Below are 113,025 nucleotides of genomic sequence, written 5' to 3'. Positions count from 1 at the left end.
CACATAGAGCGCGCTTACCATGTTCCACTCCATTGTCGGGCAAACATTGCCTGACAGAAAATATTAACCGACTTCGGCTGGCAGAATGATAACTGTCTGCTGTCAGACTGTCGCCTGTAATGTCTGCTTTTAAAAAAAAAGCAGTTCAAAACCTGAAGTTATAATAAAAAATGCTAAAAAAAGCCTTTTAATACGTTGCTGTTTTATATTTGTTTAAAATAAGGCGTCCTGTTGCGGCCAGTCAGGGCGAGGCGGACAGGCCGTGATAACCGGTTCTAACAACGGCCATATTGCTTGTGCCAGCGGGAGCACATTGCCAATGTCAGGCGTATGGATAAACAGATACGGAGAATGCCCCTGCCAGCGTTTCAGTTTATCAATCCAGGGTGCAAACCAGCGCAAATTGTCTGCAATATCTTCATTGCCAATGAAACGGATGGCGGGGTGCTGTGCGGTCAGCAGCGCATGAACCGGCAAACGCGGTTTTTTCCGTTGAGCCTCCCGCAGGGCGGGCGTATCTGGCGGCGCGTGGTGTACCGGGCGGCTGTCGAGCATGATCCTGTCGATAGCGCGCTGTGAAAGCCCTTGATTCAGTTGGCGTTCATCCTCACCTTTGGCAAAAAATGCAAGGTGGCGAACTTCCACCCCGTAGCTGAATTCCTGAGGCAGTGTATCGAGAAAACGCCATAAATCAGGGAGTTGCTCGGGCGAAAAGGCCGCAGGAAGCTGTAACCAAAATTGTCCGACACGCGAGGCGAGCGGTTTCAGGCAATGAAAAAACTGACGCGTTTCCTCTTCACAGTGGCGCAACCCCGCCTGATGACTGATGGTGGCAGGAAATTTGAAACAGAAACGGAAACTATCAGTGGTCATGTCCCGCCAACGCAATACGCTGTCTGCGCTGGGCAGCGCATAAAATGTAGTGTTGCCTTCCACGCAGTTGAAATACCGCGCGTAGTCAGCCAGCGTGCGCAGTCCGAACTTGTGCCAGGCGGGGTGTTGCCATTGCGGTAAGCCAATAAACATTCCGTTGCAATCCATTAACAGAGTGAGAGACAGTAAAACATTTTTTTAACTGAGAGGGAATTCTCACAATTCTTGCGACATATCACTGCCCGGAAACCGCTTCACTCTTATCGTTCCGGGGAATATCCTTTATAATAGCCACCTTTTTTACTGAACAGCAATCCAGAACAACCATTCCGCGCAAAAAAACACCGTTGTGATTGGATGCGTGGGGAAACGCTGCTGTGTTTGTGGAACCCGTGTGTTTTGTAGCATCGATGCGTTTTATGGAACCCGTGTGTTTTGTGAAACCGATATGTTTATAAAACCAGCGTTTCGTACTCACTGTGACGATGCGGTCTGGCCGGTGCTCTCAGGCGTGGTTGTTGTAGGTGTGATTATATCTCGTTGAGATGGTTTCTAGCGTGATTGCTCAAAAGGACATCGTAATGCGTACTGAATATTGTGGACAACTAAACGCGTCCCATGTGGGCCAGGAAGTGACATTGTGCGGTTGGGTTAACCGTCGCCGCGATCTGGGTGGTTTGATTTTTATCGATATGCGTGACCGCGACGGCGTGGTCCAGGTGTTTTTCGACCCCGATCGGCAGGATGCTTTCACTTTGGCGTCAGAACTGCGTAACGAATTCTGCATTCAACTGACCGGTGTGGTGCGTGCGCGCCCTGAAAGCCAGGTGAATAAAGAGATGTCTACGGGCGAAGTGGAAGTGTTTGCGACCGCGCTGACGATTATCAACCGCTCAGAGCCGTTGCCGCTGGACGCCAATCAAACCAACACCGAAGAAGCGCGCTTGAAATACCGCTATCTCGATTTGCGCCGCCCTGAAATGGCGACGCGGTTAAAAACGCGTGCGCGTATTACCAGCTTTGTGCGTCGTTTTATGGACGGCCACGATTTTCTGGATATTGAAACGCCGATGCTGACCAAAGCGACACCGGAAGGGGCGCGCGATTACCTGGTGCCAAGCCGGGTGCATAAGGGCAAATTCTATGCGCTGCCGCAATCGCCGCAGTTGTTCAAGCAATTGCTGATGATGTCGGGCTTCGACCGTTACTACCAGATTGTTAAATGCTTCCGTGATGAAGACCTGCGTGCGGATCGCCAGCCGGAATTTACCCAGATTGACGTCGAAACCTCCTTCATGACGGCACCGCAGGTGCGTGAAGTGATGGAAAAGCTGGTGCGTGAACTGTGGCAAGAGATTTTGAGCGTCGATTTGGGTGATTTCCCGATCATGACGTTTGCTGAAGCCATGCGCCGTTTTGGCTCCGACAAACCTGACCTGCGTAACCCGCTGGAACTGGTGGATGTCGCCGATCTGCTCAAAACGATCGATTTTAAAGTGTTCTCCGGCCCGGCGAACGATGCCAAAGGCCGTGTAGCGGTGATTCGCGTACCGGGCGGTGCACAACTGAGCCGCAAACAGATTGATGAATACGGTAAGTTTATCGAGATCTACGGTGCCAAGGGACTCGCTTACATTAAAGTGAACGAGAAGGAGAAAGGGCTCGAAGGGATTTCCAGTCCGGTGGCTAAATTCCTGAATGAGACACTGCTGGCAGCGTTGTTAGAACGCGCTGCGGCTGAAGACGGCGACATTCTGTTCTTCGGCGCGGACAGCGCGAAAGTGGTAACGGATGCATTGGGTGCGCTGCGCCTTAAACTGGGACGCGATCTCGGCCTGACCGATTTGGCAAGCTGGAAACCGCTGTGGGTCATCGATTTCCCGATGTTTGAAGACGATGGCGAAGGTGGGCTGGCCGCAATGCACCATCCGTTTACTTCACCGCGTGATATGACGCCTGAAGCACTGGAAAGTAACCCGGTTTCCGCCATCGCTAACGCGTACGATATGGTACTGAACGGCTATGAAGTCGGCGGTGGTTCCGTGCGTATTCACAGCAGCGTAATGCAACAGACGGTGTTCCGTATTCTGGGCATTAACGAGCAGGAACAACGCGAAAAATTTGGCTTCTTGCTGGATGCACTGAAATACGGTACACCGCCGCATGCTGGCCTGGCGTTTGGTCTGGATCGTCTGGTGATGTTGTTGACCGGTACGGAAAACATTCGTGACGTGATCGCCTTCCCGAAAACTACCGCAGCAGCCTGCCTGATGACGGAAGCGCCAAGTTACGCCAATCCGGCATCGTTAGCAGAGCTGTCTATTGCTGTGGTGGCGAAAGCGAAACCTGCGCAGGATGCGGAGTAACCGCCGATGGCTTATAAGCGTCCCGTTTCGGCCCTGATCGTTATCTATGCGCAGGACACCGGGCGGGTGCTGATGCTTCAGCGTCGCGACGATCCCGATTTTTGGCAGTCGGTTACTGGCAGCCTTGAGGAGGGAGAAACTGCGGCGCTTACCGCACAGCGCGAAGTGAAAGAAGAGGTTAACATCGATATCGCCGCTGAGGGGTTATCACTGTTTGACTGTCAGCGCTGTGTCGAGTTTGAGCTTTTTGCTCATTTGAGACGTCGCTATGCCCCTGACATCACGCACAATACAGAACACTGGTTCTGTCTGGCGTTGCCACGTGAACGCGCGGTGGTTCTCACCGAGCATCTTGCCTACCGTTGGTTAGCGGTGCCCGAGGCGGCACAACTCACCAAATCGTGGAGCAACCGGCAGGCGATTGAAGAATTTGTTATTTATCCGGCCTGAAGAGGCTTTTTTCGGAGATTTTTATGGCAGGTCATAGTAAGTGGGCCAACACAAAACATCGTAAAGCGGCGCAGGATGCAAAACGCGGCAAGATCTTTACCAAAATTATCCGCGAACTGGTGACGGCCGCGCGTTTGGGCGGCGGCGATCCGGGCTCCAACCCGCGTCTACGTGCGGCTATTGATAAAGCACTCTCCAACAACATGACGCGCGATACCCTGAACCGTGCTATTGCGCGTGGTGTTGGTGGTGATGAAGATAACAACATGGAAACCATCATTTATGAAGGTTATGGTCCTGGCGGCACGGCGGTGATGGTGGAATGTCTGAGTGACAACCGTAACCGTACCGTATCCGAAGTGCGCCATGCATTCACTAAATGCGGTGGTAATCTGGGCACCGATGGTTCTGTTGCCTACCTGTTCACCAAAAAAGGCGTTATCTCTTATGCGCCGGGCTTGGATGAGGATCAGGTGATGGATGCGGCGCTGGAAGCCGGTGCTGATGACGTGATGACCTATGACGACGGTGCGATTGACGTCTTTACACCGTGGGAAACCTTCGGTCAGGTGAAAGATGCGTTGGATGCTGCCGGTTTGAAAGCCGAATCCGCAGAAGTGTCCATGATCCCATCGACCAATGCCGACATGGATGTAGACACTGCACCAAAACTGATGCGTCTGATCGATATGCTGGAAGACTGTGATGATGTGCAGGAAGTGTATCATAACGGTGAAATTTCAGACGAGGTAGCGGCGACACTGTAATGGTGTTTTCGCGGCTTGCGGTTAACGTGTCTACAGGGGGCGATGCGCTATGACGCTAATTCTAGGCATCGACCCCGGTTCTCGCATTACCGGCTATGGCATTATCCGCCAGCAAGGGCGTCAGCTCAGCTATGTAGGCAGCGGCTGTATTCGTACTGGGGTGGACGATCTCCCCACACGATTGAAACTGATTTATGCCGGGGTAAGCGAGATAATCACCCAGTTTCAGCCCGACTGTCTGGCAATAGAACAAGTTTTTATGGCCAAAAATGCGGATTCAGCTCTGAAGTTGGGGCAGGCGCGCGGTGTGGCGATTGTGGCAGGTGTCAATCACGGGTTACCGATTTTTGAATACGCAGCCCGACAAGTAAAACAAACGGTGGTTGGCACCGGTGCGGCAGAAAAAAGTCAGGTGCAACACATGGTGCGTACCTTGCTCAAGCTGTCGGCGAATCCGCAGGCGGATGCGGCCGACGCGCTCGCCATTGCCATTACGCACTGTCATCTGAGTCAGAATCTGACACGCATCGGCCCCGACAGGCTGAATTTAGCACGCGGGCGACTGCGTTGAACATCAGGCTGGATATTCATCCAGCCTTTTTTATGCTATAAGCTAGCGAAAAGGTTTTAACGTAACGAAAAGGAAGGTCAACGTGATTGGTCGTCTCAGAGGCATCATTCTGGAAAAACAACCGCCGCAGGTGCTGATCGAAGTCAACGGGGTTGGCTATGAAGTCCATATGCCGATGACCTGCTTTTATGAACTGCCTGATTTGAACCAGGAAGCGGTCATTTTCACCCAGTTTGTGGTGCGGGAAGATGCACAGTTACTGTTTGGTTTTAACAACAAGCAAGAACGCGCGTTATTTCGTGAGTTGATCAAAACCAACGGCGTTGGGCCGAAACTGGCGCTGGCTATTCTCTCAGGGATGTCTGCGCAGCAGTTTGTCAGCGCCGTTGAGCGCGAAGAGATCGCTACGTTGATCAAATTGCCGGGGGTCGGTAAGAAAACGGCAGAACGGTTGGTGGTAGAAATGAAGGATCGCTTTAAAGGGATGAGCGGAGACCTGTTTAATCCCGCCACCCTCGATGTCCCTCTTAGCAGTTCAGCACCCACCGCTGCGCCCGAAGACGATCCGGAAAGTGAAGCGGCCTCAGCGCTGGTGGCTTTGGGATATAAACCGCAGGAAGCCAGCCGGATGGTATCCAAAATTGCCCGACCCGGTGCCGATTGTGAAACACTGATCCGCGAAGCGCTGCGCGCGGCACTGTAAGGGGATTGCCATGATTGAAGCCGACCACCTGATCTCTGCGCAAGAAATACCTGAAGAAGAGATCATTGACCGTGCGATCCGTCCACGCATGCTGGAGGAATATGTCGGGCAACCCGTGGTGCGCGAACAGATGGAAATCTTTATTGAGGCCGCGCGCAAACGAGGGGATGCACTGGATCATCTACTGATTTTTGGCCCGCCCGGTTTAGGGAAAACCACGCTTGCCAATATCGTTGCCAATGAGATGAACGTGAACCTGCGTACCACGTCAGGTCCGGTGTTGGAGAAGGCCGGCGATTTGGCCGCATTGTTAACCAACCTCGAACCGCATGACGTGCTGTTTATCGATGAGATCCACCGTTTGTCGCCTGTGGTGGAGGAAGTACTCTATCCTGCGATGGAAGATTACCAACTGGATATCATGATCGGTGAAGGGCCTGCCGCGCGTTCTATCAAACTTGACCTTCCCCCGTTTACCCTGATTGGCGCGACGACCCGTGCGGGTTCTTTGACCTCGCCACTGCGCGATCGTTTTGGCATCGTGCAGCGACTCGAATTCTACAAGGTCGAAGATTTACAGCATATTGTCGGTCGCAGTGCAGCTTGCCTTGGGTTGGAACTTACCGATGAGGGCGCCTTGGAAGTGGCTCGACGTTCTCGTGGCACGCCGCGTATTGCCAACCGTTTGTTGCGCCGAGTCCGAGATTACTCGGAAGTAAAATCGAGTGGCGCCATCGATGCCGAAACGGCGAGGCTGGCGCTTGACATGCTGGCGGTTGACACGGAAGGCTTTGATTACATGGATCGCAAGTTGTTGCTGGCCATCATCGATAAATTTACCGGTGGACCGGTCGGTCTGGATAACCTGGCGGCGGCCATCGGTGAAGAGCGGGAAACGATTGAGGATGTGCTGGAGCCTTACCTGATTCAGCAGGGCTTTATTCAGCGCACGCCGCGCGGACGTATTGCCACCGCGCACGCGTATCGCCATTTCGGTATAGACAGAACCTGACCCGCTTTCAGGCGGGTTGTTTGCGAATCAGACTCAGCATAAACAAAAACGAGGCACTGAGTACTACGGAAGGGCCCGCAGGGGTGTTGTACAAGGCGGAGAAAATCAGGCCGCCAGTCACGGCGAGCATCCCAAGCACCACGGCTAAACCCGCCATCTGCTCCGGCGTGCGCGCAAAACGGCGCGCGGTGGCGGCAGGAATGATCAGCAATGAGGTGATGATCAGTGCACCGACAAACTTCATTGCCAGCCCGATGGTCAATGCGGTTACCAGCATCAGGAGCAAACGGGTGCGCTGTACATTGACGCCGTCCACGTGTGCCAACTCCTGGCTGATGGTCATGGACAGCAATGAACGCCATTGCCAGCACATGATGGCGATCACCACCAGCACGCCCGGCCCAATCAACCATAAATCCTGCGTCGTAACCGACAGCAAATCACCAAACAGGTAGGCCATCAAATCAACGCGAATGTTGTTCATCAGGCTAACCACCACCAGTCCTAACGACAGCGCGCTATGCGCCATGATGCCAAGCAGTGTGTCAATGGCAAGATAGGGGCGACGTTCAAGCCACACCAAGCCCAGCGCCAACAGCAGTGTGACCAGAATAACGGCGTAATAGACGTTGATGTCCAACAGAAAACCGATGGCAACACCCAGCAGAGAGGCATGGGCCAGGGTATCACCGAAGTACGACATGCGTCGCCAGACCACGAACGAACCGAGCGGACCCGCCGCGCACGCGAGAAACATACCGGCCAGCCAACCGGGGAGCAAAATGTCAATCATGCGTCGTTGCCGCCCTGTCGTTTTAAAGTAATGCGTCCGTTTAAATCGTGACGATGATTATGGTGATGGCGATACACCGCCAGTTGTTCTGCGCCACGGGGACCGAACATGGCGATAAATTGAGGATGCAGAGAGACCACCTCTGGTGCACCCGAACAGCACACATGCTGATTCAGGCACAGCACTTCATCAGTCTTGGCCATCACAAGGTGCAAGTCGTGCGAGACCATCAACACGCCGCAATCAAACTCCTGCCGCAGTTGGTTGATAAGGTCGTACAGCGCCAGCTGTCCGTTGACATCCACCCCCTGCGTGGGCTCATCCAACACCAGCAATTGAGGCTGATTGAGCAGCGCGCGTGCCAGCAGCACCCGCTGTGTTTCGCCACCCGAGAGTTTTTGCATGGGTTGATCCAACAAATGGGCGGCTTGCACCCGCTTGAGCGCGGGCAGGATATCCTGTTGCTTGACGATGGGACGTAACCGCATAAAGCGACCCACGGTTAAGGGCAGGGTAGCATCCAGGTGCAGTTTTTGCGGCACGTAGCCAATACGTAAATTCGGTTGTTTGTGCAGGGTGCCTGCCGTGGGCGACAGCAGTCCGAGCACCACGCGTACCAGCGTGGATTTTCCTGCGCCATTGGGCCCAAGCAGCGTGAGAATGCGGCCCGATTGCAGGTTCAGCGAGATGTCGCTAAGCACGTTACGTTCACCAAAGGCGACGGATATGCGATCGAGCGAAACGAGTGTAGACATAAAATTCAGTTTGCAGAGTGTCTGTGACGTTATAATATTACAAAATTAACGGTAAATGAATGAGAAAACACACATGTCAGCCAACTTCACACCGAAAAAATCGCCAAATGAACAAAAATTGAAAGCCCTGCTTGTTGCGGGTGCACTATGCTTTGCGGGTATCACTGTCGACAGTGCTCAGGCGGCGGTCGTCAGTTCTGTTCGTCCTCTCGGGTTTATCGCGGCCGCCATCGCTGATGGGGTAACGTCCACGGAGGTGCTATTGCCGGATGGCGCATCGCCGCACGATTATGCCCTGCGCCCGAGCGATGTCCAGCGTTTACAGTCAGCAGAGCTGATTGTATGGGTTGGACCGGAAATGGAAGCGTTTTTAACTAAACCGCTGGCATCCCATGCCACATCACCACAGATTTCATTGGCAAGTTTGCCTGCCATTAAGAACGCGCTGATAAAAGAAAATGGGCATCATGATGATGATGAGCATGCTGAAGCAGCTGAACACGAACATCATGAGGCCGCTGGTCATGATGACGCCGATCACCAGCATGAGCATGAACACGCGCATGAAAGTGCTGATGCGCACCACGATCACGGTGCAGATGAGATAGCCGACGCACCACCATGGCGAGTACAATATGCACATTTGGCTGTCACCAGAGATGGCAAAACAGACAGCAATCGCAATTCATGCAAAATTATTGGAACTAATGCCACAAAAGAAAGACAAACTAGACGCGAATCTGCTTAATTTTACAGATCAACTCGCGCAGACAGAAGAAAAAGTTGTTAATATGCTGGCACCTGTCAAGGGGAAGGGCTACTTCGTGTTTCACGATGCCTATGGTTATTTTGAAAAGCGTTTCGGGTTAAGCCCGCTAGGCTATTTCACTATCAACCCAGCCATTCAACCCGGTGCACAGCGTTTACACCAGATACGAACACAACTGGTTGAGCAGAAGGCCGTATGTGTCTTTGCTGAGCCACAATTCAGGCCAGCGGTTATCAACGCTGTTGCCAAAGGAACGGATGTACGCATTGGCGTACTGGATCCATTGGGAAGCAACATTGCGCTAAGTAAGGACAGTTATGCCGCATTTTTATTACAGCTGTCCGATCAGTATAGCCGCTGCCTGGAGAAGAGATCATGAGGATGCCGATAAGTGCAGCAGATAGTCCGAACTATCGCTATAGCGTATAACAACTTGCCGCGACCCCATCGCATAATGCTGGGGTCGTTGAGTGTCATCACCCTGGCCGTCGCCGTTTGGCGGCCCGTTGTCTATCCCCCCGCTGATGATACGCCTGTTACTGTCAAAGAAGCCCCGATTAGCACTGCTCCTACGCCAAATCAAACTGTTATGTCACCGCAGACGATCGCGCCTGAGGCCAGTGAGCCAATGGATAGCGAAAGCATCGAGCAACCGACGCCGCCGGTTGCGATCCCGGCGGATGAGCTGGGTACCACCGGCAGTGATGACAGCAGCGTGCATGAGTATGTGGTTTCGACAGGCGATACGCTGAGCAGTATTTTAACCCAGTACGGCATTGATATGGTTGATGTGACGCTGCTGGCAGATAAACACGACGACTTACGAAATCTCAAAATCGGGCAGCAGCTCTCCTGGGCGGTCAACGATGATGGTGAGTTGCAAAGCCTGACATGGCAGATGTCGCGCCGCGAAACCCGAATCTATGAACGCGGCGATAACGGTTTTAAAGAACGCGTCGAGATGCAGAAGGGGGAGTGGCACAACCGCGTTATCAATGGTCGCCTGAGTGGCAGTTTTGTGCAGAGTGCCAAAGCGGCGGGTCTGACGGACAGTGAAGTGAGTGCGGTGATCAAGGCGCTGCAATGGCAGCTCGATTTCCGAAAATTGCGCAAAGACGATAATTTCTCGGTATTGCTGTCTCGCGAAATTCTCGATGGACGCAGTGAACAGAGCGAATTGATCGGTGTTCGTCTTAACACCGGTGATAAAGATTACTTTGCTATCCGCGCAGCGGACGGCAAGTTCTACGATCGGGAAGGCTCCGGGTTAACCCGTGGCTTCATGCGTTTCCCTACCATGAAACAATTCCGTGTCTCTTCGAATTTTAATCCGCGTCGCCTCAATCCCGTCACCGGTCGAGTGACACCACACCGCGGTGTGGATTTCTCCATGCCAGTCGGGACCCCCGTGCTTTCGGTCGGGGACGGTGAAGTGGTGGCCGCATCGCGTGGGCCGGATACGGGTAATTTCGTTGAGATTCGCCACGGGCGCCAATATACCACGCGCTATATGCACTTAAATCGCCTGCTGGTGAAACCCGGGCAGAAAGTGAAACGCGGCGATCGTATTGCGCTCTCCGGCAATACCGGGCGCTCTACCGGTCCGCATCTGCACTATGAGTTCTGGATCAATCAACAAGCCGTAAACCCATTGACGGCAAAACTACCGCGTTCGGAAGGGTTGGCTGGTCAGGATCGTCGCGAGTATCTGGCACAGGTCAGAGAAGTGACACCGCAGCTCAAGTTTGATTAATATCCGGTACAGTTCATCTTCAGCCGACAGCTTGCTGTCGGCTGTTTTATTTATACCGGTCATGCGTTTATCGGGAAGATGATTGCAAAACCTGAGCGGACAATTATCATTACCCTATGTTGTATATGAAGAGTTAAGGCATGAATACAGAGAAAAAAAATAGCGCCGAGTTTATCCCCGAGTTCAAACGCGAGTTTTATCTACCGCGTTATTGGGGGGGCTGGCTGGCCGCAGGAGCCATGGCGGCAACTACCTACGTACCTGCCCGCTGGCGCGACCCGGTGTTGGGCCAGTTGGGCAAACTGGTAGGACGGTTTGCCAAAGGCGCAAGAAGACGCGCCAGAATCAATCTGCTCTATTGTTTTCCTGAACTGTCGGAATCAAAGCGGGAAGCGATTATTGACAGGATGTTTGCTACCGCACCTCAGGCGATGGTGATGATGGCTGAGGTGGCGGTTCGCGGTCCGGCACATGTGCAGAAAAAACTGCGCTGGCACGGCTGGGAAACCGTCGAAGCGCTTCAGCAGCAACAACGCAATATCATCTTTTTGGTACCTCACGGGTGGGGCGTCGATATTCCTGCCATGCTGATCTCTGCCAAAGGCCAAAAAATTGCGGCAATGATGCACAATCAAAAAAATCCGCTGGTGGATTATCTGTGGAACAGCGCACGCCTTTGCACTAATGGTCGCGTTCATGCCCGAAATGATGGTATCAAGCCCTTTGTGAGCTCAATCCGCAATGGTTATTGGGGCTATTATCTGCCCGATCAGGATCATGGCCCTGAGCACAGTGAATTTGTTGATTTTTTTGCCACTTATAAAGCAACCTTACCTGCCATCGGTCGTTTGATGAAAGTCTGTAAAGCCTCCGTTGTGCCGTTGTTCCCGGTGTATAACGCCGCAGAAGGGGTACTGGATGTGGTGATCCGTCCACCGATGGATGATTTACTTGAGGCGGATGACACCCAGATTGCGCGACGGATGAATGAAGAAGTCGAGCAACTGGTCAGCCCAAATCCAGAGCAGTACACCTGGATTTTGAAGCTATTGAAAACCCGCAAACCCGGTGAAACAGAGCCCTACTGCCGGGACGATCTGTTTCGCGACTAAGCCGTTCCCTTGCTAACGCGGCGGTAGCAGGCGCCAGCCTGTTACCGCGTATTTTGCATGACCCTCAGTTATCCCTCTTGGTTGTCGCCGCTAAATTACATGTTTTTTTTAATTATAATAAAAATATTTTAACATGCCCCTCAAGTGTATCAATAACATGCCGATAACCTTAACGCATTGAGCGTTACACAACTATGGACAATCACGGCCCGCAGGTAGACTTGCGCGGTTTCCACGCAAGGAAGCATGGATTTGGTTCACTCCGATGAACCCCTAATCATTACCTTCCCAGGGCAGATATTATGAATTTTATCCGCGATACCAAAATAAGAACCATGCTGGTGCTTATCCTGATCCTGTTTTCCTTGCTGTGGGGCGGCGTTTCGGCGTTCGCACTCTACTCGCTTAGCCAACTTAACGATGAAATTGATCTCACCAACGTACAGCAAATTAATGGCGACATTATCAACGGCGCCAGCGGTCAATATTACCGTGCGAAAAGTGCATTGGATCGCGCCGCTGAAGCGAAAACCAGTAACAATTCAACATTACTCGCTACTGAATTACGCACGGCAGAGGAAGAGTTGGGCCGTTTAAAACAAGGGCTGGACACGTTTAAGGTGACCGATCACGCCAATATCAACAACGTGACGGTAGATGAAATCTATAACAGCTCCTATCGGCTGTATAGTCAGGCCATGGTCCCGATGTTTGAGGCATTGAAAGGTGACAGAGCAGATACCTTTCAACAGCTCTCCAGTGGCGCTTACCGCGAGCTACGCCGTGATTTCACCACGGCTATCGACAAATACAACGCGGTTATCGCCGATTTAAAAGAGCAGGCACAGAAGCGCATTAGCGGTTGGGTCGAATGGTGCAAACGTATCCTGATTGCAGCGCTGACCGTGGGTGCGGTCATTGTGGTGCTGACCGATCGCTATCTGGCAGCATTCGTGGTTCGTCCGTTGGAGCGCATTCAGCAGCACTTGCAAGTATTGGCAGACGGCATTTTGCATACGCCTTTGGAGCAGATGGGGAAAAACTGTGTCGGCAAGTTGGCTCCTTTCGTTCAGCAAATGCAAAATAACTGGGTGAAGACCGTATCGGATATTCGCGGTAGCGCCGAAGAAATTTACCGTAGTGCCGGGGAAATTGCGTCGGGCAACACCGATCTTTCATCACGCACTGAAGAGCAGGCCTCAGCGTTGGAACAAACCGCTGCCAGTATGGAGCAGTTGAGCGCAGTGGTGAAACAAAATGCGGATAACGCCAATCAGGCCAGCCTGGTTGCCAAGAACGCTTCGCAGACTGCAAATGAAGGTGGCGATATCGTCAACGGCGTCATCAAGACCATGAGTACGATCAGCGGCAGCTCGCAAAAAATTGCCGATATCATTTCTGTGATTAACGGCATTGCATTCCAGACCAATATCCTGGCGCTGAATGCGGCTGTTGAAGCCGCACGCGCAGGTGAACAGGGGCGTGGTTTTGCCGTGGTGGCAGGAGAGGTGCGTAATCTGGCGCAGCGCAGTGCTCAGGCGGCAAAAGAGATCGAAACGCTGATCGATGAATCCGTCAATAACGTCAAGATTGGTTCGGATCAGGTCGCTCTGGCAGGCAGTTCCATGGAGAATATCGTCAAAGCGGTGACCAGTGTAACGGATATCATGGGCGAGATTGCTTCTGCGTCGAGCGAACAGAGCAAGGGGATCAGCCAGGTCGGTCAGGCGGTGGTGGAAATGGATAGCGTGACGCAGCAGAATGCGGCGTTGGTTGAACAATCGGCTTCTGCTTCTGCCTCGCTGGAAGAGCAGGCGCGTTATCTCAATCAGATTGTTTCTATCTTCCAACTGGCGACGGTGGGATCAGCGCCAAAAGCCGTGGCGGTACGTAAACCAGTCGTCAGCCCGGTGCCGGTATTAACTGCGCAAAAGCCAGCCTCCAAAGCGGAAGGCAATTGGGAAACGTTTTAAGCCCACGTTAATAAACAATAAAAAAAAGCCCCTGGTTCACCAGGGGCTTTTTACATCCAACGGAAAACGTTTATTCGACGCGCAGGATGCGGCAGGTGTTGGTGGTGCCGACCGTACTCATGACGTCGCCTTGAGTGACGATAACCAGATCCCCAGACACCAGGAAACCTTTGTCACGCAGACGAATAACCGCATCGTTGGCCGCGGCAACGCCATCGGTGTAACTGTCGAAATGCACCGGTGTAACACCACGGTAGAGCGCCGTGAGATTCAAGGTGTGTTCATGGCGAGACATGGCGAAAATGGGCAAACCGGAGCTGATACGAGACATCATCAGCGCGGTGCGGCCTGACTCGGTCATGGCAATAATGGCGGTAATGCCTTTCAGATGGTTTGCGGCATACATCGTGGACATAGCAATCGATTCTTCAATGTTATCGAATTGCACATCCAAACGGTGTTTGGAGACGTTGATGCTCGGGATTTTTTCGGCACCAAGACAAACGCTGGCCATTGCAGCGACGGTTTCCGCCGGATACTGACCGGCAGCGGTTTCTGCTGACAGCATCACGGCATCGGTGCCGTCCAATACAGCGTTGGCGACATCCATGACTTCGGCGCGGGTCGGCATCGGGTTAGTGACCATGGATTCCATCATCTGAGTCGCGGTGATCACCGCACGGTTCAACTGACGCGCACGACGGATCAGTTTCTTCTGAATACCCACCAGCTCCGGATCACCAATTTCTCCCCCCAGATCGCCACGCGCCACCATCACCACGTCGGAGGCCAGAATGATGTCATCCATGGCTTCGTCTGTCGCGACGGCTTCTGCACGTTCTACTTTGGACACGATCTTTGCCTGACTGCCAGCATCGCGTGCCAGCCGGCGCGCGTAATTGAGGTCTTCGCCGCAGCGCGGGAAAGACACGGCCAGATAATCGACGCTAATTTTGGCCACTGTGATGATATCGGCCTTATCTTTCTCCGTTAAGGCTTCGGCAGACAGACCGCCACCGAGCTTGTTAATCCCTTTATTATTGGACAGGGGGCCGCCAACGGTCACTTCGGTAAACACCTTCATGCCATCCACGCGCAATACTTTTAACTGTACGCGACCATCGTCAAGCAACAAGATGTCACCCGGTACCACATCGGCTGGCAAGCCTTTGTAGTCGATGCCCACTTTTTCTTTATCGCCTTCGCCTTTGCCCAGGTTGGCGTCAAGGAGGAATTTGTCGCCAACGTTCAGGAAAACTTTGCCTTCCTTGAAGGTTGAAACGCGAATTTTTGGCCCCTGGAGGTCGCCCAGAATTGCCACATGGCGGCCCAATTTTGCTGCGATTTCCCGCACTTTGTCCGCACGCAACTGATGGTCTTCAGGCGTACCATGCGAAAAATTCAGGCGGACTACGTTAGCGCCTGCGGCAATAACCTTTTCCAGATTATTGTCTCGGTCGGTAGCTGGGCCCCAGCGTAGTGACGATTTTGGTTCTTCTGAGCCGTCTGGACATGTATAACTCCGTTGACTTGTGAAGCAATAGTGAAGTGAGTAGTGCCGAACCGCGCTTTCGCATCAGGTAGAGCGTAAACGCAGCCCGCCTCCGTGGTTAAGTTCGGGTGGCTATACCGGGCAATGGTTATGTATAGCAACCATTATTCCTTAAGGATAGCCAACCCTTCCCCTTGTTATGGTTATCGTGTTGGGTAAATCGTTAAATACAAACGCATTGTGCTAATAAAAACAATATGTTAATAAAAACACCTGTTTATATAAACACAAAATTATAAAACAAATGCTTAGTGCTCGTTACCGTAGGAACCCCCAAAACGGTCGCTTTTGTCAAAGCGCGACTCCCGTAAGGCTTCTTTGACGCGTTTGAGGTTATCCCTGAATTTTGCACCACGCCGCAGCGTAAAGCCGGTCGCCAATACGTCAATCAGTGTTAACTGCGCGATACGGGATACCATGGGCATATACACATCCGTGTCCTCCGGCACATCCACGCGCAGCGTCAACGACGCTTCATGGGCGAGGGGACTGGCGTCTGAGGTGATGGCGATAACCGTTGCATCGTTTTCCCGCGCCAACTGGGCCATTTCAACCAGACTTTTGGTCCTGCCGGTATGGGAGATCAGCACCACAACATCCCCATCGCTGGAGTTCATGCAGCTCATACGCTGCATAACAATGTCATCAAAGTAGACGACAGGAATATTAAAGCGGAAGAATTTATTCATCGCATCGTGCGCGACGGCGGCAGAAGCGCCAAAGCCGAAAAATGAAATTTTCTTGGCTTGCGTCAGCAGATCGACGGCGCGGTTGACCGCGGTGATGTCCAGATTTGATTTGGCGTGCTCCAGCCCAGCCATCGTGGATTCAAAAATTTTGCTGGTATAGGAATCGACGCTGTCATCTTCATCGACGTTACGGTTAACATACGGCGTGCCATTGGCAATGCTTTGCGCCAGATGCAGTTTAAAATCGGGAAAGCCTTTGGTTTCCAAACGACGGCAGAATCGGTTGACGGTGGGCTCACTGACCTCCGCCATGCCAGCCAGTGTGGCAATACTGGAGTGGATGGCGGTGTGTGGTGCCGCCAAAATAACCTCTGCCACTTTTCGTTCTGACTTGCTGAGGAGCTCAAGGTGGCTCAGAATTTTGTCCAGCATGTTCATATAATGAGACCATGTGCGGTTTTATCGATTTCAACCAGAGGGAAACCGATGCAGAATTCATGGGAATATACTACGCCCCATGTCGGGTTGGCAGGGAAAACTGCGTAAGGCTGCGCATTTTTTTTCTGAGAACATGACGTGTGTCTAACTTTCAAAAAAGTAACCGGCTGTCAGAAAAGACAGAAAATTTCTCTTTTGGAGGAACGCCTAAACCGTTTCAGTCATTCATACAGTGGATTTTTTTCATCATTACGTGATGCGCATTATGAAACTTAATGACATTTATTGACGGGTTTACGGGTCCTAGTCAAAAAGAGTACATTATTGCTGTAATAAAATTACAGCATCCTGCAACGAGGAGATGAACATGGCGGTAACTTCAACAGCCCAGGCGTGTGATCTGGTTATTTTCGGTGCGAAAGGCGATTTGGCGCGCCGAAAATTGCTGCCGTCTCTGTATCAATTGGAAAAAGCCGGTCACATTCATCCGGACACGCGCATCATTGGCGTGGGACGTGCAGAGTGGGATAAGGAAAAATACGTTAGCGTAGTCCGTGAAGCATTGGACACCTTCATGAAGGAGTCTATCGATGACGGACTGTGGCAAACGCTGAGTGGTCGGCTGGATTTTTGCAATCTCGATGTACAGGATACTGCCGGTTTCAAACGTCTGGGCAAAATGCTCGATCAAAAGAACCGTACCACCATCAACTATTTTGCCATGCCGCCCAGCACCTTCGGCGCAATCTGTCGCGGGTTGGGTGAAGCGGGGCTTAACAAGTCGCCGTCGCGCGTGGTGATGGAAAAACCGCTGGGTTCGGATCTGGCGTCTTCTCGCGAGATCAACAATCAGGTCGCCGAATATTTCGACGAGTGCCAGGTATACCGCATCGACCATTATCTGGGTAAAGAGACGGTGCTCAACTTGCTGGCACTGCGTTTTGCCAACTCGTTGTTCTCTGCCAACTGGGATCACCGCACCATCGATCATGTGCAGATCACCGTCGCGGAAGAGGTCGGTATTGAAGGGCGTTGGGGCTATTTCGACCAGGCTGGGCAGATGCGCGACATGATTCAGAACCATCTGTTGCAGATTCTGACCATGATTGCCATGTCTCCGCCGTCGGATCTGAGCACCGATCGCATTCGTGACGAAAAAGTGAAGGTACTGCGTTCACTGCGTCGCATCGATCGTTCCAACGTGCATGAAACCACGGTGCGCGGCCAATATACTGGCGGCTTTGTTCAGGGCCATAAAGTGCCGGGCTATCTGGAAGAAGAGGGCGCCAACAAAAAGAGCAACACGGAGACCTTTGTTGCCATCCGCGTGGATATTGATGACTGGCGTTGGGCGGGCGTGCCGTTCTATCTGCGCACCGGCAAGCGTTTGCCAACCAAGTGCTCGGAAGTGGTGGTGTATTTCAAAAATCCGGCGTTGAACCTGTTCCACGATTCTTACCAGCAACTGCCGCAGAATAAATTGATCATTCGCTTGCAGCCCGACGAAGGCGTTGAAATTCAAATTTTGAACAAAATTCCCGGGTTGGAGCATAAACACCGTCTGCAAACCGTGAAGCTGGACTTGAGCTTCTCGGAAACCTTTAATCAGCAGCATTTGGCTGATGCCTACGAACGTCTGTTGTTGGAAACCATGCGCGGTATCCAAGCGCTGTTCGTGCGTCGTGATGAGACGGAAGAGGCCTGGAAATGGGTGGACTCCATCATGGACGCTTGGGCGATGGACAACGATGCGCCGAAGCCGTATCAGGCTGGTACCTGGGGGCCGGTGGCCTCTGTCGCCATGATCACCCGGGATGGCCGTTCCTGGAACGAAGTGGAATAAGTGATTGGTTTCTGCCGTGCGTGGCGACGTGCGGCAGTGACCGGTAATCAATAGAATTTTTGTTTGTAATGTTTGGCTAAAACTCGGTGCGGTCGGACGTCTGCTTTGGGCAGATCCCTGTGGCAGGGGCGCGCTATATGACTAATGATGCCTCCGGGCATGACAGGAGATGATGACGAATGAAAAACTGGAAAACGAGCGCAGAGCAAATTTTGACCACAGGTCCTGTGGTTCCAGTGATTGTAGTGAACAAACTGGAGCACGCGGTGCCGATGGCGAAAGCCCTGGTAGCGGGTGGCGTTCGCGTTCTGGAAGTCACGTTGCGTACCGACTGCGCAGTAGACGCGATCCGTGCCATTGCCAAAGAAGTACCTGACGCGATTGTCGGTGCTGGCACAGTAACCAATCCGCAGCAGTTGGCGGAAGTGATTGCTGCTGGCGCACAGTTCGCCATCAGCCCCGGCTTGACAGAGCCGTTGCTGAAAGCTGCTGTAGAAGGCCCGATTGCGTTGATTCCGGGTATCAGCACCGTTTCTGAACTGATGCTGGGTATGGACTACGGTTTGCGTGAGTTCAAATTCTTCCCGGCGGAAGCGAACGGCGGCGTAAAAGCGCTGCAAGCGATTGCAGGTCCGTTCTCCCAGATCCGTTTCTGCCCGACTGGCGGTATCTCACTGAAAAACTACCGCGATTACCTGGCACTGAAAAGCGTGCTGTGCGTGGGCGGTTCCTGGCTGGTGCCGAACGATGCGCTGGAAAGCGGTGACTACGCGCGCATTACCGAACTGGCGCGTGAAGCAGTTGCAGGCGCTACAGCCTAAAGTGCGGTTACGACAAAAAAGCCACGCATTGCGTGGCTTTTTTTTTGGGGGGGATGGAGGCGGTTATCCGGTCACTTTTACAGCACTGGCGACGGAGACAGCCAATCCTACTGCATCATCGATATTATCCGCCACGGCCAGCGCCACGCCCATTCGGCGCTTACCTTCGATACTCGGTTTGGCGAACAGGCGAACTTGCGTACCGGGGCGCAGCGCATGTTCTAATCCGCTGTAGCTGACATTATCACTCACCAACTCAGGCAAAATAACGGCAGAGGCGGCAGGGCCATATTGGCGTACCGCACCGACAGGCAAACCTAAAAAAGCGCGTACGTGTAGGGCAAACTCAGAAAGGTCTTGCGAGATCAACGTGACCATGCCGGTATCATGTGGGCGCGGTGACACTTCGCTGAAGATGACCTCATCGCCGCAGACAAACAGCTCTACGCCAAACAGACCATATCCCCCCAGCGCACTGACCACATCGCGGGCGATCTGTTGCGCGCGCGCCAAAGCCAGTTCGCTCATCTGCTGCGGTTGCCATGATTCGCGATAGTCGCCGTCCTCCTGACGGTGGCCGATGGGTGCGCAGAAGTGGATACCGTCGCTGGCGCTGACCGTTAATAACGTGATTTCGAAATCAAAGTTGACCAGGCCTTCCACGATGACCTTACCGCCGCCCGCACGTCCACCTTCTTGTGCGTATTTCCATGCCTGATCCCGTTGTTCTTCCCGACGGATCAAACTCTGCCCTTTTCCTGATGAACTCATCACCGGTTTAACGATACAGGGGTAACCAATTTCGGCAACGGCCTGTTGAAAAGCATCTTCGCTGGCGGCAAAACGGTAAGAAGAGGTGGGCAAATTCAGGTTTTCCGCTGCCAGACGGCGAATGCCTTCGCGGTTCATGGTCAGACGCGTGGCTTTGGCACAGGGCACCACATGGTGGCCTTCCTGCTCTAACGTCTCCAGCATGTCGGTGGCAATGGCTTCAATTTCCGGCACAATGTAATCGGGGCGCTCAAGTTCGATAACGGCACGCAACGCTGCACCATCCAGCATGTTAATGACGTGGCTGCGGTGAGCGATATGCATGGCGGGAGCATTGGCATAGCGATCGACACCGATCACTTCAACGCCCAGCCGCTGGCATTCTATCGCCACTTCTTTACCCAGTTCTCCGCAACCTAATAACATGACGCGCGTAGCGCTGTTCCAACCGTTAACATTCTGCTTTCCCGCTCTGTATTGACATGGCGCGCAGTATAAAGGAAAACGTTTGCGTACGCATCAGCGACGAGAATATCGAAGGCAACAAGCCCTACCTACAAACAGCACCGCTTGGCTTTCTCAGAGAATCGTGCCACGATTTTCTTTCCAGAAAACAGGATGGCACGCAATGAAAGCACCTCAGGCAGAAAAACGTCCGCACTCCCTCACGATGCACGGTGATACCCGCCTTGATCATTACTACTGGCTACGCGACGATACGCGGGAAGATCCGGCCGTGTTGTCGTATCTGCAAGCAGAAAACGCGTATTGCGCTTCACATATGCAACCCAGCGATGCGGTGAAAGAAACGCTGTATCAGGAGATGGTGGCGAGGATCCCGGCGCAGGATGCCTCAGTGCCCTATGTTAAACGTGGCTATCGCTATCAGACGCGCTACGAATCGGGGAAAGAGTACGCGCGCTATGTGCGGCAGCCTGCCTCAGAAACAGAACAGTGGCAACTGCTGCTGGATGAGAATGAACGTGCCGCAGACAGTGAGTTCTATAATATGGGAGCGCTATCCGTTAGTCCGGATAACCGACTGTTGGCGCTGGCTGAGGATAAAATTTCCCGCCGTCAGTATGACATCCGGTTTCGCAACCTGGAGAGCGGGGAGTGGTTACCGGATGTCATTGAGCACGTCTCGGCAAACATGCAGTGGAATGCCGATGCCACCGCAATCTACTACGTGCGCAAGCATCCGCAGACGCTGCTTCCCTATCAGGTGTTCTTGCACCGTCTCGGTGATGATGTCAGCCAGGATCGGTTGGTCTATGAAGAGCAAGACGATACCTATTATGTCAGTCTGGGGGAAACCACCTCTGAAGCGTATATCGTTATCTTTCTGAGCAGTACCACTAGCACAGAAGTTCGCTTGCTGGATGCGCACGACAGTGACGCCGTGCCTCAAGTGTGTATTTCGCGCCGCAAAGATCATGAGTATGGCGTGGACCACTATCAGGGGGCGTTTTATCTGCGCTCGAACCGGGAGGGCAAAAACTTCGGCCTGTATCGCACTACCGACTGGGATGAGTCCGCATTTGAAACGCTCATCGCGCCGCACAGCAGTCGCGTGCTGGAAAGCTTTGAGCTGTTCCGCGATTGGCTGGTGCTGGAAGAACGTGAGAAAGGCTTAACCTCGCTGCGGCAGGTGCATTGGCAGACCGGTACCGAAAAAAACATCAGCTTTAACGATCCCAGTTACGTTACCTGGCTCGCTTACAATCCGACGCCTGAGACGTCACTGCTGCGTTTTGGTTATTCATCCATGACCACGCCGACCTCGCTGTACGAGATTAATCTGGACAGCGGCGAACAGTGCCTGCTCAAACAGGCGGAGGTCAAACACTTCTCCGCGTCGGACTATTGCAGCGAACGCCTGTGGATCACCGTGCGCGATGGCGTTGAGGTGCCGGTGTCGCTGGTGTACCGCCGTGACTGCTATCAGCCCGGCAATAATCCGTTACTGGTGTACGGCTACGGTGCCTACGGTAGTAGTATGGAACCGGATTTTAGCGTGAGTCGCCTTAGCCTGCTCGATCGAGGGTTTGTATTTGCGTTAACGCACATCCGCGGCGGCGGGGAATTGGGGCAGCAATGGTATGACGACGGGCGCTTGCTCAATAAGATGCACTCCTTTACTGATTTTATTGATATCTCCCGCGCATTGGTGGCGAAGGGTTATGGTAATGAAAAGCAGCTTTATGCCATGGGCGGCAGCGCCGGAGGTTTGTTGATGGGTGCGGTCGTTAATCTGGCCCCTGAACTGTTTAAAGGTGTGGTAGCGCAGGTGCCGTTTGTCGATGTGCTGACCACCATGCTTGATGAGTCAATTCCATTGACCACCGGCGAATATGACGAGTGGGGGAATCCTGGTGTGCCGCGTTATTATGACTACATCAAAAACTACAGCCCTTATGACAATGTCAGCGCGCAAGCCTACCCGCATCTGTTGATTACTACCGGACTACATGACTCGCAGGTTCAGTATTGGGAACCCGCCAAATGGGTGGCCAAATTGCGTGAGCTGAAAACTGATGACAACCTGTTACTGCTGTTGACAGATATGGACGCCGGGCACGGGGGAAAATCGGGGCGATTCAAACAATACGAAGACATTGCGCTGGAGTACGCATTTTTACTGATGGTCGAAGAGAAGTAAAAATAAGGGGTTAGCGACTGAAGTAATCCCGCTGAGTGCGGGATTACCCGTTCAGCGCACTAAGGCATCAACTCACCGTATCGGTTTGCTGAGCGCGTTTGGACCGTTTATCCGCCCGTTTTTCTGCTGCGGTTTTCAACGGTTTTTTCTTGCTGTTTTTTTTGCTGTCCATGCCTTTACTCATTTGATTTGCCTCTCTCGGTAAAAGGTGGTTTGCCTTACCATTAACCGCCTGTTGGGCATAACATGCAAGCGAAAAAAGTGCTTTGGACAGCAGATTTCAGGCTATTTTGCCTTGGGTTCGTAGGGGAGGCGAGAGAACTGCAACGAGCGTTGGCGGTAGAATGCGATGCGTTCACGAAAATAGTCACGCAGATGCTCGGGCTGCTCCCTCTCAACCACTTCAGGAATGACCGGCATGTTGTAGCGTTCCTTGAACGCCACGCCAGAGGCTGCGAGATCAACATTCACTTTATCCATCTCTTGCGCAGCAAGGTTAGCCAGATTATACGCCATTGTTCTTATCCTCAGGGCCGCCGGTGAGCGCGCATCATAGCATTTTTTTCCTGGCGGACATACGCGGGTATTGCTTCATAACCTGATGCTAAAAAAGAATGATTATTCTTTAGGTTATTAAATCGATGAGGCGGTTTTTATAAATATCCAGCAGTACGTTAAAATTAAATAAAAACCATTCTCAAATAAATGGCGTTAATAATCATTTCATGAAATTGAAAATCGTTATCATTTAATGTATTTTATTGATTTATTGCGATTTATTTTTTATGTTAATTATTTTGATAATAAAATGTTTTTTATTTTTTAACAGCAAGGCATAATGGAACAAATTGACTCACCTGCCAATCAGAGGGAATAAAAGATGCTTAAAAAAGAGATGATTCAACAATTAAACGATCAGCTAAACTTGGAATTCTATTCTGCTAATTTGTACCTGCAAATGAGCGCATGGTGTGGTGATAAAGGGTTTGAAGGCGCGTCAGCATTCCTGAAAACACATTCTCAAGAAGAGATGGAGCATATGCAACGGCTCTTCAATTATCTGGATGACACCGGCAGCATGCCCGTACTGGGGGCTATCGCCGCGCCACCGGTCGATTTCGCATCCCTGGCTGACGTGTTTGAGCAAACCTATGAGCATGAGCAATTAATTACACGGAAAATCAATGAACTGACTCATGCAGCAATGACACAGCAGGATTATTCAACATTCAACTTCCTGCAATGGTATGTGGCTGAACAACATGAAGAAGAGAAATTGTTTAAGTCCATTCTCGACAAGTTGGCATTGGTGAGTCCCGCGCAAGGGGGGCTGTTCTTTATCGATCAAGACCTGAAGAAAATGACGACTGCAACGACGCAACAGTAATGCTTTATTACATCCCCTTCAGGTCAAGCCTGAAGGGGATGTGTATTAACACACGCCGAAATCGCCTTCCTCGCGGTAAAACGAGACGCTATCAACGCTTATTTCTACTTCTTTCTCAATAGGATCGTCAATTCTCGCACAGTAAAGCCTATCGTCCTCTACGCTAAGAACCCGCATGCGTGGCCCACCCGTTTTACTTTGAACGATATCCCCAGGATTAAACATCGCAGCCACCTCTTGCCTGACTCATACTACACATGACGTTTACTCTTCGCGCCCCAGGCACCGGCAAGAGTACTGATTACGGCACCGATCAGCAGTGCGAAAAAGAACCATAACGCCGCTTTTGCCGCTGCTTTTGACATCTGATCAGCTTGTTCAACCGCCTGCTTTTTCCAGTCCTCATAACGCTGCTGAGCCTGCTGTATATTTTGCTGTGCTTCGCTGAGGCGCTCGCTCACTTCTTTCACCATGCGATCGCGAGTACTGATAATGTTTTCGACCGCCCGGTCTGCTTCAACGGGAGTCAGGTCGGTGTTTTGCGCTAACGCCCGCTTGATATCATCGCGGTTAATGCCGGCCGCAATCGTCTTACTCCGTTGCGCAAGTTTCTCGGTTAATTGGGCTGCAACCTGTTCACTCGATTCTGTACCCACTGCCATGCGGCGCGCAGCCAGCATGATATCCTGTTTAGCACCTTGCAATTGCCGTTTGAGATAATCAGGTTGTAATGTGGGAATGCCCGATTTCACGAGCGCATTTTCTACTTCACTCTGCAAGCCATCACTTGAAAGGTGCGTATCAAGCATGATCTCCTCAAACCAATTTTGCCCTGCATCCCCCACACGAGAAAGTCCGTTGCCCAGAGCTTCACCACCGCTGGAAATCATCGAGCCTGTGGCTGATGCGATTGAGCCAAGCGCACTTCCCGCTGTTTTTATTGAGGAACTCACCAGCATGGCACCCAACACAGAAGCGACCAGTAACGCGCTAGCCCAATTTAAGAAGCCGTGAATCATGCCATCGTAACCCGCCAATCGGCCAGCGATAAACGATCCCGCGAATAAACTAATAACAATGGAGAACACGGTCCATAGGCCGACAGCCATTCCCACGCCATTTACCGGATCGTCTGACTTCGGCTCGACCATTGCGAAACCTAGGCTGCTGCCCAGGGTAGATAATAATATAGACACGGCCATCACCGTCACTATACCTGCAATGATACTGCCCCATGATATTGTTTTAATATCTTTCGCTTCATATGCAACGCTCATGTTTTCTCCAGCTTATTGATGACGTTTTATGGATAAATATCAACGAGTATAGGTGAGGAGCAATGAAGGCTAATGGTTAGGATTGAAATATGAAACTTGAACATAAAAAGATAATTAGTTGTTATTTGGATTAATAGATAGCTATGTATGGCTAGTGTTGGTATTACCCCAATTTATTCATTAATTGTTATTTTATTTTCAGTATCATTTAGCTATCTTGTCTGGTAAGAAAAGAGCAGTGATGTTAGGGGCTGTTGACAATTAACACAGCCAGACGAATGCAGCAGCGAGCGCAACGAATGATGCGAAGCGTTTTGAGAGTTTGTCGAAGCGTGTAGCTACGCGTCGAAATTGCTTGATACGGCAAAAGAAACGTTCGATCAAATTGCGTGAAGCGTAAAGATGTTTGTCCAGTGGGCGTTGCTCACGGCGATTCTCTTTGCTGGGGATGACAGCCTGAATGCCTACCGACTCCAGATATTGTAGAATCACATTCGTATCGTAGGCTTTGTCTGCAGCCAAGCTTGAAGGTTTCAATTCACCAAGTAAAGGCAATGCTTCTCTGGTGTCGCTCTTTTGACCACCAGTCAAACTAAAACGGGCAAGCATGCCCAGCCCATCAACCAGAGCGTGAATCTTGGTTGTCAATCCCCCGCGAGAACGACCAATCGACTGGTCACCGTTTTTTTGGGAGCGCCCGCTGCATGCTGATGAACCCGTACGATAGTGCTGTCGATGAAGATTTCCTCGAAATCGGCATCGCCCGCAAGTTCAGCAAAAACGGAATGCCATATTTCTGCCCGTGACCATCTGGCAAAGCGTTTGTACACACAGTTCCAGAGTCCGAAATCGGGTGGTAAATCTCTCCATGGGCTTCCAGTTCGGGCGATCCATAAAACCGCTTCGACAAAAAGCCGATTATCTGCTGCTGTTCGTCCCGGATCCGAATCCTTTCCCGGCAAAAACGGGCTAATCCGTTCGTATTGGTCATCACTGAGCATCAATCTTGGCATTCTGCTTTTCCAAAAAAGACAGAATGTAAACAGATTCTTTTACAAAAAAACAGGTTCTTGGCGATGATTGTCAACAGGCCTAGCTAAATGATAAATAAAAACCTGCGTTGGCGAATGAAATGGAATGGGAAGTGCACAACCACTTGGTCAAAGCTAAAGCCAATCGGCATCAAAAGATCGGTGATAGCCTGGTTAAACATGGGGCGAAGGCGGTAGTGCCCTGAGCGTAAACTGACGCGCTACGTTAAGCCCAGGTCGCCCAGATTACGATTGTAAGACTGAACCCGCACCCGTAAGCTTTTCTATTTTTCCTTAATAATTAACCCATTAGATTCTAAAACCTACTTCTTCAAAGAGTAAAACATCCCTTTAATAATGGTTTAGGTTAGCTGATGTACTATTTCAATAGGCTGTATCTTGTATATATACAGTAACCAAGGCTAAAACCTACTGAAAGGAATGGATATGAAAGTTTCGATGATCGTTGCCACTATGGCTCTGGCTGGTTTTAGTTTTACTGCAAATGCGTCGACGCCGGATAATATAGCGGTATACGCTACAGCACAATCTAACGGCTCAATCTCTGTTGGAAGCAAAATGGCTTACACCAAAAGTTTCGAGGTGGCAGTGGTTAAGCTATCTGGTGATGACGTCAATTTGTCTACGCTGTGTTTAAAGGCGTACTCTCCTGATAATAAAGCGTTCAGGCTTGATACAGTGGATGAGGCATTGACCACCGGTATCTTGAAAGAGGGCAAGCCTGTCAAAGGCATTGCCATGTTTGCCTCTGAAAATGCTGCTGTGCTCGATGCCGCTGTTGTGAAAATAACTGACGATTGTAAATAACCTGGGAAGGTGGTTGTGTAATAATCGCACTTAACTACCCCCCATCTTGTTATTACAAGTGGGGGGAGCTAATATTTACGTTTTAATATTAGGGCCATTATAGTATTCACTTGCTTGCAAATTGATTATTTTTGATTTTTCTTTTGCAGATAACTTGTTATTCTTTAAGTCAATTTCCATTCTATCACTCAAATTGGATATTTTTCCTGAAATTGCTGCGATATTATTGTTGTTTAATTTTAAATGAGTAATGGTTTGTGGTAAGTTATCGGGGAAGATTTCTATTTTATTAAAACTAAAATCTGTAATGCGAATGTCTTTTGGCAATTTGTCAGGAATGCAAGTCAAGTTATTACTGCTTGATTGAAGGTTGTCAAGGGCGTGGGGTAACTTGTCAGGGAGTTTGTTTAATTTGTTATGATGAACCATCAGAAAATCGATGGAGTCTGGTAACTTGTCGGGCAGAGTGGTTAGTTTGTTATGGCTTACGTCAAAAATCTCAAGGGAGTCGGGTAACTCATTGGTAAGAAACGTTAATTCGTTATGGCTTATGTCTAAAACTTTAATTGAATCGGGTAATTTTCTGGGCAAAGCAGTTAATTTGTTATGACTAACATTTAAAGATCTGATGGAATTCGGCAAGTCATCGGGTAATTCAGTTACTATATTATTGCTTATGTCTAAAAATTCTATAAAATTAGGCGAATGGCTTGGTATTGTGTCTAGTCTGTTACTTTTTAATTTTAAACCCATAAGAGAGTCTGGTAGATTCCTGATTGTACCCTCCAACTGGTTGTTTTCAACGTCGATAATTAGAATGGATGAAGGTAAATTTTCAGGTAATCTTTTTAGACGATTATGTGATAGGAATACCTTAGATAAACTTTCAGGTAAGTTTTTAGGGAGAGTGATTAATTTGTTATTTTTGGCATCTATAACTTGAAGATTTTCTGGTAAGCATTCAGTCAGTGTATGAAGTTGGTTTCTACTAATATCCAAAGTCTTAACCTGTTTGGGAAAAATGCCAGGTAATGTGCTTAAGTTCAACATGCTCAAATCAAGGGAATCAGTTTTCCTTTCCAGAGCATCTCGCATTCTTCCCACTGCAACGTCGCGTTGTTCACCCATACCCTGTGAAGAGTTTTTTTCCCATTCAGACCAAATCTTATAATATTCCCATGCGCTTTGCTCTGATGTTGTAGCCTGCGAAGAAATAGCTATCGCTGGCGTTGTATTCATCAACGATTTTGAGTTTATAACACCCTCATTTTTAATAGTAAGCATGTTAACTATCCGATTAATTAGTTTGTACAATGCTCTCTTAAAGAAAGGGAGTAGGGATATCAAATAATAGGAATTACGGTGAAATGTGTAAAGATGCCAGAGTGTGAGGGACCTAAATTGAAGATGATAGATAATACTATTTACTGAAACCTCTTTTCTCATGCAGGAGATTATTGTCGTTAGGCGTTATGACAAGCGTGTTCTGGCTAAAGATCGCTATGTGAATTTACTCTGAATACAGAATTTAGGGCGGATTTCGAATATTTGCAGCGGGGAGTCAATAAAATACTATACAATCAAATAATTAAAAAATTGAATACGATTACTTTAGGCGGGTAAATATGACTAATGGATTGATTCTAAATCATAAATCTTACGCTAAAAACACGCAGCAATACCCTCGTTAGCATTGTTTTAAAATCATATTGATGCGCATTTTTCGGCAGCTGAGGTGCTGATTTAGGGCGTTGAGCTCAGTGCATTGTCCACTCTTTTTCCCGGCTGGCGAGACACTTGTCAGTCATTTTCATCGACTTGTGGCCCAGCAATTTGGGGGTGAATTCGTTTCCATACCCTTTTTTATGAAGCCTCCCCGATAGGATGCGGGTCTTATGAACGGTTGGCGCTCTCCCGGCCTTGCTGCTACCCGCCCCAGAAGATACTCTCCTTGACTGGCAATCCCCAAAGACTCCGAAGCTCTCATGCTTGAGCTGTTTCACTGGGTGAATCAAATCCTTCTGACCACTAGGGAGGCTATGTCCCAAAACTCGGTGTTAGTCCGATAATTGCCGTCATTTGGTGTATTTACTATTAATGCAGCGGTAAACCATAACAGCAAGTGAAATTCAGGTATCATAATCGTGATATTACCAAAACTATTTTAGAAACTATGAAAGCATTCATTCAACCATTTTTATAATGGGGGGGAGCTATGTATGTATATGTATATGGGATTCACACTGGCAGATACGTCAATTTTGGTTAATGAAAAGCATCAGTGAAACTATATCTTTCTAAAAAAGTAGCAGCATGCGTCTCTGTGGTAAAATCGTGTGTTTAGTTGATTCATGCTGATGGTTGGTGAATGTGATATGACGAGATTATTGCACCAACCTCTAGATGTTTAAACTAAGGAAGTCGAGAAATTTCTAGCGCCCAGCATGAATACATGAATGATACAGTGCCCTTATGGGCACTGCTGTATTACTTGTAAAAGGAAAGTAATGTATCAAGAGATATTTCAAGTTCTCTGTCTGCTAATGCATCGCTTCGTTCGCCATAGAATTTTTCAATTAATGGTTTTTTGTCATTGATTGTACCATGATGCAATATTTTATGACATACAGGACATAATGATATGATGTTTTCTACGACATCCAATGAATATTCAAAATTATATTGCTCTGATAATGGAATGAAATGATGGGCTTCAACATAATTTTGATTGCTAATTTTTGATTTAAAATATTTGTGGTTAGAGTCATATTCACAAAAGAATTTTGCTTTCTTAATGGCGGATGACGCCACTTTGATATCTCTTGGATAAACATTTACACTTCCAGCGATTCTATATTTTGCCTTTTTATTCTCCTGGTTTTCATCTTGTTTGCAATCATCAGCCAAAGAAGCCAAGCCTAATGCATATAAGTCAAATAGTTCTTCTGAAGATGACAATAATGATTTTGAAAATAACCTAAATAAATTGTCATAGCTTGACAATAAGACATTTAGATTAGCTCTAAACTCTTGCAACGATGGTAGCGCTCCTTTCTTGTAGCGAAAACTTTGTATGGCAGCCTTTTCATAGCCAGTACCAGGAAATTTACGAGCCTTAAGATCAATTTCTCCATAAATTGCTTTTTTATCATATGTCAAATAGGGAGAAACATTTTTTGATATTAAACTAAGAAATTGTAGTGCCTTTTTTGGCCCGCCACATACCTTCGCTGCGTCTATTGCTCCTTGATTTAGTGATAGATAACATTCCTGCATATCATAAGAAAATAATAATGCTATATAATATCCAGACTGAGGTGTGTTTGTTATCATTTTATTCAGGACGCAAACCCAAGGTATGTCTGTGACAATAGCTTGCCCTATAGAAGGCTTAAATATAAATTCTTCTAAACGGCCGCTAAGGTTATTTTTAAACTCATCAGGGATTAGCTGGAATATCGCGTTGGAGCTTTTGTATTTATTGTTGAAATGTTTTATGTCTATCTTATGGTTATTTACTTTTGCCAATTCGAGATAATCATCAAAAACATCACTTAAAAACTTCATAGCATCCCTCTGTTTTTTATGGCGTGTTTTAAAAATGCTCGCATGTATAGTCATTCATATGTTGACTAATTTGCCATGAATAATCATAAAAATCAATAAAATAACAGAAGTTAGAAACATAATTTTTCTTTAGGGAGTTATGTCACGAAGAGAGCTGGCTGTCGTATGGAAAATAATTAATGCAAATTTTGATAGTAATGCTTATCCAGGGTATACCCAAATTGTCTGCAATGCAGGAGCAAGTAGTTTGATATTCTTCCCTCAAACCGGGTGGAGGGAATGAAAACTAAGTTCGGATTGCTTTTGGGTTTTTCGCTGCTTCACTCAAGTGTATCTGTAAGCGCACCCGTTTTAGTTCCATGCACTTTTGAAATTTCCGAGGGTCAATCATAAGCCGGTACTCTTCCTGCCTCAGGTTATTCAGGGACTCATGGCGCTCGCAACGAAATAGAGGGATAAGCTGATGGTGGCCCGATGGCTATCCCGCGCGACACCTTCCTATCAGTGCGCGCACAGATGCTAGAACGTGAGGAGGTTAAACCGGAGGTGATGCTAAGTAATTTTTATTGTAATACTGTAGCAATCTAAACTAGGAGCGATCGGACAAGAAATAATAAAAACCACATATACACCGGATACAAAATTTATGGCCAATTTAGGGTGAAATGGAGTAAAGTTATATAAAATCAATGCATTAAAAAAAGACCGAATACGATTCCTGTATTCGGTCTAGGGAAATGGCTCTTGGGAGAGAGCCTTGCGCTAAAAGTTGGCATTTGTGCAAGCTGAATCAGCCTTGCCCTTTAAAGCGTAGCCAACTTCTCACTGATTACCAGTGTTGCAGCGGAGTTCGTTTCATAACTGGAACAGCTTTCACACCTCAAGGTAACGCGCCATTATCCATGCATTAACATGTGGCTGAAATGTAGTCAGTTTTTTAAATCACCCTGCGGCACAAAGCTGTTCACCGCGTTCGATAAACGGCTGTAAATCTTTCTTCTTGCCCGGTTCAGTGGGGTCGTCCAGCCAGATCACATCGATCGGTTGCCCGCTAACCTGACCGTTTTTCATTTGCGCCTGTGCGGCCGCGTTAAGTGGGTACTGCATCAGCGTCCCAGTGTTCAACGCAAAAACAGCCTTACCCGGGCGGCAAATTAACTGGACTTCTTCACGAGTAAACGCCCAACGTTCGCCATATTGTTGGCGGCTTAACGTCACCAACTGGGCGGCGGCAATGGCATCAGCACCAAGCGTGGCAAGGGTTAGCGCTAAAATGATCTTTTTCATCGTGGTATCTCTGTGCTGAGCTGATAACCTGGCAAAATTACCTATCGTTAATCAGCGAGTTACATAAATGAATCTGAACGCGATCATAAGGGCTGCGCGCAGTGAAGTCGAGTCATGGATACCATCGATGTGGTTCTCATCGTTGATATTCTGATTGAATCCCTGATAAAAACCTGCGCATGCTAAGCAATATCACCTAATCACAAAGGACGTTGTCATGGCTGATTCTCCCGCACTCTCCATCGGTTTTCTCCTTTTTCCCGGCGTAACCCAATTAGATTTGACCTGGCCTTACGAGGTATTCGTGCGGGCGCCGGGTGCACAGGTGCACTTGATTTGGAAAGATCTTGCGCCGGTTAACGCCGATCGGGGTCTGGCTATTTTGCCTACGGTTACCCTCGCTGAGTGCCCTGCGCTAGACGTTATCTGTGTGCCGGGTGGGCCCGGACAGATTGATCTGATGGACGATGATGAGGTCTTGGACTTCCTGCGTCAAAAAGCGAAGGAAGTTAAACTGGTTACTTCGGTCTGCACGGGATCGCTGGTATTAGGGGCCGCGGGCTTACTGCAAGGCTATAAGGCAACCACCCACTGGGGGTCGCTCGATCAATTGGCGTTGCTGGGGGCTCAACCGGTTGAGGAGCGCGTTGTGCACGATGGAAACCGCATTAGTGGTGCAGGCGTGACCTCAGGGATCGATTTCGCACTGACCGTGGTAGCAGGACTGTACGGTGATGCGGTTGCACAGGAGATTCAGTTACAATTGGAGTACGACCCCGCGCCGCCGTTCAACGCAGGTTCGCCGCGATCGGCTGCGCCGGAACTGCTTCAGGCCGTGCGTCTCAAGCAAGCCTCGTTTGTTGAAAAGCGCAGGCAGGCGACGCAACGTGCTGCGGCAAAATTATAGATCTTTCACATCAGGGCGGCAAAGCGCCCTGATGTTCACCCCATCAACTACCCGCGCCCACCGTGTCCGCCATAGCCAGGGCCGCCTCCACCGCCACCTGGACCCATTGGCCCTTGCATTGGGCCACCGCCGCCATGTCCGCCACCGGGACCCGGCCATATGCATCCGCTTAAGGATGTGGTGATGACAATCGCCATTAATACGCAGAGCATTTTTTTCATGATTCACCTCTCAGTAGACGGGGGGATTTTGCGTGGCGGTCATATAAAGCGGAATAGGGATAAGGCGGATTTTCGATTTTTTAACGCTTGGTAAATATCTGGATACGTCTCACCAGACATCAGAGCATTCTACGCGAAGAGGGGCGATGCCATCATTACCGTTCGCGGTTATTGGCACTGGTAGATGGTGTACTCGTTTTTTTTCGGATCGATAATGCAGAATCGGTTACCGGAGAGACGCTTTGCCAGATAGCCCTCTTTGGTGACAGCGGAAGGCACATAGCGTGAGCTGTCGGCCGAGTGTAACAGACCGCTTTCAATGCGTTGTTTGGGCATCAGCACGCTAAACGCCACGGTGTTATCGACAATCATGGCTGATGTCTTGCCAACCGGATGACCCGGCAGCGTTTTCACTTCACCCAGACAGTTCATGCCTTGTGGCGAGGAGCAACCCGCTATAAGCAACAGCAGGAGATATAAGGGTATTACAGCGCGGTAGTTCATGGCGATCCTTGAATGATCACGGCGTACTCTTCCTATTATAGCGCAGTCAGGTACGGGGCTGAGGGCGCGAATCGTGCTGCTAACAATAGACCAGGGTTTTGATCTTGATTAACGCAATAGTGCGTCAGGCGCGATGAGGCATTTAATCCCTGCGCTTTCAGCGGTAGGATAATGAGGCAAACACAATAATCATCTTTACCCGTCATACTTCACATTGCAGATGCGTTGGTTGCGTTCGCTCACCCGAATCACTTACTTGTGTAAGCTCATCGGGATTCACGCACTTGCCGCCTGCCTGCAACTCGAATTATTTAGGGTATATAACTCCCTCTTTTTCATGATATTAGAAAATCTGATATCTGGAGGCGGAAGGGAAACAATCAAGGAAATTGTCCTATGTTAATCTCCGAGCGTCAGCTTCGAGACGTTACTCATCTTTTATTGCAAAAGGCAGGCTCACAGGCTGATGAGGCGCGCTGTGTTTCCGATCATCTGGTGAATGCCAATCTCAAAGGTCATGATAGTCACGGCGTCGGAATGTTGCCGCACTATGTGGCATTTATCGCCAAAGGGATCATGCATCCTAATACGCCGGTGCGTTTGTTGCGTGACGGGGGAGCGGTATTGCAGTTCATCGGCGATCGTGGTTTTGGTCAGCGCACCGGCAAAGAAGCGATGGAGCAGGCGATTGCCAGAGCAAAAACCACCGGCGTGTGCCTGATGACACTGGCCTCCGCATGCCACCTTGGACGGATTGGCACCTACGGTGAAATGGCGGCCGAGGCGGGGATGGTGGCGATTCATTTTGTCAACGTGAACGATTTGGATCCGATTGTGGCACCCTGGTGCGGCCGTGAGGCGCGTTTTGGCACCAACCCCATCTGCATTGCGTTTCCTAAAAGTGAACATAATCCACCGTTTGTGCTCGATTTTGCCACCAGCATCGTGGCGTTGGGCAAAACGCGTGTGGCCTATTTGGCGGGCAAGACGTTTGATGAAGAGGTGATGCTCGATAGTCAGGGCGTTTCTACCAACGATCCCAAAGTGATGTGGGAAGATGAAAAACAGGGCGCGCTGAAACCCATTGCACGCCATAAAGGCGGCGGCTTGGTGCTGGCGGCAGAGATGCTGGCAGGGCTGCTTTCCGGCGGCGGTACAATCCAGCCGGATAATGAGCGTAAAGGGGCGATCATGAATAATATGACCACGATCGTTATCGACCCGGCGGCAATGGTATCGATGGACTGGCTGCAAAAAGAGTATGACGCCATGCTGGACTATGTGCGGACCTGTCCGGCGGCGGATGCTGAACATCCGGTGCTGATTGCTGGTGAGCCAGAACGTATTGCCTGTGCACAACGTCAGGCTAACGGGATAACGCTGTCCGATCAGGAGTGGGCTAATATCGTTGCTGCGGGCGTGTCTTTAGGGATGACAGAACAGGAGTTTGCTGTCGTCTGATGCCTGCATTATGGCGCGTATGCCTGATGTGCATACGCGTCAAAACTCGGCGCGTTCATGGGCCGGGATCCAATAGCCGTCGATAAAATCCTCTATCGGAAAACATCCCGCCCGTCGTAAACGTTGCTCATCCATCGCACTCAGGCACTGCGCTTCGTTGAGATAAGCATCAATGACCAGATTTTCGCAGCCGTGGCCGAGATAACAGATAAAGACAACCAGTGCGTACATAGGCGTTTACCCTCCCAGTCAGTAGCAGTAGCTCTAGCGAGAGTGTAGATGAAAATGAGGCACTGGGCGTTAAACTACCCCTGTTTACCGTGCTGCGGACAGGCACCATCACGCACCAGTTCGCGCGGAAGATTGTTTTTTATACGGCTGCCGATGCGTTTGGTTAATCCGATCGGTGTGTGCTGATAGGTAAGCACCATCTCATCGCCGGTAGGGAGTTCGTCGGGATAACTGTCGCGCCCCTGATACCATTCACAAACCAGCGCGTCGCTAAGTGCGTAAGCGTGCGGTGCCTGTGCATCTGCCAGCGCGACGATGGCTTCGTGCTGCCAGCGAAAACCTTTGGCATAGCGTTCCGCCAGTTTGATACCAATGCGCGAGAAGCGTATCTTGCCAAACAGCGCACTGAGTGCGGTGGGAAACAGCCAGATTTCATTGTCACGCTGCCAGAGTTGCTGCTGCTCTGGATCCCAGACCAGGCCTGCCTGATTGGCAGAAAGCGTCACCGCGTCTTTATCTTTACCTGCTACTAGCGTGAAGGGAAACTTACCCACGTTAAAACGCGGTGTGGGTAATGGGGGGATGGTCGCGGTTTTGCGCAACCGCGCGACAAAGAAACCTTCACTGTCGTAAATTTGCGGGAACACGTGGAGATATCCCTTCTCAGTCAGCGCATCTTCTGCGCCGGGGAAGAGGTCACCTAACGCTTCAATCGCACAGGCCTGCGGGAAGGTATCGAGCAGTTGCTGACACACCTGCTGGTTTTCCTGGGCGTTGAGCGTACAGGTTGAGTAAATGAGTACACCGCCAGGTTTTAACGCATGAAACGCGCTGACGATCAGCGCTTTCTGGGTTTGTGCCAACTCCGCCGTACTTTCCGGGGACCAGTGGCGCATGGCATCCGGGTCTTTGCGTACCACGCCTTCGCCGGAACACGGCGCATCAAGCAGAATGGCGTCGAACGTCTCAGGCAGGGCCGCGCCGAACACGCGGCCATCAAAATGCGTTAGCGCGCTGTTGTCTACGCCGCAGCGGCTGATGTTGGCATGCAGCACCTTGACCCGGCTGGCCGAATATTCGTTAGCGACGATCCCGCCGTTATTGCCGAGACGTGCGGCAATTTGTGTGGTTTTCGATCCCGGTGCTGCGGCCACGTCCAGCACCAATGGCGATGGGGTTGCCTCACGCGATAATAACGCGCTTTCCTGCGCGTAAAACAATGCGCTGACCGGCAGCATTGAGCTGGATTCCTGCAAATAAAACAGCCCACTTAAATGGGCAACCGTGTTGCCCAATCGCAGTTGTGTTTCATCCGGGCTGACCACCCAAAATCCTTCTTTACACCAGGGGATTGACGCCAATTGCCAGCCCCAATCCGCCGCCAGTGACAAAAAGTCATCCACGCTAATCTTCAACGTGTTGACGCGCAGACTGCGCCTTAATGGACGCTGGCAGGCAGCAATGAATTCATCAAGGGACAGATGCGCGGGCATGATGTCTTGAATCGCCTCAAGAAACGCGGAGGGCAAAGAAGGAGAGAGGGGTTTCACCACGGTGGTAATATCTCGTTACAATATCAGAAAAGTGCGGGTAATATTCTGATAGTGTAACACGGCACGTGGCTGCCGTCGCTCATCACGCGACGGCAGGATCAACGCTGGTTATTCAGGAATGGCAGTGCGCCATTCGCGCCACTCTTTGGGTTCTTGTCCCAATAATAGGAAATGCTTACCGGGGGTGGCAATCGGCGCTAAGGGAATGGCGGGCGGGGTGGCAAAAGCGATACCGCCGCGAATAAATTGCTGGAAGGTACCGGTTTTCAGTAAGCCGCCACCCAAGCCAAACTCCAGGTTATAGCCCGATGCCAGCCAGAATACCGAGTTGCTGCGCACCAGATGCTGGTGTCGCTTGCTGATACGCAATGCCACCGTCACCCGGTCGGACAGCGGTCCCAGAGAAAGGCCAGTAACCGTTCCCACTTCAACGCCGCGAAATAGCACTGGTGTTCCCACTTGCAGCGCACCGGCTTCCGGCGCATCAACCACGATATTCAGCCCATCTTGATAACGGGAATCGGAAATGGTCGCCTGTTGCAGTTCGAATTGGCGCTGTTGCGCGCCGTTGCCTGGCTCGACGTTAATGTAGGGTTGGAGCAAGGTTTCCAGATGATCGACGCCAGCTGCTGAAATTTGTGGCGTCACCACTGAAAAGCGCGTGCCGGCGCGAGCAAAGGCGTTAACGTACTCAGGGTAGAGCACTGCTTGCGCCAAGACATCGTTGCGCTGTTCCGCCAGCTTAAGGGAGTCCAACCGACCAATCTCAATACCAAGGTAGCGAATCGGCATGCCGGCGGAGAGTGAACTGGCGTCATAAGTCCGCAATTCAATGCGGCTACCGATCGCACGTGCAGCGGTTTCAGTGTTATACAGCAGCCGTTTTCCGCCTTTGGTTTCGGGAGCGCCTTCGAGATTATCGAAACTTATGGCGCCTTTGATTGCCCGGTTTAGGGGCGCGGCCTGAACCGTCAGTCCGGAGGTGCTCAGCTGCACGCGGGCACCGCCCTCGGCCCAGAACACGCTGCGTTCAGTCAGCAGTTTGCGATACTCCGGATGCAGGTAAACCTGGACGTCGAAGGTTTCTGCACCGGGACGAATACGCATGATTTCGCCGACCTGAAACTTGCGGTATAACACAACCGAGCCTTCCTGGATGTCCGGTAGGCTCTCGGTGACCAGCGTTAAGGTTGGGCTGGGCGTGCTGCCTTTGATGCCTTCTTGCGCATTATCCCGATCGCTAAACAGGGTATAGCGAGCCTGCGGCTCACCTTGTGTCCCGGGTAACACCATCACACCGCCGCTGAGCCACTCTTGCGGACTGGCTCCGATCATTTGCACGCCCTCCAACCCCAGTTTGACGTTTAGCCTGCTGTTGACGATAAAGGTGCTATCTTTGTGCAGCAGAGCACGATATTCGGGTTCGATGCTAGCATCGAAGGTGACGCCTTTTTCGGTCAGCGTGCGCTGAATGATCTGCCCGATCTGTACGCCATGCAGCAACACGGGTTGGCCAACATCAATGCCATAGCTCTGTGCGGCAGACAACTGAACGGTCAGTGTATCGGGGCGTAAGGCCTGCGTGCCATCAATCAGTGGAAATATCTGGCGCGGCTCTCCGTCGCCGGGAATCAGCGTTAGCGTTGGACCGGTTAACAGGCGAGAGAGGTTAAGATCGTTCAAGGTCAGACGTGGTTTGGTGAGCTCAATACGTGTGCCTTCACGCATCAGCGGTACAACAGAGGGGTCGATAATCAACTGTCCGGTGACATTACCGTTGCCAGGGTCCAGCACCAGTTTTTGTACACTGCCCACTTCCAAACCCTGATACAGCAGCGGTGTTTGTCCGGCTTTCAGCATATTGGCGGAGGGAAGCGTTAAGGTAATCGCCACACCGCGCTGGCTTTGCGCCAGATTAGGGTAGAGTCGGTATGCTTGTTCTGCGCTGGCGTTATCGCTCCCCTCCGGTGAGTCAAATGCGACAGCGCCATTGACCAGCGCCGCCAGGCTTTGCATTTCTACTTTGGCGCCGCCCGGGCTGATATCCGCCTTGATGCCGGACACATTCCAAAAGCGGCTCTCTTTCTTGATTAAATGCGTGAAGCGGCGCTCAATCAGAACATCAACTGTCACGCCTTTATTATCTGGCGTTACGGTGTAATCGTACACTTTTCCGACGGGGATCTTGCGGTAATACACCAGCGAGCCCGCGTTGAGTGACCCTAAGTCATCGGCATGCAGATGCACCAGCAACTCCCCGCTGTTAGCCCGGTATTTCGGTTGAGTATCCAGCGCAGAAAAGTGTGCCTGTGGCTCGCCGGGGCCGGGCATCATACCGATATAGTTACCGCCAACCAGGGCGTCAAGGCCGGAAACGCCAGCTAATGAGGCTTTGGGGGTTACCAGCCAGAATTGTGTCCCGCTGCGTAACGCTTCTTTCATGTCACTTTTAATGCTGGCTTCAACCTGAATGGTACGCAGGTCTTCACTCAGCGAAATGTTTTGTACCGTCCCGATTTCGACACCTTGATAACGCACCGGGGTTCTGCCAGCCACGATGCCGTCAGCAGAGATAAAATCAATGGTGACCGTGGTGCCGCGCTCTTGCTGGTTGGTGTAGAGCAACCAGCCGGCAATCAGCAGTGCAATAAAGGGCAGTAGCCAGAACGGCGATATACGACGCCTATGCTTAATCGCGGTTCGTGTTGATTCGGGTGTTGTTGAATCGTGTTCCATGGGTATCCCACATTAATCGGCTATCCAGCCATTCCGCAGCGAGAATGGTCAAAATAACGGCCGCACCAAAATAGAAGGCCGCCGGGCCTAAGGTAAAAGCCAACAGTTGGTCGCGATTTACCAGCGACATCATCAAGGCGATGACGAACAGATCCAGCATCGACCAGCGGCCAATCCAGATCATGGCGCGTAACAGGCGCATGCGCGTCATGATAGCGCGTTGCGTGTGCAGATGTATGCTCAACAGCAGGGTGCTCAGCACGATAACCTTGGTGAAGGGCACCAGTATACTGGCGATAAAAACCACCGCCGCGACAGGCACATTGCCGTTTGCCAGCGAGAGAATGCCTGACAGGATAGTGTCCTCTTTGCGTGCACCATTGACGTAGAGAATCGAGATGGGCAGCAGGTTGGCGGGCACCAGAAATACGATGGCGCTGATCAAGGCCGCCCACGATTTTTGCAGGCTGTGGCGCCGACGTGCTCGTAGTGGGGTATTGCAGCGTGGGCAACGCCCTCGAGTGTCCGGTGCGCTAGTGAAATGGCAGGCCAGACACAGGCGATAACGCTCCGGGTTGATCACCGGATGCAGCCGTGGGTAGAAACGCAGCCAGAGTTGATCTGGATTGAGGTGAATCAAGGTTAACAGACTCAGCAGAGTCAAAGTGAGATAGGCCACCAAGCCATGGCCTATCTCAATATCGGAAAACTCGCGGATCTTGATGGCTGCAACGGCCAGTCCGACCAGATAAATATCGAGCATCATCCAGGCTTTCAATTTTTCCAGCAACAGCAGAATCGGCCGCAGATTCATACCCATGCGCGGGGCAAAAAAGAGATAAAGCAGGGAAATCATCAGCGTAATCGGTACGCCTACGGTACAGAACGCCACCATACTGGCGGTGACCGGGTGTCCTTGCCTGGTCATCTGCCAGATGCCTTCAAACAGGCTGGCATTGATCGCAACACCCAGCAGTCGGATATCGAGCAGGGGGGCTGTATAGGCGAAAGGCATTAACAACAACATCGCCTTGGCCATCGCGGCCAGTCGTGTCATTGACCAATCGCGCCCGGAACCGACGCGGGTGGAACATTGCGGGCAGGTGGCATACTCCCCTTTGCGCATTGCCGGAAGCAGAAATAGCATGTCGCAGCCATGACAACGGTGATAGCGCCCATAGGCAACGCCAGAGCGTGCCTGGGTGACGGGCGGACGCGGAGCGCTGTGCGTGGCAGAACCCACTATGCTGTATATTTTCATTACGCCGGATTGCGCTGTGAAGGTCGTCAGCATCATAGCCTACTTCCGGGGTGCACGGTAATTGAATGTGTATACCCGTGATACTTCAAGCTGCAGATGCGTTGGCGGCGCTCGTTATTCGGCCCATCCCTGGGCCTCACCTTTTACGAGGCCGCCGCTAGTGGCGTTCAAATCTGCTCCGGGCAGATTTGTCAACTGAATCAATTACTTGAGTAAGCTCATCGGGATTCATTCGCTTGCCGCCTTGCTGCAACTCGAATTATTGAGGGTATAGGGTCGGTTTTAGGAAAATCAGAAGTCTGGCTGGGGGAATGAAATGTGTGCAATACGCTGACGAAGCGAATGTTGTTGTGGCATGCTGTGCAGTATGTCTCAATTCATCCTGTCACGTTTATGTGAATAAAAACGCAAAAGCGTATATTCTTCTTCTCTTGTGGGAGACGTTGCCGATGTTGTCAGGCAGGGTGATTGAAATTATGGGATGATGCCACTGAGCTAACGATTCGCGTTGCGTCAATCGGTTAGGGATGGAGTGATCCGGTATTTGGAAAAACTGAATTATTATTTATGAACAAACCATCATTTTATAGGGATCTTGTCAGCGATCTTACCGCACTGATTACGGGTGAACGCCGCTTTATCACTATTTTGGCCAATAGCAGTGCGCTTTTGTTTGAGCGTCTGGAAGGGGTCAATTGGGCGGGTTTTTATCTTCTGGATGATGACACGCTGTTTCTTGGGCCATTTCAAGGTCGGGTTGCCTGTGTGCGCATTCCTGCGGGCAAAGGCGTTTGTGGGCGCGCGATTGCGGAGAACCGCATTCAACGTGTCGATGATGTGCATGCCTTTCCTGGTCACATCGCCTGCGATGCCGCCAGTAATGCCGAGATCGTGTTGCCGCTTTCTGTCAACGGCCAACTGATTGGCGTGCTGGATATTGATAGCACGTCCTATGCGCGTTTTGACGCGGATGACGAAGAAGGTCTTAAAGCGCTGGTCGCCGTGCTCTGCGCACAATTGCAACAGAGCGATGTGCTGATTTTTATCAATTCTCTCACGCAGAGAGAAGGATAACGTAGCAATTGCTGATGGCGTCATTATAATGTCGCCTGTTCATGCCTGCGCTGGTTGGCAAACCCGTTGTAATCAGGAAATTTCATGGAAAATCAACCTAAGTTGAACAGTAGTAAAGATGTCATTGCCTTTTTGGCAGAACGGTTTCCGCTTTGTTTCACCACTGAAGGTGACACGCGGCCTTTGAAAATCGGTATTTTTCAGGATCTTGTCACGCGTGTGTCGGAGACTGACAGTGTGAGTAAAACGCAATTGCGTTCTGCGTTGCGCCTCTATACCTCCAGTTGGCGTTACCTGTACGGCATCAAGCTGGGTGCGCAACGCGTGGATCTGGATGGCAATCCGTGCGGTGAATTGGAACAGCAGCATGTCGATCACGCTCGCAAGCAGTTGGAAGAAGCGAAAGCGCGCGTTCAGGCGCAGCGAGCTGAACAGCAAGCGAAACGTCGTGCCGCAGGTGAGACCACCGATCAACCTGCGCATCAGCGTAAACCCGCCCCGCGCCGCGAGCGCCCAGCAGCTGACAGTGCTCCGCGTCAACCTCGTACCACTGCGCCGCGTGCTTCCGCACCTCGTCAGCCCAAAGCGGCTACCGAGCGTGCGCCGCAACCGCAGCGCGTTAACGTGACGGATATTACCGCCTTGAAAATTGGTCAAGAGATCAAAGTCAGAGCGGGTAAAGACGCCATGGATGCTACGGTGCTTGAGATTGCCAAAGGTGAAGTTCGGGTTCAACTGGCTTCCGGTCTGGCGATGATTGTGCGCGCAGAACACTTGCAGTTCTGATACGGAGGGCCAACCAGGGCATGAACACATTAATCCGAATGACGGTGCTTGCTGCCGCATTGCTCGCAGGCGTGAGCGTGGCCAAAGAAGCACCTGTCTCGCGCAGTGAAGCGATTGCGCGCAGTGAGATGATCACGCGTGCAGATCAGATTCCCCAACTGCACCAGGAACTTCAGCATGCCACCGAGAGCGATCGCATCACACTGCGTTTTTTACGCTCGCACTACCGGCAGATAGCGCTCGATGAACAATTTTCCGAGAAAATTTTCAACCGCTATCTCAATATGCTGGACTACAGTCATAACGTGCTGTTGGCTTCCGATATCGCCGAATTTGCCAACCAAAAAGGGCAGTTAGGCGAAGATCTGAAAGGCGGCAAACTGGACGTGCCCTATGCGCTCTACAATCTGGCGCAAAAACGCCGTTTCGAGCGCTTGCAATATGCCCTCTCCGTATTAGAAAAACCCATTGATCTCGCGGGAACAGACACCATCGAGCTGGATCGCAGCAAATCGCCGTGGCCGCAAAATGTCGGTGAGCTGAACCGCCTGTGGGATGCCAAAGTAAAATTTGACTGGCTGACGTTAAAACTCACCGGTAAAGACGACAAAGAGATCAAGGAAACGCTCACCAAGCGTTACCAGTTTGCTATCCGTCGTCTGGCGCAGAGCAACAGTGAAGACGTTTTTCAGCTGGTGATGAATGCGTTTGCGCGAGAAATGGATCCTCATACCAGTTATTTATCACCGCGTAATACCGAGCAGTTTAATACCGACATGAGCCTTTCTCTGGAAGGTATCGGTGCGGTGTTGCAGATGGATGATGATTACACGGTTATCAATTCCATGGTGGCGGGTGGCCCGGCGGCAAAAAGTAAAAGCATCACCGTTGGCGATCGCATTGTCGGCGTCGGGCAAAACGGCAAACCGATGGTGGAAGTGATTGGCTGGCGACTTGATGACGTGGTGGCTTTGATTAAAGGCCCCAAAGGCAGCAAGGTGCGGCTTGAAATCTTGCCCGGTGGCAAAGGCACTAAAACCAAAACCGTCACCTTGACCCGTGAGCGTATTCGTCTGGAAGATCGCGCGGTGAAAATGTCGGTTAAAACCGTGGGCAAAGAGACCATCGGGGTACTGGATATTCCCAGTTTTTACGTTGGCTTGACGGATGACGTCAAAGTGCAATTGCTAAAGCTGGAAAAACAGAATGTGAGCAGTATTGTCATCGATCTGCGTGGCAACGGCGGCGGTGCGCTGACCGAAGCGGTAGGACTTTCCGGTCTGTTTATTCCCAGTGGTCCGGTGGTGCAAATCCGTGACAACAACGGCAAGGTGCGCGAAGACAGCGATACTGATGGCGTGGTCTACTACAAAGGCCCACTGGTCGTACTGGTTGATCGTTTCAGTGCGTCGGCATCGGAAATTTTCGCCGCCGCCATGCAAGACTACGGTCGCGCATTGATTGTGGGTGAACCGACCTTCGGTAAAGGCACAGTGCAACAGTATCGCTCATTGAACCGTATTTACGATCAGATGCTGCATCCGGCGTGGCCGGGATTGGGGTCGGTCTCCTACACCATTCAGAAGTTTTACCGTATTGATGGCGGCAGCACGCAGTTGCGCGGTGTCACGCCGGATATCCTGATGCCAACAGGCACAGAAGCGGTTGAAACCGGTGAGAAATTTGAAGACAACGCCTTGGTCTGGGACAGTATCAATGCGGCACGCTACGGCAAACTGGGTGATCTGAAACCCTTCATCGATGCATTGAAGGCGCAGCACCAGTCGCGTGTTGCCAAAGATCCTGAGTTCCAATATATCATTCAGGATGTTGCCCGTTACAATGCCAATAAAGAGAGACGTAATATCGTTTCCCTTAATTATGCTCAGCGTGAAAAAGAGAATAACGACGATGAAGCGCTACGCCTGAATCGTCTTAACGAACGCTTCAAACGCGAAGGCAAAAAGCCGCTGAAATCTCTGGATGATTTACCCAAGGATTATCAGGCTCCGGATGCCTATCTGGAAGAGACGGTGCATATTGCCAGCGATCTGTCGCACAACGTGAAATAATCTTACTTCATGCAATAAAGCCCCCAGTCAGCCTAGCGGTTGACTGGGGGCTTTATTTTTAGTGTTTTCTGATGCTTTTATTCACCGCGGAAAGCGGGAATGAGCGATATTTAATTTTTGTTTGATGTGTATCAAGTAGACTTATACCTGTGCATTTATCATTGATAATCGTTATTAATTTTGTTCTTTTTCTGAGCATTTACAGCAATTATACCGCGTGAATTCACTCATGGGTTCTGCGGTTTCTCTTTAAGAGCCCAACTATGACGCCAGGTCTACACACTCTTCTTGATATTCCCCTCAATGTCAGCGCCGTGGTTGCGCGAATTCGTCTCAGTGGTGAGTACCACCAGCGTTTACTGGAGTTAGGTATTCGCGTTGGGGGTGAAATTCGGGTTATTCAGCGTGAAGTAAATCAGCCGTTAATGCTGGCTGCGGGCGATGGCCGTATCGCGATTAATTGGGATATGGGCAAGCAGGTTTGGGTGGCAGCGCAGGTTACCCAAGGTTGATGCCATCAGGCAGCAACAGGGTGGCATTAATTCAACCAGGAGGGGCATTCATGACAGAGGCCGTATTTCCCGTAGGCAGTTCTTGGCGTGTACAAGGTTACCAAAAAGGATCGGCGGATTACCGCAAGCGCTTACTGGCGTTAGGGGTGACACCGGGCGTGATCTTCACCGTCACTCGGGTTGCGCCGTTGGGCGATCCTATCGAATTACGTTTGCGTGGTGCCGCTATCAGCGTGCGCAAGAGTGAAGCACAAATATTGATCCTGGAGCCGTGCTGATTTTCAGGGTCTGGATTTGCCAGGTATGTGGATTGTAAGGCATGCCTGCCTGATAAAAGCTCGTTCGAGTAAGGAACCGTTATGGTCACACATCCCGTCATTGGTCCCCAATTGTGGCAAAACCACCCTGTTCAACCTGCTGAAAGGGGGAAAACAAACGGTGGGGAATTGGCCCGGTGTCACCGTCGAAAAAAAGGTCGGTCAGTTCCTCTACAAAGGCCAACGCTTCACACTGGTCGATCTTCCCGGCGTCTATTCGCTCAATCCGGCCTCGGAAAGTGCGGAGGATGAACGCGTCGCGCGTGATTATATCCTCTCCGGCGAAGCACATTTGGTGCTGAATATTCTTGATGCGGCCAATCTCGAGCGCAACCTGTATCTGACGGCGCAGTTGCTGGACATGAATGTGCCAATGATCGTTGCGGTGAACATGATGGACATCGCCTCTTCGCGCAAGCTGGAGATCGATATTGCTGCTCTGCAAAACCGACTAGGTTGCCCCGTTATCCCTATTACTGCCAGCCAAAACAAAGGGATGGATGTGTTGCGCCAGGTGTGCCTGTCCACGCTGGCGGACATTCGTTCACCCAACGTTGAAGTGCCTTACGACGCGCCACTGAAAAATGCTGCGGTGCAAATGGCGTTGCGTTTAACGGATATTCCAAGCGTAACCCATCCGTATTGGTTGGCACTGCAATTGCTGGAAGGGGACTCTACAGTTCGTACTCGCTTACCGGCGCCGCTGTTGGCAGAGATGGATGCACAGGTTGCCACGCTCACAGAAACCTATGACGATGAACTGGATATCTTCCTTGCCGATGGACGTTATCAGTTTGTATCTTCCATCGCCAATCAGGTGGTGATTCGCCGCAGCAATGTCTCTGCGACGCTCACTGATAAAATTGACCGTGTGGTGCTGCATCGCTTTTTCGGTATTCCAATCTTCCTGCTGGTGATGTACCTGATGTTTATCTTCACTATTAAGGTGGGGAGTGCATTTATCGATTTTTTCGATCAGTTTGTCGGCGCGCTGCTGGTGGATGGGTTAGGGACGCTGTTGCGTGCTATCAACACACCAGAGTGGCTGGCGACGCTGGTGGCAGACGGTATTGGTGGGGGTATCCAAACGGTTTCCACTTTTATTCCGGTTATTGGCTGCCTTTATCTGTTCCTCTCCTATCTCGAAGACTCCGGGTACATGGCGCGAGCTGCGTTTGTTATGGATCGCTTCATGCGCAGCATTGGGCTGCCGGGCAAAGCGTTCGTGCCTTTGATTGTTGGCTTCGGTTGCAACGTGCCCGCTGTCATGGCCACGCGTACCATGGAGAAGCATAGCGATCGCATCGTCACGGTAATGATGGCACCCTTTATGTCGTGCGGGGCGCGCTTACCTGTCTATGTGTTGTTTGCGACGGCATTGTTTACTAGCGGCGGGCAGAATCTGGTATTCGGACTCTATCTGGTGGGTATTTTTGCTGCTATCGCCACCGGCTTTATGCTGAAAAATACCGCGCTACAAGGCGATGCCTCAGCGTTTGTCATGGAGATCCCACCGTACCATTTGCCGGGGCTACGCAGCGTGCTGATCCGTACCTGGGATCGGCTCAAGGGGTTTATTCTGCGTGCAGGTAAGCTGATTGTCGTGGTTGTCACCGTGCTCAGTTTTTTCAATTCTATGGGCACCGACGGTTCGTTTGGCAATCAGGACAGTGATAAATCTGTACTTTCCTCCATCGGGCAGAAAATTGTTCCAGTGTTCGCGCCAATGGGGATAAAAGCGGAAAACTGGCCTGCCGCTGTCGGTGTTTTCACCGGCATTTTTGCCAAAGAAGCGGTAGTGGACACACTGGATTCACTGTATGGCGCGATGGCTGACAGCCAGTCGGGTGAGCAGGAACAGGACTTACCGTTTAATCTGGGTGACAGCGTTGTTGCTGCACTGGCAACCATTCCGGAGAATCTTGCCAAACTCGGTGGTGAACTTCTCGATCCGCTGGGTATCAACGTTGGGGATTTGAGCGATACCGCCGCCGTAGCAGAACAGAATGAATTTTCCGTCTCATCGCTGGATATCATTGTGCACCTGTTCGATGGGCGCTTAGGCGCGGTGGCCTACTTACTGATGGTCTTGCTGTATGTGCCTTGCGTCGCGGCATTATCCGCAATCTGGCGCGAAGTGGGTACGGCATGGGCGCTGTTCTGCTTCGTGTGGACGATAGAGCTGGGCTATGGTGCTGCGGTGCTGGTGTATCAGGTAGGGCGGTTTGCTAACCATCCCCTTTATTCTGCCTCGGCTATCGCGGCGGTGCTGGCCGTCTGGGCAATTACCGTCTTTTTCCTGCGCCGTAATGGCAATTTAAGGCAGCAATCTGCGGTGGTACGAGCAGCGTAAAACCCTGGTCGTGCGAGTCAGGAGGATGAGATGACACTGATTGAATTGCGTGATTTTGTGAAGCAAAGGCAACGGGTTTCGCTGCAAGAGATCAGCCAACGCTTCCACGTCGAAACCGGTGTGGTTGAAGGCATGATAGCCCTCTGGGTTCAGAAGGGAAAAATCAGCAGCCACGAAAACGCCAGTGGCGGTTGTAGCGGCTGTTGTTCCTGTGAGAAAGGACTGCGGCTTTACTACGAATGGGTCGGGTGATGATTCATCACAACAGGCTAGCCGCATAAGCGCGGCTAGCCTTTGCGTATTAACGGCCGGCTTTCAACTGTTGAAAATAGTTTTCATACAGCGTGCTGGCGCTGCCAACGTCGTTTTGCCATTCCCCTTTCTGAATTGTCGCTTCATCCGGATAGATCGTCTTATCATTTGCCACCTCGGCGGGCAGTAATTTTTTCGCTGCCAGATTGGGCGTCGGGTAACCGATGTTTTCGGCAACCTTTGCCGCTACATCCGGACGCAACAAGAAGTCGATGAGCTTCATGGCACCCTCTTTGTTCTTGGCGTTGGCAGGGATCGCCAAACTGTCCATCCAGAAGATGCCACCCTCTTTCGGCCAGATAACGTCGAGCGGCGTGCCCGATTGGCGGGCTACGTAAGCAGAGCCGTTCCAGACCATACCCAGATTGACTTCGCCTTCGATAAACGGGTTACCGGGGTTATCGGAGTTAAAGGTGAGCACGTTTGGCATCAGCGTCTTTAACTCGCTATAGGCGGCTTCGATCTCTTTCGGATCGGTGGTATTGGCTGAGTAGCCCAGTTTACGTAACGCAATCTGGAACACTTCACGGGCATCGTCGGTCAGCAACAGGCTGCCCTTATACTTCGCATCCCAAAAATCACTCCAGCCGGTTACCGTTGCCGGGTCGATGGCTTCCCGGTTGATGCCAATAGCGGTAGCACCCCAGATGTAGGGAATGGAGTATTCGTTGTTCGGGTCGAAGGATTTGTGCAGCAGGTTAGGGTCGAGATTGTGGAAATTGCTCAGTTTGCTGGTATCAATCTTTTGCAGCATCCCTTCTTTGCTCATCTTGGACACGAAATAGGTCGACGGCACCACCAAATCATAAGCGCCATCCTGATAAGTCTTCAGTTTGGCATACATGCTTTCGTTGGATTCGTAGGTGGAGTAAATCACCTTGATGCCGGTTTCTTTGGTGAACTGTTCCAGCAAGCCGGGTGGCACGTACTCTGTCCAGTTGTAGAAATAGAGCGTCTTGTTGTCCTTGGCATTGGCGGCATTCAGGCTGAGTGCCACGGCGCACGCGGCCAGCAGGTAGGGCAATTTTTTCACAATAAACCTCCTTAACGTCCCAACGGTTGGAATGATGATCTTTTGGTGCGATCCCGCAGTATTAACTGACTGCAAAGCACCAGCACTAACGATAACAGCAGCAAAATGGTGGCCAGCGCGTTGACCTCTGGCGAGACACCCACTTTGACCATGGAGTAGATTTTCAGCGGCAAAATTTCATAAGAAGGGCCCGTGACAAAGGATGAGACCACCACATCGTCCATCGACAGGGTGAAACTCAGCAACCAGCCAGCGGCAACGGCAGGCATCGCGAGAGGCAAAATAATCTTACGCAATATGATGATTTCACTGGCACCCAAATCTCGAGCGGCTTCCAGCATTCGGATATCAAACCCTTTCAAGCGCGAATACACTGTGACAACCACAAACGGCAGACAGAATGTAATGTGCGAAAACAGCAGTGACCAGAACCCGAGCGAAATGCCGAGCAGCATAAACAGTACCAGCAGCGAAATGGCCATGACAATATCTGGCGACATCATCACGACAAACAGCATACCGCTGACAAAGGGCTTACCGCGAAAATGATAGCGATAAAGTGCCACCGCGGTGAGCGAACCGATCGCTGTGGCAAAGGTTGCGGAAAACACGGCCATGGTCAGAGAATGGCTGGCAGCCTGGAGCAGGCTGTCGTTGTTTAACAGCAGGCGATACCACTCAAGGGTAAATCCCTGCCAGTTAATGCCAAAACGGGCCTGATTGAAAGAATTCACAATCAGGATCAGGATCGGAATATACAGGTAGGCGTAGATTAGGCTCATAAAGCCGCCGCGCAATAAACGTCCCATCATTCCAGGTCCACCTTTTTATTCAATAAGCGGGCTGCGCGATAGTACACAAACAGCATCAGGCCCATCACCAGCGTCAGACAAATGCTGGTGGCCGCGCCAAAGGGCCAATCGCGAATATTCAGGAACTGGCTCTTTATCACATTACCAATCAGCAGGTTTTTTGCACCTCCCATCAGGTCAGCCACGAAGAACAGCCCCATCGCGGGCAGCAGTACCAGCAGGCAGCCTGCAATGATGCCGGGCATGGTCAGCGGGATCACAATGCGGATGAACGACTGCCACTTGTTGGCCCCCAGATCCCGTGCCGCTTCCAGGTAGGCGTTATCGAGTTTTTCAATGCTGGAGTAGAGCGGCAACACCATGAACGGCAGCAGAATATAGACCAGACCCAGCACCACTGCCTGAGAGGTATACATAATGCGCAGCGGATCGTCGATAATCCCTGCCCATAACAGAAACTCGTTCAGATAGCCTCGCGTGCTCAGGAAGATTTTCAACCCGTAGATACGAATCAACGAGTTGGTCCAGAAGGGGACAATCAGCAGAAACAGCAGCAGTGGGCGTATCTTTTCTGGCAGTCGTGCCAGAATGAAAGCAAAGGGGTAGCCAATCAGCAGGCAGCATAACGTTGCGGTGACCGCCATATTTAGCGAATGCAGCAGCACCGAGGCGTACAGGGGATCGCTCAGCCGCGTATAGTTTTCCAGCGTGAACACCATGGTGATCAAGTTGGCATCATCGCGCGTTAAAAAGCTGGTGCCAATGATCATCAGGTTAGGGATAAACACAAACAGCATCAGCCAGGCAACGATGACAGTAATGATGATGTTTTGAAAACGTTTACGCGGTGGCTTCATCGTGCAGCACAACCTCCCAGCTCTCTACCCAGGTGATAGCTACCTTTTGGTTGAGTGAGTGATCGACATCCGGGTCATCTTCATTGAAGAACTCGCTGACCATCACCATTTTTCCGTTTTCCAGCTCAATGCTGGAGTCCAGCGTCATGCCCTTGTAGTTGCGTTCACGCACATAACCGATCATGCCTTCAGCGGCGCTGTCATCATTGATTTCCACTACGCGCAAATCTTCAGGGCGCAGCAGAACTTTTAATGACTGCCCAGTACTCACAGGAAAGTTTACGGTGATAGGGCAGGCGCGGCCTTCAACCATTGCCTGTACACGATTCCCCTGTTCAGAGGCGATCACGGTGGCATCGAAAATGTTGATTTCACCAATAAAACTGGCAACAAACAAATTGCACGGCTCTTCGTAGATTTCTCGCGGTGTACCGTCTTGTTCGATTTTACCGTCGCGCATCACCACAATGCGATCTGACATGGTGAGCGCTTCTTCCTGGTCGTGCGTAACAAAGATGAAGGTAATACCCAGTTTACGTTGCAGGGCTTTCAGCTCGTTTTGCATCTGCTTACGTAATTTGTAATCCAGTGCGGAAAGCGATTCATCCAGCAATAATACCTTGGGCTTGTTCACCACAGCGCGGGCAATGGCGACACGCTGTTGCTGCCCACCGGACAATTGGTGTGGGCGACGCGTGGCAAACTCGTCCAACTGAACCATTTTCAAGGCGTCCATGACGCGAGGTGCTATCTCGGCAGACGGTGTTTTCTGCATTTTTAGCCCGAAGGCGACATTGTCAAACACGCTTAGGTGGGGAAATAGCGCATAGCTCTGGAAGACCGTGTTGACGTAGCGCTGTTCGGCGGGCTGATGGGTAATATCCTGCTGCTCAAGTAAAATGGCGCCGTTATCGACATTTTCCAATCCGGCAATCAAACGCAGTACCGTGGTTTTTCCACAGCCGGAAGGGCCAAGAATGGTCAAGAACTCATCGTGATTAATGGTGAGATCGAAATGGGAGATGATGTCTTTGCCATCAAATCCTTTACGTACATCGCGCAGTTCTACAACCGGCACGGATGCGGAAGAAAGGTTTTCATTCATGGTGGTCTGGCTCAGTTTCCATCGTTGGTGCATGCATAGTGTGTGAAGCACTGCATGACCAGGGTTATCACCTTTGCGTGTATAGCATTGTTAGGGGGGGCATTCTACGGGAAACCCCAGTGTACGCCAACTTATACGCGCACGCTTGCGACGAAGAAAGCTCGTTAATCATGTGATTAGCGATTGTGAGGTAACGCATGTGCGTTGAGATAAAGGTTTGTAATTATTATGTACTGCCAATGTTAAGAAAATGAGGCGATGGGGCGAACAAAATAGCTGCATAACATCATTGCTGCATGTATCCAGTGATTTATCTGCCGGCAAAAGACGGTTTTAATGCATTCGTTGGCTATGATGGTAAAAACTGACCTGACGCAATATTTGCCGGTAACGCCATCCGCATAATACCCATCAGGGCTCAGGGGGCTGGAATATGGAAAAATTACTCGATCGTTTTTTGAATTATGTGACCTTTGATACGCAGTCTAAACCGGGCGTAAGGCATGTGCCGAGCACGGATGGCCAGCTCAAGTTGGCGCGTGCCTTGCAGCAGGAACTGATCACGCTTGGGTTCGACCAGGTTACCCTGAGCGAACATGGTTGCGTCATGGCGACGCTGGCCTCTAATGTGGCATGGCAAGTGCCTACCATCGGTTTTATTTCTCATATGGATACGTCGCCGGATTACAGTGGGAAAAACGTTAACCCTCAGATTCTGGAAGATTACCGCGGTGGCGATATTGCACTCGGTATCGGGGATGAAATCTTGTCGCCAGTGATGTTCCCGGTGCTGCACCAATTGCTGGGTAACACCCTCATCACGACGGACGGTAAAACGCTGCTGGGTGCCGACGATAAAGCCGGTATTGCGGAAATCATTACGGCGATAGTGCGATTAAAACACCAGCAAACGCCACACGGTACGGTGCGTATCGCGTTCACGCCGGATGAAGAAATTGGTAAAGGCGCGCAATTCTTTGATGTTGCTGCCTTTGGCGCGCAGTGGGCTTATACCGTCGATGGCGGTGGTGTGGGCGAGCTTGAGTTTGAAAACTTCAATGCGGCATCCGTTGGCATCAAAATTGTGGGTAATAACGTTCACCCCGGTAGTGCCAAAGGGGTAATGGTTAATGCGTTAGCGCTGGCTGCACGTTTTCACCAGGAAGTGCCTGCGCAGGAAGTGCCGGAGCAGACCGATGGTTATCAAGGTTTCTATCATCTGCACAGCATGAAAGGGACGGTAGAACGTGCCGAAATGCACTATATTGTGCGTGATTTCGAAAAGCACGGTTTTGAACTGCGCAAAAAGGCGCTGTTTGATATTGCTGAAAAAGTGGGGCTTGGTCTGCCACCAGACTGCTATATTGAGGTGACCATTACCGACACCTATTACAATATGCGTGAACAGGTTGAACAGCATCCGCACGTGATCAGTTTGGCGCAGCAAGCCATGCGCGATTGCGACATTGAACCTTGTCTCAAGCCTATTCGCGGTGGCACGGATGGTGCGCATCTTTCCTTCCAGGGGTTACCTTGCCCGAATCTGTTTACCGGTGGCTATAACTTCCATGGCAAACATGAATTCATCACGCTGGAAGGCATGGAAAAGGCAGTGTCGGTGATTATACGTATTGCTGAATTGACGGCGTTGCGCGCAAAAGCGTTATAACGGCATTAAATAAACAATGTTGCCTTGATGCTGGGAAGAACGCCCAGCATCATGTTTAGCTATCACAACTCGCTTTATCACATCGCGTTTGCGCATTCTTGATGGTTCGTTTTCAATTGCACGGAACCATTCGCATAAGAAAATGAAGTGAGAAGGCTTGCTACGATACGATCACCATCGTTGTTTCTTTCTTTAATGAAAGACAGATCCATTGGGGTCTCTTTAGTGCAGTCATAAAGTTTGGGTAAGATCGTGAGCCGCAAAGCAGCAGCAAGCAATTGAGTTTTATTGAACATTGATGTTTTACTATCGTCTGCACTCTGATAAGCATCAGAATAAAAACCCAGGATAATTAAAAAGAGTTTTTTCGCCTTAGGCTCCATTGTGTCGATTCGTTTATAGAGAATTTCGGCGGCTTCATTTGGTTTTTTCATCATTTGTAGGAGTATTTTTTCAGTAATTGGATTAACATTTGAAAAACTCTGCTTTAGAACATAGACCAGAGTATCTCTATGTGTTTTATCAATGTCGAGAGAGCGCTTATCAAGTTCAATTAATGCAGTGTCATTTTCAATTTTGCTGCCTGATATTCTGAATAGGCCATCACATTCAGTATTCCTTCTTTGATCACTGTCTTTTGTGTACGAGAGCTTCAATTTCTCGACTATGTTGCTAATTGTTTCTTCCAGGTATTTTTGTTTTTGCGTATAGCTTGTTTTTTTTATGGAGTTGTCTTTCTGATTTATCGTACTGTCATCATGAGCAGTTTGTCTCGACAACTGGCGATAGAGAAAAGATGTATTTTGCTGTAATACGTTAGATTGCGCAGGATGACAGTTTTCATTTAGCGGTATTGAATACTCAGTGCTGCTGGGTTGAGCGGGTTTAGGCGCGTCATTTCGCAGCGTATTTTCTAAAGAATCCACATCTACAAGAATGTAGGAAAGTAATGATTCCGTTGCAGCATCCATTTTGCCTGAATCAGGTTTTCCTTCAGGAGTAAAGCTAATTTCATCCTCAGTTAACAGGTCACGCTCAATAGCTAATTGTATTTTGCAGAATTGTGAAAAAGTTTCAGTGTCGATCGTTTTGCAATACGTCTCGCCCTGTGGTGTTGCAACAATGAGTGTCGTCATGGATTTTTCTTTCGTGTTTTTATCATTGCTTTCGAAAATGATACTGTTGTTTAAATACTCAAATTCAATACAGTGTGGAATATAATAGGAATTATTTCTATTGTGCTTTTTTTGAATTTCATGTAAGAGATTAGACGTAAAATCCGTGGTGAATTTTTTATAATCATCATCTTTGCCTTTTTTTAAGAATCCGAAAGTGATGATGTCTATAATTTTTTCCAAGAAGCTGTTTAGGCAAGACGGCGTTGGGGCTACATTCCCGGTCACATGGTTTTGAATATACTGGGCTACATTGTTAGTGTCAGATGTGATATGCATTGAATTATTCATAACACTCCCTTCGGTTATAAATAAAGCTAATTAGGTTGTTTTATTATAAGACTGTGATAATGATGATAAATACACTGTTCACCTTGTATTGCGGTAGGTGTGTTACAGTGTTAAGGATGACTTGTTTTTATAGATGTATATTCGTTGGATGTTGATACAGGAATAATAAACTCGATATTGATGGGGGAAATGCGGTTTATATCGATACCGACCATTAAAAATGATCGGTATCATGTGAGGATGACAGTATTATTTAATCCATAAAATACCAATAGCCGCTGTTAATGAAAACGGTCAGTTTGGCCAGGAAAGAAGGATCTTCCAGTGCATCTCCCAACACGCCACCTTCCAACGTCAACTGCTCTGACAGGGCGAGCGCAGCGCTATGGTGTGGGGTGTCAAGGCACTCTCCATTGACAAAGCACTGTTCTGCCACACAGAGCACGCGTAATCCGTTTAACCGGCGTAAAGCAGACCCCTGCTGAAGTAATTCGTAAACTTCACCGGGTTGATACGGCGGTTCCGGCGGCGCGATATCCAGCTCGTGGCGTGATTGCGTAATAAATTCACCAAACCAGCGCTGGAAGTGTTCTGGCTGCTGCACCAGGTCCAGCATCATTTTTTGCAGTGCATCCAGTTCCTGGGGCAATACCGTGGCCGGGTGTTCACGTTCAGGGATATCAGGATCGCTATAACGATAGCTCCCCAACTCCCGAGCCAGCACATAATCGGCAAAACCGCTGACCAGTTCGCGCCCGTTTGGTGACCGAAAGCCGACCGAGTAATTGAGCGCATTTTCCAATGAATAACCTTCATGGGGAAAGCCGGGCGGAATATAGAGAATATCCCCCGGAGACATCAGCTCATCAATAATCGGCTCGAACGGATCCACCTGGAGAAGATCCGGGTGAGGGCAGTGCTGCTTCAGGGGGATCTTTTCTCCGACGCGCCAGCGGCGCTGTCCGGTCCCTTGAATGATGAAGACATCATACTGGTCGATATGCGGCCCTACGCCGCCGCCCGGCACCGAGAATGAGATCATCAAGTCATCGGTGCGCCAGTCGGGGATATAACGAAACGGGCGCATCAATGCCGCTGAGGCGTCATGCCAATGGTCAACGGCCTGCACCAGCAAGGACCAGTTGTGTTCACCCAAGTGGTCAAAGCTGTCGAAAGGACCGTGGCTGACTTGCCACTGGCCTGCATCATGGCTGACTAAACGACTGTCAACTTCGTTTTCCATTGCCAGCCCGGCAAGTTCATCGGGCGATATGGGATCGATGAAATCGGTAAAACCCTGTTTGATCACCACAGGGCGTTTTTGCCAGTAATTCGCCATGAAAGATGGCCAATCGAGATTCAGTTGATAATCCATACCATGTGTTCCAACAAAGGGGGGCGGTAAGAGTATAACCATTTCAACGTCGGAGTTGCAGCACAGAGCCGCTATACGGTGACAACTCGCCGAGGTTAGTCTGGATGCGGATGCTGGCGGCCAAAAATGGTTTCAACGCGGGCACCACCAAGAACACTGTCGGTGATGATAATTTCCCCTTCATATTGCTCGATAATATCCAGCGCGACAGAGAGCCCAATGCCCTGGCCGGGGCGCAGCGTATCCGCCCGTTGACCACGTTGGAAAATCATTTCACGTTGGCTGCGCAGTATGCCAGGGCCATCATCATCGATCAGCAGATGCAGGCGATGGTCCGAATACTGTGCGCTCACTTCAACAAACTCCAGACTGTATTTGCAGGCGTTATCGAGCACGTTACCCAGCACTTCCATAAAGTCGTTTTTCTCGCCGACAAAGGTCAATTCCGGAGAAATATCCAATGTGATGACGACGCCTTTACGCTGATACACTTTGTTTAACGCGGAACACAGGCCATCCAGCAGTGCAGGAACGGAGTGCACCTCACGCAGCAACAGATTGTGCTCATAACGCATACTCGCGCGATGCAGATAGTAACCTATTTGCTGTGAGATGCGGCTGATTTGCGCCAGCATCACCGGTTCTGCCTGCTCGATATGCACTTCTTTATCCGTACGTAACGCACGTAATGTGGTTTGTAGCACGGCAAGAGGCGTTTTCAGGCTATGCGTTAGATCCGTTAGCGCCGTACGGTATTTTTGATAACGCTTACGTTCGTTATTGAGAAGAATGTTGAGGTTGCGCACCAGACTATAGAGTTCACGCGGTGGATTCTCATCAAGCTGTTCTCGGGTGCCATTTTCTAAATCGGCAACCTGTTCTGCCAGCGTCTTAATCGGGTGCAAGCTCCAGTGGGCGGCGAGCCAGAGTAAAGGCAGTACTAGCAGTAAATTGGCGATAAAAACATAGCTAAACCATTCCCACACCATATCTGCCTGTTGCAGTTCCTGGGGAATTTTATCAATCACGACGATGGTTAGGGCGGGCAGACTTTCTGTAGCCGGATAGGTATTGACCGCGATGGAGTGGGTGAACGGTGTTTCTTCCACTTTGCTGCTAAAGCGGGTTAGCTTGCTGAGGACTTGTGCATCACCTTTGAGTACCGCACTGCTGGTTTGGGTGTTGGTATCCAGTTCGTGATAATCGGTTTTTGTCAGGCACTCGGGTTTGATCAGCGCTTCCAGTTCCGGTACTTCGCGTTCGCGCCAGAGCATTTTGCCGTCCTGATCGTAAATCAGCACCAGCGTGGGATAGCTGATATCCATGTCGGAGGGCATGGTGACGCTAAGTTGATGATCCTTCCACTGCGCCAGCCGATAAAACAGGTTGCTTTCGCCGCGCAGTAAACGGAATGACGTTTTATCGAAACTGACGCTGTAGCCAATGATAGCGACGGCCCCGTAAGACAGCGACAGGGCCAGCACTATAGCGACAGCAGCAAGCAGAAAACGAACATGTAAGGAGAATGGCAGTCTTTTTACACGCATAGCTATGAAGAGGCGACCAAATCAAAACGATAGCCTTGGCCTCGTACGGTAGTGATGACGTCGGCATCATACACCAATTGCAATTTTTTACGCAGACGTCCCATCAACACATCAATAGTGTGGCTTTCACGCAATTCTGCATCAGGGTAAAGTTGCAGCATGAGTGACTCCTTGCTGACCACCTTACCGTTGTTACGAATCAGCGTCTCTATAATCGTGTATTCAAATGCCGTGAGTTTAATCGGTGTACCCGCCACCATTAATTCACGACGCGACAGATCAATTTCGAACGGTGGTAAACTGATTAACTGGGAAGCCAGACCGCTGTTGCGTCGCATCAGCGCCTGCATTCGGGCAACGACTTCCTCAAGATGAAAGGGCTTCGTTACATAATCATCAGCACCGGCTTCAAGCACCGCCACTTTATCCTGCCAGCTTTCTCGCGCCGTTAGCACCAAAATGGGCAGCTTCACTTGCTGATTGCGCCAACGGCGAATCAGCGTCATACCATCTTCAACAGGCAATCCCAAGTCCAGAATAGCGATATCAGGGGCATGTTCATGCAAGAAATAATCCGCTTCTTTAGCATCGGCAGCCGCATCAACCTGATGGCCCATTTCTTTCATCTGAACGGTGAGGTGATGGCGCAGCAACACATTATCTTCAACAACCAGTACGCGCATGACTTTATCCTTCATTGAACTAGACGATCCGGGCTATGCCTCCTAATTCTAACAAAAAAAGCAGAATTGAGCATCGGCGGTGGCGATGTGAATTATCCACAATCGCAGTAAACTAAATGTAAACAAACGTCGAGGGAATGGAGAAAAAGCCTAACGCGAACCAATAATCACTCGTAAAAGGGACACGAGGGGCAGTTACCCCCCGTGCTTACGCGTTACTTTAACGTGTCTACCAGCGTCACTGCGTGACCAATATAGCTCGCAGGCGTCATTGCCTTGAGGCGTGTTTTTTCTTCCTCTGGCAGTGCGAGGCTGTCGATAAAGGCCTGAATGCCTGTACCGTCAATGCGTTTTCCACGCGTCAGTTCTTTCAGCTTCTCGTAAGGCTTCTCAATGCCATAACGGCGCATGACCGTTTGGATAGGTTCTGCCAGCACTTCCCAATTGCTGTCCAGTTCATCCAGCAGACGATCGCGGTTCACTTCCAGTTTGCTAATGCCCTTCAGTGTAGCTTGATAAGCGATTAGCGCATAACCGATGCCTACACCCAGATTACGAAGTACGGTGGAATCGGTTAAATCACGCTGCCAGCGTGACACGGGTAACTTGGTCGCCAAATGGCCCAGCACAGCATTGGCCAACCCCAGATTACCTTCGGAATTTTCGAAGTCGATCGGGTTTACCTTGTGCGGCATTGTGGAAGAACCAATTTCACCCGCGATGGTTTTCTGCTTGAAGTGATTCAGTGCAATATAGCCCCAGATATCCCGATCGAAATCGATCAGAATGGTATTGAAGCGGGCTACGCAATCAAACAGTTCCGCGATGTAGTCGTGCGGTTCGATCTGTGTGGTGTAGGGATTCCACTGGATACCCAGCGAGGTAACAAAGCTTTCGCTGAATGCGTGCCAGTCCAGTGTTGGATAAGCGGCCAAATGCGCGTTGTAGTTACCGACTGCGCCATTGATTTTGCCAAGAATTTCGACCTGTTGCAGTTGGCGATATTGGCGCTCCATGCGGTAAACCACGTTAGCGAACTCTTTGCCGATAGTCGACGGCGTTGCAGGCTGACCGTGGGTACGGCAGAGCAGGGGAATGTCGCGATACTGCTGCGCCAACGTTTTAAGGGCATCAATGATTTGACGCCAGAACGGCAAAATCACCTCACGACGTGCGCAATCCAGCATCAAGGCATGAGACAGGTTGTTAATATCTTCTGACGTACAGGCGAAATGGATAAATTCATTGACGGCGTGCAGGCTAGGCACTGCCGCGACTTTTTCCTTGAGAAAATACTCCACGGCTTTCACGTCATGATTGGTCGTACGTTCGATGGTTTTGATTCGCGCGGCGTCAGTTTCATTGAATTCTGCGACAATTTTATCAAGGAAAGCGTTTGCGTCGGCGTCAAATGCAGGAACTTCCTTGATTTCTGCACAGGCTGCCAATTTTTGCAGCCAGCGGACTTCAACCTGCACACGAAATTTCAGCAAACCAAATTCACTGAAAATAGCGCGTAACGTGCTGACTTTATCACCGTAGCGACCATCAATCGGGGACACGGCGGTCAGTGAGGATAATTCCATCGCAAGCAACTCCTGGGGTGTATTTATCAAAGTATAGGTTTAACAACACATAAATTAAAAACGATAACATCAGCAACGTTTAGGTGTTGTGATGATGCATGGGCGGCAACAACGCTGTTTCTTTACATCGCAATCGGCCGCCTATGGATTAACAGCGGGCCAGCATCTGCTTGGCTTCTTTTACCAAGCGTGCGCGAGAAAACATCAGTTGCAAACGCCCACCGCCGACCTGTTGCCACAGCACGGCTGCTCGGATACCCGCCAACAACGCGGCGCGCACTTTGGCCTGCACCTGCGCGTTTTTCAGCACTTCCGGAGACCCGGTGACCTGAATTCGCGGGCCCAGTGCGCTGATGACGTCAACATAAATTCCTGCCAGGGCACTGATAATCGTCTCTGACATCAACTCAAAATGCTCGAGTTGTCGTGAAAGTTGGCTAATACGGTTACCCAACTCATCAAGCGCTGCACTATTGCCGCTTAACTTGCGCTCAAGGGCAATCAAACTAAAGGCATAGCGGGATAATTCTGCACCTACGCCTTTGACGCTGCTGTTTAAGATGCCCAGCAAGGTTTCCAATCCAACCTTTACGTTGCGCTCATCGCCACCAAATACTGCTACGGTAGAGCCGGGATTCATATCCAACAGGCTGTTGAGCGAGGTTTGCAGTACGTCATTATCACAGTGGCCATGGTGCGCCAACTGTTGAACCAGATGGGCAGATTGGCAAACGCCAGCCAGTGCCAGCGTGATGTCCTGATAATTTTTAGCCACAGGTTACTCCTGTACTCGTTCTTCGATAATGCCGCCGCCAAGGCAAACCTCTCCCTGATAAAACACTGCGGATTGACCCGGCGTGACGGCTGCAACCGGCGCATCAAAACGAACGCTGATGCGTTCGCTGTCCAGTGGGGTCACCGTACAGGGAATGTCTTCCTGACGATATCGCGTTTTCACGACGCAGCGGAAAGGTTCAAGACGCGGTTGGCGATCGACCCAATGCAACTGTTGTGCGATGAGTCCCTGCGACATCAAGCGTGGGTGGTCGTGTCCTTGCGCAACATACAGAATATTATTCGTGACATCTTTATCAACCACATACCAGGGATCTTCGCTGCCCTCTTTAACACCGCCGATGCCTAACCCTTTTCGCTGTCCCAGCGTGTGGTACATCAAGCCCTGATGCTGCCCCATGGGTTTGCCATCATCAACGGACAGTATAGGTCCCGGTTGTGCAGGCAAGTAGCGCGCCAGAAAATCTCGGAATTTGCGTTCACCGATAAAACAGATACCGGTGGAATCTTTCTTCTGCGCGGTTGCCAGACCAAGGCGTTCTGCGATACGGCGCACCTCAGGTTTTTCTAACTCTCCCACTGGGAACAGGCTTTGCGAGATTTGCTGGTGGCTAAGCGTGTAAAGGAAATAACTCTGATCTTTGTTGCCGTCTTTGCCGCGCAATAACCGTGTGGCGCAGCCGCTGTCATGGCGTCGAACATAGTGACCAGTCGCGATATAGTCGGCCCCTAAGTCTTCAGCAGCAAACTCCAAAAACGCTTTGAATTTTATCTCTTTGTTACACAGAATATCGGGGTTGGGCGTGCGACCGGCACGGTATTCCGCCAGAAAATGTTCAAACACATTATCCCAATATTCCGCAGCAAAATTGACGGTGTGTAGCACAATGCCCAATTTGTCGCATACGGCTTGCGCATCGGCCAGATCGGTAGCGGCAGAGCAATACTCGGTGTCATCGTCTTCCTCCCAGTTCTTCATGAACAGGCCTTCAACCTGATAACCCTGTTGCTGTAACAGGTAGGCGGAAACGGAAGAATCGACACCGCCGGACATCCCGACAATGATTTTTTTCTGGCTGTTATCTGACATGGGCGTCTCACGAACTGAAGTGCTGACGCGCGGCTCATAGGACTTCAACGCGTCAGCATGAAAAACAAGCGGGATATTTTATCATGATGTTGTCAGGGCTGCATGGCTAATCCTGCGCATTGGGTATTTCAAAAGGCCAGTTAAAGGCTCCCAACAGGCTGAGCGGGTAGCGTTCCGACGTCTGATAGCAGCGAATACTTTCTGCCACCAGCGGCGATCGCAACTGCGTGGAATGCAGGATCTCCTCAGCGGTGAGCCAGTGACAGCAACTGATATCGCTGTCATGTGGGGTGGTTGGATGTCTTGCTGGGAGATCAATGGTAAAGCAAAAACGCAGAAACGGCGTGTGGTCGGGGGCAATCCACTGGTGAAGACGCAGAAAAAACTGCGGCGCGGCGCTGATGCCGGTTTCTTCCCACAGTTCGCGTCGGGCTGCCTGAATCAGTGTTTCGTTAGCCTCAAGATGTCCCGCGGGCTGGTTCCAGGTTGCCTTACCGCGAATCTCTTCCTCAACGATTAAAAAATGGTTTTCTGCCTGTACCACACAGGCCACGGTAACATGCGGTTTAAACATCGAGAATCTCTCTCCAGGTGCCAGGCGGTAAATGTTCCAGTGTCTGATTGGCCATACCGTAACGTATCAGGCGTAGGGTTGGATAGCCTATGTGCGCTGTCATGCGACGAACCTGACGGTTTCGCCCTTCATGCAGCGTGATTTTTAGCCAACTTTCTGTAACCGTTTTTCTTTCGCGAATCGGCGGCACGCGTGCCCATAGCCACTCAGGGGGAGCAACAATTTCTGCGCCTGCGGGCAATGTCATGCCATCTTTCAATAGCAAGCCGCGACGAAATTGCTGCAAATCTGTCTCTGTCGGAGTGCCTTCTACCTGAACATAATAGATTTTCGCGGTTTTTTTCCCCGGTTGAGTGAGTCGGGCTTGCAGTTTTCCGTCATTAGTGAGAATCATTAGACCCTCGCTATCACGATCCAACCGCCCAGCAGCATAAATGTCAGGAAAAGGGATATAGTCTTTCAGGGTGGTGCGGCCTGCTTCATCGGTAAACTGCGGAAGCACGTCAAAAGGTTTGTTGAACAGAACGATGCGGCGCGGCGCAGTGGAAACCGCGCGTTTACGTGAAGTTTGCGAGCTGAATCGCTTAAGGTTTTGATTTTTAAGCGAGAATTTATTCATCATCTTTATAGCCGAGAGTTACAAAGGCATTATACTCGAAATGGTTTGCGATTGGCGCGGGCAAAATATTCAAGTAGTATTGACGCGCATCTTACAAATCATTAACAAAATTGCGCTCGAAGGAGAGGTTAATGGAAAGCAAAGTAGTTGTACCAACAGACGGACAAAAAATCACTGTTGATGCCCAAGGTAAGCTGAACGTTCCTAATAATCCGATCATCCCCTTTATCGAAGGCGACGGTATCGGCGTGGATGTGACTCCTGCGATGATCAATGTTGTTAATGCCGCAGTGAAAAAAGCTTATGACGGCAAACGCGCTATCTCATGGATGGAAATCTACACCGGTGAAAAATCCACCCAAGTGTATGGCAACGATGTCTGGTTGCCGGAAGAGACACTGGATTTGATTCGCGACTACCGTGTCGCCATCAAAGGTCCCTTGACGACGCCGGTCGGCGGCGGTATCCGTTCTTTGAACGTTGCTCTGCGTCAACAACTGGATCTTTATATCTGCCTGCGTCCGGTTCGTTATTACGAAGGTACACCAAGCCCGGTTAAACAGCCTGAGCTGACTGATATGGTGATCTTCCGTGAAAACTCCGAAGACATTTATGCGGGTATCGAGTGGAAAGCCGGTACCGCAGAAGCTGACAAGGTGATCAAATTCCTGCGTGACGAGATGGGTGTAAGTAAAATCCGCTTCCCGCAACAGTGTGGCATTGGCATCAAGCCGTGCTCGGAAGAGGGTACCAAGCGTCTGGTTCGTGCCGCCATTGAGTACGCTATCGTCAACGATCGCGAATCTGTGACGTTAGTCCACAAGGGCAACATCATGAAATTCACCGAGGGCGCGTTTAAAGACTGGGGCTACCAGTTGGCGCGTGACGAATTCGGCGGTGAGCTGATCGACGGTGGACCGTGGGTTAACATCAAGAACCCGAACAGCGGCAAAGACATTATCATCAAGGATGTGATTGCCGATGCGTTCCTGCAACAGATTCTGCTGCGGCCTGCGGAGTACGACGTTATCGCTTGTATGAACCTGAACGGTGACTACATTTCCGATGCGCTGGCGGCTCAGGTAGGCGGTATTGGTATCGCACCCGGTGCCAACATTGGCGATGAATGCGCGCTTTTCGAAGCGACTCACGGTACTGCACCGAAATATGCCGGTCAGGATAAAGTGAACCCCGGTTCAGTCATTCTTTCCGCCGAAATGATGCTGCGCCACATGCACTGGTTCGAAGCGGCCGACCTGATTGTTAAGGGTATGGAAGGCGCGATCAAGAACAAGACTGTGACCTACGATTTCGAACGTCAGCTGGAAGGCGCTAAGCTGCGGAAATGTAGCGAGTTTGCGCAAGACATCATCGATAACATGTGATCCACTATTAAGCGTGGGTTAACAATAGGGGCCAATTTCGGCCCCTTAGTTTTTGGCTCAAAATCCTTTCTCCAAAACTCTTCTCCAAAACTGTACAAAATCTAGGCTGTTTTTGTGCTAATGACTACCCAATCCTTACCTCTGTCATCGTTATATTTGTCGGTCATTTCTTTCGACCTATGGCCCAGTAATTTCTGAGTATCAATCCCCTGATCACGGTAAAGCCGTTCTGAGAGGGAGCGTTGTTCGTGAAAGGTTGGCTCGGTTCCGGCATCCCATTTCAAACCGCTTTTGTCGCGCGCTTTTTTAAACGCTGACGTTAGTGTCTTTGTTGAGACTTGCCCCCCTCGGGGAGCTTGGGAGGTCGCATGCCTAAAATGGACAAGATATTTACTCACCACAGCATCACGGCATTTCGCTATGACTTCACGTAAAGATATATCCAGCGCTTCACAGCGAATAGATAACGGAATCGCCAGGCGGGAACCCGTTTTCTCTTGCTCAATATGCAGCATGTCATCCCAAATATCGGTGAATTTCATATTGCAGATATCGCCTAGCCGTTGACCAGTCACGATCGCTAATAGCATTCCACACTGTAAGTAAGGGCGTTGCTTTTTACTCACATCAAAAATAACTTTCCATTCCTCAAGAGATAGCCTTTGGCGTGTAATCTTGTTTCTTGGTTGCCTGGTTGCCTGGTTGCCTGGTTGCCTGGTTGCCTGGTTGCCTGGTTGCCTGGTTGCCTGGTGGCAAGGGCAGGGTTTTGCCCAGGGGGAACATGACCGGAATGTTGAGCCTCTTTGAAGACATCGATCAGCACCATCCTGACAACTTGAGCCATGCGGCTGTGTCCATCTTCTTTTACTGAATCGATAATTTCTGCAATATCCACGGCAGTAATATCCTTGATATATTGCATTCCACAATGCTCACGAAAAAGACGCAGCGGTTTATTTTTCTGTTTGAGAGAGTTGGGTTTCAACTCTCCGTGTTCGAGACGGTCTTGTTGTACCTGAAGGTATTTATCAATCCATTCCGTGACTGTGATTCCGGTACGAGTATTTTTCATCCTCGCAATACGTTCGTTGACGCTCAAAATTTGGCGAGTCCGTTGCTCGGCTATTATTGTATTTGCTTCCGTGGCTACTTGTTTTGCTTCTGCTTCATCGGTCCCCAAACCGTGAAACTTTCCAGTCAGTGGGTGTTTATATTGCCAGTAAATTTTTCCAGTTCTTTTGTCTAATCTGCAATAGAGATTAGGAATGCTAATTCTATGTCCGCGCGGTCTAGCAGCCATCTGAAATGATCCGTTGTAATCTTGGGTTAGCGTTGGTGGGTATACGTGGTTCAGCTAAAATCCCTACAAAGCGTGCCTCGCGATCTACCATCCACAACCGCCCGACCTTAATTGCTGGTGGTGCGATCATCCTCCCTTTGGCATATTTCTTGAGTACACGCTCACTAGGGGCCATTTCGCCGAATTCCGCTTGTGCCCATTCAATTAAAGAGATCATGCGTGACATAGTTCCTCCACACCGATTAATTACCACCTGACTGCACTCAGGCGTTTTAACGAAACCTGCCGTAGTAATCACCGATATTCCAGAGCAGTATTTTCATGTCGGGGTCGGCTTTACCGGCTAATGCATGCGGCTGAAACCACATGCCTACTTTCTTTCTGTGCGGAAGATTCCGCACAAACTGAGTACGCATCTACTCCCCCTTGCGCAGCGGAACCAGCGGAATATAAACATCGGCATCAGTAGCCGCATCTGGCTGCTGCTCTAATGTGAGGCACACGCCAGTAAAGCGGTTCATGTAGCGGACTGGCGTTGCTGAACAGTTGCCAGGTGCGGCCTGATAAATTCGCCACAAAGTCTGTGTGACACGATGCGTGAATTTCTCTCCATCCCATTCAAGGCACGGCTCTTCCTCACCGGCGTTGATTTCGTCGAATTCCTGCCAGTTCCAGAATTCGTTGCACAGGGAAATAAAGTGCTCGCGCGAGCCATTGGTTTTCTGAGTGTTGCCAGACTGGAGCATGGCGGCGCGGCAGGCGTTCCAGCCAATGACTTTTCCAGCCTCCATATAGTCTTGGATATCCGTCTGGTCACATAGAGAACCAACCATCTCATCCGGCACCGTGTAAGGCTGGCTTGCAGGTTCCTTCTTGGCTTCTTCGCGCAGAAACGTGAGCATTTCATCAGCAAAATCGCGCTTGAAATCGCCGTCTGTAGCGTCGGGCAGAGCATCAATTGCAGAAAGAATCATTGTCGCAACGTCAAGCGTGTCCGATGCCGGTTTATCGATGAAACCCGCATCCCATGCAGCTAAAAGGCGGTTTGCGGTAAAGATTATGCCTTCTGCACGATGATCCATTAGATGGCTTGCGGCTGGTGGAACGGGATCGAGATAAACAGGTATTTTATAGTCGCCAGTTGGCTCGGGATATACGCATGTAAATCTCGTCCTTCCATCAAGCATTCGCACAACTGCCTTTCTGCTAGCGTAGCCAAGATTATTTTGCCCCCGCAGCTCTGCCAGTTGTGCTTCTAACTCGGCAACGCGCTCTTTCATGTCGATAAGCTGGTGGGTGCGAGGATCAATCTCGCAACGCTGCTCAAGCTCGACCACGCGTGCTTCTGCTACGAGAAGGCGCGATACCAATTCCTCAGCTTCATGCGCTGGAATCATTACGTTGTGAGCATCGCCGTAGGTTTTTCGCCATGACGCTATTGTATTCAAGCGTTCATTCGTCAAAGCATTCATGTTATTTAGTCCTTATTCGCAGAGCCCATATCGTGATGAGCAAACTTCTGTATCAAGACTGGCTTTAACTAGGTCATAAACCTTGCCCCCCCGGCCTGTTTTGGCCCACTCGACAACCTCATCGACATTCGGTGAACCCATGCCACCGCGAGTACCGTAGAACCCTGACCAGTCAATGTTTTGCACTTCCACATTGAGTCCGTAAAGGCGAGGTGCGTCACCCAGCATGCGTCTTACTGTCACTGTTTCGCCACGCCGATCTGTTATCTCACGGAAGCCGATTATTGAGTTTACCCATGCCTGACTCACCGTTCCGGTACTCATCCAGTGCACCCAACGAGATGCAAGGCGCACCTTGCGCTCCCATTCCTTGTGTCGCTCTTGGTATTCAGGCCAGCGAGCGGCGGTTTCTGAAATTTCCTCTTTGTTGCAAAGCACGCAGTTCATGCAACCGACGCGAGAAGCCCCCTGCAAATACAGTGGATTTGGGTTGATGCCAAAATATTTGTGAAGAGCAAAAACATCCGCCGCTGTCCATTGGTGAATATTGGTGAATAGGGAGGAAGTTGTAGAGAAAACCAGGGTCGCGATTGTCCTTATCAAACCGCTTGTAAGCGGCTCTTTTTGTCGATTCCTGCGCCCTTACACCCGACCACTGAACGACTACTTCACCGTCGTCAATAAGCGGCTTTATCACCGCATCAAAGACGATTTGGATTTTCAGTTCGTCAGTGCAAAATCGGTTACGCAGTTGTGGAAACTGACCGTGTAATAGAGCGGCATCGAGAAAACTATTGCCCGATGGATGAAGAACCGATAGCGCAGCATCTAACGCGGTTTCAAACTCGATGCCCCATCGCTCTGCCGTCTTAAGCCATGCCTGACCAAACTTTGTATCTGAACGTGCAAGGGATGGCATCACAACACCGCGATATGCTCCGAGCCGAATGGACTGTTTGGTTTTCCAGCCAGCGGTGACCCTTTCCCGTCGTTTTGCAAATTCCTCCTCGGTGTAAATTCGTTTAACGACCTCGACCGGGTTGCTACCAATTTGCAGGTGTATGTCTTTAGCGAACTGAATAGTTAATTCATGCTCATTGTCGGTGTCCGCCATGACTGATCGGACGCGACCGCCAAACAGGTGATTAGCAATCGTTGCTGTTGTTGTACTGTCTTTCCCCGCAGAGAAATTAACCAGAATCACATGGTCATCAGGAATGCGAAATTCATTCAGATAGCGCGAATAGGCAATTTCGATCTCTTTGACCATTTGTGATATGTCTGTCGGAATAATGATGGCGACTTCACTCACACCCCACCTCCGCGCAGTTTGTTGGCGTACTCATGCATTTGCTCATACTCATAAGCGCCGATATCCCCTTCGTTAAAAAGGTGCTCGGCCGCATCCTCAACCGCCTTTGCCCCGATTTCAGCAATTGCGGCGTCGGTTGTTTTTGTTTCAAATGCACCACGCTGGATTACGCAAAGTAATGCTTTTCTAGCATCTTCTGGCTTATTTCCTTCGCCGTAAGAAAATGCTCTATTTGCTGCTGCTCTAAACTCATTTCGCTGCGCGATAATTTGCGCATTCTCAGCAACCAGCCCATCCCGCTGCTTTTCCAGTTCTGCGATGCGCTTTTCTAATTCGACATAATCACTTGCTCGCACCATGTCGATAACAAATCCGTCTTTTGGCTCTGCGTCGTGGATAAAGCTTGAATCCATACCATAGAATTTAGCCATAATAATTCTCCCTTCTTAATCTTTTCTCATAATCGGAGCGGCACTCAGCATCACAGAATGAGCCGGTATTTATTGTCTCATCGCAATTTCTGCATTTACCTGTGAATGGAACCGGAGGAGGGCGGTTAGCCAATGCGTGCTGAATGGTTAATTCGACGAGTTCATTTGCTTGGTCAATTATCTCTGGCATTTTCTTTTTCCTTCATCATAAGGAAGGCTATCATTGCGGCGCGAAGTGGGTTTTTGTCGTATGCCGTTGCATAAGTAGTCATAAACCCATCAGACGAGCACATGGCCTCACATTTCCACAATTCATCGGCGCAATATGGATTAATCATGATTCTGTTTTCAGTAATAATGGCCCATGCGTCTGATGGGTTATTGCATGGTTCGAAGGGAGCCTCATCGAAATCAGATCCTGAATATGCTGGAATATCGCTATTGACAAGCTCGTAAGGATCGCCATCACCATTGAAAAGAAAGCGATTGGGGAATTGCTTAGCAACTTCTTTGTTAATCTCGGAATCACATCAGCTTGATGTAATCCATTATCCACCTCCAACTTCAATCCAAACTTCTTACAGAAGAATGCACGATTAGCCCAGTATTCTCTGTTCTTGTCAGATGCATATTCATAAGCAGCAAGCCACATTGTTCCGGCTTGTGTGAATTTATATGCGCGTTCGAGTTCGGCAGCGTTATTGGCTGCTTGTTGATATGCTGTGTTCATGGGGTTAGTCCTGATTGCTACATGCGATTTAATATCGTTCGCTTAACTTCAATTATCAGCGACAGGAATTGCTCTCTTCTTTCCCTGAGAGCATTTATTTCATCCATGCAGTCATCACGATTAAGGCGGCAAATAATTAACTGGTTACCTTCTGGAAAGTCCGCGCAATAACTAACGAAATCCACCCAATCACGCTCAGAGCAATCAAGGTGCCCGACTAATTGCCAGCGATATGAAGGATCGAAATTACCGCGCTGCAATGTGGCGTAGTGGGTGGGGGCGATAACAGATTTAATTTCTATAACGCCATCACTGCCTACCAATCCGTCAGGGCTGTCACCGTATGTTTCGTGGTCAAAGAAACCGCCGTTATCCACGCCGATGAAGCTCATATCTTCATACAGCATTCTGGCTATCGGTTCCTGCTCGTGACCGCGCTCCATGTGCTCATTAGAGAAGCTGAATTCTGACTTGCATCCTTTAATTTGCTCCAGCGCTATCTGTAGCGCATAACGCTTTGCCGGGTCGCCAAACGCTTTCCCAGCGTTAGCCATTATTAACCCAAAATTGGACGCCGTGGCCTTTCCTACGCGCAGCGCTTCCCATTCCTCGGTGTTCTGCTGGATGTCATGCCAAATCATGCAGCCGCCTCCCCGCATTCAGCTATAAGTTGCTGTCTGTGCTCTTCTGACATATCCATGCGCTCAAGCACCTTGCGCAAGTCACCATCGCGCTTATAGGCTGCCTTGGCGTTATTCCATGCCTGAATAGATGCAGGAGTCAAAACTGGCTTGGTGACGCGTGTAGGGCTTATCCGTAGCCCCTCAACTGAGCTATTTCCGAAACGTACCTTTGTATCGACATATACCGTCACTCGCGTTCCTGCCCAGTCTTCAATGTACGGGGAACCAGTAAGCGCTTTCATCGTCTTGCTGTTCGTCGCATTGAGAATCATCGGCTTCAATTTCTCGCCAGGGCGCAATTCCTTCTCCGCGAAATATGCTGTGTTAAAGACATCCTTTGTCTTCTTTGTCTTGTCTGTTTCGAGCGTTACTTTCGCTATCGTCAAAACTGTTGGTTCAACAATGTCGGCACTGCTGAGATAAGGCGAATCGAACGCCTTTCTGTAGTGCGTCTTGGCCTGCTCGTTCATGCTGCATCCTCCCCGTTTTTCATTCGTAGCCAAATTTCCGTGGCGTATTCGTATTTAGCCAACTGCTGCACAAATCCATCCGTGAATACTTCAAGTGCTATTTGCTGGTCTGCAAAATCAGAAACCATGTCAACGACGCAGCTATCAACACCTGCCATATTCTTCATGGCTTCGAATATGTGTGATTGCTTGATGCGTTTGTCGATATACGAATAACCTTCGTTAACAACATCCAAATCTGCATCAGATAATTTAGAGACAATATCCTGAATCTCTTTTATGCCTGCGTCGTTGATTATCATGGTTGGCCTCGCTGATTAACCGTTGCAATAAGCTGCTCGAATAACCGTTGCAGCCAGCTTTTTGGCGTAAATGATGCACTGCTGAGAGTATTTTTCTTCTGGTGCTGGATTGTTTTAATTGCGTCGAAACCTGAGCTACCCATAGGGATAGCCACGACATTGGTATATGCCATTGGGTAACTCCTGATTGATTAGTATGTGATTTTGGTGTGGTCTTGCGAACGTTTTTGATTAAAATCAAACAACTAAATGTTATCCATTCGTCTGTGTTTGTTTTTTTTATCTATCTTGATATTGTTATCCCTCCCCATAAATTAAAAGGAAATAAAAATGAATTTCTATCCAGATCCGCCAGAAAATGATTTGAAATCAGTTCAAGAAATTCTCGCTGAGGAAAATGAAAACAACCAACATAATGTTGGAATTGAAGATATTTGGATGGATTTCCCTGGTACGTATTATGCTGCTAAGAACGATGTGGGTAAAGTAGTAGCAGCGGCAGCCGTAGCCAGTCATGATGAACTGTATAAATTATATGTAATACCAGAAGCTAGGAAAAATGGTATAGCTGAGGATTTCGTTCTTCACCTAATAGGTCAAATAGCAGAACCTGATGGAGATGGATTGTTTGTGGAAATGACTAATAAATCATTGCCTTTCTGGGACAGAACCATAAAGAAACATGAATTACGTTTTAAAATATATGAGGGACAACCAAAAATTGAATTGTGGTTAAAGTGATTTATATTATTTTAAAGATGGCGGATTTTAGCCATCTTAATCTAATTACTTAATGGTTTTGGTTTTATTAAATTCAATTGTTAAACTTTATTTAAATGAGATTCCTATTGTTGGTGTGGCTATTCTTGTTTCTCGCCGCAAATGGGGCAGTAGGACATTTTCAGGTTTGTTTCGAGGCGGGTTAAATTCTTCGCTGGCGTACCGTCTTTTTTCTTTGCGCGATACGCTAATTTATATTTCATCATCACAATCAGTGTTCCGGTACTAAAAGAAAGACAAGTGTTTTCCCATCCAGTATCAAATCCTTCGTGAACCTCGGAGCCTTCTGGAATATTCTCCATCAGGCGGTGCTTTAACTTGTCGCCAATCAATTTAAGACATTCACACATAATCACCTCGCACTAATATTTTCAGATTTACGATATCCCGCCTTAAACAAACTCACTTGCGGCAAACAACAGTTGTCCATGTCGTCATAAACCGGTGTGTCACGGGCTATGAGAGCCTTGTCTACGCGGTTCATTGCTTTCCTGCTGAGCGAAAGAGTAGGGCGTAATGCCTACTTACCTTTCGTTGAACTGATGCCAACCAGCAGGGGATTAGCTGCTTTCCACTCTGCCTGCTTAGCTGCGCGAGATTCGCGGCGGCGTTCTTGTGCGTTCATACATCCTCCCGTCAGTTAGCTTTGGTGGTGTGGTACGGTGACCATTGTTTCGGCTCGACTTCACTCGTTTGCCGCTGGTGCTACGCTCGCCTATGGCTGTGCGCTGGTCGCTTCCAGGTGCTTATGCACCACACCCCAAAGCTTTCTGCTTTGAATGTTTGCGCTTCTTCAGCGCCAAATGTTAAGTGGGCTGCTTTCCGTGCCCGGTTACTGCCTCAGCTTCCTGCTGTGAGATAAATTTAAGACTTCTTAAATGATGGTGTAAGTTTTATTTTGAAGAAAACTTAAAATATTTTCTAAGCTATTAAGATGACTTGAAATTTAGTCAATAAAAAAACCCAGCTATGGGCTGGGCTTGTGTGGTATGGGGTTATCGCTTTCGCCTGTACCTTCGATGCTCGATCATGGTACCGATGATTCTGATGGGGGTCTCATCTGATCTGACCGTTGGGTAGTCGTCATTGAGCGGAGTTAACTCAAACACGTCCTTGCCGTTTATAACGCCGCGAGGTCTGTATTTTTTGAATATGGCCTCTTCTTGTCCGTTCTTCGCAACAACAAAATCACCAGGTATTGGAATGACATCAGGGTCAATGATTACCGTGTCTCCCTCGGAGAAGTCAGGCAGCATTGATTTTCCCTTGATCACCAGAGCAAAAGCAGATGCCGATAATTCTAAATTGGTCTGCAAAAAGTCAATGCCTCCATCAACGGATCGGATGGTACATTCAGCAGTCCATGCTCCGGCTTGTACATAGCTTATGATTGGCACAAGGCGAGAATCAACAGCCGCAAGCTCTACGTTAGATACGGAATCCTCTCCGTACAATATAAATTCAGGAGAGCACTGAAGCTCTCTAGACAGCGATATAAGGCTATCTCCATTTGGGCTGGTCTTATTGTCTTCCCACTGAGAAATAGCGCTACCAGACAATCCTATGCGGCTGCCTAACGATGCTTGTGTTAGTCGCAGATCTTTGCGGCGTCTGCGTATGCGTTGACCGATGCTTTCACTCTTTATCATTAAGTAATCTTAAAACCATTTGACTTAAGTTTCCTGCTGATTGATAATTTAAGAACTCTTAATAAAAAAGGAATGTGGACATGCGCAAGCAAGACGTCATTGCCCACTTCGGGAGTGGCAGAGCGGTTGCAAAAGCCTTGGGCATTAGCGATTCGGCTGTTTCCCAGTGTAAAGACTTAATCCCTGAAAAAGATGCATATCGCATTCAGGTGCTGACCGAAGAAAAATTGCAATACCGGCCGGAAATCTATCGTCTAGCCGCATAGCCTAACCGCTCTTAAACATCACGCTCTGAAGAAGAGCATATCCAAAACAAACACGAAACAACGTGGCCTAGCTGCGGCTTTGTCACGTCTAACAACACGGAAAATATTACTGAATGGACAACGCAAAAACACGCAAATCTGCTCTGCAAATTGAGAGCACTTTACTGAACAAAATTGCTGTGAAAGGGGTAAGCGCTATTGCTGAGGCAGTGGGCGTAAATCCATCACAAATTACACGGTGGGAAGAAACGCTGATACCGCGCATGAGCATGCTTCTGGCGGTATTGGAGTGGGGAGTTAACGACGACGAGCTGGCGCATTTGGCTAAGCAGGTTGCGCTGTTGCTCATAAAGAAAAAATCCACCGTTGGCGCGGTGGATTCGGAACAACTAACAATCGATTTCTAGGACAAATTATGAAGGAAAGACCAATTATTTTCAACGGCGACATGGTTCGGGCGATTTTGTCTGGGCAGAAAACGCAGACGAGGCAGGCTGTCGCCAATGTCCGCCCAGACAACTGCCTGACTTTACGCAAGCCGACAAAAACCAAAAGTGGGGGGCATACGCATGTTCTGGACGCACCTCAACATTGCCTTTGCCCGTTTGGCAAAGTTGGCGATCGATTGTGGGTGCGCGAAGCATGCCGGGCGAAAGAACTTGAATCAGGTCTGGATGTTGTCTGCTATCCAGCAGATCAAGCAGAGACGCCCATTAAAGCCCATCCGCTTGATGCTGGCCTATGGATTGACTTGTACCGCTATCGTGGTGGGAAAGGGAAGTTAGTTCCATCAATCCACATGCCTCGCTGGGCCAGTCGTATCACGCTGGAAATCACTGGTGTGCGCGTTGAGCGGTTGAACGATATCAGCCAAGAAGATGCTCAGGCCGAAGGAATGGAGTTGACCGGCTGGCGACCAACTTACGCAGATCCTGATAGTGGCGGTGAAGTTTGTACGCCTTACGACAATTTTGCAGAGTTGTGGCAATCCATCTACGGCGCTGAAAGCTGGGACGCCAACCCATGGGTATGGGTAATCGAATTTAAGCGCATGGAGGCCACCGCATGAACACTGCTGAGGTAATCAAATCCCCCGGTCCTGAGCCGGGACAATTCAGGAGCAACCGGATGGAGAACCAGAAAAGCGGTTTCATCCCGTTGTACCGGAGTATCAGGAAGAAATCATGGGCTAAAGACGTGTTCCTGAGAACGCTGTGGGAAAACATCTTGATGGATGCAGCCAGAAAGCCATACACAGCGAATTTCAAAGGCCATGTATGGCAACTCCAACCCGGTCAACTGGTGGTGACAGCGGCTGATTTAGGGCTGCAATTGTGTGACAGAAAAGGCAAGCCAATAAGCCGGGACGCAGTAGAGCGGATGCTATCTGTTTTTGTGCGAGAGGGAATGATTTCTATCGACGGTGAGAAGCAAAAAGGCAGGGTGATCACCATCCTGAATTATGCCGAATATGCCGGAAAAATAGACAATTTACCCGCACATGATGCCGCACATACAACCGCACATGATGATGCCAGTATTGGCGCGGCTTTAAAGTCGGCACCCGCACATGAAGCCGCACATACTCCCGCACAACATGAACAAGAAGGTAATAACAACAATATAAATAATAAACCCCCTTTATCCCCCTTGGAGGGGAAAAAAGCGAAGAGGGCAACGCAATTCCCCGATGACTTTTCTCCCACAGTAAAACACCAAGACATGGCAGCCAAGCTGGGTGTAAATCTGCAAGACGAGTTCGAATCATTTTCCGATTACCACCGCTCGAAAGGGTCAACCTTCAAAGACTGGGGGTTGGCGTTCAATACGTGGCTAAGGAACGCGGTCAAGTTTGGCAAGCCATCGACAAAAGCTCGCAGCGTTGCCAGACCTAGCCGACCAATGAACCACATACCGGAGGGCTTCACAGGATGAGCGATTTAATTCGACGCCTACAGGCCGCCATGCCAGCAGGTATCAAACCAAAGTTCACGACTCCGGAAGAGTGGCAAGCGTGGCAACTGGAGCAGGGCCGGAAGGATTCGGAGCGCATCGCTGAACTGAACCGCGTTAACCGTCTGCAAAAAATCCTTGGTCGCTCTGGCATTCAGGAGCTTCACCGCGCCTGTTCATTCCAGAACTACAACGCAGAGTTACCGGGGCAGCGTAACGCACTGGACAAGGCCAAGCGGTACGCCAGCGAGTTCGGTAGCCGGTTCGGTGGGTTCATATTCAGCGGCGGCTGTGGCACTGGCAAGAACCATCTGGCGGCGGCAATTGGTAATCACCTGCTATCGAAAAACAAGTCGGTGCTGGTTGTTACGGTGCCTGACCTGATGATGCGCTTTCGTGAGACGTATCAGGACGGCGCGAAAGTGTCAGAGGCTGACCTGATGAACGACCTGTGCAACGTTGACCTGCTGATTCTGGACGATATCGGTGTGCAGCGCGGCAACCAGAACGAGGAAATAGTCTTGTTCCAGATTGTCGATCGCCGCCTGTCTGCAAAGAAGCCTGTAGGCATGTTGACCAATCTCGACGTGGAAAAACTCACTGCGCTACTGACCGAGCGGATAATGGACAGGATGCGAATGGACGGCGGCATGTGGATTAACTTTGACTGGCCCAGCTATCGGAAAAATGTCAGGTCAGGGCCAACCAATCTGGAGGAGTAGATGAGAGTAAAACTGAATTATGAAGATGGCACGTCGGAAGTAATCGATGGCGTTAGTCCTCCCGGAGTAATAGACCACGGCGAAGGGGATGCGCATTTTTTCATGGATGGAAATCTCTTCACGGCTTATCAGGTCACTGGGTTAGAAAGTCACGAGGTGATTACCGAGGAAGCCACAGCATGACTAACGAAATCCCAGGATGCCGAGCAGACGGCACATGCAAAGAGTGTAATCACTATAAACAAACAGGAATAGGCGGCGCGAGTTTGTGCGCGAGAAAAGTTAAAGGGGTGAATAGTGGATCTATTCAAAATTGGCGATCCGGTTTATTACGATAGGTTCCCTGGAACTGAGCCGCCATTAGAGTGCGTTGTTATCGGATATGAAGAATATTTCGAACATGTATACATATGGGTGAAAGGTGATTCTGAATTTCCCTATCGATGCCCAATGAGAAAATTAACACCAAGAGATTTGGAGGTGAAGAGTGAAAGTGAAAACAAGTGAGTTGACGGAAAAGGCGCTGGATTGGGCTGTGGCTAAAGCCATAGGCCAAAAGGTTGATGACGATGGCGATAATGGGTTCCTATGGTTGCGAGAGGGCGCAGAGTGGGAGCTATGGAACCCATCATATGACTGGGAGCAGTGTGGACCACTGATTGAGAAATTTCACGTAGATGTAAATTACTTTAAAGATGGTGATTGCGTGGCGCAGCCATATGGATCACCAAAGTATATGGATCATATTGACCCAAAAATCGCCATATGCCGCGCTGTAGTAGCCTCAGTGCTAGGTGATGAAATCGAATTACCGGAGGGCTTGCAATGAGTGAGTGGGCGGAATATCTAAATACTGGCCTTGCTCTTCTTGGGTGGCTTTACATCATGGTCAAGGCTGGCGAATGGTTAACTTCCACTGTTTTAAAAAAATGGTGTAATCGTCGCAAAGAAAGCCGCAAACAGAAAGCCGTTAACGAGCTATACGACGCATTTCAACTTGACCAGATAAAAGACGGGCAGACACTGAAAGTGACCACGAAAGGAAGCCTTACAATCATGATGGTTAGGAGCGAAAGGCCATGATTTACCTGTGTTTATCTGAACTAATAGGCTCGCTAATAATCGCGGGCCTTATTTTTTCCCGGAGGATGTGATGATTATTCCAGAGAACGAAAATTGCTACGGGTTAGTAGTCGAAGATTTAGGCGACATGCTGACTATCGGTGATGACGGACTGGCTATTGATACAGAACAGGCGCAGCAACTAATTGTCGTGCTGCAACGTTGGGTTGATAACGAAGATATCGAGGATTAGTCATGAGCACAGAACAGATGCGCATTGAGTTTGAAGAGTGGGCAAACAATAACGGTTGGTCAGTCAGGCGCGGAACGGATTTATGTTATGTATATGAAAGAGTTGATCTGATGTGGTCTGCTTGGCTGGCCAGCCGCGCGGCGCTGGTGGTGGAGTTGCCAGAGGGTGATTTGGTCTATTCGACAGCAACAGACACCTACGGGGAAGATGGTTGCGTGATGCTACCCGTAGATACTGCCATCCATGCTATTCGCGCAGCCGGCATAACAGTGAAGGAGGGGGGATGCTCTCAGGATTATTCCATTTCATCAAAGAAATCTCATGCAGGCATTGCTATGTCGAAGTGTGGGATGGAGTCGTGGCTGATCGGTTCGGCGGTGAGATTGGCTACTGGCGCAAGGTATGCACAAAGTGCGGGAGAGTTGAACAATGAAAAACCGATACAGAGTAATACGCGGCGTTGATGGGTTTTACCTCTCACAGATAAAGCGTTGGTGGTTTCCTTTCCGCTGGTCAAGCTTGTCGTTTGGCGTTGAAAGTCTCTGCAAGGATAGAGGGCAGATAGATCGCTACAAAAACCCGAGGGTATGTTACGAGGAGTGATTATTGAAACAGGTCTATCACCTAATAGAGCAAGCCCGTAAACAGAACGCCATCAGCTTTATCCAGCAACTTCCCACCGATTCAGATAAGCCACTAGTCGTCACCGTCGAAGAAAGAAAGCGCACGCTTGAGCAGAATTCGAGGCTTTGGGCCACTCTGCGCGACATCAGCGAGCAGGTCGTTTGGTATGGGCGAAAGATGGAGTCTGAGAGTTGGAAACACATCTTCACTGCCGCATTAAAGCGACAGGAAACGGTGCCGGGAATTGATGGCGGCTTTGTAGTGCTTGGTCAATCAACATCAAAAATGCGAGTCAGTGAGATGCGAGACCTTATCGAGCTAATGAACGCGTTTGGCGCGGAGCATGGCGTTAGGTGGAGCGAAGAATCACGGCTGGCTATCGAATGGGCTACACGATTCGGAGACAAAAAGTGAAAGAAGAGCAACTAAATCACATCCGCGTACGGCTGAAAGCAATGCTCGCCAATGACTACCCATTACTCCGCAAAGACATGATGGATGAGTTTGGCGTTAGCGCTCGTGTGATATGGAAAGTCACAACCCAAATGAAGAATTTTGGTGAAGTTTATTGCACTGCAGGCAAGGGATTTTTCCCTGACGAGCGAGCTTATCAGGAATGGCTTGAGCATCAGCGGGAAGAGAAAGAGGTCAGGGAGCAATACGGTCTACGATTCGTCAAAAACTCAATCGGGAACCGGATATTCGACTTAGCGCGAAAATCACCGGTGTATCACTTCGATAATTTACTGCGCGGGGTGCGCCATGGGACAACGTGTTAGCCCGACATATTTAGTCTGTGAACGCCTCAAGATACAGCCCACCAAACGAAGCAGAAATAAGCCCAAGCCAATCCCAACCGAAAGCGAAGTCCAGACATTCGATTATGCCTACGGACTCCAAAAGGCTATGTGGGACAGAACCAGAAGCAGGAGAGCCAGATGAGCAAATACGACCGACGCGTAAAAGACATCACAATCGACGTATACGACGTCCTGAAGGCATTTAACGTCACTTGCCCTGCGTTACAGCACTTAATCAAGAAGGCGCTGTGTGCTGGCCTGAGAGGGCATAAAGACCGCGAGCAGGATTTGGACGAAGTGTTGCAATCAGCACAGCGAGCAATCCAGCTTCATCGAGAGGATATCGACAATGCAAACGGACTATGAGCAGTACGAGCGGGAAAGTGTTGGCCGCGCTGGTTACTGTCCATGCGGCCGGCAGATGAAACCAGATGAAGCGCATGTGTGTGATGAATGCGCCAGGCTGCTTTTAGAGGGCGAAGTAACTGAGAGAGTGAGGATAGAGAATGGCGAATCTTAGGAAAGAAGCCAGAGGGCGCGAGTGTCAGGTTAGGATTCCGGGTATCTGTAACGGCAATGCTGAAACCGTAGTGCTGGCGCATTACCGAATGTCTGGCATATGCGGCACAGGGATGAAGCCTGATGACCTTTTCGGCGCGTGGACATGCTCATCATGCCATGACGAGATAGACCGCCGTACACGCCTCACGGACGCAGATAGCGCACATCTGGCACACCTTGAAGGTGCGATCAGGACACAGGCCGTTTTACTGGCAGAGGGGAAGATAAAACGATGACTGAATATCACCTCAAATTGCCGTGGCCGCCAAGCCTAAACACTTACTGGCGACACGCACGACACAGGCACTACATCAGCGAGAAAGGCAAAGAGTACCGACAAAGCATCATCCAGATAATCCAGCAGCAAAACCTCGACATCAACACTCCCGCAAGACTGAAAATTTCCATCATCGCCAACGTTCCAGACAAACGACACCGTGACCTCGACAACCTGCAAAAAGCGGTTTTCGATTCGCTCACGCACGCCGGTTTCATGCTGGACGACGAACAGATAGATGACTTCAGGGTAAGGCGCGGCGAACGAGTGAAGGGCGGCGGTCTGGATATCGTCATCACTGAGTTGGAGGGCGCATGAAGTTATCGAAAAAACAGCGTGAAGAATTGCGCATGAAGTTCGGCGGCAGGTGCGCTTATTGCGGTTGTGAGCTTCCCGAAAAGGGATGGCATGCGGATCACGTCGAGGCTGTACACCGAAAGCTGGAGATTGACGAAGAGGCAAGAGCAAAAGGCCGCTGGAAGCTAAAACAGACCGGCGAATCTTTCAGGCCAGAAAACGACACGTTGGAAAACCTATTCCCAGCCTGTGCACCTTGCAACCTGTTTAAGTCTGTATTCGACATTGAGGAGTTCAGGCGGCAGATAGCCTTTCAGACGGGTAGGGCATTGAAGTCGTTCGTCAATTTCCGCACGGCTGAGCGCTTTGGGCAAATACAGATAACACCGTCACCCATCGTGTTCTGGTTCGAAAAGTACCAGCGGGAGGATGCCGCATGAAGCTGATCTCTTACACCCTGAACCTCTTCACGCCCATCACCCCCACAGTCCAGCCAACGCATTACCAGAGCTGGGATGCAACGCCTCGGAGGAAGAAATGCCAATCGCAGAACTGAATCTAACGAAGCCTCAGCACGACTGGGTCAACGGATGGTTAGAGTTGTGGGGTGCCTGGGTTTACTCGGGCAGATTGGAAAAGAGACAAAGCAGTGTGATCGCTCAGTTCATGGAGAGAGTAGAGCCAAGCAGGGTAATGAGTAGGCCCATGTGCAACGATGATGACGGGATGTTGATTTCTCAGGTCGTGGATTCCGTCATGGTCATTGACACAAGGGCGCTCGGCATTCTGCTTAGTTACTACGCTCACGGTTCATCTAAGCGAGCAATTGCATCGTACTATCACAAGACCGCAAGGCCACGCAAAATCGATAAGGGTAGGTTGGGGGAGGGATGGCGCAAGCCATCAGAGGAAACGTGCAGGAAGGAGGTTGCGCAAATCCTAAATGCCAGCTTGTTCATCTTGTACGAACCTCTGCAAAATGCTTTCAAAAGTCGCAAACGTGTAGAGAAAATCAAACATGTTGCTTGAAGGTGCTTGACACGGTTTACCCATTTACCCATACTTATACCTAAGCTGCCGTTAGTGACTCTTAAGTTGCTGCGGCGCTATTTGTGGTGAGAATCCACTCAGATGTACCGTTAAGCGAGCGGATAAATCGTTAGCTGGTTCTCCCAGCCAAACCGCCTGAAAGGGGCGGTGCCAATTCAAGTCCTGGCCTTCCCGCTGGGTTTTTTTTCGTATCAGGTTCACCGCGTGAACAACTTATAGCTGAGTCGGTCATTTGTGTTGGGCCAATCATCAAGTTATTGTGTGTATTGCTGGTATTAAGTTCGCCATGGTTATAAATTGGGCTGCGTAAACGCTTGGTTTTAGTAGCTCAGCCCGATGGAGTGCTTTGATGATCGATAAAGTAAAAGTATGTGATGGGAACATCTTGACGTTACCAGATGAATTTAAGAGAAAGCTATTTGGCATGCTCGATCGTCCTGATGTTTCTGCGATAAGGCTTGGGCGAACTGGTAAAGGAATTCAGCCGAACTACCAACTCGTTCACCATGATGGCTCCGTAACAACAATCGATGGTTCTAACCATTTGAAGTACACAGGAAAGGATCAATTTATTGAATCGAACCTGCATGAGGCTTTAACCCGCAATGATATTACGAGAATGATACTCAGCGGAAAATAATTAGCCTTTAAGTAACCTTTCCAAGCCCTGACCATTGCTGGGGCTTTTCACATCGAGGCGCACTCAGGGGCCAGCGATATAAAATCCAGGGAACGTCTGAGCACCCAATCACGGATAGTGTGCGGGTGAATGCTATTCAAGCCACTGCTAACGCGGTGGCTTTTCTATTTGGCGGATTCATCAGGTGATGGCGTGTGTTTTGGGGCTCACGTTCGTAGGTTCAATTCCTTCATTCGCCACCAAATTTCAGGCTGCGCTATTGCGTGGCCTTTTTTATTTTCTGCACACAGCGAGGCTCCCGTGAAGATACCTGAAATTATTAAAACGGGGTTCGTTAGCTCATCCCCGTGGTTATTGGCATTAGTTTTCCTGTCATACGCAGGCGCTGAAATTAACTCCCGCATTAACTCTGCTGCATACGCATATCCCCGGGCTGTTGTCTCTTACGGTCTGGCTAACGCCAAGACTGATGATGAGGTGATCGCAACGGTGGAAACATGGAAGCGTGATGCATGGGGCGCTCAGATTGGGGCGTTGCGAGTGCTCTGCGAAAACGACCGGGATTACGTGAATAGCCTCGGTGGTTCTGATGTGGGTGCGCGGGTATGCAGGATTACAAAATGAGCGAAAGCAATGTCGGCTTTTGGGCTGACCTACTCAACGGGCTAAAAAGCTCGTGGCCGCAAATTTTCGGCGCTGGTCTGGCTGCCATCATCTGCTACGGACGCCTGATTTATGACGGCACTGACCGTAAGAATCGTTGGATTGAAGGTGTGCTTTGCGGGGCCCTATCGCTAGCCATCTCCAGTGCTCTCGATGTTGTTGGCCTGCCGATTACCATGTCACCTTTTATCGGTGGGATGGTTGGATTTATCGGCGTTGAAAAGCTGCGAAATATCGCTATAAACGCAATCAGTCGTCGTGTAGGTGGTGAAGATGAACATCAGCCCTAAAGGTATCGACCTGATAAAGAGCTTTGAGGGCTTGCAGTTGAAAGCCTACCGCGATTCTGTTGGCGTGCTAACCATCGGTTACGGTTGGACACAACCAGTGGACGGCAAGCCGCTTCGTGATGGAATGGTAATCGATAAACCCACTGCTGAGCGCCTGCTGAAAACTGGCGTGGTTAAGTACGAGGATGCAGTAAACAAGCTGGTGAAAGTGAAAATTACCCAAGGTCAGTTTGATGCATTGGTCAGTTTCGCCTATAACCTCGGCACCCGATCGCTTTCGACATCAACGCTTCTGCAAAAACTGAATGCCGGTGATTCTGCTGGCGCTGCCGATGAGTTCCCGAAATGGAACAAGGCTGGCGGCAAAATCCTTCCTGGGCTGGTTCGTCGTCGGGAGGCGGAACGGACTCTGTTCTTGTCATGAGGCCGTATCTCTACGCTGCTCTTGTTGCCCTGCTTGGCCTGCTGTCATTCGGCGTCTACTACTACCACGACGCATACAGCGATGCATCCAAAGATTTGAAGCTAGCTAACGCCACAATAAGCGACATGCAAACCCGTCAACGCGATGTTGCTGCTCTTGATGCCAAATACACTGGAGAACTCGCAGATGCTAAAAGCAAGCTGGCTGATTTGCAGCGCTGTGTTGCTGCTGGCAAGTGCGGGTTGCGCGTCAACGTCGTCAAGCAAGCCACCGCCACCCCCGGCGTGGATGATGCAGCCAGCGCCCGACTTACTGACACCGCTACAAGGGATTATTTCACTCTCCGAGAGCGAATCGAAACCATCACAAAGCAACTGACCGGATTGCAGCAATACGTCCGTGAGCAGTGCTTGAGGTGAGAATATGGCAGATGTCCGTGCATTCCCAATATCAAATGAAGAACGCATGAAGCGCCTGATCATCTCCATGTTCAAGGCTGGTGATTACACCACCCCAAGATTCAACTTCCATTACCACTTTGCTATCGGTACTGGCGTAGTCGTGCTGTACAGTGTTGAGATTGCTTCAATAATGAATGAGTAACCCCGTGAGGATGGTGATTCAATCTTGGCAGCCGGAAAGACGGAAGTAGCTGCGCAACTCTGTGAAGAAGTGGCAAGGCTGCGAATAAACCAACATTAACTAAAGGTGAAACGATGAATTTCGGACAAGCACTGGAAGCTGTTAAGAGCGGCGCAAAGATTTACCGTGAGGGCTGGAATGGCAAAGGTCAGTTCGTTATCAAAGCTGGCGGCTACACGGTAAGCGAGGCTCGCCCCGGCTCTGATTATGCTAAAGCTGGCATTACTGGTGAGTTCACCATTCAGCCGCATCTCGACCTGAAAAACGCGCAAGGTCACATGCAGCCGGGCTGGGTGCCGTCACAAGGCGATCTGTTCGCCGAGGACTGGTTAGCAACACCAGTTTGATTTATAAAATTCTGCAAATGCTGCCTTTCTGGTGGCATTGGCAGAGTTTTATATAGATATCCCACCATGCCGGTATCCCGATTTACGGGGCCGGTATTTTTATTTGTAGAGGAATATTCTAAATGACCGAATTAGTAAGCGGCAGTGTGGTCGGCTCAAGCATCAACCTTTCACCCTCTCTCACCCCGCAACAATCAACTCGCCTCGAATTACTGCGCCTTGTCATGAACGACACGGCAGCAGCACAAGCGGCGATTGAATTTGTCGGCGATGACCTGTTGAAGCTGGAACTGTTTAAAGACCAATACAAACTGGCAACGACTGAGCGTGAGGTTGTGGCTCGCACATTCAAGGCGATTCAGGATGCTAAAGAGGCTCTGGCGCCATTTAGCTAGGGGGGGCTGCATGGCGATTTACAAGGGTAGGGTAACAGCCATACCTGGCGATACTGGCCCGGCTAATTCTCTTTCTGTCGGAACCGTCATCACATTACCGGCTGGTAGTAGTGCAGCGGCAGCCATCACCGGAACGCCACCATCACAAATACTTAACTTGGGCATCCCTCAAGGTGGGAAAGGTGATGATGCAGCGCCGACTACGATATCGGTCGGAACCATATCAACCTTACCCGCTGGTTCATCTGCCACCGCTTCAATATCTGGCACAGCACTGAATTACACGCTTAACCTTGGAATTCCTGCTGGGGCACCAGGAACAGGAACGGCTGGTCCAGCTAACGCGCTGACTATCGGCACGGTGAGCACGCTTCCTGCTGGTAGTTCTGCAGCGGCGACGATAACCGGTACATCGCCTAACCAAACACTAAATATCAGCATTCCGGTTGGTAACACTGGAGTAGGTTTATCGCCAGGCGCTCCCGCTTCGATATCTACCACGTTCGGAACTGCCACGCGACCTACTGACACCACGAAGCCATACAAAATATCAGTGATGATTGATGCGGTTTACTCCGTGACTATTGCTGGCACTGTGGCTGACACATGCGAATTGTGGATAGGGCCAAATGCAACCGTTGGTGGTACTGGCTGGGTTAAGGCTGAATCATGGCGAGGTTCGCTGACTGGCATCCTCACTCTTGTTGGTGCCGGTGTTGGAATGCGTAGCCCGATGTCTGCCTTGGTTCCTGCTGGATGGTATTTCTCTGCTCGTCGCATATCTGGAACCACTGCAACAATCACCGAGGCGTATGTAACGCTGCTGACTTAACGGAGGCTGACGTGAGCACACAAAATCAAACTGTCGGTACTGATTGGATTCAGATATCAGACGGCACAAAAATAGTAACTCTCCAGATGCTCAACGATGGTTGGGCATTTTTATTTGACTCACCCACTAAGCCTGCTGCTAACGCAATGGGCCACATGGTTGAAGACTTCATGACAATCACACCACCTACCGTTGCATGGGTTAGAGCAATCGGTGGAACTGGCGGAACATCTGTCGATATCGCAGTAAGTTGAGGTATGTATGGCGGCACCAAAAGGCAATCGATTCTGGGAGGCCCGTAGTAGTCATGGGCGTAATCCCAAGTTTGAATCGCCCGAGGCGCTGTGGGAAGCCTGCTGCGAGTATTTTTCATGGGTGGAAGCTAATCCGTTATGGGAAATGAAAGCGTTCGCATATCAGGGTGTAGTAACTCAAGAGCCTATCGCCAAGATGCGAGCGATGACGATTATTGGGCTATGCATTTTCCTTGATATCGACCGTTCAACATGGTTGGCATACAAAGCAAAGGAAGATTTTTCCATCATCACCACGCGAGCGGAAGAAATCATCTACGACCAGAAATTCTCCGGCGCTGCTGCTGACCTACTTAACGCAAACATCATTGCCCGTGACCTGGGCCTCAAAGAACAGTCGCAGGTTGAAGACGTGACACCTGATAAGGGAGATCGCGGCAAGCGGCTTTCTCGAATTCAGGAGCTTTTACGTGGCAAACGCAGCGACGATTGATATCGATGAGCTAACGGAAGACGAGCAGATAGAATTGCTCGAATTACTGGAAGAAGAAGAGAACTACCGCAAAACCCATCTGCTTTACGAATTCACCCCTTACAGCAAGCAACGAGAGTTTATCGACGCAGGGCATGATTACCCTGAGCGTTGCTTTATGGCAGGCAACCAGTTGGGGAAATCCTATACCGGGGGCGCAGAGGTCGCATTTCATCTCACCGGGCGCTATCCCGGCACGAAAGGTTATCCAGATGATGGACTGTATGGCGAAGAATGGAAGGGTAAGCGCTTCTATGAGCCGGTTGTATTCTGGGTAGGTGGCGAGACTAACGAAACAGTAACGAAGACTACACAGCGCATTCTGTGCGGCCGTATCGAAGAGAACGACGAACCCGGCTACGGTTCAATCCCGAAAGAGGACATCATTAGCTGGAAGAAATCGCCATTCTTCCCGAACCTTGTCGATCACCTGCTTGTTAGGCATCACACGGCTGACGGCATTGAAGATGGCATGTCTGTCTATCTGCTACTTCAAGCCATACTCGCAAGGCCGCGCCCGTTGGCAGGGTGACACGATACACGGTGTGTGGTTTGACGAAGAGCCTCCATATCCCATCTACAGCGAAGGGCTGACGCGTACAAATAAATATGGTCAGTTCTCCATCCTGACGTTTACGCCCCTCATGGGTATGTCTCAGGTTGTAGAAAAGTTCATCAAGAACCCCAGCAAGGCTCAGAAGATGGTCAACATGACTATCTATGATGCCGACCACTACAGCGATGAGCAGAAAGAGCAGATCGTCGCCTCTTACCCAGAACATGAGCGTGAAGCCCGTGCGCGTGGCATCCCGACAATGGGGAGTGGGCGCATCTTCCAGATACCGGAAGAGACAATTAAGTGCCAGCCATTCGAATGCCCGGATCACTTCTACGTAATCGACGCTATGGACTTCGGCTGGGATCACCCACAGGCTCAGGTTCAAATGTGGTGGGATAAAGACGCCGACACAATCTATCTCGCTCGCGTGTGGAAGGACAAAGAGAAAACAGCGGTTCAGGCATGGGGCGCTGTCAAGTCATGGGCCAGCAAGATACCCACGGCGTGGCCTCACGATGGTAATCAGCACGAGAAGGGTGGCGGTGAACAGCTTAAAGCGCAATATGCCGATGCTGGTTTCATGATGCTTCCTGAACACGCTACATGGCCTGATGGCGGAAACGCCGTTGAGCCTGGAATAACCGAACTCCGCGACATTATGCTTGATGGCAGATTCAAAGTGTTCAACACCTGTGAACCATTCTTTGAAGAGTTCCGCCTCTATCACCGCGATGAAAATGGAAAGATAGTCAAAATCAACGATGACGTGCTGTCTGCCATTCGCTATGGCTACATGATGCGTCGCTTTGCCAAGCTGATGCGTGACATCAAGAAGCCGAAAGAAAAGAAAATCCCCGCACCGATTAAACCAGTTTCCCGAGGAAGATAATGGCTGATAACGAAAACAGGCTGGAGAGCATTCTGTGTCGATTTGACGCAGACTGGACAGCCGGAGACGAAGCCAGAACCGAGGCAAAGAACGACTTGTTTTTCAGTCGGGTCAGCCAATGGGATGACTGGCTAACGCAGTACACAACCCTACAGTATCGCGGACAGTTCGACGTTGTGCGCCCGGTGGTTCGTAAGTTGGTTGCTGAGATGCGACAGAATCCAATTGACGTGCTTTATCGCCCCAAAGATGGCGTTAGTCCTGATGCGGCGGAAACGCTGATGGGGATGTACCGTACTGACACACAAAACAACTCGTCAAAGATATCTGTAAACGTAGCAGTTAGAGAGAGTGTCGAGTGTGGCGTAGGTCACTGGCGGCGGGTCACTAAGTACGAAGACCAGAATCCGACGAGCAACAATCAAATCATTCTGCGTGAACCTATCCACTCCTCTTGCTCCTGCGTCATATGGGACAGCAACAGCAAGCAGATGGACAAGTCGGACGCGAAGCATTGCACGTTGATCCACTCGATGAGTAAGGGCGGCTGGGAAGCATTTGCGGAAGAGCATGGACTAGATAGCAAAGAACTCCCGTCATTCCAAAGCCCGAACGAATGGGTGTTCCCGTGGCTGACGCAAGACACGATTCATGTGGCTGAGTTCTACGAAGTAGTGCGCAAGAAAGAGACAGCATTCATCTATCAAGACCCAATTACTGGCGAACCTGTTGCGTATTACAAGCGAGATATCAAGAAAGTTATCGATGATCTTGCCGACAGGGGAATGGTTAAGGTTGCGGAGCGCCAAATTGAAAAATGTCGCGTGTATAAATCCATCGTCCCATATTTTGGTGAGTGGGGATTTGTTGAGAGCAAGGAAGTGTACGAGGGTGTTGTTAGGCTGACAAAAGACGGTCAGCGCCTGCGCAACATGATCATGTCATTCAACGCCGACATTGTTGCACGTACGCCGAAGAAAAAGCCTTTCTTCTTTCCGGAGCAGATCGCAGGTTACGAGCACATGTATAGCGGGACGGATGACTATCCGTATTACCTCATCAACCGAACAGACGAAAACAGTGGGGATTTACCGCTTCAGCCAATTGCGTATTACGAAAACCCGGAAGTGCCACAAGCCAATGCCTACATGCTTGAAGCTGCAACCAATGCGGTCAAAGAGGTTTCTGCTACAGGTGTAGATGCAGAGGCGGTAAACGCTAATCAGGTCGCTTTCGAGACGGTTAATCAGCTAAACACCCGCTCAGACCTTGAGAGCTTTGTGTTTATTGACAACCTCGCAACGGCAATGCGACGTGATGGTGAAATCTACGCGTCAATGGCTAATGACATTTACGACATTCCGCGCAAAGTTCGGATCACCTTGGAGGACGGCACTGAAAAAGAAGTCATGCTCATGGAAGAGGTTATCGACTACGCCACTGGTGAAAAGACTGTGCTGAATGATATCCGTGGACGGTTTGAGACATATACGGATGTCGGCCCGTCATTCCAGAGCATGAAGCAGCAGAACCGCTCAGAGATTCAGGAGTTGCTCACGAAAGTTCCTCCTGGCACCCCTGAGTGGCAAATGCTCCTGCTTCAATACTTCACGCTGCTAGACGGCAAAGGCGTAGAGATGATGCGCGAGTATGCCAACAAGCAACTTGTGATTATGGGGCTGAAGAAACCTGAGACACCGGAAGAAATTCAGATGGTGCAGCAGGCACAACAGCAACCACAAGAACCATCGCCAGAGCAGACGCAGGCGCAAGGAGTTCTCCTGCAAGGTCAGGCTGAATTGCTCAAGGCGCAGAACCAGCAGATGCAAATCCAAGTCGATGCGGCGAAGGTCGAAGGACAGAACCAGCTTAACGCTGCCAAGGTTGCCGAAATATTCAACAACATGGATCTGGATAAGCAAGCCGCATTCCGTGAGTTCCTATCACTCATGGGTAAATTCCAACAACAGAACAGCGATGACGCCAGAGAAAACGCTGAGCTACTTCTCAAAGGCACTGGACAGCAGCATCAACAGCGGCTGGACATTGCCAACATCCTGCAATCGCAGAGACAAAATTCACCTTCCGGCAGCGTAGCCGAGTCACCTCAATAAGAGAGAGTTAATCATGTCCGATACCACCGAAATTCAGGCAACTGAAGGCCAACCCCTGCACGTCGATAACGCGGCGGCAACCGCAGTCGATACAGCGTCAAATGCCAACGACGCACAGTCGCAGGATGCAGGCTTTGAGATTGTCCTGAAAGACGATGAGAGCAAGCCTAAACAAGACCCAGCAACCAACGCACAATTTGCACAGCGTCGCCTTGAGCGCAAACGTCAACGTGAGTTTGAGCAACATACTGATGCTGTAAAGCGCGGTGAATTGCCGGAGAACCTACGGGTTAACCCTGAATTGCCAGCCCAGCCCAACGCAAGCGACTTTTTCACCGAGGAGGCGCTAGCCAAGTACAACTATGACCAAAACCAAGCCCTTGCAGCCTATCAACAGGCTAATAGCGAGTGGCAGTTGAAGGCCATGGATGCACGCAGCAATGCGGTAGCGGAGCAGGGCAAAAGGGTTCAGGAGTACACCCAGCAGTCAGCGCATTACGTCGAAGCAGCCCGTAAACACTATGACGCGGCGGAAAAACTCAACATCCCTGACTATCAGGAGAAAGAAGACGCATTCATGCAAATTGTCCCGCCGCAGGTCGGTGCGGACATCATGCGCCTCTTCCCAGAGAAATCCGCCGCGCTCATGTACCACCTGGGAGCCAACCCAGAGAAAACCCGCCAGTTGCTGGCGATGGACGGACAGCTTGCGCTGATTGAATTGGCCCGACTATCAGACCGTTTAACTCTCAAGCCTCGCGGGACTCAGGTTTCATCCGCGCCTCCGGCTGACCAATCCATTACAGGTGATGTGACGGCGGCTAACACCGATGCCATTCGCAAGCAAATGGAAACGGCGGCAAGTAAAGGCGACACGGCAGCCTATCGCGCCCTCAAGGCAAAACTTAATAAAGGATCACGATAATGGCTTTGAATGAAGGTCAAGTAATCACTTACATGGTCGATGAAATTATTGAGACCGTGGAAAATCTCACGCCGATGGCACAGCGCGTCGGTAAATATCAACCAATGAAAGAAGACATGCAGCGGTCACAAAACACCGTATGGATGCCTCTGGAGCAAGAAGCTCCCACCATGCAGGGCTGGGATTTGACCGGTCAGGCCACTGGCATTCTGGAACTGTCCGTTAAGTGCAATATGGGCTTTCCTGATAACGACTTTTTCACCCTCCGAGCCGATGATGTTCGTGACGAGCGCTCATTGCGCCGCCGCATTCAGGCATCTGGTAAGAAGCTGGCTAACAACGTTGAAACCGCTATTGCCAAACAGGCGGCAGAGATGGGTTCTCTCGTTGTTACCAGTGCAAGCCCTATCGGCTCATCCACTACCGGGTGGAATTTCATTTCAGAGGCGGAAGAGCTGATCTTCTCCCGTGAATTGAACCGTAGTTCTGGCCTGTCCTTCTTCTTCAACGGTAAGGATTATCGCGGAGCCGGACAGGATTTGACCGGAAAGGACTTTTTCGGGCGCATCCCTGAGGACGCATATAAAACCGGCACCATTCAGAAGCAGGTTGCTGGCTTCAATGATGTTCTCCGCTCTCCGAAAATGCCACGCCTGACGGCATCAACTGCAACCTGCATCACCGTTAGCGGTGCACAGAAATTCCAGCCACAGGCATGGATTGCTGACACTGACGGCAACCGCGAAAACGTTGATAACCGCGTCGCTACTGTTGTGTTGTCCTCAACAACTGGCTTCAAGCGCGGTGACAAAATCAGCTTTACCGGCGTTAAGTTCCTTTCTCAGATGGCTAAAAACGTGCTGACGCATGATGCCACCTTCTCGATCACCCGCGTAATCGACGCAACTCATGTGGAAATTACGCCAAAACCAATCGCCCTGGATGATGCCGCGCTGACGAAGGAGCAATTGGCCTACGCCAACGTCAACACATCGTTAGCCAATACGATGGTTGTGAATATCCTGAACACCACCACGGCAGAGACCAACGTGTTCTGGGCTGATGATTCCATTCGCTTGGTTTCGCAGCCGATCCCAATCAATCACGAGTTGTTCTCTGGCATGAAAACCCAGAGTTTCAGCATCGATAGCGTTGGTCTGAATGGTGTTGTCGCCTATCAGGGTGACATCAACACGTTTGCTGGTAAATGCCGTATCGCACTGTGGTATGCGCCTACCGTTGTTCGCCCGGAAGCGATTGGCGTTGGATTGGCAAGCCAAGCGTAACCACTCTCACTCTAGGGCCTTTGGGCCCTTTCTTTTTAGGAGCATCACATGTCAAACATGGTATTTCGCCACGGCGAGAGCAAGAAGTGGAAGGGTGTTGGTTACGACTATGAGATTGTCAGCGATGATGAGTTGCAAGAATTTATCGATGCCGGATGGTTTGCGCATCCTGATGAGTTGTTGAAATCATCTGCTGAGCCTGAGCCTGAGCCTGAGCCTGAGCCTGAGCCTGAGCCTGAGCCTGAGCCTGTTCAACGCAAGAAGCCGGGGCCAAAGCCTAAGGCGGTGAGTGATGCTGATAGCGACTAAAGGTGATTTGGTCAGGGCTGCATTGCGCAAGCTGGCGATCGCCTCCAATGCCACTCTGACCGATGTTGAACCGCAGTCAATGCAAGATGCGGTAGACGACCTCGAAACAATGATGGCTGAGTGGTATCAGGCCGGCAAAGGAATCATCACCGGCTATGAGTTCGCCGACATGGACAACCTGCCAGCGGAAGGTGACGACCACGGGTTGCGCTCAAGCGCTGTCAGTGCCGTGTATCACAACCTGGCCTGCCGGATCGCACCTGATTACTCGCTCGAGGCCACCGCGAAAATCATTGCCACTGCAAAATACGGCAAGGAATTGCTCTATAAGCAGACGGCGATCGAGAGAGCGAAGTGGGCTCCATATCCAAACAGAATGCCAATCGGAAGCGGTAACAGCTTTGCCACGCAGAATGGTTGGAATTTTTTCCCTGGAGTAGAACAGGATGCCGATACAACAACTACCACTGATTAAGGGAACCGGCAAAAATTTCCGCGATGCTGACTATGTTGACCTGCTTCCGGTCAATATGCTTGCTACGCCTAAGCAAGTGCTGAACAGTAACGGATATTTGCGCTCATTCCCCGGCATAGACAAGCGTTCAGATGTTGCTGGTGTATCGCGCGGGACGATGTTCAACACTGCTCAGAATGCCGTGTATCGCGTTTGCGGAGGTAGTCTGTATCGAGGCGCGTCGGTGGTTGGTTCGGTGTCTGGCTCTGGTCGTGTGAGCATGGCGGCTAGTCGCACCTCTCAGGCTGTCGGTGTCGGCGGTCAGCTTGTGCTGTATCGCTACGATGGCACCGTGAAGACGATGGCAAACTGGCCCGTATCGAGCACGTATACGCAATATGAGCTTGGCTTTGTGCGTGACGTAACCCGGCTGCGTGGGCGTTATGCGTGGTCGAAAGATGGCACAGATTCGTGGTTTATTTCTGACCTTGAAGATGAGTCACATCCTGACCGAAATAGCGCAGAGTATCGCGCAGAGTCACAGCCTGACGGTATTGTCGGCATGGGGACGTGGCATGACTCCATTGTCACGTTCGGTACGTCCACGATTGAGTATTTTTCCCTGACCGGTGCTACTACTGCCGGTGCTGCGCTGTACGTTGCACAACCGTCGCTCATGGTGCAGAAGGGCATTGCCGGGACGTACTGCAAAACGCCTTACGGTGACTCGTTCGCATTCATCAGCCATCAATCTACCGGCGCGCCTTCCGTTTATGCTATTAGCTCTGGTCAGGCATCACCAATCGCCACAGCATCAGTGGAAAAGGTTCTACGCGGATACACAGCGGCGGAGCTAGCTACCGGCGTGATGGGGTCAATCCGCTTTGACGCTCACGAACTGCTAATCATCCATCTACCGCGCCATGTGTTGGTATTCGACTCGGCAGCCAGCCAGAACGGGCCACAATGGGCCATCCTGAAAACTGGTCTGTTTGATGATGTGTACCGTGGTATTGATTTGGTGTTCGAAGATAACACCATCACTTGTGGAGATAAGCTGGAAGCGGTGACCGGTCAGTTTAACTTTGCGTCATCTGCTCAGTACGAAAAGCAGCAAGAGCACCTGTTATTCACGCCGTTGTTCAAGGCGGATAACAGCCGCGTTTTCGATTTCGAACTGGAGTGCAGCACCGGTGTTGCTCAAATTGCTGATCGCCTGTTTCTTTCTGCAACAACGGACGGAATCAACTACGGGCGCGAGCAGATGATTGAGCAGAACGCTCCATTCGTCTACGACAAGCGCATCTTGTGGCGCCGCGTGGGTAGAATCCGAAAAAACATTTGCTTCAAGGTGCGAGTAATCACGAAAGCCCCTGTAACCCTATCAGGATGTCAAATCAGGGTGGAATAAATGGCAGATCCGTCACTCAATGTGCCTGTAATCGTGCAGGCGCAGAGTATCAACTCAACGCTACTCCCGCCGATATTCTCCCAGCCTTACATGCTCTACGTCATCCAGCAGGCTACGGATGCGAGGAACGTTGCTGGTAAAGCGAATCAGGCTGGCTCCGGTGCTTATGATGCTCAAGTTAAGAACGACGAGCAGGACGTGATACTGGCTGACCACGAAGTGAGATTGGATGCTGCCGAGGCGACGTTAGCAAATCACGAAACGCGCATTACGGCGGCAGAGGCGACGCTTGCTAACCATGAGACAAGGATTAGCGCAGCAGAGACTACAATCGCGCTTCACACAACGCAGATTGCAGCAAACACCGCGCAGATAGCCAATCACGAAACCAGAATTACCACGCTTGAGACGAATTTTGCAGCATATCAGGCGTATATGAACCGGCAGAAATCGGAGGTGATTTACTCTGGCATATCTCTGACCATTCCGACCACATCAACCAACCTGCTTACATTGCTTGGGACGCTAACTCCGACCAGCGGAAAGCTATTGCCATTCTTTGACGTGGCAGCCGGGCGACTGAAAGCACTGAACAAGTTCAAGAACCTTAGTTTCAAGATAAACCTGCGCGGCACTTACACATCTTCATCTGGCAACCGCTCGATGCAGATAACCTTTGGCACCGCAGTACCTGACACGATTGTCGTTAGCCGTGACGCTGCAACGAGTATTGATGATGTGTTCATAAACACCTTTTTCGCTGTCGATGAGGGTGACGACATCGTATCGCCTGGCATCACGATGATGATTAAGGCCAATGGCAGCACGTTCACAGCTACGCAGATAAAAATAATCGCCACTCAATAGGAATCCCATGCTCACACAAATTGATGCTCTCACCGGGCAGGGATTAATGCGCCTGTGGGGTGTAAGTGATTGGATTGATCCGGGCGCTGAATATGCATTGTGGGGTGAGTGCTGCGTGTTCGCCCTGGTTCCTCAGGATGGATTCCTAGACATCCACATGGCTATGGATAAATCGCGCTGGCGTGAGTGCCGGGATGCTGGTGCTGCAATTCTTGCTGTCGTCGGTCACTGGAAGCTCCGCGCAATCATCCTTACCGACAGGCCGCGAGTGTGCAACTACGCCGCACGAATGGGATTCGGTGAGCGAACAACAGAAACGTTAAAGACTATCGACGGGCGCGAAAGCGCCTTTTTTATTATGTGGCGCGAGCCGGGAGAATATCATGGGCGGGATTGTTAGTGGCATTGGTGGTGCAGTCAGCAGTGTTCTCGGCGGCATTGGTGCAAACAAGGCGGCAAAACAGCAAGTAAAGGCCCAAGACCGCGCCATCGCAGCATCTCAGCAGGGATACAACAGTGCTGTAGAATGGATGTCACCCTATGAAGAGGCTGGGGCATCTGCACTTACCGGCCTGCAAGGGTTGGCGGGTAAGCCTATCGACCGCAATGCGCTTCTTACTCAATATTTCAAAAGCCCTGAGTACTCAATGATGGCTAATCAGGCTCGTTATCAGGGCCTAAATGCAGCCGAGGCAACTGGCGGACTTGGTTCAACGGCCACAGGAAACATGCTGTCATCCATCGCTCCGACACTTGGTCAAAACTATCTTGCTGACATGACCGATCAGCAACAAACGATGTACAACCAGCTTATGGGACTTTCTAACATGGGTGCTCAGTCTGCTAACGCGTTGGGTAACTTTGCCGTGGGTCAGGGAAATACCATGGCGAGTCTGCAACAGCAGATGGGGCAGATTAAAGCCGGTAAAGCGGCGTTGCCGTGGCAGGTAGCCGCCAGCGCAAATAGCAGCATCAACAATGGCGCGGCCAGTGACATAAACAGCTTTGGCGGCATGTTCGGCGGAATGATGGGAGGGCTGTTCTAATGGCTACTCAATTTGGCGGCTTGCAGGGGCTAGGCGCTCCAGTTAACTACTACGGAATGATTCCAGATTTTCGTGCAGAAGCATTGCAAGAAACGCAAAACCGGCTCGGTCAGCAGCAGGTTATCGGCGAACAAATGAAAAACGTCGAGATGCAGCGGCAATTAAGAGAGCAGAATGAATTGCGCCAGGCACTTCCCGGCGCAATGAATGACCCCGCTAAGTTGCAGGCGCTCGCTATCAAATACCCATCTCAGCTTAAAAACATTCAAGCTCAGCTTGGGTTTAAGAATGCGCAGGATGTTGACGCGACAGAGAAGGCGGTTAACGCCTTACAGCAGGCGTCATCGCTTGGGCCCGAGGCGGTGGCGAATGCTCTCGTTCGTCACGCTGGAGTCATCCAGCAGAAAGGAGCGACGCCGCAGCAACTGATGCAGATGTGGGCTCAGTCGCCTGAACAGTTCAATAACTTCATTGGCACCGTAAAACTCGGCACGCTTGGCGCGAAAGACCAGTTTGAGGTAAGGGATAAGCAGCAAGGGCGAGTTATCGATCAGGCTAGACTTGCGGAGACTGAGCGCAGTAACCGGGCTGGTGAGGCGGCGCAATGGGCGAACATCGGTATTGCACAGCAAAACGTTAATGTGCGCAAACTGGAACTGCAAGACAAGGCGCTTGATCGCCAGATCGCAAGAGAAACAAATCAGGTGCAGCTTGGCGTTTTGCAGGATAAGCGGGCGACAACGCAGCGAGAGCTTGAGCAAGCAAAGACGGACAAAGCTGATGCATACAATACAAGCATGGATACGATGTCACGCACTATTGATACGGCAAATAAGGTGCTAAACAGCCCCGGATTTACCGGGTATTTCGGCGTTAACCTAATGCCGGGTACGAACAGATGGATCCCCGGGACGGATGCCGCAGATACCAGCGCTTTAGTAGACACCCTCAAGTCTCAAGGATTCATGTCTGGTATTCAGCAGATGCGAGGAATGGGTGCATTGAGTAACGCTGAGGGGCAGAAGGTTATGGACGCCATTGGCAACCTCTCTGCAAGCCAATCTGAAAAATCAGCTCGCGCATCGATAAAGGCAATCATCGATACAACGCAAATGGCGCAGAAACGGCTACAGCAGAAGTATGGCAAGGATATTCCGGCGCAAAGCGCGCAACAGCAATCAGGCCAGCCTCAATCGCAGGCGGGATTTTCTTCACTATGGGGTGACTAATGGCAAAGGCTTGGAAGGATGTAATAGCTTCCCCTCAGTATCAATCCCTATCCCCTCAGCAGCAGACAGAAGCCCAAGCACAATACTTTGACGAAGTGGTGGCGCCACGCGCTGGTGATAATTGGGCAGGTGCGAGAGATCAATTTTATTCTACCTATCCTTCTGCTCTTGAAGTTCAGCGAGCACAAGAACAGCAAGCGCAACCAGCATCACCATCACCATCAATATCGGATAACGCTGAGCAGGCGGCTAGGGGGTTGGTGAACATACCATTCGACATCCTTCAAGGCGGCGCAAACCTGATTAATGCTGGTACTAGCGCGGTCGGTCTTGGCAATGTTCTCGACCCAGTCTATCGGCCCGTAGATAGGCCAACTGACCCATGGGCGCAGGCAGGCGAAGCAATCGGGACGTACCTTGTTCCCGGCGCGGGTGCAGTTCGTGGAGCAATGATTGGTTCTGTAGCAAACGCAGGTAATCAGCCGGGTGATTTTGCTGAGAACGCCACAGAGGAAATGGCGATCAACACCGCTCTGATGGGCGCACCTGCATTGTATCGCGGTGCTCGCCAACTTATCAGGGGGGGTGAGGCTGCTAACCCATCAGCAGGAGCAATAAACACCGCTAATGACGTTTCTCAATTGGCCCGATCTGCTTCTGGTCGTGAAGCTATTGCGAATCAGGCTTCCATTGTTAGTGATGACGTGGCTAAAGCCGCCGAGACAGCAGGTGTAGATGTTAGTACCTTAACTCCCGGCATGAGGTCAGGAAGTCGCGGCGTAGCACATGCGGAAGGTGCGCTCGCATCAACGCCGGGAGTAACACAGGACGCTCATTTTTTGGCCTTTAACGAGATAGCATCAAAATTAAACCGAAACTTGGACGAATTCGGCGCCGCCGCTGGTAATGCCTCTGAAAAAAGCGCCGCAATAAAAAGCCGCGTAATTTCAAATCTTGATGAAATGAAATCCGCTGAGCGTGCGGCATGGGATGAGGTTAGATCAACAATGCCACAGCAAAGGATGAGGCTTAGCAATGCTAATGCTGTCGTGCAGGGTGAGAAGTCAGCAGGAGTCCCGCTTACCCCTGAGATGAAACAGCTTGAGGCAGCAAATAACCGTTCAGGAGTTACTTTTGACGGGATGAAAGCGTGGCGTGCGAAATTTGCTGATGCCGAACAGAAGTACATCAGAACTGGAGAGGCAAACGCGGCAAGACGAGCAGGAGAAATGAGATCAGCCATTACTGATGATATGCGCGTTATGGCTGAAAGCGGTGGTTTCTTAGAAAGCTGGTCTGCCGCCAATGATTTATCAAAGGCGCGATTTGCAGCGCAATCCAGCGCTGAATCAATTTTCGGTCGTGATTTGGCTACTGACGCCCTTATTACGAATGGAGTAAAAGCGCTTCAATCATCTTCTGCAAAAGGACTCAATGGTCAAGGCGGATTTCATTCGATGATCTCTGCGTTGCCAGAATCTGAGAGGGTTGTCGCTGTGGCCTCAATTCTCCAAGACGCTCTATCTCATGGCGTTAGAGGTGGCAAGGCTGATGTTGCCGGTATTCAGCATGTAGCAACAATCCTTACGCCACAAAATTCAGCGGCAATTGGACGGTATTCTAAGGAGTTGGGACGCATTTCTAATGCATATGGAACCCTGGCACGCGCAGCCATCAAGCCACAGCAGTACATTGAAAGAACAGGAAGAACGTCAGACGTCCTTGACACGCTAAATTCTGGATTACCGAAAATCACAGAAACCGTACTTAACGCGATTGGTAATTCAACTTCTGGTGCGGTAGTTGGTGGGGTCGGTGGCGGCGTTGTTGGGGCTGCCGCTGGTGCTGTTGCCGGTGCCGCGATAAAGGGTACTGTTGCCAAGTTATCCAGTACTAGAAGCGGGAGATACGCCATCGAGAAAGCCATACAGGAAGCGACACGAGCGGTTAGATCTGGCGCATCCGAGCAATCACTTGCAGCAGCAGAACGGCGTTTTCTTTCTAACAAAATCGCCGTGAAAGCCATCAGGGATGCGGTGGGAAGTGAAGAGTTTAACCGCTTATCAAGGGCGGGCATCGTCGCTACGATAAGCGGGATTAACGGTAATTACGAGTAGCATGTAGCCAAGGATGGCTAATTAACCACGTTCCAAGGCCCATCGTTATACTGCCTACTGTCACACGTTACACTGCGTATCTTTTTTTCATCATAAGATGCTGAGGCGTATTCGCACACAGAACCAGCCCGATGATAAAAGTTTATATAACCATTTGATGAATCGGTAGAATACACAGAATAAGAGCCGTTGACCTTGATTATGGCATGCTTATCAGTGTCTCCTATAAACCATAACTCAAGGTTTGACCTAGCTTCAAAATCAGACCTCTCATATACCCATGGCTTATGAGTGGAGGCAAATGGTAAAGCTTTTTTTAGTAGCTCATTTTATTTTTTATTTTTTTGATAAAAATCATTGCCATAGTACAACCCAATGAATATGGGAAATAACAAAAACAGACACAAAAGAATTAAAAATGTCTTTTTTATTACTTTTTTAAGATCTCGATAAATTTCAGCAGATGTAGACTCATTCATCCCAACCTCCTTTTTAGTCAGGATAGCATGCATGCAGGGGAGATCATGAAGGTAAATCACCTTTCGTGATAGAACCGTGATTGCGCGATGATATCATGTCAAGTAGACTTGATAATGAACCATGCGTTCAAAGGAGGATATCATGCGAGCCAGTAATAATATTGACGGAAGAATTAACTTCTATGCTAGTTGCGTAGAGGTGGCTGAGCGCGCTCGCCCTTTACCCGTATTGAGAGCGATTGATGACATGGAAAATTACTTGTCAGAAGTGATAAGCGGTTTCACAGCATGCATTGAGTACGGGGAATGGGTCATAGATGAGATCGCATCCATTCCAGAAGTGATAAGCGAAGATTCTTTGCCTCGCATAGAGAACGGGCAGGAACAACTGCGAGAGTTGTACGAGTATTTCACCCAAACAGATTTGGATGCTTCCGCTTGGTGCGATAAAAACGATCATCTTCGTAAAGATCTGGCAAAAGCCAAGGAAGTCACAAAAGGACTTTTTGATCAGCAAGAGGCTTTGAAATGGGCCATCCTGGAGCATAACGTCGATGCTGGGCCAAAAGGTGAGCCATTGGTCGTCAATAATGTTGATGATTTACGTAAAGCGTTATCTTTCTTATGAGGGTGTCAATAAGGTCAATAGACCTTGGTCGGTATTCTTCATTCAAAAACAGTTATAAAAAATTAACCGACGATATCAAGGATTCGCTGCGCTTATCCCTTGAAAGCCTGATCATTGACCCGCAACCTAAGCGATTACGGCTAGAAAAGTTGCAAGGAAACAATAAACCTCCCATTTATACCATCCATATCACAGCAAATCACAGCCACAAGCTTAGCTTTGAGCTAAACGGGGATGTGGCTGTATTGCGCAGGGTTGGAACCCACAAAGAGATAGACCGTAAACCATAACCCCATCTCCGGGGCTATTTCTTATCCCCATACATAGCTTTAAGTGTCTCAAAAACAATTTTCTTGAACTCTTCCGCTTGCATACTTGCTAGTCGCTCAGCCTCGTCACGATAGCCTAGTATTGGCGACGGTTGAGCGAGGGATTCCGCCATCGTAGCGACAATCTCAGTGTTGATAGAACGCCTATTCATCTTGGCTTTCTGCTTTATTTTTGCATGTAATTCTGGCGGCAATCGCAAGTGGAACTGTATTTCATCCCTAACCATAAAATGATACCTCACCTAAAAGGGTGGATCGGCATCATATTGGCACCTGTATGTATTCACAATAGTACCATTTAGGCTCGTTATTAATTTATCAAAAACCAATTACCGCAGACCTGCTCTGTGGGGACTACTCACGCCCGGAGAAAATAATGGCGGATATCACACCCAATGTTGTCGTAAGCCAACCTAGTCAACTCTTCACGCTCGCACGTTCTTTCAAGGCCAACGCCAACGGTAAAATCTACATCGGCCAGATTGACACCGATCCGACCATCCCAAGCAATCAGATTCAGGTGTACTTGGAAAATGAGGACGGCAGCCACGTTCCTGTAGCCCAACCCATCGTTATCAACGCTGGCGGCTATCCGGTATACAACGGGCAGATTGCCAAGTTTGTGACCGTGCAAGGCCACTCGATGGCGATTTACGACGCCTACAACGTGCAGCAATTCTATTTCCCGAACGTGCTGAAGTATGACCCGGATCAGTTGAGCACTGCGCTGGCTCAGGAGGATGGGGCGGGTCAGGTAGGAACAAGCTCCGGTGTTAACCTACAAGAGTACATCAATGCTCTTTATTTTGATGTCATCGCTTTTTCTGAGAGTGAGCTATCTGCGCTTTTTGCTGTGCATAACAATATTCTGCTGAGAGTCAGCGCTATAACTGGACCAATAACCATCCCACCTTATAAAAAGTTAACGATAGTCCCTCTTGTTGGGCAGCACATCGTTACTGTAAAGGGGACAGGGACAAAGATACTTGTAAGCCGCGGCGCAGAGTTGTACGCGCCTAATCTAACCTGTACCAATGAAATAATGGACGTTGTTTCCGTGGTCGGGTCAAGCAGACCATCATTCATTCTTGCTGTTAGTGAGCGCCCCAAAATAAAGGTAAACATACAAAGTGAGTACAAATTAGGGCGCGGAATTGTGATGGATGCCTCAACGGATGCCGCCACAAATGCATCTGGGATTATTTCCGACGTTGATATTGATACGGTAATTCGTGGCATGGGTACGGCTTATGAAGAAATAATGACCAGAAATGGAACGGAAACGGATCCGACTTATATAAACAATAACCACATCAGGATTGTTGTTTGGCAGTGCAGGCGTGGGCTAATACAGCAGAACTATAATCACGGTGTTGATGAGAAAATAGAAGCTTCCGGAAATACCTACGACATTGATTATCAGACCGACGCTAACTCTGTTGATGTAATACAGATTTACGGAGCGCGAAACATAGTGAAGGGAAATGTATGGGATTTTGCTTACCCTGGCCTTCACTCGCAATCGATCCTCATCAAGGGCTTTAGCAATGATGTCGGATCGCGGAATTTTCCCGCTATCAACAGTGGATTTGTTTCAGTCGATAGCGCAATAACATCCCGCAATAACTACATAGGGTCAACATACGGTACTGATAGACAGGATATTTCACAGTTTTCACTCTTGTGGAGACCATATCACCTGTCTCATCCTGATGACACGCCAATTACAATGACATCGAACATATTCATGTTCCAAAATGAAAGGGTAATTAGCGCTGGAACGCTCGTTGATGTCGCTACAAAGAGGGTATATTTCCGCAGCACAGATAGGCTGCCACTGACGCTTCTTGGTGATGTCTTTATTAGAAATCACTCGGCGACAGCCGCCAATGTGCGCATTGGATTTGGTATATCAAACGCGTCTGGCAACCAGGCTTTAAGCGAAACATTCACAATCCCAGCCACTGGGCTGATCCGTGTTCCATTGCACGCGTTACTCACGTCAAACCGGCTGTATGCAACATCCGGCACTACGACATGGTACGGATTCCCATCGCTTACAGCGGGATTTATTAACTTCAACCTCTGCATCACAACAGATAACCCAGTTACTGTAGCGGGTTGCAACCTGCAACTGAGCAAGTTTGACTACTAATAAAAAACTTTCCCTGTGGGGCGCAGTGTGTTTTCAGCATCACTTGTCTATAACTATCAATGGATTAATATTTTTGACATTGAAGAAAATGCTTCCATATGCTCTAATGCGCTCACTTGGATCTAGCGCCTGGAGTTAAGGTGATATATTACTCGATTTTTTTAGCAGCAGTGTCCTTGATGCTTCTTTTGTCGGTGTATTACAAGGAAGCATCAGGATTTTTTTTCCGCTGGGCTGTATTTGTAACCATGGTTTTTTCTGGATTCAGATACGATGCTGGTAATGACTTTTTTACCTATCAAGACATGATCAAGGGCACTTTCCCATATGACAAGCTTGAGCCTATATCTAAAGCGTTAATTGAAATATCGTCATATTTTGGTGAGTCTTGGGTTTTTTTCTTAATAACATCTATTATTTATATTTATTCAGTGTATTATTTCTGCAAGGAATTATCAGACAGGCCACAGTTCTCATTTTTTCTGTTCTGCGTGCTACCTCTATCATTTTTAACATCATTTGGATACGTCAGGCAATTCTTGGCTATAGGATTTTTCTGTATTGCACTAGTTCATTTCCTTTATGGAAGAAAATTAAAATTTTGGTTGTTCTTTGTTCTGTCGCTTATGTGTCATTACTCGGCTATTTTCTTTCTTCCGATATTCCTGCTATATGGATTTTTATCAAAAAGGGTATATCCATTAGTGGTTTATTTGATTTTTATTGGCGTTGCTTTCGCATCATCTGGTTATGTTTTGTTGGCGTCTAAGTATGTTGGGGTGTACGGAGCTTATATCGATGGAGAAAGATTTATTGATTCCGGCAGGAAGATTGGATATGTTGTTATTGCGTTGTTTTTCTATTTTTACATATTCTCTTTAAAAGAAAGAAAAAAACTAAATGTATTTCTCCTAAATGTGTATTTCGTTTTTTCATGCGCTTACGCTCTGCTAATGCCATTTGGTGAATACATTGTGAGAATAATTTATTTCCTATTCCCATCTGCTTATATACTTTTTTCAAGCACCTTGGTGAGTAACGTAAAACTAAGACTTGTACAATCTATCGGGGTGATATGTTTTGGTATTGCTCTTTACTTTGCCACGCTTTACTTTGCCACAACCAATGGCGTGCGTGATTTTCTAACAAATTACTCTATCTCACTTTTTGTGTAGCGCGTGGCTCTCAGGAATTTGGTTGTCAGCTCAGCGCTGATCTGTCAACGCAAGCGCGCCCACTCTCGACGCTGGCGCGACTTAAGGTGCGGTGCGAATGCCAAGGATGGCTTATCACGGTAGATACACCGAATACTGAATTTATGGCCGATCTCGGACAGAACGCAATATCCGCAGATTTTAGCCTATAAAATGAAGTGAATCCCGTTAGGGTTTTACCATCATTTTACCATTGTTTTACCATCGACAAATTCCAGACGAAAAAAAACCAACCTTAACAGGTTGGTTTTCTTGGGATTATTTGGTCGGCACGAGAGGATTTGAACCTCCGACCCCTGACACCCCATGACAGTGCGCAGCATAAAAAAGCGTTCTCCAAAATGGAAAATATCTTTCGTAAAAACAGTGGGTTAGAAGGGAAAAATTTTGCACGTTATTCGATGTAAAACATAAAATATTTTCATATAAATCAATCTGATACAAAAATCATTTTTATCTACTGCTGCGCCACATGCACTGGTTCGAAGCGGCCGACCTGATTGTTAAGGGTATGGAAGGCGCAATCAAGAACAAGACCGTGACCTACGATTTCGAACGTCAGCTGGAAGGCGCTAAGCTGCGGAAATGTAGCGAGTTTGCTCAGGACATCATTGATAATATGTAATCCGCTGTTAAGCGTGGATTAACAATGGGGGCCAGCTCTGGCCCCTTATTTTTTGCGCCAAAAACCTTTCCCCAAAACTTTTCCCCAAAACTGTTTATGAATTAAACTATTTTGTTGCTGATAATCACCCGGTCCTTACCGCGGTCATCGTTATATTTGTCTGTCATTTCTTTTGACCTATGGCCCTGTAATTTCTGAGTATCGATCCCTTGCTCGCGGTAGAGCCTTTCTGAAAGAGAGCGCTGTTCGTGGAAGGTTGGTTCAGTTCCTGGATCCCATTTCAACCCGCTTTTGTCTCGTGCTTTTTTGAACGCAGAAGTCAGTGTTTTGGTTGAGACTTGTCCCCCTCGGGGGGCCTGAGACGTAGCATGTCTAAAATGCACCAGGTATTTGCTGATCACTGCATCCCGGCATTTGGCCACGACATTTCGTAAGGATATATCGAGAGCATCACAGCGAATGGATAGGGGGATTGCCAGGCGAGAGCCGGTTTTTTCCTGTTCCACATTCAGCATGTCATCCCAGATATCGGCGAATTTCATATTGCAGATATCCCCAAGGCGTTGACCTGTGACGATTGCCGATAGCATTCCGCACTGCAAGTTGGGGCGCTGCTTCATGCTGGTATCAAAAATGACTTTCCATTCGTCTAGAGATAGCCGTTGCCGTGTGATCTTATTTCTCGGCTGCCTGGTGGCCAGTGCCGGATTCTGACCAGGAGGAACATGGCCAGAGTGTTGAGCCTCTTTGAATACATCGATCAGGACCATTCTAACGACCTGGGCCATGCGGCTATGGCCATCATTTTTTACTGAGTCGATTATTTCCGCGATATCTACAGCAGTAATATCGTTGAGGTATTGCATGCCACAATGTTCGCGGAAGGGACGTAGCGGTTTGTTTTTTCTGTTTGAGCGAATTGGGCTTTAATTCACCGTGCTCGAGGCGTTCTTGCTGCACCTCGATATATTTATCGATCCGTTCCGTCACAGTGATGCCGGCGCGGATATTTTTCATCCGGGCAATGCGTTCGTTGACGCTCAGTATTTGGCGTGTCCGTTGTTCTGCAATTATCGTGTTGGCTTCGGGGGCGACCTGTTTCGCTTCGACCTCATCAGTGCCTAAACTATGAAACCTCCCTGTCAGTGGATGCTTATACTGCCAATAAACATTCCCCGTCTGCTTATCCAATTTGCAATACAGATTAGGGATATCGATTTTGTATGATCGCGGTCTAGCGGCCATCAGTGATGATCCGTTTTAATTTTGGGTTAGCATTGGTGGGTAATTGCGGCTCGGCTAAAATCCCAACGAACCGAGCCTCACGGTCTACCATCCATAGCCGACCAACCCTAACTGCTGGTGGTGCGATCATTTTCCCTTTGGCATATTTCTTGAGGAGCCGCTCACTGGGGGTCATTTGACCGAACTCTGCCTGTGCCCATTCAGTTAAAGAGATCATGCGTGACATAGTTCCTCCACACAGATTAACCAGAGCCTGGCTGCATTTTGGCGTGCTTCTGTGATTTAGTAGTTATGTGCCTTGATGTACACATTGTTATTGGCGGGTGTTTCTTCCAGAATCACCCAGCCACGTCCATACCAGTCGATATAGTCACGTATCTCGCCTGGCCCGATCTCTTTGCTTGAGAGCTTCCTTTGTAAGCACACCTGTTTTAGTTCCACGCACTTTTTGAGAGTTCCGGTTTTTCAGCCATCAGCCGGTATTCTTCCGGCGTCAGGTTATTCAGGGATTCATGGGGACGCTCGCTGTTGTATTCATTCAGCCAGCGTGCCGTAATTTCCCGTGCTTCATTCAGTGTTCTGAACAGGTAAAAATCCAGTATTTCTGTCCGGTACGTCCTGTTAAAACGTTCGATAAACGCATTCTGCGTCGGCTTACCCGGCTTGATAAATTCCAGTGCCACACCATGTTCTTCAGCCCACTGCGCAAGTGTCAGTGAGACCAGTTCCGGGCCGTTGTCCATCCTCAGTTTCAGCGGATACCCCCGGTTCGCCACTATCCTGTCCAGCACTCTGACCACCCGCTGCGCCGGGATATTCAGATCAATTTCTATTGCGAGGGCTTCGCGGTTAAAGTCATCCACCACATTGAAAGTCCGGAAACGCCTGCCGCAGACCAGCGCATCATGCATAAAGTCTATCGACCAGCTCTGGTTAAGTGCCTCAGGTGTCACCAGTGGCGCCGGGTTACGTACCGGCCTTGCGGCGAAAATTCAGTTTCAGCAGGCAATAAATCCGGTGAACGCGTTTATGGTTCCAGGTGTTACCCTGCCTGCGCAGCAACTGGAACAACTTCTTAAAACCGTATCGCGGGTAGCGCTCTGCCAGCTCAGTCAGCAACTGGATCACCGGTTCATCGCGCCGGGTATCTGGCTGGTAAAAATACACCGTCCTGCTCAGCGATAATGTCCTGCAGGCCTGGCGGATGCTCATGGCAAATTGTGCCGTCAGATAGCTGACGAGCTCCCGCTTTATCGCTGGTTTTAAAGCTTTTTTTCGATAACGTCTTTCAGTGCCCGGCATTCAAGGCTGAGATCAGCAAACATCTGTTTTAATCGCCGATTTTCATCCTCCAGGTCTTTCATCTTCTTGATATCAGACGTTTCCATACCGCCAAACTTCGCTTTCCAGTTGTAATAGCTGGCTTCAGAAATACCGGCTTCACGACAGACATCCTTAACGGTACGTCCGGCTTCGACGGACTTCAGAACGGCAATGATCTGGTGTTCGGTGAATCGGGCTTTACGCATGGCGATCTCCTCAGAGGACATAATCAGTATGTCGGAAGATCTCTAAAAGTGAATGGTTCGGTTTACCGGGATACTTACACCACTGCTGCGCGTGAAATGGCTGAACAGGCAACTTTCAACCGCCTGAGTAAATCGATGCCAGAAGCGGCTGCCCACAAACTGGCGAAAGAAACTGCTGATCGTGCGGCAGCGGTCGCAGGTAAAACGGCCTTTGTGGGCACCATGGCAAGCACGGCGCAAGGCCAGGGCGGCATCGATATGCACGACGAGATTAACGCGCTGTCGTTCAATGAACTGATGAACAGTTCGTCATTCCAGAAAGCCTTTACCGCTATTGATACCGATCCGAACAATTCCAATCTAGACGATATGCAAAAAACTGACAATGGCACGCAGCCAGGTAGCAGAGCAGGTCGCCGCGTCTCAGCAATGAGCGTGTCGCTAAGTGAGCGCCTGGCATGTAATAGGGTGGGCTGTTGCCGGTGCTGCGGCTGTCGGGCTGGGATCATGGGGCGCCCACAAATTTATAACTAAGTAATTATTAATTCGGTACTTCTGCATTTCAAACACATAGCCTATTATTTTGTAGGCCCCTAGGCCATTTTTGCCATATGGCATAACAGTTTGAATTCTGTCTGGATGTTGCGAGGAATGTAAGCCTACTTAGTTTTATTCTGTACCTAGATTCTTTATCAGGGGCTGATTGATAATGAAGTTAATATTTTTACTTATTGATGTAGTTGGAAAAACTCTCAATGTGAATTTTCCAAATACCGCTCTATATCTCTCGATAAGCGCTGTTGCTGTTCCAAATCATGAGGCCAAAACTTATTATTTAGAAAATTATTATCAGTATTAAGGATGTTACCATCGCGCTTCATCTCTATTCGTGAAAGAACGTAACACCGCTCTTGATCAATGCCCACACCCCGTTTGTTTATCTCTTCGGTTATGCGAAGCACTGTGTGTCCGTTACTATTGTATGTGCCTAGTGTTTTACACAGATCGTCATTGCTGTATGCAGATATCTGCTGGCTGGATAGGCTTGTGGCAGCGCACCCGGATAAAACCAGTGCCATTGCTAAGGCTGATTTCATTAGCGCTCCTTGTGGCAAGAGCCTTGGGCAAATGCAACGAATTGGATTGATGTGACTGATATGTCCATGGTGAGTTAATCTACCAGTGTCTTGTTCATAGCACCAAATGGTATCTGGATGTCTGTTTTCAAAACAGAAACAAAGGGTAAACCAATTATTTTTAGTCAATAACGTTTCATGAGTTATGAATCGCTATGGGTTTGTTAGACACCTCAGAGTCATTTAAATTGACTTAAAAAAGAGGTGCCAATGAGCGGTAAACGTTACCCCGACGAGTTTAAAATTGAAGCGAAACAGGTTGTTGATCGTAGTCATTCTGTTTCAAGCGCGGCAACACGCCTTGAAATCACCACTCACAGTCTTTATCCGTGACAACAGTCGTGATTATCCGGTTCGTTTGCTCTGCCGTGTTTTGGATGTTCATCCGAGTAGTTTCTATGCCTGGCTTCAGCAGCCCCATTCACGGTGATAGATACCACACAGACCATAAGCTGACCGGGCTGATTAAGCCGTTTTGGCTTGAATCTTGATGTGTATATGGCTATCGCAAAATCCACCTGGATTTGTGCGCTACGGGTGAAAAATGTGGGGCGAACCGAGTCTGGCGCCTGATGCATGGTGCTGGAATAAAGGCTCAAGTCGGTTATCGCAGGCCAAGATCGTACAAAGGTGAAGCAAGCATTGTGACACCCAACAAGCTCCAGAGACAATTTAACCCGATGGCACCGGATGAGCGCTGGGTGACAGATATAACGTATATCAGGGCGCATGAAGGCTGGTTATAACTTGTGGTGGTGGTCGACCTGTTTTCCCGTAAAATCATTGGCTGGTCGATGCAGGCCAGAATGACGAAGGATATCGTGCTGAATGCACTATAATGCCGTTGCCGAACGTCTTTTCCAGTTTCTCAAACGTGAGCGAATAAACAAAAAGATCTACGGAACACGGCAGGAGGCCCGAAGCGATATTTTTGATTACATCGAAATGTTTTATAACAGCAGACGCCGTCATGGTTCGAGCAATCAGGTGTCACCGAATGAATATGAACAGCAGTATTACCAACGACTCGACCGTGTCTAGATTACCCGCAGCGATTCAAAGGTTGAAGTGGCGATAGCTATCTGCGATTTTCTCCGACGCCACCACTCGGTGAAATGGGACTGTATTGATCTGTCGCAGACTCGATAAGGTTTGCGTCAATTGGCAAAGTACAAGGAAGCATTTCTGCAATGTTTGAACGGATTTTTTCACCTTGATGCAACAATACGTCCCTCATAAGTAACATTCTGGCTTTGTGTCTTGTGATATTTAGACATCCATTGTGGACCCTTTCAGTTGCTGGTGCTAGGATGTTCCCTAAGTGACTACTTAGGGATAACAACATGAAAAAAATATTTTTTTTTGCTATTGGTAATTTGTTTTTTGAATGGTTGTGTTACACAACAACCCCTAAAAAAAGTAACACAATCAGGAAAGCCTGAAGGGATTTATAAAAATAAAACAAAAGAGTCAGTAAAAGATGTTTTGATTGGATACTGTAATCAAAATGGAATGATGGTCTATGATTCTAATGACTCGTCTGTGACTTGTGGTAAAGAGAGAACGGATGCTGCGGGTATTCTTGTTCAGGCAATGATAGGTAACGCTCATTCAACAACACCAGTGCAGAAAATTCTTTTTACAATAGGTAAGCAAGATAAAGACGTGAGAGTTTGGGCAGATATGTGGATTGAGACCCAAATGGCAACGGGGCAGATTAACAAAGCCCAGCTCACAAATAATAATGCAAAAAATGCTATGCAAGACACGCTCGATAAATTAAATCCGTAGTGTTTTTTTAAAGAGCTTAGCTTCTACGTTGTGCTTTTTTATTTCAGAGCTAAAAATGGTTTAACTGTAAGGGTAGTTAATTCGTTCATTGTCTTTCCAATAGGTCAGATGGTAGCGCTTACAGATCGAGATGAAAGCAATGTAGAGTAAACTGAAAAAACAGCAAGAGGTTCGGCTGAAAAGGTTGGATATCCGTATAAAAAAAGGTTTTTGAAGCCAAAAGTTTGGTTGGCAAGAAAAATAAAGCGTTGCATAGGCAACGCTTATTATAAAGCATGTGTTTATCTTTAACGTTAGTTAGATTTATAGATTTTGTATAGGAGTGTTGTCGAAACGTTTGATTAACTCGATAATGACGCGACTATCGCATTTTGGGGCATATTTTTTTATCACATGAAAACTGGCGTCAGCAAAATGACCACATTCTAGACGGATATTCTTACAGTCATTGAAAAATTTTGCTTCAACAATTTTTTTAGTGAGATTCCACGCTGTCTCATAGGTCGGTGAGTTAATCGCAGGGCGTTCGCCGAAAACGATTTCTGTACAATGCAAAGCAAACTCAACGGCGATACCCTCTTCAAACCAGTTAGAACCTTTGGCAAAAGGTGGAGCAGGGCGCGGATCCAAGAGATGGATAGTTTCATGAGCTAATTCATATACAGTTGCATACCAAGAAGTTGATGCAATGGTGCTTAAGCTAGCATACCCACCATCCAAATCAACCGTATTAGAAACATGTGGACCTTCTGCTGGATCAGCGTTAAATTCTGGTGCCAATAATTTCTTCTTTGAATTTCTAGGGCCAAAAATACTCTGTGCGTACTTGTCAAGTTGACGCTGAAGGTTCCAAAGTTCATGCTGTGAATCTTTTGGTAAGGTTCCTGGTATTTTAAAGTTTTTTAATGTAATTATATATAACTCCTTTGCTTTTTTTAATTATGAAAAGTTTTTAACCTTGGTGATGTTTCGAAATTTTTTATATATACATTGTTCATTTTTCATATATACATAAACACAATGTCTTTTATGAAAACCAAGACCGCAGCAATACGTTGGGGAAGACATGGAGTGAATTAACTAGGCCTGTTAAATAACGCTGACTTTTAAAAATGTAAGTGTGTCTAATGACAGTATTAATCATAAAAACCCTTGGTTTATTTCGATGTTGTTTAGTTATTGTATTTTTTGAATGCCCATGTAAAACATTACCTGGATTGTTGTTTTGATTTTTATCTTTGATTGATGATGTTCCAGCGATTACCATCTGAAATATACATATTCAGCCCTCCCTTATCAATTTTTTTAGCGGTGCCATTTATTTGAAAATATGAACTATTAGTCGCATTGTGATTCACAAATATTGATTTCCACTTAAAGGTTATAGGGGATGGGAAATAAACATTAGGTGCCCAAGCCCCATCCTTGGAGTGAATAACAACCAGATTGGCTTTGCTTAATTCGTTAGAGATGGACTTGGCAGTTAAATCGTTGTTATTAACAATCGCTACTGTTGGTGCATCAGGAGAAGCAATAGCGCCAAGATCGCTTACGTTATTAATGCAAGCCTGGTCATTGCATGCTGCTTGAACGACATAAGGATCATTACAGTTGCCATAGGTAGTCGTACTCTGTCGTGCTGTCGTTGTATCATCTCCTATTGGATTTAAAAACGTTGAGCTCTGGGTTCCCATCACATAACAGGAAGAAAGTTGATCATCCCCTTGTG

General features: G+C 49.5%; 117 protein-coding genes, 2 tRNA genes and 13 pseudogenes (2 of these 132 only partly in view). 76 read left to right on the top strand and 56 right to left on the bottom strand.

Translation table 11 applies throughout. The features are described 5' to 3' along the window. Together K6K13_RS11585 and K6K13_RS11580 are read right to left on the bottom strand one after the other, a co-directional pair. A protein-coding gene (locus tag K6K13_RS11585) for an MAPEG family protein (RefSeq protein WP_222157172.1) crosses the window boundary here: on the bottom strand, positions 1–21 show its beginning. The gene continues 375 nt to the left of window position 1, outside the view; 21 of the gene's 396 nt are visible here — the first part of the coding sequence; it begins with the start codon at positions 19–21; the stop codon falls past the left edge of the window. 192 nt (positions 22–213) lie between these two features. Continuing rightward, on the bottom strand, positions 214–1,026 hold the full coding sequence (locus K6K13_RS11580) for a DUF72 domain-containing protein (protein ID WP_222157171.1): 813 nt from the start codon (positions 1,024–1,026) through the stop codon (positions 214–216). 428 nt (positions 1,027–1,454) lie between these two features. Here K6K13_RS11580 and aspS point away from each other — a divergent pair, with 428 nt between their 5' ends. From aspS to ruvB, 6 genes are all read left to right on the top strand, one after another. Next, the gene (gene aspS / locus K6K13_RS11575) at positions 1,455–3,239 is read left to right on the top strand and encodes an aspartate--tRNA ligase (RefSeq protein ID WP_222160906.1); all 1,785 of its coding nucleotides are present in this window, start codon (positions 1,455–1,457) and stop codon (positions 3,237–3,239) included. Positions 3,240–3,245: 6 nt separating this feature from the next. Beyond that, the gene (gene nudB / locus K6K13_RS11570; RefSeq protein ID WP_222160905.1) at positions 3,246–3,689 is read left to right on the top strand and encodes a dihydroneopterin triphosphate diphosphatase; all 444 of its coding nucleotides are present in this window, start codon (positions 3,246–3,248) and stop codon (positions 3,687–3,689) included. Positions 3,690–3,712: 23 nt separating this feature from the next. Beyond that, complete coding sequence (locus tag K6K13_RS11565; protein WP_222160904.1) at positions 3,713–4,456, top strand: YebC/PmpR family DNA-binding transcriptional regulator; 744 nt, start codon at positions 3,713–3,715, stop codon at positions 4,454–4,456. 49 nt (positions 4,457–4,505) lie between these two features. Beyond that, the gene (ruvC, locus tag K6K13_RS11560; RefSeq protein WP_222160903.1) at positions 4,506–5,027 is read left to right on the top strand and encodes a crossover junction endodeoxyribonuclease RuvC; all 522 of its coding nucleotides are present in this window, start codon (positions 4,506–4,508) and stop codon (positions 5,025–5,027) included. Positions 5,028–5,109: 82 nt separating this feature from the next. Continuing rightward, positions 5,110–5,730: a Holliday junction branch migration protein RuvA gene (gene ruvA / locus K6K13_RS11555; RefSeq protein ID WP_222160902.1), complete on the top strand. Its 621-nt coding sequence runs from the start codon at positions 5,110–5,112 to the stop codon at positions 5,728–5,730. 10 nt (positions 5,731–5,740) lie between these two features. Further along, complete coding sequence (gene ruvB, locus K6K13_RS11550) at positions 5,741–6,742, top strand: Holliday junction branch migration DNA helicase RuvB (RefSeq protein WP_222160901.1); 1,002 nt, start codon at positions 5,741–5,743, stop codon at positions 6,740–6,742. Positions 6,743–6,749: 7 nt separating this feature from the next. Here the strand turns inward: ruvB and znuB are convergent, their stop codons facing one another. Then, complete coding sequence (znuB, locus tag K6K13_RS11545; protein WP_222160900.1) at positions 6,750–7,535, bottom strand: zinc ABC transporter permease subunit ZnuB; 786 nt, start codon at positions 7,533–7,535, stop codon at positions 6,750–6,752. Then, positions 7,532–8,290, bottom strand: coding sequence for a zinc ABC transporter ATP-binding protein ZnuC (gene znuC / locus K6K13_RS11540; protein ID WP_222160899.1), 759 nt, complete (start codon positions 8,288–8,290; stop codon positions 7,532–7,534). The genes znuB and znuC overlap by 4 nt, the downstream gene beginning before the upstream one ends. A 73-nt stretch (positions 8,291–8,363) precedes the next feature. Here znuC and znuA point away from each other — a divergent pair. The 4 genes and pseudogenes from znuA (at position 8,364) to K6K13_RS11520 (ending at position 13,897) form a co-directional block, all read left to right on the top strand. Then, positions 8,364–9,438, top strand: a pseudogene (gene znuA / locus K6K13_RS11535) (zinc ABC transporter substrate-binding protein ZnuA). Positions 9,439–9,450: 12 nt separating this feature from the next. Continuing rightward, on the top strand, positions 9,451–10,812 hold the full coding sequence (gene mepM / locus K6K13_RS11530; RefSeq protein WP_222160898.1) for a murein DD-endopeptidase MepM: 1,362 nt from the start codon (positions 9,451–9,453) through the stop codon (positions 10,810–10,812). Between the two features lie 140 nt (positions 10,813–10,952). Further along, the gene (gene lpxM / locus K6K13_RS11525) at positions 10,953–11,924 is read left to right on the top strand and encodes a lauroyl-Kdo(2)-lipid IV(A) myristoyltransferase (protein ID WP_222160897.1); all 972 of its coding nucleotides are present in this window, start codon (positions 10,953–10,955) and stop codon (positions 11,922–11,924) included. A gap of 302 nt (positions 11,925–12,226) precedes the next feature. Beyond that, positions 12,227–13,897, top strand: coding sequence for a methyl-accepting chemotaxis protein (locus tag K6K13_RS11520; RefSeq protein ID WP_222160896.1), 1,671 nt, complete (start codon positions 12,227–12,229; stop codon positions 13,895–13,897). Positions 13,898–13,967: 70 nt separating this feature from the next. Here K6K13_RS11520 and pyk read toward each other — a convergent pair. Both pyk and K6K13_RS11510 read right to left on the bottom strand, forming a co-directional pair. After that, a pseudogene (gene pyk / locus K6K13_RS11515) lies at positions 13,968–15,411 on the bottom strand (pyruvate kinase). A 286-nt stretch (positions 15,412–15,697) separates the two neighbouring features. Beyond that, positions 15,698–16,576 carry a MurR/RpiR family transcriptional regulator gene (locus tag K6K13_RS11510; protein WP_222160895.1) on the bottom strand — a complete coding sequence of 293 codons (879 nt, stop codon included), beginning with the start codon at positions 16,574–16,576 and terminating at the stop codon, positions 15,698–15,700. A 367-nt stretch (positions 16,577–16,943) separates the two neighbouring features. On the opposite strand from K6K13_RS11510, the gene zwf reads away from it, so the two are divergent. Beyond that, positions 16,944–18,419 carry a glucose-6-phosphate dehydrogenase gene (gene zwf / locus K6K13_RS11505; protein WP_222160894.1) on the top strand — a complete coding sequence of 492 codons (1,476 nt, stop codon included), beginning with the start codon at positions 16,944–16,946 and terminating at the stop codon, positions 18,417–18,419. A 179-nt stretch (positions 18,420–18,598) separates the two neighbouring features. After that, positions 18,599–19,240 (top strand): bifunctional 4-hydroxy-2-oxoglutarate aldolase/2-dehydro-3-deoxy-phosphogluconate aldolase, encoded by a 642-nt coding sequence (locus tag K6K13_RS11500; protein ID WP_222160893.1) that lies wholly within the window; start codon positions 18,599–18,601, stop codon positions 19,238–19,240. A 63-nt stretch (positions 19,241–19,303) separates the two neighbouring features. Here K6K13_RS11500 and purT read toward each other — a convergent pair. Further along, positions 19,304–20,449 (bottom strand): annotated as a pseudogene (gene purT, locus K6K13_RS11495) (formate-dependent phosphoribosylglycinamide formyltransferase); the annotation flags it as partial. Between the two features lie 190 nt (positions 20,450–20,639). Between purT and K6K13_RS11490 the strand changes: the two are divergent. Continuing rightward, positions 20,640–22,673, top strand: coding sequence for a S9 family peptidase (locus tag K6K13_RS11490; RefSeq protein ID WP_222160891.1), 2,034 nt, complete (start codon positions 20,640–20,642; stop codon positions 22,671–22,673). Positions 22,674–22,958: 285 nt separating this feature from the next. On the opposite strand, the gene K6K13_RS11485 is transcribed toward K6K13_RS11490, so the two are convergent. Continuing rightward, entirely contained in the window at positions 22,959–23,189 is a 231-nt protein-coding gene (locus tag K6K13_RS11485) for a DNA polymerase III subunit theta (protein WP_222160890.1), read from the bottom strand. A gap of 364 nt (positions 23,190–23,553) precedes the next feature. On the opposite strand from K6K13_RS11485, the gene ftnA reads away from it, so the two are divergent. After that, entirely contained in the window at positions 23,554–24,060 is a 507-nt protein-coding gene (gene ftnA, locus K6K13_RS11480) for a non-heme ferritin (RefSeq protein WP_222160889.1), read from the top strand. Positions 24,061–24,105: 45 nt separating this feature from the next. On the opposite strand, the gene K6K13_RS23235 is transcribed toward ftnA, so the two are convergent. The 3 genes and pseudogenes from K6K13_RS23235 to K6K13_RS11470 all read right to left on the bottom strand — a co-directional run bounded on the left by K6K13_RS23235 (position 24,106) and on the right by K6K13_RS11470 (position 26,338). Further along, positions 24,106–24,285 (bottom strand): GDFGVC terminal motif YodC-like protein, encoded by a 180-nt coding sequence (locus K6K13_RS23235; protein WP_252120479.1) that lies wholly within the window; start codon positions 24,283–24,285, stop codon positions 24,106–24,108. Positions 24,286–24,311: 26 nt separating this feature from the next. Beyond that, positions 24,312–25,337 (bottom strand): YrzE family protein, encoded by a 1,026-nt coding sequence (locus tag K6K13_RS11475; RefSeq protein ID WP_222160888.1) that lies wholly within the window; start codon positions 25,335–25,337, stop codon positions 24,312–24,314. A 261-nt stretch (positions 25,338–25,598) separates the two neighbouring features. Beyond that, positions 25,599–26,338 (bottom strand): annotated as a pseudogene (locus tag K6K13_RS11470) (IS5 family transposase). A 477-nt stretch (positions 26,339–26,815) separates the two neighbouring features. Here K6K13_RS11470 and K6K13_RS11465 point away from each other — a divergent pair. Further along, a complete protein-coding gene (locus tag K6K13_RS11465; protein ID WP_222160887.1) occupies positions 26,816–27,196 on the top strand; it encodes a DUF4354 family protein in 381 nt (126 codons plus the stop codon). Positions 27,197–27,271: 75 nt separating this feature from the next. Here K6K13_RS11465 and K6K13_RS11460 read toward each other — a convergent pair whose 3' ends face one another. The 3 genes from K6K13_RS11460 to K6K13_RS11450 all read right to left on the bottom strand — a co-directional run bounded on the left by K6K13_RS11460 (position 27,272) and on the right by K6K13_RS11450 (position 32,050). Further along, positions 27,272–28,480 carry a leucine-rich repeat domain-containing protein gene (locus K6K13_RS11460; protein WP_222160886.1) on the bottom strand — a complete coding sequence of 403 codons (1,209 nt, stop codon included), beginning with the start codon at positions 28,478–28,480 and terminating at the stop codon, positions 27,272–27,274. A gap of 1,203 nt (positions 28,481–29,683) precedes the next feature. Further along, the gene (locus K6K13_RS11455) at positions 29,684–30,763 is read right to left on the bottom strand and encodes an MrcB family domain-containing protein (RefSeq protein ID WP_222160885.1); all 1,080 of its coding nucleotides are present in this window, start codon (positions 30,761–30,763) and stop codon (positions 29,684–29,686) included. Between the two features lie 942 nt (positions 30,764–31,705). Beyond that, complete coding sequence (locus K6K13_RS11450) at positions 31,706–32,050, bottom strand: YebY family protein (protein ID WP_222160884.1); 345 nt, start codon at positions 32,048–32,050, stop codon at positions 31,706–31,708. A 217-nt stretch (positions 32,051–32,267) separates the two neighbouring features. Here K6K13_RS11450 and K6K13_RS11445 point away from each other — a divergent pair, with 217 nt between their 5' ends. After that, complete coding sequence (locus K6K13_RS11445) at positions 32,268–32,957, top strand: DJ-1/PfpI family protein (protein ID WP_222160883.1); 690 nt, start codon at positions 32,268–32,270, stop codon at positions 32,955–32,957. Between the two features lie 47 nt (positions 32,958–33,004). Here the strand turns inward: K6K13_RS11445 and K6K13_RS11440 are convergent, their stop codons facing one another. After that, on the bottom strand, positions 33,005–33,178 hold the full coding sequence (locus K6K13_RS11440) for a hypothetical protein (RefSeq protein WP_222160882.1): 174 nt from the start codon (positions 33,176–33,178) through the stop codon (positions 33,005–33,007). 168 nt (positions 33,179–33,346) lie between these two features. Next, a complete protein-coding gene (locus K6K13_RS11435; RefSeq protein WP_222160881.1) occupies positions 33,347–33,682 on the bottom strand; it encodes a hypothetical protein in 336 nt (111 codons plus the stop codon). Positions 33,683–34,078: 396 nt separating this feature from the next. On the opposite strand from K6K13_RS11435, the gene K6K13_RS11430 reads away from it, so the two are divergent. Further along, positions 34,079–35,143, top strand: coding sequence for a malate/lactate/ureidoglycolate dehydrogenase (locus tag K6K13_RS11430; protein ID WP_222160880.1), 1,065 nt, complete (start codon positions 34,079–34,081; stop codon positions 35,141–35,143). A gap of 39 nt (positions 35,144–35,182) precedes the next feature. Here K6K13_RS11430 and K6K13_RS11425 read toward each other — a convergent pair whose 3' ends face one another. The 4 genes from K6K13_RS11425 to yebS all read right to left on the bottom strand — a co-directional run bounded on the left by K6K13_RS11425 (position 35,183) and on the right by yebS (position 40,924). Continuing rightward, positions 35,183–35,374 carry a YdfD/YebW family protein gene (locus K6K13_RS11425; protein ID WP_222160879.1) on the bottom strand — a complete coding sequence of 64 codons (192 nt, stop codon included), beginning with the start codon at positions 35,372–35,374 and terminating at the stop codon, positions 35,183–35,185. A 74-nt stretch (positions 35,375–35,448) separates the two neighbouring features. After that, complete coding sequence (rsmF, locus tag K6K13_RS11420) at positions 35,449–36,927, bottom strand: 16S rRNA (cytosine(1407)-C(5))-methyltransferase RsmF (protein WP_222160878.1); 1,479 nt, start codon at positions 36,925–36,927, stop codon at positions 35,449–35,451. A gap of 108 nt (positions 36,928–37,035) precedes the next feature. After that, positions 37,036–39,663, bottom strand: coding sequence for a PqiB family protein (locus K6K13_RS11415; RefSeq protein WP_222160877.1), 2,628 nt, complete (start codon positions 39,661–39,663; stop codon positions 37,036–37,038). Continuing rightward, entirely contained in the window at positions 39,617–40,924 is a 1,308-nt protein-coding gene (gene yebS / locus K6K13_RS11410) for a membrane integrity lipid transport subunit YebS (RefSeq protein ID WP_222161060.1), read from the bottom strand. Before yebS ends, K6K13_RS11415 begins: the two co-directional genes overlap by 47 nt. Before the next feature lie 567 nt (positions 40,925–41,491). Between yebS and K6K13_RS11405 the strand changes: the two genes are divergently transcribed. The 7 genes from K6K13_RS11405 (at position 41,492) to K6K13_RS11375 (ending at position 48,290) form a co-directional block, all read left to right on the top strand. Beyond that, positions 41,492–41,998, top strand: coding sequence for a free L-methionine (R)-S-oxide reductase MsrC (locus tag K6K13_RS11405; protein ID WP_222160876.1), 507 nt, complete (start codon positions 41,492–41,494; stop codon positions 41,996–41,998). An 84-nt stretch (positions 41,999–42,082) separates the two neighbouring features. After that, the gene (proQ, locus tag K6K13_RS11400; protein ID WP_222160875.1) at positions 42,083–42,784 is read left to right on the top strand and encodes an RNA chaperone ProQ; all 702 of its coding nucleotides are present in this window, start codon (positions 42,083–42,085) and stop codon (positions 42,782–42,784) included. A gap of 20 nt (positions 42,785–42,804) precedes the next feature. After that, positions 42,805–44,856, top strand: a complete 2,052-nt coding sequence (gene prc / locus K6K13_RS11395) for a carboxy terminal-processing peptidase (protein WP_222160874.1) — start codon at positions 42,805–42,807, stop codon at positions 44,854–44,856. Positions 44,857–45,119: 263 nt separating this feature from the next. Beyond that, complete coding sequence (locus K6K13_RS11390; RefSeq protein WP_222160873.1) at positions 45,120–45,368, top strand: FeoA family protein; 249 nt, start codon at positions 45,120–45,122, stop codon at positions 45,366–45,368. Between the two features lie 50 nt (positions 45,369–45,418). Continuing rightward, positions 45,419–45,646 carry a FeoA family protein gene (locus K6K13_RS11385; protein WP_222160872.1) on the top strand — a complete coding sequence of 76 codons (228 nt, stop codon included), beginning with the start codon at positions 45,419–45,421 and terminating at the stop codon, positions 45,644–45,646. Positions 45,647–45,671: 25 nt separating this feature from the next. Continuing rightward, positions 45,672–48,038 carry a Fe(2+) transporter permease subunit FeoB gene (gene feoB, locus K6K13_RS11380; RefSeq protein ID WP_222160871.1) on the top strand — a complete coding sequence of 789 codons (2,367 nt, stop codon included), beginning with the start codon at positions 45,672–45,674 and terminating at the stop codon, positions 48,036–48,038. A 30-nt stretch (positions 48,039–48,068) separates the two neighbouring features. Then, the gene (locus K6K13_RS11375) at positions 48,069–48,290 is read left to right on the top strand and encodes a FeoC-like transcriptional regulator (protein ID WP_222160870.1); all 222 of its coding nucleotides are present in this window, start codon (positions 48,069–48,071) and stop codon (positions 48,288–48,290) included. A 49-nt stretch (positions 48,291–48,339) separates the two neighbouring features. On the opposite strand, the gene potD is transcribed toward K6K13_RS11375, so the two are convergent. The 4 genes from potD to potA are packed head-to-tail and all read right to left on the bottom strand — an operon-like array spanning position 48,340 to position 52,157. After that, complete coding sequence (gene potD, locus K6K13_RS11370) at positions 48,340–49,383, bottom strand: spermidine/putrescine ABC transporter substrate-binding protein PotD (RefSeq protein WP_222160869.1); 1,044 nt, start codon at positions 49,381–49,383, stop codon at positions 48,340–48,342. 11 nt (positions 49,384–49,394) lie between these two features. Then, entirely contained in the window at positions 49,395–50,195 is an 801-nt protein-coding gene (gene potC, locus K6K13_RS11365; protein WP_222160868.1) for a spermidine/putrescine ABC transporter permease PotC, read from the bottom strand. Beyond that, positions 50,192–51,052 carry a spermidine/putrescine ABC transporter permease PotB gene (gene potB, locus K6K13_RS11360; RefSeq protein ID WP_222160867.1) on the bottom strand — a complete coding sequence of 287 codons (861 nt, stop codon included), beginning with the start codon at positions 51,050–51,052 and terminating at the stop codon, positions 50,192–50,194. The genes potC and potB overlap by 4 nt, the downstream gene beginning before the upstream one ends. Next, the gene (gene potA / locus K6K13_RS11355; RefSeq protein ID WP_434064602.1) at positions 51,036–52,157 is read right to left on the bottom strand and encodes a spermidine/putrescine ABC transporter ATP-binding protein PotA; all 1,122 of its coding nucleotides are present in this window, start codon (positions 52,155–52,157) and stop codon (positions 51,036–51,038) included. Before potA ends, potB begins: the two co-directional genes overlap by 17 nt. A gap of 433 nt (positions 52,158–52,590) precedes the next feature. Between potA and pepT the strand changes: the two genes are divergently transcribed. After that, on the top strand, positions 52,591–53,826 hold the full coding sequence (gene pepT / locus K6K13_RS11350) for a peptidase T (RefSeq protein ID WP_222160866.1): 1,236 nt from the start codon (positions 52,591–52,593) through the stop codon (positions 53,824–53,826). 77 nt (positions 53,827–53,903) lie between these two features. On the opposite strand, the gene K6K13_RS11345 is transcribed toward pepT, so the two are convergent. The 9 genes from K6K13_RS11345 to rluE form a co-directional block, all read right to left on the bottom strand. Beyond that, positions 53,904–55,292 (bottom strand): hypothetical protein, encoded by a 1,389-nt coding sequence (locus K6K13_RS11345; protein WP_222160865.1) that lies wholly within the window; start codon positions 55,290–55,292, stop codon positions 53,904–53,906. A gap of 253 nt (positions 55,293–55,545) precedes the next feature. Continuing rightward, complete coding sequence (locus tag K6K13_RS11340) at positions 55,546–56,667, bottom strand: ribosomal protein uL16 3-hydroxylase (protein WP_222160864.1); 1,122 nt, start codon at positions 56,665–56,667, stop codon at positions 55,546–55,548. Between the two features lie 95 nt (positions 56,668–56,762). Next, positions 56,763–58,214 (bottom strand): two-component system sensor histidine kinase PhoQ, encoded by a 1,452-nt coding sequence (gene phoQ, locus K6K13_RS11335; protein ID WP_222160863.1) that lies wholly within the window; start codon positions 58,212–58,214, stop codon positions 56,763–56,765. Positions 58,215–58,216: 2 nt separating this feature from the next. Further along, positions 58,217–58,897, bottom strand: a complete 681-nt coding sequence (phoP, locus tag K6K13_RS11330) for a two-component system response regulator PhoP (protein ID WP_195313029.1) — start codon at positions 58,895–58,897, stop codon at positions 58,217–58,219. A 215-nt stretch (positions 58,898–59,112) separates the two neighbouring features. Further along, entirely contained in the window at positions 59,113–60,483 is a 1,371-nt protein-coding gene (gene purB, locus K6K13_RS11325) for an adenylosuccinate lyase (protein ID WP_222160862.1), read from the bottom strand. 148 nt (positions 60,484–60,631) lie between these two features. Then, complete coding sequence (gene hflD, locus K6K13_RS11320) at positions 60,632–61,258, bottom strand: high frequency lysogenization protein HflD (RefSeq protein ID WP_222160861.1); 627 nt, start codon at positions 61,256–61,258, stop codon at positions 60,632–60,634. Between the two features lie 3 nt (positions 61,259–61,261). Further along, on the bottom strand, positions 61,262–62,368 hold the full coding sequence (gene mnmA, locus K6K13_RS11315; protein ID WP_222160860.1) for a tRNA 2-thiouridine(34) synthase MnmA: 1,107 nt from the start codon (positions 62,366–62,368) through the stop codon (positions 61,262–61,264). 106 nt (positions 62,369–62,474) lie between these two features. Further along, a complete protein-coding gene (locus K6K13_RS11310; RefSeq protein ID WP_222160859.1) occupies positions 62,475–62,942 on the bottom strand; it encodes an NUDIX hydrolase in 468 nt (155 codons plus the stop codon). Then, on the bottom strand, positions 62,935–63,561 hold the full coding sequence (gene rluE / locus K6K13_RS11305) for a 23S rRNA pseudouridine(2457) synthase RluE (protein ID WP_222161058.1): 627 nt from the start codon (positions 63,559–63,561) through the stop codon (positions 62,935–62,937). The genes K6K13_RS11310 and rluE overlap by 8 nt, the downstream gene beginning before the upstream one ends. Positions 63,562–63,692: 131 nt before the next feature. Between rluE and icd the strand changes: the two genes are divergently transcribed. Next, positions 63,693–64,946, top strand: a complete 1,254-nt coding sequence (gene icd / locus K6K13_RS11300; protein ID WP_222160858.1) for an NADP-dependent isocitrate dehydrogenase — start codon at positions 63,693–63,695, stop codon at positions 64,944–64,946. 101 nt (positions 64,947–65,047) lie between these two features. On the opposite strand, the pseudogene K6K13_RS11295 reads toward icd, so the two are convergent. The 11 genes and pseudogenes from K6K13_RS11295 to K6K13_RS11250 form a co-directional block, all read right to left on the bottom strand. Next, positions 65,048–66,246: pseudogene (locus tag K6K13_RS11295) on the bottom strand (site-specific integrase). Next, entirely contained in the window at positions 66,236–66,472 is a 237-nt protein-coding gene (locus tag K6K13_RS11290) for an excisionase (protein WP_222160857.1), read from the bottom strand. The pseudogene K6K13_RS11295 and the gene K6K13_RS11290 overlap by 11 nt, the downstream one beginning before the upstream one ends. 190 nt (positions 66,473–66,662) lie before the next feature. After that, complete coding sequence (locus K6K13_RS23230) at positions 66,663–67,718, bottom strand: hypothetical protein (protein ID WP_252120478.1); 1,056 nt, start codon at positions 67,716–67,718, stop codon at positions 66,663–66,665. Between the two features lie 12 nt (positions 67,719–67,730). Next, positions 67,731–69,030: pseudogene (locus K6K13_RS11280) on the bottom strand (phosphoadenosine phosphosulfate reductase domain-containing protein). Continuing rightward, positions 69,027–69,461, bottom strand: a complete 435-nt coding sequence (locus K6K13_RS11275; protein WP_222160856.1) for a hypothetical protein — start codon at positions 69,459–69,461, stop codon at positions 69,027–69,029. Before K6K13_RS11275 ends, K6K13_RS11280 begins: the two are co-directional and overlap by 4 nt. Before the next feature lie 173 nt (positions 69,462–69,634). Continuing rightward, positions 69,635–69,979 (bottom strand): phage protein NinX family protein, encoded by a 345-nt coding sequence (locus K6K13_RS23565; RefSeq protein ID WP_350338153.1) that lies wholly within the window; start codon positions 69,977–69,979, stop codon positions 69,635–69,637. Between the two features lie 113 nt (positions 69,980–70,092). Beyond that, a pseudogene (locus K6K13_RS23560) lies at positions 70,093–70,191 on the bottom strand (hypothetical protein); the annotation flags it as partial. Positions 70,192–70,208: 17 nt separating this feature from the next. Then, positions 70,209–70,832 carry a lambda exonuclease family protein gene (locus tag K6K13_RS11265; protein WP_222160854.1) on the bottom strand — a complete coding sequence of 208 codons (624 nt, stop codon included), beginning with the start codon at positions 70,830–70,832 and terminating at the stop codon, positions 70,209–70,211. After that, the gene (locus tag K6K13_RS11260) at positions 70,829–71,344 is read right to left on the bottom strand and encodes a hypothetical protein (RefSeq protein WP_222160853.1); all 516 of its coding nucleotides are present in this window, start codon (positions 71,342–71,344) and stop codon (positions 70,829–70,831) included. Before K6K13_RS11260 ends, K6K13_RS11265 begins: the two co-directional genes overlap by 4 nt. Next, a complete protein-coding gene (locus K6K13_RS11255) occupies positions 71,341–71,646 on the bottom strand; it encodes a hypothetical protein (RefSeq protein ID WP_222160852.1) in 306 nt (101 codons plus the stop codon). The genes K6K13_RS11260 and K6K13_RS11255 overlap by 4 nt, the downstream gene beginning before the upstream one ends. Continuing rightward, entirely contained in the window at positions 71,643–71,819 is a 177-nt protein-coding gene (locus tag K6K13_RS11250; RefSeq protein WP_222160851.1) for a hypothetical protein, read from the bottom strand. The genes K6K13_RS11255 and K6K13_RS11250 overlap by 4 nt, the downstream gene beginning before the upstream one ends. A gap of 157 nt (positions 71,820–71,976) precedes the next feature. Here K6K13_RS11250 and K6K13_RS11245 point away from each other — a divergent pair, with 157 nt between their 5' ends. Then, positions 71,977–72,387 carry a GNAT family N-acetyltransferase gene (locus K6K13_RS11245; RefSeq protein WP_222160850.1) on the top strand — a complete coding sequence of 137 codons (411 nt, stop codon included), beginning with the start codon at positions 71,977–71,979 and terminating at the stop codon, positions 72,385–72,387. Between the two features lie 119 nt (positions 72,388–72,506). Here the strand turns inward: K6K13_RS11245 and K6K13_RS11240 are convergent, their stop codons facing one another. The 3 genes and pseudogenes from K6K13_RS11240 to K6K13_RS11230 form a co-directional block, all read right to left on the bottom strand. Beyond that, entirely contained in the window at positions 72,507–72,776 is a 270-nt protein-coding gene (locus K6K13_RS11240; protein ID WP_222160849.1) for a hypothetical protein, read from the bottom strand. A 2-nt stretch (positions 72,777–72,778) separates the two neighbouring features. After that, positions 72,779–73,051, bottom strand: a pseudogene (locus tag K6K13_RS23220) (transcriptional antitermination N peptide). A gap of 370 nt (positions 73,052–73,421) precedes the next feature. Then, a complete protein-coding gene (locus K6K13_RS11230; RefSeq protein ID WP_222160848.1) occupies positions 73,422–74,075 on the bottom strand; it encodes a LexA family protein in 654 nt (217 codons plus the stop codon). Between the two features lie 80 nt (positions 74,076–74,155). On the opposite strand from K6K13_RS11230, the gene K6K13_RS11225 reads away from it, so the two are divergent. The 43 genes and pseudogenes from K6K13_RS11225 (at position 74,156) to K6K13_RS11010 (ending at position 101,272) form a co-directional block, all read left to right on the top strand. Further along, positions 74,156–74,341, top strand: a complete 186-nt coding sequence (locus tag K6K13_RS11225; protein WP_222160847.1) for a Cro/CI family transcriptional regulator — start codon at positions 74,156–74,158, stop codon at positions 74,339–74,341. A gap of 113 nt (positions 74,342–74,454) precedes the next feature. Continuing rightward, on the top strand, positions 74,455–74,748 hold the full coding sequence (locus tag K6K13_RS11220; protein WP_222160846.1) for a CII family transcriptional regulator: 294 nt from the start codon (positions 74,455–74,457) through the stop codon (positions 74,746–74,748). An 8-nt stretch (positions 74,749–74,756) separates the two neighbouring features. Continuing rightward, positions 74,757–75,410 (top strand): ASCH domain-containing protein, encoded by a 654-nt coding sequence (locus tag K6K13_RS11215; RefSeq protein WP_222160845.1) that lies wholly within the window; start codon positions 74,757–74,759, stop codon positions 75,408–75,410. A gap of 59 nt (positions 75,411–75,469) precedes the next feature. Beyond that, complete coding sequence (locus tag K6K13_RS23215; protein WP_252120476.1) at positions 75,470–76,276, top strand: replication protein; 807 nt, start codon at positions 75,470–75,472, stop codon at positions 76,274–76,276. Continuing rightward, on the top strand, positions 76,273–77,016 hold the full coding sequence (locus K6K13_RS11205) for an ATP-binding protein (RefSeq protein ID WP_222160844.1): 744 nt from the start codon (positions 76,273–76,275) through the stop codon (positions 77,014–77,016). The genes K6K13_RS23215 and K6K13_RS11205 overlap by 4 nt, the downstream gene beginning before the upstream one ends. Then, on the top strand, positions 77,017–77,199 hold the full coding sequence (locus tag K6K13_RS11200) for a hypothetical protein (protein WP_222160843.1): 183 nt from the start codon (positions 77,017–77,019) through the stop codon (positions 77,197–77,199). A 304-nt stretch (positions 77,200–77,503) separates the two neighbouring features. Then, entirely contained in the window at positions 77,504–77,845 is a 342-nt protein-coding gene (locus K6K13_RS11195; protein ID WP_222160842.1) for a phage protein NinX family protein, read from the top strand. Next, complete coding sequence (locus K6K13_RS11190; protein ID WP_222160841.1) at positions 77,842–78,099, top strand: DUF4752 family protein; 258 nt, start codon at positions 77,842–77,844, stop codon at positions 78,097–78,099. The genes K6K13_RS11195 and K6K13_RS11190 overlap by 4 nt, the downstream gene beginning before the upstream one ends. Positions 78,100–78,169: 70 nt before the next feature. Then, a complete protein-coding gene (locus tag K6K13_RS11185; RefSeq protein WP_222160840.1) occupies positions 78,170–78,331 on the top strand; it encodes a hypothetical protein in 162 nt (53 codons plus the stop codon). Between the two features lie 2 nt (positions 78,332–78,333). Continuing rightward, the gene (locus K6K13_RS11180) at positions 78,334–78,795 is read left to right on the top strand and encodes a phiTE_015 family protein (RefSeq protein WP_222160839.1); all 462 of its coding nucleotides are present in this window, start codon (positions 78,334–78,336) and stop codon (positions 78,793–78,795) included. A 142-nt stretch (positions 78,796–78,937) separates the two neighbouring features. Further along, positions 78,938–79,369, top strand: a complete 432-nt coding sequence (locus K6K13_RS11175) for a recombination protein NinB (protein ID WP_222160838.1) — start codon at positions 78,938–78,940, stop codon at positions 79,367–79,369. Beyond that, positions 79,366–79,734, top strand: coding sequence for a hypothetical protein (locus K6K13_RS11170; protein ID WP_222160837.1), 369 nt, complete (start codon positions 79,366–79,368; stop codon positions 79,732–79,734). The genes K6K13_RS11175 and K6K13_RS11170 overlap by 4 nt, the downstream gene beginning before the upstream one ends. Beyond that, a complete protein-coding gene (locus K6K13_RS11165) occupies positions 79,718–79,897 on the top strand; it encodes a NinE family protein (protein WP_222160836.1) in 180 nt (59 codons plus the stop codon). Before K6K13_RS11170 ends, K6K13_RS11165 begins: the two co-directional genes overlap by 17 nt. Then, a complete protein-coding gene (locus K6K13_RS11160) occupies positions 79,894–80,121 on the top strand; it encodes a hypothetical protein (RefSeq protein ID WP_222160835.1) in 228 nt (75 codons plus the stop codon). Before K6K13_RS11165 ends, K6K13_RS11160 begins: the two co-directional genes overlap by 4 nt. Positions 80,122–80,261: 140 nt before the next feature. Continuing rightward, positions 80,262–80,552: a DUF1364 domain-containing protein gene (locus tag K6K13_RS11150; protein ID WP_222160833.1), complete on the top strand. Its 291-nt coding sequence runs from the start codon at positions 80,262–80,264 to the stop codon at positions 80,550–80,552. Further along, on the top strand, positions 80,549–80,911 hold the full coding sequence (locus tag K6K13_RS11145; RefSeq protein ID WP_222160832.1) for a RusA family crossover junction endodeoxyribonuclease: 363 nt from the start codon (positions 80,549–80,551) through the stop codon (positions 80,909–80,911). The genes K6K13_RS11150 and K6K13_RS11145 overlap by 4 nt, the downstream gene beginning before the upstream one ends. Further along, the gene (locus tag K6K13_RS11140; protein ID WP_222160831.1) at positions 80,908–81,330 is read left to right on the top strand and encodes an HNH endonuclease; all 423 of its coding nucleotides are present in this window, start codon (positions 80,908–80,910) and stop codon (positions 81,328–81,330) included. The genes K6K13_RS11145 and K6K13_RS11140 overlap by 4 nt, the downstream gene beginning before the upstream one ends. Positions 81,331–81,427: 97 nt before the next feature. Further along, on the top strand, positions 81,428–81,919 hold the full coding sequence (locus K6K13_RS11135; protein ID WP_222160830.1) for an antiterminator Q family protein: 492 nt from the start codon (positions 81,428–81,430) through the stop codon (positions 81,917–81,919). Positions 81,920–82,289: 370 nt separating this feature from the next. Further along, entirely contained in the window at positions 82,290–82,580 is a 291-nt protein-coding gene (locus tag K6K13_RS11130) for a hypothetical protein (protein WP_222160829.1), read from the top strand. A gap of 170 nt (positions 82,581–82,750) precedes the next feature. Continuing rightward, positions 82,751–82,822 (top strand) — tRNA-OTHER (locus tag K6K13_RS11125). 58 nt (positions 82,823–82,880) lie between these two features. Further along, positions 82,881–83,204 carry a hypothetical protein gene (locus K6K13_RS11120; RefSeq protein ID WP_222160828.1) on the top strand — a complete coding sequence of 108 codons (324 nt, stop codon included), beginning with the start codon at positions 82,881–82,883 and terminating at the stop codon, positions 83,202–83,204. Beyond that, positions 83,201–83,533 (top strand): phage holin, lambda family, encoded by a 333-nt coding sequence (locus K6K13_RS11115; protein ID WP_222160827.1) that lies wholly within the window; start codon positions 83,201–83,203, stop codon positions 83,531–83,533. The genes K6K13_RS11120 and K6K13_RS11115 overlap by 4 nt, the downstream gene beginning before the upstream one ends. Continuing rightward, positions 83,517–83,957, top strand: a complete 441-nt coding sequence (locus K6K13_RS11110) for a lysozyme (RefSeq protein WP_222160826.1) — start codon at positions 83,517–83,519, stop codon at positions 83,955–83,957. The genes K6K13_RS11115 and K6K13_RS11110 overlap by 17 nt, the downstream gene beginning before the upstream one ends. After that, positions 83,954–84,376: a lysis protein gene (locus K6K13_RS11105; protein ID WP_222160825.1), complete on the top strand. Its 423-nt coding sequence runs from the start codon at positions 83,954–83,956 to the stop codon at positions 84,374–84,376. The genes K6K13_RS11110 and K6K13_RS11105 overlap by 4 nt, the downstream gene beginning before the upstream one ends. Positions 84,377–84,380: 4 nt before the next feature. After that, complete coding sequence (locus K6K13_RS11100; RefSeq protein ID WP_222160824.1) at positions 84,381–84,560, top strand: hypothetical protein; 180 nt, start codon at positions 84,381–84,383, stop codon at positions 84,558–84,560. Between the two features lie 113 nt (positions 84,561–84,673). Continuing rightward, on the top strand, positions 84,674–84,946 hold the full coding sequence (locus tag K6K13_RS11095) for a DUF2829 domain-containing protein (RefSeq protein ID WP_222160823.1): 273 nt from the start codon (positions 84,674–84,676) through the stop codon (positions 84,944–84,946). Positions 84,947–85,068: 122 nt separating this feature from the next. Next, a complete protein-coding gene (locus tag K6K13_RS11090; protein ID WP_222160822.1) occupies positions 85,069–85,341 on the top strand; it encodes a DUF2560 family protein in 273 nt (90 codons plus the stop codon). 10 nt (positions 85,342–85,351) lie between these two features. Beyond that, on the top strand, positions 85,352–86,173 hold the full coding sequence (locus K6K13_RS11085) for a hypothetical protein (protein WP_222160821.1): 822 nt from the start codon (positions 85,352–85,354) through the stop codon (positions 86,171–86,173). 11 nt (positions 86,174–86,184) lie between these two features. Beyond that, on the top strand, positions 86,185–86,427 hold the full coding sequence (locus tag K6K13_RS11080) for a hypothetical protein (protein ID WP_222160820.1): 243 nt from the start codon (positions 86,185–86,187) through the stop codon (positions 86,425–86,427). A 7-nt stretch (positions 86,428–86,434) separates the two neighbouring features. Then, a complete protein-coding gene (locus tag K6K13_RS11075; protein ID WP_222160819.1) occupies positions 86,435–86,920 on the top strand; it encodes a DNA-packaging protein in 486 nt (161 codons plus the stop codon). Then, positions 86,898–88,407, top strand: a pseudogene (locus K6K13_RS11070) (terminase large subunit domain-containing protein). Before K6K13_RS11075 ends, K6K13_RS11070 begins: the two are co-directional and overlap by 23 nt. After that, positions 88,407–90,521 (top strand): portal protein, encoded by a 2,115-nt coding sequence (locus tag K6K13_RS11065; RefSeq protein WP_222160818.1) that lies wholly within the window; start codon positions 88,407–88,409, stop codon positions 90,519–90,521. The pseudogene K6K13_RS11070 and the gene K6K13_RS11065 overlap by 1 nt, the downstream one beginning before the upstream one ends. 13 nt (positions 90,522–90,534) lie before the next feature. Next, entirely contained in the window at positions 90,535–91,446 is a 912-nt protein-coding gene (locus tag K6K13_RS11060) for a scaffolding protein (protein ID WP_222160817.1), read from the top strand. Then, positions 91,446–92,732 carry a P22 phage major capsid protein family protein gene (locus K6K13_RS11055; protein ID WP_222160816.1) on the top strand — a complete coding sequence of 429 codons (1,287 nt, stop codon included), beginning with the start codon at positions 91,446–91,448 and terminating at the stop codon, positions 92,730–92,732. Before K6K13_RS11060 ends, K6K13_RS11055 begins: the two co-directional genes overlap by 1 nt. Before the next feature lie 48 nt (positions 92,733–92,780). After that, complete coding sequence (locus tag K6K13_RS11050) at positions 92,781–93,041, top strand: hypothetical protein (protein ID WP_222160815.1); 261 nt, start codon at positions 92,781–92,783, stop codon at positions 93,039–93,041. Beyond that, the gene (locus K6K13_RS11045; protein WP_222160814.1) at positions 93,025–93,516 is read left to right on the top strand and encodes a packaged DNA stabilization gp4 family protein; all 492 of its coding nucleotides are present in this window, start codon (positions 93,025–93,027) and stop codon (positions 93,514–93,516) included. The genes K6K13_RS11050 and K6K13_RS11045 overlap by 17 nt, the downstream gene beginning before the upstream one ends. Continuing rightward, complete coding sequence (locus K6K13_RS11040) at positions 93,488–94,906, top strand: packaged DNA stabilization protein (protein ID WP_222160813.1); 1,419 nt, start codon at positions 93,488–93,490, stop codon at positions 94,904–94,906. Before K6K13_RS11045 ends, K6K13_RS11040 begins: the two co-directional genes overlap by 29 nt. Further along, complete coding sequence (locus tag K6K13_RS11035) at positions 94,907–95,773, top strand: tail needle knob protein (RefSeq protein ID WP_222160812.1); 867 nt, start codon at positions 94,907–94,909, stop codon at positions 95,771–95,773. It abuts the gene before it with no gap. Positions 95,774–95,780: 7 nt separating this feature from the next. Next, positions 95,781–96,173, top strand: a complete 393-nt coding sequence (locus K6K13_RS11030) for a hypothetical protein (RefSeq protein ID WP_222160811.1) — start codon at positions 95,781–95,783, stop codon at positions 96,171–96,173. Beyond that, entirely contained in the window at positions 96,157–96,819 is a 663-nt protein-coding gene (locus K6K13_RS11025) for a P22-gp17 family phage DNA ejection protein (RefSeq protein ID WP_222160810.1), read from the top strand. The genes K6K13_RS11030 and K6K13_RS11025 overlap by 17 nt, the downstream gene beginning before the upstream one ends. Continuing rightward, on the top strand, positions 96,819–98,048 hold the full coding sequence (locus K6K13_RS11020; protein WP_222160809.1) for a phage DNA ejection protein: 1,230 nt from the start codon (positions 96,819–96,821) through the stop codon (positions 98,046–98,048). The genes K6K13_RS11025 and K6K13_RS11020 overlap by 1 nt, the downstream gene beginning before the upstream one ends. Then, complete coding sequence (locus K6K13_RS11015) at positions 98,048–100,165, top strand: P22-gp16 family phage DNA ejection protein (protein ID WP_222160808.1); 2,118 nt, start codon at positions 98,048–98,050, stop codon at positions 100,163–100,165. The genes K6K13_RS11020 and K6K13_RS11015 overlap by 1 nt, the downstream gene beginning before the upstream one ends. 621 nt (positions 100,166–100,786) lie before the next feature. Continuing rightward, positions 100,787–101,272: a hypothetical protein gene (locus tag K6K13_RS11010; protein WP_222160807.1), complete on the top strand. Its 486-nt coding sequence runs from the start codon at positions 100,787–100,789 to the stop codon at positions 101,270–101,272. A 304-nt stretch (positions 101,273–101,576) separates the two neighbouring features. Here the strand turns inward: K6K13_RS11010 and K6K13_RS11005 are convergent, their stop codons facing one another. Further along, entirely contained in the window at positions 101,577–101,828 is a 252-nt protein-coding gene (locus K6K13_RS11005; RefSeq protein ID WP_222160806.1) for an Arc family DNA-binding protein, read from the bottom strand. 149 nt (positions 101,829–101,977) lie between these two features. Here K6K13_RS11005 and K6K13_RS23210 point away from each other — a divergent pair, with 149 nt between their 5' ends. Continuing rightward, the gene (locus K6K13_RS23210; RefSeq protein WP_252120475.1) at positions 101,978–103,756 is read left to right on the top strand and encodes a phage head-binding domain-containing protein; all 1,779 of its coding nucleotides are present in this window, start codon (positions 101,978–101,980) and stop codon (positions 103,754–103,756) included. 179 nt (positions 103,757–103,935) lie between these two features. After that, positions 103,936–104,931 carry an EpsG family protein gene (locus K6K13_RS10995; protein ID WP_252120509.1) on the top strand — a complete coding sequence of 332 codons (996 nt, stop codon included), beginning with the start codon at positions 103,936–103,938 and terminating at the stop codon, positions 104,929–104,931. Between the two features lie 302 nt (positions 104,932–105,233). On the opposite strand, the gene K6K13_RS10990 is transcribed toward K6K13_RS10995, so the two are convergent. After that, positions 105,234–105,448: transfer RNA gene (locus tag K6K13_RS10990), tRNA-Pro, on the bottom strand. Here K6K13_RS10990 and K6K13_RS10985 point away from each other — a divergent pair. After that, a pseudogene (locus K6K13_RS10985) lies at positions 105,428–105,595 on the top strand (NADP-dependent isocitrate dehydrogenase); the annotation flags it as partial. The gene K6K13_RS10990 and the pseudogene K6K13_RS10985 sit on opposite strands and share 21 nt — an antisense overlap. Positions 105,596–105,696: 101 nt before the next feature. Here K6K13_RS10985 and K6K13_RS10980 read toward each other — a convergent pair. The 4 genes and pseudogenes from K6K13_RS10980 to K6K13_RS10965 form a co-directional block, all read right to left on the bottom strand. Continuing rightward, positions 105,697–106,840: pseudogene (locus tag K6K13_RS10980) on the bottom strand (phage integrase Arm DNA-binding domain-containing protein). After that, the gene (locus K6K13_RS10975; protein ID WP_222160804.1) at positions 106,830–107,066 is read right to left on the bottom strand and encodes an excisionase; all 237 of its coding nucleotides are present in this window, start codon (positions 107,064–107,066) and stop codon (positions 106,830–106,832) included. The pseudogene K6K13_RS10980 and the gene K6K13_RS10975 overlap by 11 nt, the downstream one beginning before the upstream one ends. A gap of 56 nt (positions 107,067–107,122) precedes the next feature. Then, positions 107,123–107,281: a hypothetical protein gene (locus K6K13_RS10970; RefSeq protein ID WP_222160803.1), complete on the bottom strand. Its 159-nt coding sequence runs from the start codon at positions 107,279–107,281 to the stop codon at positions 107,123–107,125. Then, a pseudogene (locus K6K13_RS10965) lies at positions 107,272–108,369 on the bottom strand (IS3 family transposase). The gene K6K13_RS10970 and the pseudogene K6K13_RS10965 overlap by 10 nt, the downstream one beginning before the upstream one ends. Before the next feature lie 48 nt (positions 108,370–108,417). Between K6K13_RS10965 and K6K13_RS10960 the strand changes: the two are divergent. Further along, positions 108,418–108,903: a hypothetical protein gene (locus K6K13_RS10960; RefSeq protein ID WP_222160802.1), complete on the top strand. Its 486-nt coding sequence runs from the start codon at positions 108,418–108,420 to the stop codon at positions 108,901–108,903. 218 nt (positions 108,904–109,121) lie between these two features. Here the strand turns inward: K6K13_RS10960 and K6K13_RS10955 are convergent, their stop codons facing one another. Further along, positions 109,122–109,466: a hypothetical protein gene (locus tag K6K13_RS10955; protein ID WP_222160801.1), complete on the bottom strand. Its 345-nt coding sequence runs from the start codon at positions 109,464–109,466 to the stop codon at positions 109,122–109,124. A 249-nt stretch (positions 109,467–109,715) separates the two neighbouring features. On the opposite strand from K6K13_RS10955, the pseudogene K6K13_RS10950 reads away from it, so the two are divergent. Continuing rightward, a pseudogene (locus K6K13_RS10950) lies at positions 109,716–110,546 on the top strand (IS3 family transposase). A gap of 342 nt (positions 110,547–110,888) precedes the next feature. Beyond that, positions 110,889–111,296: a hypothetical protein gene (locus K6K13_RS10945; protein ID WP_252120474.1), complete on the top strand. Its 408-nt coding sequence runs from the start codon at positions 110,889–110,891 to the stop codon at positions 111,294–111,296. A 303-nt stretch (positions 111,297–111,599) separates the two neighbouring features. Here K6K13_RS10945 and K6K13_RS10940 read toward each other — a convergent pair whose 3' ends face one another. Together K6K13_RS10940 and K6K13_RS10935 are read right to left on the bottom strand one after the other, a co-directional pair. Continuing rightward, positions 111,600–112,076, bottom strand: coding sequence for a hypothetical protein (locus tag K6K13_RS10940; RefSeq protein WP_222160799.1), 477 nt, complete (start codon positions 112,074–112,076; stop codon positions 111,600–111,602). A gap of 452 nt (positions 112,077–112,528) precedes the next feature. Beyond that, positions 112,529–113,025 carry the 3' end of a DUF3472 domain-containing protein gene (locus tag K6K13_RS10935; protein WP_222160798.1) on the bottom strand. It continues 529 nt past the right edge of the window, so the window shows 497 of its 1,026 coding nt (coding positions 530–1,026); its start codon lies beyond the right edge, outside the window; its stop codon occupies positions 112,529–112,531.

It is taken from the genome of Symbiopectobacterium purcellii (assembly GCF_019797845.1).
GTDB lineage: Bacteria > Pseudomonadota > Gammaproteobacteria > Enterobacterales > Enterobacteriaceae > Symbiopectobacterium > Symbiopectobacterium purcellii.
The sequence above is the reverse complement of the archived record's forward strand: the minus strand, read 5'-3'. Positions and strand labels throughout refer to the sequence as shown.

Excerpts from the sequence above, each read along its gene's own strand:
- K6K13_RS11580 (WP_222157171.1), bottom strand. The coding sequence starts at position 1,026 with ATGTTTATTGGCTTACCGCAATGGCAACACCCCGCCTGGCACAAGTTC.
- aspS (WP_222160906.1), top strand. The coding sequence starts at position 1,455 with ATGCGTACTGAATATTGTGGACAACTAAACGCGTCCCATGTGGGCCAG.
- nudB (WP_222160905.1), top strand. The coding sequence starts at position 3,246 with ATGGCTTATAAGCGTCCCGTTTCGGCCCTGATCGTTATCTATGCGCAG.
- K6K13_RS11565 (WP_222160904.1), top strand. The coding sequence starts at position 3,713 with ATGGCAGGTCATAGTAAGTGGGCCAACACAAAACATCGTAAAGCGGCG.
- ruvC (WP_222160903.1), top strand. The coding sequence starts at position 4,506 with ATGACGCTAATTCTAGGCATCGACCCCGGTTCTCGCATTACCGGCTAT.
- ruvB (WP_222160901.1), top strand. The coding sequence starts at position 5,741 with ATGATTGAAGCCGACCACCTGATCTCTGCGCAAGAAATACCTGAAGAA.
- znuB (WP_222160900.1), bottom strand. The coding sequence starts at position 7,535 with ATGATTGACATTTTGCTCCCCGGTTGGCTGGCCGGTATGTTTCTCGCG.
- znuC (WP_222160899.1), bottom strand. The coding sequence starts at position 8,290 with ATGTCTACACTCGTTTCGCTCGATCGCATATCCGTCGCCTTTGGTGAA.
- lpxM (WP_222160897.1), top strand. The coding sequence starts at position 10,953 with ATGAATACAGAGAAAAAAAATAGCGCCGAGTTTATCCCCGAGTTCAAA.
- K6K13_RS11520 (WP_222160896.1), top strand. The coding sequence starts at position 12,227 with ATGAATTTTATCCGCGATACCAAAATAAGAACCATGCTGGTGCTTATC.
- K6K13_RS11510 (WP_222160895.1), bottom strand. The coding sequence starts at position 16,576 with ATGAACATGCTGGACAAAATTCTGAGCCACCTTGAGCTCCTCAGCAAG.
- zwf (WP_222160894.1), top strand. The coding sequence starts at position 16,944 with ATGGCGGTAACTTCAACAGCCCAGGCGTGTGATCTGGTTATTTTCGGT.
- K6K13_RS11500 (WP_222160893.1), top strand. The coding sequence starts at position 18,599 with ATGAAAAACTGGAAAACGAGCGCAGAGCAAATTTTGACCACAGGTCCT.
- K6K13_RS11490 (WP_222160891.1), top strand. The coding sequence starts at position 20,640 with ATGAAAGCACCTCAGGCAGAAAAACGTCCGCACTCCCTCACGATGCAC.
- K6K13_RS11485 (WP_222160890.1), bottom strand. The coding sequence starts at position 23,189 with ATGGCGTATAATCTGGCTAACCTTGCTGCGCAAGAGATGGATAAAGTG.
- ftnA (WP_222160889.1), top strand. The coding sequence starts at position 23,554 with ATGCTTAAAAAAGAGATGATTCAACAATTAAACGATCAGCTAAACTTG.
- K6K13_RS23235 (WP_252120479.1), bottom strand. The coding sequence starts at position 24,285 with ATGTTTAATCCTGGGGATATCGTTCAAAGTAAAACGGGTGGGCCACGC.
- K6K13_RS11475 (WP_222160888.1), bottom strand. The coding sequence starts at position 25,337 with ATGAGCGTTGCATATGAAGCGAAAGATATTAAAACAATATCATGGGGC.
- K6K13_RS11465 (WP_222160887.1), top strand. The coding sequence starts at position 26,816 with ATGAAAGTTTCGATGATCGTTGCCACTATGGCTCTGGCTGGTTTTAGT.
- K6K13_RS11460 (WP_222160886.1), bottom strand. The coding sequence starts at position 28,480 with ATGCTTACTATTAAAAATGAGGGTGTTATAAACTCAAAATCGTTGATG.
- K6K13_RS11455 (WP_222160885.1), bottom strand. The coding sequence starts at position 30,763 with ATGAAGTTTTTAAGTGATGTTTTTGATGATTATCTCGAATTGGCAAAA.
- K6K13_RS11450 (WP_222160884.1), bottom strand. The coding sequence starts at position 32,050 with ATGAAAAAGATCATTTTAGCGCTAACCCTTGCCACGCTTGGTGCTGAT.
- K6K13_RS11445 (WP_222160883.1), top strand. The coding sequence starts at position 32,268 with ATGGCTGATTCTCCCGCACTCTCCATCGGTTTTCTCCTTTTTCCCGGC.
- K6K13_RS11440 (WP_222160882.1), bottom strand. The coding sequence starts at position 33,178 with ATGAAAAAAATGCTCTGCGTATTAATGGCGATTGTCATCACCACATCC.
- K6K13_RS11435 (WP_222160881.1), bottom strand. The coding sequence starts at position 33,682 with ATGAACTACCGCGCTGTAATACCCTTATATCTCCTGCTGTTGCTTATA.
- K6K13_RS11430 (WP_222160880.1), top strand. The coding sequence starts at position 34,079 with ATGTTAATCTCCGAGCGTCAGCTTCGAGACGTTACTCATCTTTTATTG.
- K6K13_RS11425 (WP_222160879.1), bottom strand. The coding sequence starts at position 35,374 with ATGTACGCACTGGTTGTCTTTATCTGTTATCTCGGCCACGGCTGCGAA.
- K6K13_RS11415 (WP_222160877.1), bottom strand. The coding sequence starts at position 39,663 with ATGGAACACGATTCAACAACACCCGAATCAACACGAACCGCGATTAAG.
- yebS (WP_222161060.1), bottom strand. The coding sequence starts at position 40,924 with ATGAAAATATACAGCATAGTGGGTTCTGCCACGCACAGCGCTCCGCGT.
- K6K13_RS11405 (WP_222160876.1), top strand. The coding sequence starts at position 41,492 with ATGAACAAACCATCATTTTATAGGGATCTTGTCAGCGATCTTACCGCA.
- proQ (WP_222160875.1), top strand. The coding sequence starts at position 42,083 with ATGGAAAATCAACCTAAGTTGAACAGTAGTAAAGATGTCATTGCCTTT.
- prc (WP_222160874.1), top strand. The coding sequence starts at position 42,805 with ATGAACACATTAATCCGAATGACGGTGCTTGCTGCCGCATTGCTCGCA.
- K6K13_RS11390 (WP_222160873.1), top strand. The coding sequence starts at position 45,120 with ATGACGCCAGGTCTACACACTCTTCTTGATATTCCCCTCAATGTCAGC.
- K6K13_RS11385 (WP_222160872.1), top strand. The coding sequence starts at position 45,419 with ATGACAGAGGCCGTATTTCCCGTAGGCAGTTCTTGGCGTGTACAAGGT.
- feoB (WP_222160871.1), top strand. The coding sequence starts at position 45,672 with ATGTGGATTGTAAGGCATGCCTGCCTGATAAAAGCTCGTTCGAGTAAG.
- K6K13_RS11375 (WP_222160870.1), top strand. The coding sequence starts at position 48,069 with ATGACACTGATTGAATTGCGTGATTTTGTGAAGCAAAGGCAACGGGTT.
- potC (WP_222160868.1), bottom strand. The coding sequence starts at position 50,195 with ATGATGGGACGTTTATTGCGCGGCGGCTTTATGAGCCTAATCTACGCC.
- potB (WP_222160867.1), bottom strand. The coding sequence starts at position 51,052 with ATGAAGCCACCGCGTAAACGTTTTCAAAACATCATCATTACTGTCATC.
- potA (WP_434064602.1), bottom strand. The coding sequence starts at position 52,157 with ATGAATGAAAACCTTTCTTCCGCATCCGTGCCGGTTGTAGAACTGCGC.
- pepT (WP_222160866.1), top strand. The coding sequence starts at position 52,591 with ATGGAAAAATTACTCGATCGTTTTTTGAATTATGTGACCTTTGATACG.
- K6K13_RS11345 (WP_222160865.1), bottom strand. The coding sequence starts at position 55,292 with ATGAATAATTCAATGCATATCACATCTGACACTAACAATGTAGCCCAG.
- K6K13_RS11340 (WP_222160864.1), bottom strand. The coding sequence starts at position 56,667 with ATGGATTATCAACTGAATCTCGATTGGCCATCTTTCATGGCGAATTAC.
- phoQ (WP_222160863.1), bottom strand. The coding sequence starts at position 58,214 with ATGCGTGTAAAAAGACTGCCATTCTCCTTACATGTTCGTTTTCTGCTT.
- phoP (WP_195313029.1), bottom strand. The coding sequence starts at position 58,897 with ATGCGCGTACTGGTTGTTGAAGATAATGTGTTGCTGCGCCATCACCTC.
- purB (WP_222160862.1), bottom strand. The coding sequence starts at position 60,483 with ATGGAATTATCCTCACTGACCGCCGTGTCCCCGATTGATGGTCGCTAC.
- mnmA (WP_222160860.1), bottom strand. The coding sequence starts at position 62,368 with ATGTCAGATAACAGCCAGAAAAAAATCATTGTCGGGATGTCCGGCGGT.
- K6K13_RS11310 (WP_222160859.1), bottom strand. The coding sequence starts at position 62,942 with ATGTTTAAACCGCATGTTACCGTGGCCTGTGTGGTACAGGCAGAAAAC.
- rluE (WP_222161058.1), bottom strand. The coding sequence starts at position 63,561 with ATGAATAAATTCTCGCTTAAAAATCAAAACCTTAAGCGATTCAGCTCG.
- icd (WP_222160858.1), top strand. The coding sequence starts at position 63,693 with ATGGAAAGCAAAGTAGTTGTACCAACAGACGGACAAAAAATCACTGTT.
- K6K13_RS11290 (WP_222160857.1), bottom strand. The coding sequence starts at position 66,472 with ATGTCACGCATGATCTCTTTAATTGAATGGGCACAAGCGGAATTCGGC.
- K6K13_RS23230 (WP_252120478.1), bottom strand. The coding sequence starts at position 67,718 with ATGAATGCTTTGACGAATGAACGCTTGAATACAATAGCGTCATGGCGA.
- K6K13_RS11275 (WP_222160856.1), bottom strand. The coding sequence starts at position 69,461 with ATGGCTAAATTCTATGGTATGGATTCAAGCTTTATCCACGACGCAGAG.
- K6K13_RS11265 (WP_222160854.1), bottom strand. The coding sequence starts at position 70,832 with ATGATTTGGCATGACATCCAGCAGAACACCGAGGAATGGGAAGCGCTG.
- K6K13_RS11260 (WP_222160853.1), bottom strand. The coding sequence starts at position 71,344 with ATGAACGAGCAGGCCAAGACGCACTACAGAAAGGCGTTCGATTCGCCT.
- K6K13_RS11255 (WP_222160852.1), bottom strand. The coding sequence starts at position 71,646 with ATGATAATCAACGACGCAGGCATAAAAGAGATTCAGGATATTGTCTCT.
- K6K13_RS11250 (WP_222160851.1), bottom strand. The coding sequence starts at position 71,819 with ATGGCATATACCAATGTCGTGGCTATCCCTATGGGTAGCTCAGGTTTC.
- K6K13_RS11245 (WP_222160850.1), top strand. The coding sequence starts at position 71,977 with ATGAATTTCTATCCAGATCCGCCAGAAAATGATTTGAAATCAGTTCAA.
- K6K13_RS11240 (WP_222160849.1), bottom strand. The coding sequence starts at position 72,776 with ATGTGTGAATGTCTTAAATTGATTGGCGACAAGTTAAAGCACCGCCTG.
- K6K13_RS11230 (WP_222160848.1), bottom strand. The coding sequence starts at position 74,075 with ATGATAAAGAGTGAAAGCATCGGTCAACGCATACGCAGACGCCGCAAA.
- K6K13_RS11225 (WP_222160847.1), top strand. The coding sequence starts at position 74,156 with ATGCGCAAGCAAGACGTCATTGCCCACTTCGGGAGTGGCAGAGCGGTT.
- K6K13_RS11220 (WP_222160846.1), top strand. The coding sequence starts at position 74,455 with ATGGACAACGCAAAAACACGCAAATCTGCTCTGCAAATTGAGAGCACT.
- K6K13_RS11215 (WP_222160845.1), top strand. The coding sequence starts at position 74,757 with ATGAAGGAAAGACCAATTATTTTCAACGGCGACATGGTTCGGGCGATT.
- K6K13_RS23215 (WP_252120476.1), top strand. The coding sequence starts at position 75,470 with ATGGAGAACCAGAAAAGCGGTTTCATCCCGTTGTACCGGAGTATCAGG.
- K6K13_RS11205 (WP_222160844.1), top strand. The coding sequence starts at position 76,273 with ATGAGCGATTTAATTCGACGCCTACAGGCCGCCATGCCAGCAGGTATC.
- K6K13_RS11200 (WP_222160843.1), top strand. The coding sequence starts at position 77,017 with ATGAGAGTAAAACTGAATTATGAAGATGGCACGTCGGAAGTAATCGAT.
- K6K13_RS11190 (WP_222160841.1), top strand. The coding sequence starts at position 77,842 with ATGAGTGAGTGGGCGGAATATCTAAATACTGGCCTTGCTCTTCTTGGG.
- K6K13_RS11185 (WP_222160840.1), top strand. The coding sequence starts at position 78,170 with ATGATTATTCCAGAGAACGAAAATTGCTACGGGTTAGTAGTCGAAGAT.
- K6K13_RS11180 (WP_222160839.1), top strand. The coding sequence starts at position 78,334 with ATGAGCACAGAACAGATGCGCATTGAGTTTGAAGAGTGGGCAAACAAT.
- K6K13_RS11165 (WP_222160836.1), top strand. The coding sequence starts at position 79,718 with ATGGGACAACGTGTTAGCCCGACATATTTAGTCTGTGAACGCCTCAAG.
- K6K13_RS11160 (WP_222160835.1), top strand. The coding sequence starts at position 79,894 with ATGAGCAAATACGACCGACGCGTAAAAGACATCACAATCGACGTATAC.
- K6K13_RS11150 (WP_222160833.1), top strand. The coding sequence starts at position 80,262 with ATGGCGAATCTTAGGAAAGAAGCCAGAGGGCGCGAGTGTCAGGTTAGG.
- K6K13_RS11145 (WP_222160832.1), top strand. The coding sequence starts at position 80,549 with ATGACTGAATATCACCTCAAATTGCCGTGGCCGCCAAGCCTAAACACT.
- K6K13_RS11140 (WP_222160831.1), top strand. The coding sequence starts at position 80,908 with ATGAAGTTATCGAAAAAACAGCGTGAAGAATTGCGCATGAAGTTCGGC.
- K6K13_RS11135 (WP_222160830.1), top strand. The coding sequence starts at position 81,428 with ATGCCAATCGCAGAACTGAATCTAACGAAGCCTCAGCACGACTGGGTC.
- K6K13_RS11130 (WP_222160829.1), top strand. The coding sequence starts at position 82,290 with ATGATCGATAAAGTAAAAGTATGTGATGGGAACATCTTGACGTTACCA.
- K6K13_RS11115 (WP_222160827.1), top strand. The coding sequence starts at position 83,201 with ATGAGCGAAAGCAATGTCGGCTTTTGGGCTGACCTACTCAACGGGCTA.
- K6K13_RS11110 (WP_222160826.1), top strand. The coding sequence starts at position 83,517 with ATGAACATCAGCCCTAAAGGTATCGACCTGATAAAGAGCTTTGAGGGC.
- K6K13_RS11105 (WP_222160825.1), top strand. The coding sequence starts at position 83,954 with ATGAGGCCGTATCTCTACGCTGCTCTTGTTGCCCTGCTTGGCCTGCTG.
- K6K13_RS11100 (WP_222160824.1), top strand. The coding sequence starts at position 84,381 with ATGGCAGATGTCCGTGCATTCCCAATATCAAATGAAGAACGCATGAAG.
- K6K13_RS11095 (WP_222160823.1), top strand. The coding sequence starts at position 84,674 with ATGAATTTCGGACAAGCACTGGAAGCTGTTAAGAGCGGCGCAAAGATT.
- K6K13_RS11090 (WP_222160822.1), top strand. The coding sequence starts at position 85,069 with ATGACCGAATTAGTAAGCGGCAGTGTGGTCGGCTCAAGCATCAACCTT.
- K6K13_RS11085 (WP_222160821.1), top strand. The coding sequence starts at position 85,352 with ATGGCGATTTACAAGGGTAGGGTAACAGCCATACCTGGCGATACTGGC.
- K6K13_RS11075 (WP_222160819.1), top strand. The coding sequence starts at position 86,435 with ATGGCGGCACCAAAAGGCAATCGATTCTGGGAGGCCCGTAGTAGTCAT.
- K6K13_RS11065 (WP_222160818.1), top strand. The coding sequence starts at position 88,407 with ATGGCTGATAACGAAAACAGGCTGGAGAGCATTCTGTGTCGATTTGAC.
- K6K13_RS11060 (WP_222160817.1), top strand. The coding sequence starts at position 90,535 with ATGTCCGATACCACCGAAATTCAGGCAACTGAAGGCCAACCCCTGCAC.
- K6K13_RS11055 (WP_222160816.1), top strand. The coding sequence starts at position 91,446 with ATGGCTTTGAATGAAGGTCAAGTAATCACTTACATGGTCGATGAAATT.
- K6K13_RS11050 (WP_222160815.1), top strand. The coding sequence starts at position 92,781 with ATGTCAAACATGGTATTTCGCCACGGCGAGAGCAAGAAGTGGAAGGGT.
- K6K13_RS11045 (WP_222160814.1), top strand. The coding sequence starts at position 93,025 with ATGCTGATAGCGACTAAAGGTGATTTGGTCAGGGCTGCATTGCGCAAG.
- K6K13_RS11040 (WP_222160813.1), top strand. The coding sequence starts at position 93,488 with ATGCCGATACAACAACTACCACTGATTAAGGGAACCGGCAAAAATTTC.
- K6K13_RS11035 (WP_222160812.1), top strand. The coding sequence starts at position 94,907 with ATGGCAGATCCGTCACTCAATGTGCCTGTAATCGTGCAGGCGCAGAGT.
- K6K13_RS11030 (WP_222160811.1), top strand. The coding sequence starts at position 95,781 with ATGCTCACACAAATTGATGCTCTCACCGGGCAGGGATTAATGCGCCTG.
- K6K13_RS11025 (WP_222160810.1), top strand. The coding sequence starts at position 96,157 with ATGGGCGGGATTGTTAGTGGCATTGGTGGTGCAGTCAGCAGTGTTCTC.
- K6K13_RS11020 (WP_222160809.1), top strand. The coding sequence starts at position 96,819 with ATGGCTACTCAATTTGGCGGCTTGCAGGGGCTAGGCGCTCCAGTTAAC.
- K6K13_RS11015 (WP_222160808.1), top strand. The coding sequence starts at position 98,048 with ATGGCAAAGGCTTGGAAGGATGTAATAGCTTCCCCTCAGTATCAATCC.
- K6K13_RS11010 (WP_222160807.1), top strand. The coding sequence starts at position 100,787 with ATGCGAGCCAGTAATAATATTGACGGAAGAATTAACTTCTATGCTAGT.
- K6K13_RS11005 (WP_222160806.1), bottom strand. The coding sequence starts at position 101,828 with ATGGTTAGGGATGAAATACAGTTCCACTTGCGATTGCCGCCAGAATTA.
- K6K13_RS23210 (WP_252120475.1), top strand. The coding sequence starts at position 101,978 with ATGGCGGATATCACACCCAATGTTGTCGTAAGCCAACCTAGTCAACTC.
- K6K13_RS10995 (WP_252120509.1), top strand. The coding sequence starts at position 103,936 with ATGCTTCTTTTGTCGGTGTATTACAAGGAAGCATCAGGATTTTTTTTC.
- K6K13_RS10975 (WP_222160804.1), bottom strand. The coding sequence starts at position 107,066 with ATGTCACGCATGATCTCTTTAACTGAATGGGCACAGGCAGAGTTCGGT.
- K6K13_RS10955 (WP_222160801.1), bottom strand. The coding sequence starts at position 109,466 with ATGAAATCAGCCTTAGCAATGGCACTGGTTTTATCCGGGTGCGCTGCC.